Consider the following 115,343-nt stretch of genomic DNA (forward strand, 5'->3'; position numbering starts at 1 on the left):
GGCGCCGGGGCACGCACCTCGCCGCGTTGTCGTCGGTCGCCAATGCTCCGCAGTGGCTCCCTCCTCCGCCTTGCGATGCACGCACCCCAACGCCGCCCCGCCCGCCCTCCGGGCGGACGACGGGAGTTTGAAGACAGGCCCCGGGGCCGCCTCGCCTGCGGCCCCAGTATCGGCACTGGCGGGGATCGGCGCCTCCCGGGGCCGGGGGACGCCGGGTGTCCGGAGGCTCGGCGGATCGGCGCCTGCTCGCCGGGGCGCGGAACCCGGGGGCCGGGGCCGACGCGGTGCGCTCGGACGCGCGGACGCGCAGAATCGGTGGTGTCACCTGCCCGCGCCGCCCGGCAGCGGCGCGGCCCGTGCGGCGGGCCCGGAGATTGAGTCGAACGGCCCAAGCGCCGCGCCGGCCCCCGGAGGCACGGTGGAGGCTGACCGGCAGCCCGGCTGACCCCAGGAGGTGGCCATGTCCACCCGCGCCCTCGACGCCGCCACCGTGGAGGAACTCGTCTCCGCGGCGGCGGCCGCGCCCTCGATCCACAACAGCCAGCCCTGGCGCTTCCGGCTCCGGCCGGACACCTCGACCCTGGAGGTCCGGGCGGACCGCAGCCGCTCCGTCCCGGCGGCCGACCCGCAGGGCCGGGCGCTGCACCTCTCCGTCGGCGCGGCCGTCCTCAACCTGCGCGTCGCCGCCCGCCACCTCGGCCGGGCGCCCGAGGTGCGGCTGCTGCCCGACCCGGCTGAACCGGACCTCCTCGCCGCCGTCGGGCTGGCCGCCCCGGCGGCCGCGCCCGCCCCCGGCACCGAGCGGCTGTACGAGGCGATCCCGCGCCGCCACTCCAGCCGCGCCCCGTTCACCGGGGAGCCCGTCCCGCCGGCGGTCCTCGACGAGCTGGTCGAGGCCGCCCGGGCCGAGGACGCCACGCTCCGCCTGCCCGACCACGAGGAGACCGCCCGGCTGCTGGAACTGACCGCGGAGGCCGAGCGCCGCAACGTCACCGACGACGCCCAGCGCGGCGAGAGCCGCAGCTGGATCCACACGGGCGAGACGCCGCCGTTCGGCATTCCGGTCGACGCGCTCGGCCCGCAGGACCAGGCCGGGCGCCTGCCGATGCGCGACTTCTCCGCCATCCACGCCGCCGAGCACCGGGCCCCCGCCCCCTTCGAGGCGGAGCCGCGCCTCGCCGTCCTCACCACCGAGCACGACACCCCCGCGGACTGGCTGCGCGCCGGTCTCGCCCTGGAGCACGTCCTGCTCGCCGCCACCGTCCACGGCGTCCGGGCCTCCCTGCTGCACCAGGCCATGGAGTGGCCCTACCTGCGCTGGGAGGCCCGCGACCCGCACCAGGGCCCCGGCTACGTGCAGATCCTGATCCGCCTCGGCTACGGCCCGGAGGGCGCCGCCACCCCGCGCCTGCCGGTGGGCGAGGTGCTGGACCCCTCCTGAACGCCGGGGACCCGGGCCGCGAGCTGATCACGGCAATCCGGGAGATGCGGTGCGCGGTACGGGATCACCACCATGAGGGGGCGGCCCAATTCCCGCGCTCTCATGTCCCGAGGAGGCCAGGGTGACCACCGTCGAAGCGCCGACCGGCGCAGAACTCGTCGACCGTGCCACGAAGTTGATTCCCCTTCTGCAGAAACACGCACTGTGGTCGGACCAGAACCGCCGGCTGCACGACGAGGTCGTCGAGGCGCTGGCCGATGCCGGCTTCTACCGGATGCGCACGCCCGCGCGGTACGGCGGCTTCGAGTCCGACGCGCGGACGATGGTCGACGTGAGCGCCGAACTGGCGCGTGGCGACGGCGCGGTGGGGTGGACCACGCAGGTCTCGTGGATCCCCACCTGGATGGCGGGCATGTTCCCGGACGAGGTCCAGGACGAGGTGTTCTCCACGCCCGACGTGCGGCTCTGCGGCACGCTGAGCCCCACCGGCATGGCGACGCCGGTCGACGGCGGCTACACGGTCAACGGCCAGTGGGGCTTCATCAGCGGCGCCCTGCACAGCCACTGGCAGGAGATCATCGTCATGTCGCCGACCCCGGACGGCGGCATGCAGCCGCTGATGGGGCTGGTGCCGATGTCGGACCTGGCCATCGTCGACGACTGGCACGCCGCGGGCCTGCGCGGATCCGGCAGCGTCAGCACCGCCGCCCAGGACCTGTTCGTGCCGGAGGCGCGGATGATCCCGCTCGGCGCGATCCTCCAGGGGCAGTCCGCCTCGGTCGCCAACGCCGACTCGCCGATGTACCGGTCGCCGCTGCTCGGGGTCGCCACGGCCTCCTCCGTCGGCACGCCGCTCGGCCTCGCGCGGGCGGCCCGGGACGAGTTCATGCTGCGGCTGCCGAACCGGAAGATCACGTACACCGCGTACGAGGCCCAGCGGGAGGCGCCGATCACCCACCTCCAGGTGGCGGAGGCCGCGCTGAAGACCGACGCGGCGGAGTTCCACGGGCGCCGCACCGCGGACCTGCTGGACGCCAAGGGCGTCAGCGGCGAGAGCTGGACGCTTGAGGAGAGGGTCCGGGCCCGGGCCGACGTGGGCGCGGTCTGCCAGCTGGCCAAGGAGGCGGTGGACCTCCTCGCCGGCGCCAGCGGCGGCTCCTCGATCTACGAGACGGCGCCGATCCAGCGCGTCGCGCGCAACATCCAGGCGATCAACCTGCACGCGCTGATGTACCCCCAGACCGCGTACGAGCTGTACGGGCGGGTGCTCAGCGGCCTGGAGCCCAACTCCTTCTACATCTGACGGGTTCCGCCGCAGGTACCGACCCTGGAGATGATCACGTGAAGATCCTGAAGAAGTGGCTGCCGGCCATCGCCTCGGGGGTGCGCCGCCCCTGGGTGCTCCCGGCGATGGTCGTGGCCGATTCCTTCATCGCGTACTTCGTCCCGCCCTACCTGACGGGCGACCCGAAGAAGGCGCGGCTGCCCAACCTCCGCACGGACCTCAAGTGGCACTACCCGATGCTGGTCGCGCACGTCGCGACCGGCACGATCGCGATGGCCACCGTGCCCTTCCAGCTGTGGCCGGCGCTGCGCGAGAACTACCCGGGGCTGCACCGGTTCCTGGGCCGCGCCTACGTGTTCGGCGGCGTCATCCCGTCCGGCATCACCGCGCTGGTGATCACCCCGCTCGCCTCGGGGCCGGTCGGCAACGGGCTCGGCTCGGTGCTGTGGATGGGCAGCACCGTCGCGGGCTACCGCGCGGCGCGGCAGCACCGGTACGACGACCACCGGCGCTGGATGGTGTACAGCTTCGCGCTGTGCATGCAGATCATCGAGGGCCGGGTGATGCTGCTGACCCTGCCGCACCTGCCCAACTTCAAGCCCTCCTGGTTCCCGAAGATCCTGGAGACCGCCAGCTGGATCGGCATCCTGCTGAACCTGCTCGGCGCCCAGTGGTGGCTGGACCGGACGAAGCCGTCCGCGGCGGACCTCGCCAAGCTCGCCGAACTCGCGAACGTCACCGAGCTCGTGGAGATCGAGGACCTCGCCGAGCTGGCGAAGCTGGTCAGGAGCGTGGCGGCGGCGGCGCCCGACGCACTCGCGCTCCCGGAGTCGTGACGGCCATGCGGGCGACGGTGGTCCCGGGCGTCGGTGCCGCCTGGGCGACCAAGGAGATCCCCCGGCCCCACCCGGGGCCGGGGGAGGTCCTGATCCGGGTCCGGGCCTGCGGGATCTGCGTCAACGACGTCCTGGCGTCCAGGGGCGTGCTGCCGTTCCCGACGACCGACCCGGCCGTGCCCGGGCACGAGCCGGTCGGCGAGGTCGTCGAGGTCGGCGCCGGGGTCACCGCCCGCCGGGAGGGCGACCGGGTGGGCGTCACCTGGGTGCAGGCCGGCTGCGGTCGCTGCGCCTACTGCCGCCGCGGCCTGCCGCCCACCGGGCAGACCGCGCTCAACTGCGAGGCGCCGGTGACCACCGGGTTCACCGCCCAGGGCGGGCTCGCCGAGTACCTGGTCGCCCCGGCGGCCGCCACCGTCCTGCTCCCCGACGGACTGTCGTACGAGCAGGCGGCGCCGATGATGTGCGCCGGCTACACCGCCTGGAGCGCGCTGAGCGCCGCCGACGCCCGCCCGCACGAGCGCGTCGCCGTGCTCGGCATCGGCGCGGTCGGCCACCTCGCGCTGCAACTCGCCAAGGCCTGCGGGCTGGAGGCCGTCGCCATCACCCACTCGCCCGACAAGCACGACGTGGCAAGGGAGTTGGGGGCGGACCTGGTGGTCGCGGACGGCGCCGGGCTGCGCGCGGCGGGCGGCGCCGACGTCGTCCTGGCCACCGGCAGCTCCTACCGGGCCGCCTCGGACAGCCTGCGCGGCCTGCGGACCGACGGCCGGCTGGTGCTCAGCGGGCTCGACGCGGGCGGCGGCTTCGACCTGTCGCCCGCACGGCCGTTCTTCGCCCAGCGGCACCGGATCATCGGCTCCACGCACAACGGCCCCGCCCGGCTGGCCGAACTGCTCGAACTGGCCGCGGCCGGCCGCTGCGTCGCGATGACCGAGGTCTTCGAGGCCGACCGGGCCGCCGAGGCCGCCGAACGGGTCGCGGCCGGGCAGGTGCGGTTCCGCGCGGTGGTCGGCTACTGAAGGCCGCCCGCAGGGTGTCAACTACAGATTGGGGTAACGACCATGCGCGTCATACTGGCCTGTTGGCCGGCCACCGCCCACCTGCATCCCATGGTCACGCTCGCGTGGGCGCTCAAGAGCGCGGGCCACGAGGTCCGCGTCGTCTCGACGCCCGCGCTCAGCGGGGAGATCACCGCGACCGGCCTGTCCGCGGTCGCGCTCGGCGACCCGGACCGGATGCCGGTCCCGATGGGGCCGGGCAACCCGGACCTGCGCCGCCCGGCCGAGGCCATGGCGGACCTCGTCGACGCGCTGGCGGGCGACGATCCGACCGACCGGTTCACCTGGGAGTTCTTCCGGCAGTTCCTGCTGCCCTGCGTGTGGAACTTCCACCCCGCCGACGCGGCCACCGCCGTCGAGGTCTCCGCGGTCGACGACCTGGTCGCCTTCGCCAGGAGCTGGCAGCCGGACCTCGTGCTGTGGGAGCCGTGCTGGCCGTCCGCCGCGGTGGCCGCGCGGGTCGTCGGCGCGGCCCAGGCCCGGGTGCTGTGGGGCCAGGACCCGTTCGCCTGGGCCAGCGACCGGTGGGCGGAGCGGAAGGCCCTGCCGGGCTCGGAGCTCGGCGAGGACCCGATCGCCGCGTACGTGCGGCCGGTCGCCGAGCACTGCGGCGTCGAGGTCGACGACGAGCTGCTCTTCGGGCAGTGGACCATCGACCCGACCCCCACGACGATGCGGCTGCCCTCGTCGCGGTCGCGGATCTCGATGCGCTGGGTGCCGTTCAACGGCGCCGCGCCCGTTCCGGACTGGCTGCTCGAACCCCCGGCGCGGCCGCGGGTGGCGCTGTGCCTGGGCGCGTCCATGCGGCAGTTCGGCAAGGGCGAGGACGACCTCTCGATCGGGATCGGCCGGCTCATCTCGGACGTCTTCGAGGCCGTCGCGGACGCGGACGTGGAACTGGTCGCCACGCTCAACGCCGACCAGCTGTCCCGGCAGAGCAACATCCCGGACAACGTCCGCACCGTCGACTACGTCCCGCTCGACCTGCTCCTGCCGACCTGCTCGGCGCTGATCCACCACGGCGGCCTCGGCACCTGGGTGTCCGCGGTGCCCTACGCCGTCCCGCAGTTCGTCCCGGTCGAGCGGTGGGGCATCGCCTCGCCGATCTCCGGGGCGTACCTGACCGCGACCGGCTCCGGCATCGCCATGGAGCGCGCCGGCACCTCGGTGGCGGACCTGCGCAAGCAGCTGCTCCAGGTCGTCGAGGACCCGGCCTACCGGGCGGGCGCCGAGCGGGTGCAGCAGGACTGGCTGTCGGCGCCGAGCCCGCAGCAGCTGGTGCCGATGCTGGAGGCGCTCACCGAACGGAACAGGACCCGGCGTTAGGGTCGGACGACCAGAACGGCGCCGGACCGGTGGGCTTCCACCGGTCCGGCGCCGCTCTCATGCCGTCAGTCCAGCTCCGGGCCGTGGAAGCCGATCGTGTCCACGGTGAAGAGGCCGGAGCGCGGGGAGCGGAACACCAGGTACAGCGGCTCCGTCCCGCCCGGGTCGGTGACGGGCGCGACCGGCAGCTCGACGTAGCGGTCCAGGCCTCCCGTGTCGGGCACCTCGACCGACACCACGACCGGGCCCCCGGTCACGTGCGACTGCACCTCGATCACGCCGCCCGCGCCGGTGGAGGACACCCGGAGGCCGATCCCGGTGACGCCCGCGAGGTTGACCGGGTCGAACTTGATCCAGTCCCAGCCCCCGATGCCGCCCAGCCGGGAGCCGCCGTCCGCGTCGGCGTACGGCAGCGCCCGCACGCCGAACGACTCGTCGAAGGAGACCGCCGACCGCAGCGCGGGCTGCAGGACGCGGTGCGCCGCACCGGTCAGCGGCGGCACCGCGCCGGAGCCCGGGCGGGTGACCCGGGCGGTGAGGATCCCGATCCGGCCGGTGTCCGCGGCCCCCGCCGGGACGGTCAGCTCGCCCGAGGCGCCGGTGGCGGTGGCCAGCACCGGGCCGTCGACCACGGGCACGCCGTCCACCATGCGGCCGAGCGCGAACTCCACCACGACCGTCGACGGGTCGACCGGCGCCGGGGCGCCGTCGGCGTCGGGTACCGCGACCGCGTACGGGACGGTGCCGCCGAAGCGGAACAGCCGCCCCTCGACGGGCTCGGTGAAGACCGGCTCGGGCCTGGTCGCGCCCGCCGTGACGGTGACGTTCGCGGTCGCCGTGCGGCCGACCGGGTCGACGACCGTCAGCACCGCGGTGTGCACGCCCGGCTTCGTGTACCGGAACCGCACCGGCTCCGGACCGCTGGAGCCGGCCGCGCCGCCGCCCAGGCCCGGATCCCAGAAGTAGCTCAGCTCCCCGCCGCCGGGGCCGTGGCTGCCGGCGGGGGAGAACTCCACCTCCAGCGGCACCGGACCGCTGGTGGCGCTCGCGGTCACCACCGCCGTCGGCGCGTGGGTGCCGCCGGTGTGGTCGATCCGGTACAGCGCCGGTGCGCCGGTGCGGCCGCCCGCGTCCAGGACGTACAGCGCGCCGTCCGGGCCGAAGTCGACGTCCACCGGTTCGGCCGGCGCCAGCGAGCCGAGGAACGGACGGATCTCTCCGGGGCGGCCGTCCGCCTCGACGGCGATCTCCTTGATCCACCCGCGCTCGCGCTCGTAGCCGAAGAACCGGCCGTCGTACTCCGCCGGGAACCGGGCGTCGGACGACAGGTCCGCGTCGAAGCGGTAGACGGGGCCGCCCATCGGCGAGGCTCCCCCCTTGCGGGCCTCGAACGCGCCCTCGGCGTCGGAGTCGTAGCCGATCCAGTCCGGGGCGAGCGGCGGCAGCTGCGCCAGCCCGGTGTTGCGCGGGCTGTCGTTCACCGTCGCGGCGTACGGCCAGCCGTAGTTGCCCGGCCCGGTGATCAGCAGGAACCGGGCCCGCCCGCCGGGGCCGCGCTCCGGCTGCCCGGCGCCGGTGTCCGGGCCGTGGTCGCCGAGGAGGATCCGGCCGGTCGCGGTGTCCACCGAGAAGCGGGCGGGGTTGCGCAGGCCCATGGCGTAGATCTCCGGGCGGGTCGACGCCGTGCCGGGGGCGAACAGGTTCCCGGCCGGGATCCGGTAGCCGCCGTCGGGCTGCACGGCGATGCGCAGCAGCTTCCCGCGCAGGTCGTCGGTGTTGGCCGAGGTGCGCCGGGCGTCGAAGACCGGGGCGCGCCCGGGGCGTCCGTCGGCGGGGGAGAAGCCGTCGAAGGTGAACGGGGAGCTGTTGTCGCCGGTCGAGAGCAGCAGGTTCCCGTCGGCGTCGAAGCCGATGCGGCCGCCCAGGTTGGTCACCGCGCCCCGGTCGGCCGGGACGGTCAGGATCCGCTGCTCCCGGGTGAGGTCCAGGGTGCCGATGGTGGTCAGCGGCACCCGGGAGAGCTGGTGGTGGCCGACGAACGGCCGGAAGTCCGCCTCGGAGCCCTCCTCGGGGGCGGCGCCGGGCGGGGTGTCCAGCGTCGGCGCGTAGTACAGGTAGACCCAGTCGTTGGCGGTGAAGTGGGGGTCGACGGCGACGGCGAGGAGGCCGTCCCCGCCGTGGGTGTACACGGGCAGCCGGGCGGCCGTCGTGGTGACGCCGTCCGGAGACGTCAGCCGGACCACGCCGTCGCGCGCCGCGTGCAGCACCCGGCGGTCCGGCAGGACGGCCATGGCGGTCGGCTCGCCCAGGTCGTCCGGGCCCTCGGCGAGCGGCACCCGCTCGAAGTCGCCGTCCGGCTCGGTGGCCGGCCCCGTCCAGCCGCCGGTGTCCCGGCCCATCGCGAACAGGATTCCGCCGCAGAGGTGTTGACGGAACGCGGGATCGGCATAACTCTCGATGCTGTGGCCGAGGTTCGTGTACCAGGCACGCCCCGCGCCGACCCGGTGGCACCAGGCGATCGGATGGTCGTCGCCCATCGGCCCGAAACCGGGGTTGTAGCTGGCCTCGTCCAGGGTCGCGAGGACGTGCACGCGCTGGCGCGGTGACTCGTAGAAGTTCCACCACTCCTCGGCGAACTTCCATTCCCCCGGCAGGTGTTCGGTCGAGACGTGCCGGTCGTCCACGACCCGGACGATCGCCTCCTGGGTTTCCGGAAAACCCGGTCCGCGCGGCAGCGACCTGATGTAGGTGCCGACCAACTCGTCGTAGTACCAAGGCCAGTTGTTCTCCTGCCCGGCCGGGCCGTGCACCCCCACCCAGCCGCCGCCACCGGTGACATAGCGGCGGAACGCGGCCCGCTGCCGTTCGTCGAATACGACGCCGATGGTGTTCAGCCAGACCACCGCGTCGAACCGCACCAGGTTCGCGTCGGTGAACGCGGCCGAATCCTGGGTCTGTTCCACGGTGAATCCGTGTTCGGCGCCCAATTCCTCGATGGCCGCGATGCCGTACTCGATCGAGGCGTGTCGCAGATTGGGTGCGGTCTGATGAAAGATCAGGATCCTGTTGGTCGCCGGCACTCCGGTCCTCCTCGCGCGTCGGTGGTTCCTGCACCCGGTTCTAGCCGGTCCGGGCACGCTCACGCACCTTCGAGCGTGCGCGGTTCCCCCCCGAGGTTCGCATTCAGGGAGAAGCACCCGCGGATACGTCTCGGGCACATTGATGGCATCGGATACGAAGTCGCTGTTTCCAATGGAGGCAGATCCATGGCTCATCAGACTCTGCTGTCCGTGCGCGAGGACACCGCGCTACCGGGGCGATTCTCCCGGTCCGCAGCCATGAGGGATGCCGGTGCGGGTATGTCCACGGCGGAGTTCTCCGGATGGTTCGCCGGGCGCAGGTCGGCCAACCGGTTCCGGGTCGACCGGATTCCGTTCAACGCGTTGGAGGGCTGGTCCTTCGAAGAGGGGACCGGGAATATCGCCCACCGCAGTGGAAGATTCTTCACCGTCGAGGGACTTCACATCGTGGTCGGCAACGGCCCGTTCCCGGAATGGCAGCAACCCATCATCGTCCAGCCCGAGGTCGGCATCCTCGGCATCCTGGCGAAGGAATTCGACGGGGTCCTGCACTTCCTGATGCAGGCGAAGATGGAACCGGGCAATCCCAACCTGTTGCAGCTGTCGCCGACCGTCCAGGCCACCCGCAGCAACTACACCAAGGTGCACCGGGGCGCCGACGTCAAGTACCTCGACTACTTCACCGACCGCAACCGCAGCCGGGTGCTGGTCGACGTGCTCCAGTCCGAACACGGCGCGTGGTTCTTCCTGAAGTCCAACCGCAACATGATCGTCGAAGTGGACGAGGACGTGCCGGTCGGCGAGGACTTCTGCTGGCTGACGCTCGGTCAGATCGGCGAACTGCTGCGCCGCGACAACGTCGTGAACATGGACGCGCGCACCGTGCTCGCCTGCGCCCCGACCGCGCACGCGGAGGCCGGCGTGATGCACTCCGACATCGACCTGCTGTCCTGGTTCACCTTCGAGCGCTCCCGGCACGACGTCCGGGTCCAGCGGATCCCGCTGTCCCCGTTGCAGGGCTGGGAGCGCGGCGAGAGCTCCATCGACCACGAACTCAGCCGGTACTTCCGGGTGATGGCCGTGTCGGTGGAGGCGGGCAACCGGGAGGTGACCGGCTGGACCCAGCCGCTGTTCGAGCCCCGGGCGCGCGGCATCGTCGCCTTCGTGGTCCGGCGCTTCCAGGGCGTCCCCCACGTGCTGGTCCACTCCCGGGTGGAGGCCGGCTTCCGGGACACCGTCGAACTCGGGCCGACCGTCCAGTTCACCCCGGAGCACTACGCGCACCTGCCGGCGATGAGCCGCCCCCGCTTCCAGGAGCTGGTGATGGACATCGAGCCCGGCCGGATCCGCTACGACGCCCTGCACTCGGAGGAGGGCGGCCGGTTCTTCAACGCGGTCAGCCGCTACCTCATCATCGAGGCCGACGAGGAGCAGGCGCCGGCCCAGCCGCCGGCGGGCTACCTCTGGGTCACCCCGGGGCAGCTGAACTCGCTGGTCCGGCACGGGCGTTACGTCAACGTCCAGGGCCGGACCCTGCTGTCGGTCATCAACTCCGGAGCGGTCGAGCTGTGAGCGGGAACCAGCCGCGGGCCCTGAAGGCCCTCGTGCTCTCCGGCGGGGCCGGCACCCGGCTGCGCCCCTTCACCCACACCTCCGCCAAGCAGCTGGTGCCGGTGGCCAACAAGCCGGTGCTCTTCTACGGCCTGGAGGCGATCGCCGAGGCGGGCATCACCGAGGTCGGCATCATCGTCGGGGACACCGCCGAGGAGATCAGGGAGGCGGTCGGCGACGGCTCCACCTTCGGCCTGAAGGTGACGTACATCCCGCAGACCGCGCCGCTGGGCCTGGCCCACGCCGTGCTGATCGCCCGGGAGTACCTCGGCGACGACGACTTCCTGATGTACCTCGGCGACAACTTCATCGGCGGCGGCATGACCGGCCTCGTCGACGAGTTCCGGGCGCGGCGGCCGGACGCGCAGGTCGCGGTCACCAGGGTCGCCGACCCGCGGGCCTTCGGCGTGGCCGAACTCGGGCCCGACGGACGGGTGGTGGCCCTGGAGGAGAAACCCGCCGAACCCAGGAGCGACCTGGCCCTGGTCGGTGTCTACCTGTTCACTGCCGCCGTGCACGAGGCCGTACGGGCCATCGAGCCCTCGGCACGCGGCGAACTGGAGATCACCCACGCCTTGCAGTGGCTGATCGACCAGCGGCACGACGTCCGGGCCGGCCTGCTCTCCGGCTACTGGAAGGACACCGGGAGCGTCGCCGACATGCTGGAGGTCAACCGGGCCGTCCTGGAGCAGACCGAGGCGCGGGTCGACGGAGAGGTCGACGCGGAGAGCGAGCTGGTCGGACGGGTGCGGATCGAGCGCGGGGCCCGGGTCACCGGCTCGCGCATCGTCGGCCCCGCCGTGATCGGACCGGACACCGTGGTCTCCGGCTCCTACGTCGGCCCGTTCACCTCGATCTCCCGCGACTGCCGGATCACCGACAGCGAGATCGAGTTCTCGATCGTCCTGGACGGCTCCTCGGTGCGCGGCGCCCGCCGGGTGCACGCCTCGATCATCGGACGCAACGTCGAGGTGACACCCGCCCCGCGGGTGGCCGCCGCGCACCGGCTGGTCCTCGGAGACCACAGCAAGGTTCAGCTCCCCTGAGCGAACCGCGAGAAGACAGGCCCTGTTGATCCCCACAGAAGGGTGGAATTTGGTGGCGTACCGTGAGCGATTCCGCAGACTGATACCTGGCCTGGTGGTGATTTTGGTGGCCGCCTCGCTCTTCTTCGCCGCACGTGCCTCGGTCGCGGCGCCGGGGGGTGACGAGGTGGCGAAGCAGTACGGCTTCAAGGAGATGCCCATCGCCATGCCGCCCGGCTACGAGCAGAAGCCGATGAACACCGTCCGGGTGGTCAACCCGGCGTACCAGAAGATCCGTTCGTGGATCTCCTCGGTCGGGGCCAGCATCGCGATCAACGATGTCACCGGCCACGGCGTGGCCGACGGCATGTGCATCGTGGACACCCGCACCAACAGCGTGGTGGTGACCTACACACCGACCGCCCGGCCGGCCGACAGGTTCACGCCCTTCGTGCTCGACGGCGCGCCGCTGCCGATGGACGACGCCATGGCGCCCACCGGCTGCACCCCCGGGGACTTCAACGGGGACGGCCGGACGGACTTCCTGGTGACGTACTGGGGCCGCACGCCGATCCTGTTCATGGCGAAGTCGGACGCCACCACGCCCTCGGCGAGCGCCTACGTGCCGAGGGAGCTGCTGCCCTCGCAGTCCATCGACGGCAAGTACCACGGCCCGCGCTGGAACACCGACGCCGCCTACGTGGGCGACCTCGACGGCACCGGCCACCCCTCGATCGTCATCGGCAACTACTTCCCCGACTCGGACGTGCTCGACCCGAACGGCCTGAAGAACGTGGTGATGAACGACTCGCTGTCCAGCGCCAAGAACGCGGGCGGCGACCACGTCCTGCGCTGGTACGGCGGGACGGCGGGCACGGAGCCGACGGCCTCGTACATCGAGGAGAAGGACGCCATCCCGTACGACGCGTCGACGGGCTGGACGCTGGCCATCTCGGGTGCGGACCTGACCGGCGAGGGCCTGCCCGACCTGTACATCGCCAACGACTTCGGCCACGCGCACCTGCTGTACAACCGGTCGACGCCCGGGAAGATCCGCTTCACCGAGGCCAAGGGCGAACGCACCCCGACCACGCCCAAGTCCTTCATCCTGGGCAACGGTTCGTTCAAGGGCATGGGCGTCGACTTCGGCGACCTCCGCCGCACCGGCAAGTACGACATGATGGTCAGCAACATCACCGTCGCCTGGGGCCTGGAGGAGAGCAACTTCCTCTGGATCAACCAGGCGAAGGACGAGGACGAGATGCGGCGCAAGCTCGACGCGGGCGTCGCGCCGTTCACCCAGCAGGCCCAGGAGCACGGCGTGGCCTGGACCGGCTGGGGCTGGGACACCAAGATGGGCGACTTCCTCAACAACGGGGACCTCTCCATCCTCCAGTCCGACGGGTTCGTCAAGGGCAACATCGACCGCTGGCCGTGGCTGCAGGAGATGGCCATGACCAACGACGACCTGCTCTCCAACCCGGCGATGTGGCCCAACGTCCAGCCGGGCGACGACATCGCCGGTGACGAGGCGATCGCCTTCTACGCGAAGAGCCCCAGCGGCAAGTTCGTCAACATCAGCGAGGACCTGGGCATCGCGGTGAAGACCCCGACCCGGGCCATCGCCACCGGCGACACCACCGGCACCGGCGCGCTGGACTTCGCCGTGGCCCGCCAGTGGGGGCCGCCCGCCTTCTACTGCAACACCTCGCCGAACCGGGGCAACTACCTGAACCTGAACCTGTTCCGGCCGCTCGCGGACGGCGCCGGCGCGGGCCAGGGCCTGGTGAACACCGGCGTGCCCGCGTACGGCACCACGGTGAAGGTCACCACCCCGGACGGCACCCAGATCTCCCAGCTCGACGGTGGCGGCGGCCACAGCGGCTTCCGCAGCTTCGACGTGCGCTTCGGGCTCGGCTCCTACCAGGGGCCGGTCACCGTCAACCTGAGGTGGCGGGACGCGAGCGGCGCGCAGCACGAGAAGACGCAGCAGCTCACCGCCGGCCGCCACTCCCTCATGCTGAGCAGCGACGTCCAGGAGGTTTCGAGCCGATGACAGCCACCAAGGCGAAGGACCCCAGGTACCTCGCCCTGCGCAACTTCGCGATCTCGATCAGCGTGTTCAACGCCTTCGGCTACACCCTGCTGGGCTTCGAGCAGCCGTGGCTGTGGCCGTTCATCGCGGTGGCCACCGCCTACACCTGTGAGATCTGCTTCGAGCTGGTCAGCGCCTGGGCCCAGCGGCGCGCCCCCCGCTTCCGGGGGAACGGCTTCCGCGGGCTGTACGAGTTCCTGCTGCCGGCGCACATCACGGCCCTGGCCGTCAACATGTTGACCTACGGCAACAACCAGCTGCTGCCGCTGTTCTTCGGCGTGGTCATCGGCGTCGGCGGGAAGCACGCGTTGCAGGCCCCGATCGCGGGCCGGATGCGGCACTTCATGAACCCGTCGAACTTCGGCATCACGATGTCGCTGGTGTGCTTCGGCTCCTGGTTCAGCATCGCGCCGCCGTACGAGTTCACGGAGAACGCGAACACCTTCTTCCGGGTGATGATCCCGCTGATCATCGCCACGGCCGGAACGGTGATCAACGCCCTGCTCACCAAGCGGACCCCGCTGATCGTGGGCTGGCTCGGCGCCTTCGCCATCCAGGCCTTCATCCGGCACTGGATCTGGGACGTCGCGCTGTTCTCCGCGCTCGGTGCGATGACCGGTGTCGCCTTCGTGCTGTTCACCAACTACATGATCTCCGACCCGGGGACGACGCCGATGAAGGGCCGGGCGCAGTTCATGTTCGGCTCCTCGGTCGCCTTCGTGTACGCGATCCTCATGCAGTTCAACGTCGTCTACACGCTGTTCTTCGCGACCACGATCGTCTGTGGGCTGCGCGGGCTCGGCTGGTGGGTGGCGCACCTGATCAACCGGTCCCGGCAGGCGCGCGTCGTCGGCGCGGCGGCCGCCGACGAGGCGGCCGCCAGGCTGCCGAAGGCGGAGGCCGGGGCGGTCGCGGCCTGATCCGTCGAAGGGGCTTGTGGCGCCGACCGCGCGGTCGGCGCCACAAGCCCCTTTCCGCGTTCGCCGGCTACTGCCCGGCTGCCGAGGCCTCCGAAGCCTCCGAGGCCTCCGCCGGCGGGTCGAACGGCCCCCAGGTGAACGCGGGCAGCCATGGCCCGGGATCGGTGCTCCAGTCGAGGTCGGAGATCTGCCGGTGCGTCCGCCGCCCGGTGAGCGAGCGCAGCAGGTCGTGGCGGTGCCCGTGGACGGTGGCGCCCGGCTCGCCGTCACCGGCCTGCCACTGGCCGCCGGGCGTCTCGATCCGCAGCGCGGGCAGCCCGTGCTCGCGCACGGAGTTGGCGAGGCCGCGGACGACGAGGTCCAGCGAGGACGGGTAGGAGGGGTGGTCGTGGGGGACGGGCGCGCCCAGGGCCCGCCGGATGTCGAGCTCGTGGGTGAGGGCGTCCATCATCATCATGGTGTGGCGCAGCTGCGGGGTGGTGGTGACCACCTTGGCCATCGGGGCGTCCAACGCGGCCCACTCGGTGAGGAGTTCGTCCAGGGAGGCGTCGAAGCCCGCGTGCGGGACCTCCCACAGGTTGCCGGGGGCGTCGGCGGCGACGGCGCGGCCGATCGCCACCAGGTGGCCCACGGCGTCCAGGACGGTCCAGCCCGGACACGCGGGGACGGGGAGGCTCGCGGCCTCGGGCCGGCCGCCGGTCAACTCCGTGATGTTCTCCCGGGAGTTGCGGTAGGCGAGATGGTCGGGCCAGCGCTCCCACCGGTTGGCGGCGGGCGCCGTGGCGTCGTGGCGACGATCCGTGCTCATACGGGTTCTCCTCGGTCGGGGGTGTTCGTTGCCGGGCGTCGTGCGAAGCCATTGCATTCTGTCCGACGCGCTTTCGGCGTTGGGCGGCCGGTCCGCCGAGACAGCACTTCCGGAGATGCCCGAGCGCGGTCCGAGGCGGATTCTGACAGTGAAGTACTGCCTGACAGACGGGAGTTGTCGGAAATGACAGCGATAGCCAACCTGGACGCCTACTACGGCGAGTTCACCAGCGAGCAGGAGAAGGACGTCCTGAGCGTTCCGCTGCGACTGGTCGCCGCGTGGGCGCGCAACGACGCCGAGGGCGTTGCGGACTCCTTCACCGAGGACGGGATCCTGATCCTCCCGGGCGACGTGCTCAAGCGTGGCCGCGAGGAGATCCGGGTGTTCATGGCGGCCGCGTACGCCGGCCCCTTCAAGGGCACCGGCGTGACCGGCGCGCCGGTCGACGTCCGGTTCGCCAGCGACGACGTGGCGCTGATCCGCACCCACGGCGGCATCCTGGCGCCCGGCGAGACCGAGATCGCCGAGGAGCTCGCGGTCCGCTCCACCTGGGTGGTGGTCCGCACCGACGGCGAGTGGCGGCTCGCGGCGTACCAGAACAGCCCCCGCGGCGCCGGCGCGACCCTGCGCTGGTAGTCCGGACCGGTCCCGAATTCCACACCCCTGAACAGGAGATGAGAGGATGACGGAGAAGGCGGCGTCGCTGGTGACGCAGGCCAAGCAGTGGGCCTCGCGCTACGGCGAGTTCTCGAACGGAACCGAGGGCGCGGTGCTCACGGTGCCGCTGCGGGTGGGTGCGGCCTGGGCTTCGCATGACGCGGACACCCTCGCCGAGCTGTACACCGAGGACGGCAGCGAGCTGATCGGCGACATCCAGCTCCGGGGCCGCGAGGAGATCCGGGCCTACCTGGCCGAGGCCTTCGCGGGTTCGTACCGGGGCTCCCGGCTGGTCGACGAGCCCGTCGACATCAAGCTGCTCACCGCCGACGTGGCGGTGGCGGTCACCGAGGGCGGAATCGTTCGCGCCGGGGAGGAGGCGCCGGCCCCCGAGAACAGCTTCCGGGCGACCTGGGTGGTCGTCAGGAGGGACGGCGACTGGCGGCTGTTCAGCCACCAGACCAGCCCGCTGAAGGGCTGATCCGCGCACGCGCCGACCGCCCCGGATTCTCCTTGGTGTCCGGGGCGGTCGCGTCTCTCGACGCGGAGACGCGGAGGCGCACAGGCGCACAGGCGCGGGGGCGCGGAACGCAACCGTGGAGATGCCCGCCGGGAAACCGCGCCGGGAGCATGGAGAGGCCGGATTTCCGGTCCCGAACCGGGAGGGATCATGCCGACGACCTGGGGTTCGCTGCGCAGGCTGCTGCTGACGCCGCAACTGGCCGAGGTGACCTTCGCCCGCCGGGGGTTCCCGGTGACGCGCTCGCCGTCCACCGAACGGCTGGAGGCGGTGCCGCAGGCGGTGGTCTGCGGCTTCGAGTGGGGCATCGACGCCCGCTCCCAGTGGGAGCTGGAGCGCCGGTTGAGCCTCGTCGATCCGGAACAACGAGGGTTCGCCTACGAGGGCGCCACGATGGCCTTCACCATCCTGGACGCGACCGGCCGGGGCCGGCGGACCCGTGACCTGCTGACCGGCCCCGGCCAGCCGCACATCTTCCTGGCCTACATCGGCATCGGCTTCGCCATGGCGCGGCTGCCGCGGCCCCTGTGGAAGAAGGTGCTGCCCGACCTGGGCGGCATTCCGTACCACCCGACGATGAGCTGGCTCGCGGTCGACGGCTACGGCTTCGACCTCGCCTACTTCCACACCCGGCGCTGGGTGGACGAGCAGCGGGTGCCGGAGCCGTACCCCTGGCTGGGGGACTCCGGGTACTTCCCGCGGGCGGTGGACCAGGGGATCGGCCGGGCGCTGTGGTTCATCCACGGCGGGCAGCCGGTCCAGGTCGCCGCCGCCGTCCGGAAGTTCGCCGACCACCGGCACGCCGACCTGTGGAGCGGTGTCGGCCTGGCGGCGACCTTCGCCGGGGGCTGCCCGGCCGAGGGCCTGGTCGAGCTGCGCGGCGAGGCCGGCCCGCACCGGGCGCAGCTGGCCCAGGGCTCGGTGTTCGCGTCCAAGGCGCGGATCCACGCGGGCTTCGTCCCGGAGCACGGCGACCCCGCCTCGGTGGCGCTGACCGGTCTGTCGGCGGCCGAGGCCGCGGCACTGGCCGACGACTCGGCCGCCCACGAGGCCGGCCCGGACGGCGAGCCGGCCTACGAGGTGTGGCGGGCCAATGTCCGGGCCAGTTTCGGAGCCCTGGATTCCGCTCGCTGACCCGGACCGATCGCGGGGGTGAATTCGTCGCTTTCCGCAACACCCACATCAGGATGAACGAGGGGAGAACAACGTGCCCAGCGCATGGCGGAACCTCCGCCGTCGTGTCCTCACGCCGAGCGTTTCCGAGACACTACTCGACAAGCGCGGCTTCCATAAGAAGTCGCCGGCCGCCCAGGAGGTGCTGGAGACGGTCGGCCGGACATTCCTCGAAGGTTATTCGTACGCCATGGAGGCGCGGATCCCGGCCGAGGCGGAGGAACGCCTGGAGGGAATCCCGACCCGCTTCCGCGGATTCGCGTACGAGGGCGCCGGCATGGGTTTCGCCATGCTCGACGGTTTGCCTGTTGCCGGCCGCGGCGCGGTGTCCGGTTTCCTTTCCGGAAAAGGCGCGGACCACATCTACATGGTGTATGTCGGAATCGGCTGGGCCATGGCGCGCCTGCCGCGGTCCTGCTGGCCCGACATCGACCGGCTGGACCCGCTGCTGCGCTGGCTGGTGCTCGACGGCTACGGCTTCCACCAGGCGTACTTCCGGACCGCGGACTACGTCCACAAGCAGTACCGGGAGGACGTGTTCCCCTGGCCGGCCCACGACTCGCCCTCGTACGCCGGCCGGGCGATCGACCAGGGCATCGGCCGGGCCCTGTGGTTCGTCGGCGGCACCGACGCGGACCTGGTGGCCACGATGATCGAGAAGTTCCCCGAGTCCCGGCGGTCCGACCTCTTCAGCGGCGCCGGACTGGCCGCCACCTACGCCGGCGGCGCCGAGGAGGAGGAGCTGCGGGCCTTCCGGGACCGTGCGGGGGAGCACCGCGACATGGTCGCGCAGGGCAGCGCGTTCGCGGCCGAGGCCCGTATCAAGGCCGGGCTGCTCACGCCGCACACCGAGCTCGCGACGCGGATCTTCTGCGGCACCGGGCCGGTCGAGGCGGCGAAGGTCACCCAGGACCGGCTGCCGGCCGGCGGGGCGAGCGGCGGGCTGCCCGCCTACCAACTGTGGCGCGAGGCCATCGCGAGCGCCTTCGCCGAGCACGGAAGGGGGTAGCCGTGACCACGGCACACCGGGTGCCGCCCGGCCCGCCGCGCAGCGCCACCCCGGCCCTGCTGAGGAACCTGGCGGGGGACCGGCTCGCGCTGATGCGCTCGGCCGCCGCCGAGTACGGCGACGCGGTGCGGATGTCGATCGGCCCCAAGACGCTCTACTTCTTCAACCACCCCGACCACGCCAAGCACGTGCTGGCGGACAACGCCGCCAACTACCACAAGGGCATCGGGCTCATCCAGGCCCGCCGGGCCCTCGGCAACGGCCTGCTGACCAGCGAGGGCGAGCTCTGGAAGAAGCAGCGCAAGCTGATCCAGCCGGCCTTCCAGCACAAGCGGATCTCCCAGCAGGCCGACGTGGTCGCGGAGGAGGCGGCCAAGCTGGTCGGCCGGCTCCGCGCCCACGAGGGCGGCGGGCCCGTCGACGTCGTGCACGAGATGACGGGGCTCACCCTCGGAGTGCTGGGCCGCACCCTGCTCGACGTCGACCTCGGCGCCTTCGAGGGGGTCGGGCAGGACTTCGAGGCGGTCCAGGACCAGGCCATGTTCGACATGGTCACCATGGGCATGGTGCCGGGCTGGGTGCCGCTGGCCAAGCAGCGCCGGTTCCAGCAGGCCCGGCGGGACCTTCAGCAGGTGGTCGACCGGCTGGTGGCGGACCGGCGCTCGCGCGACGGCGCCGGGACGGAGGCGGACGACGTGCTCTCCCGGCTGATCGTCTCCACCCGGGCGGAGCCCGACCCGGACGTCGGCCGGCAGCGCATGCGGGACGAGCTGGTCACCCTGCTGCTGGCCGGCCACGAGACCACGGCGAGCACCCTCGGCTGGACCTTCTACCTGGCCGACCGCCACCCCGAGGTGATGGAGCGGCTGCGCGCCGAGGCCGTCGAGGTGCTCGGGGACCGGCTGCCGCGCTTCGAGGACCTGCACAACCTGCGCTACACGGCGCGGGTGGTGGAGGAGGTCATGCGGCTCTACCCGCCGGTGTGGATCCTGCCCCGGCAGGCGCAGGGCGAGGACGAGGTGGGCGGGTACCGGGTGCCGGCCGGAGCCGACGTCCTGATCTGCCCGTACACGCTGCACCGCCACCCGGGGTTCTGGGACGCCCCGGACCAGTTCGATCCGGACCGCTTCCACCCGGACCGGGTGTCGGACCGGCCGAGGTACGCCTACATCCCGTTCGGGGCCGGTCCGCGCTTCTGCGTCGGCAACCACCTCGGGCTGATGGAGGCGACGTTCACGATCGCCCTGGTCGCCCGCGAGCTGCGGCTGGCCAAGGTGCCCGGCTACCGGGTGGTGGCCGAGCCGATGCTGTCCCTGCGGGTGCGCGGCGGCCTGCCGATGACGGTGCACTCCGTCGCCTAGCCGACCTTGCGCGAGCCGGTGCGCGCAGCCTCCTGTGGACGACCTCCCAGGGGGCTGCGCGCCGGGGACCACGGGCTCGTCGGAGTCGGCGCGGGGGCGCGGGGACGGTGGCTCAGCCGGCGATCGACGCCGCGGTGAAGGCCTCGGCCCGGACGTCCAGCAGGGCCATCAGGACCGGCGGGTCGAGGGCCCGGATCGGCCGCAGCCGCAGTTCGACGGGCAGCAGCGGTATGTCGGGACGGGCCTCGATCGGCCCGACGGAACCCACGGAGAGCTCCTGATCGCCGGTCAGCACCTCGCCCATGGAGGCCGGGACGGAATGTGCCAGCAGATACCAGGTGCCGGCCGGTGCCTGCTCCAGGCAGAAGCTCCCGGGGCGGGGCAGGACGGTACAGGCGGCTGGTCTCCCCTCCGGGATCCGGGTGGGGAACAGGCCGACGAACACACAGCCGAGGTCGCCGGCGACCGAGGCCCGGATCTCGCCCCGCACGGTCGCGAGGTCGGGGTTGGCGCCGCCGCAGGGGGCGATCTGGATCCGGGTGGTGAAGCCCTTGAGCTGACGGAACATCGAGGGCGAAACACCCACACTGCTCGCGAACCGCGAGCTGAACGTGCCGACGCTGTTGTACCCGACGCGGTGACTGATCTCGGTCACCGTGAGCGCGGTCGCCATGAGGAGTCGTTTGGCCTCTTCGATCCGAAGGGCCGAGAGGAAGCGGCCCGGCGAAACCCCGGTCACCCGCTGGAATTCCCTGGAGAAATGGAACTTGCTGTACATGGCTGCCTGTGCCATATCATCTATGGTCAGCAGCTCCCCTATATTCTCGTGCATGGTTTCGATGGCCCGGGTCACGGCTTGCTCGATAGCTGGTTTCATCCCGACTCCAAGTTCGCTGACACGTGTGCAGGGCGACCTAGCTAAAAACGGGTTAAGGAAAAACCTCCCTCTTGAAAATATCGCAGACGATAATATCGCTGCGATAACGACTGTCGACCGTAGCAGCTGGCCATGACAAGTGCAATGGTCACGGCATGCACCGATGGCATAGGCCAAGTCCGGAGATACCAGTCGGTAATTTTTCGGACCGGTCTCAGCAATGCAGGAGATGCCAGCGGGGCAGTTGTGCGCGGACGATGCTGGGGTCACCTAGGTGAAAACTTCTGAGGAGGCGCAGGTGCGCTCAGAATCCCGAGATGAACGGGAAGAACGGACGATGACGCTGGAGGCGTTCGCGGACACGATCGTCCCGGGCGAGAAGCGGTCACCCGACGACCGGGCCGTCGCGGGCGCGTCGCCCGGCGGCGGCGCGGTGGCGGCCGGCGCCATCGAACTGCTGGAGACGCCGGCGACGGGGGTGTCGACGGTCCTGGATGACTATGCCCGGATGTTGAACGAACATGCGCGGACCCACGCGACCGAGCACGGCCTCGGGCTCGACGAGACGGTGCCGCCCTTCGTCGCGCTCCCGTTCGAGGACCGGACCGCCGTCGTCCGGAAGCTGACCGGGCAGGACCAGGAGGACCGCGAACTCTGGGTCCTGCTCGCCCTGTTCAGCAACATGGCGTTCGACACCGCCGCCCACATGCACACCGCCGACGCGATGGCGGCCGGCCACCCGGGCCTGGTCACGATGGGCTTCATGAAGGCGGACGACGACGGCCTGTGGCGGTTCCCCGACTTCTCGTACGGCCGCCGCCTCGCCGACCCGCACCCGGACACCACGCCCACAGGGAGCCCCGCATGAGCAGCACCGAGAGCACCGACGTCCTGATCGTGGGGAGCGGCTTCGGCGGCGCGATCGCGGCCTACCACCTGGCCGCCGGCGGCGCGAAGGTCACCGTGCTCGAACGCGGCCCGTGGCTGGAGGCCGACGACTTCGACCACGACTTCCTGCTCGGCTCCTCGTACACCCGCATCTTCGACTTCGTGGTCGGCGACGGCATGAGCCTGCTCGGCGGCAACTGCGTCGGCGGCGGCAGCGTGGTGTACTTCGCCGCGATGCCGCGGGCGCCGCGCTTCGCCTTCGAGCGCAAGGGCAGCATCGGCCGCCGGATGTGGCCCTCGGCCATCACCCGCGACTCCCTCGACCCGTGGTACGACCGGGTGGTCGAGGCGCTGCCGATCACCCAGCAGGACTGGAACGACGTCACGTACTCCGGCGGCCTGTTCGCGGCCGCCTGCGACCACGCCGGGCGGACGGCCAACCCCGTCCCGGCCGCGATCGACCGGGCGAAGTGCACCAACTGCAACTGGATGATGGCCGGTTGCCGCTTCGACGCGAAGCGCTCCCTGCTGCTGAACTACCTGCCGGCGGCCCTCGCCCACGGCGCGGAGATCCGGCCGCTGCACGAGGTGCAGCACCTGTCCCGGACGGACGACGGCGGCTACCGGGTGCACTACAACGTCATCGACGACACCGACTACCGGGTGCACGTCGGCAACGGGACGATCGACGCGAAGATCGTCATCCTCGCGGCCGGCGCCGGTGCCACCCCGGTGATCCTCCAGCGCTCCGAGGCCACCCTCGGCGCCATGCCGCACGCCGTGGGCCGCTACTTCTCCGGCAACGGCGAGCGGCTCAACACCGCCGTCGTCAACGAGGACCGGGCGCGCGAGCTGCTCGGGCTCAAGCGCGGCGACGGCCAGGCCTTCCGGGCCAACCAGATCGGCAAGGGCCCGGTCGTGGCCAGCTGGGACAACCTCGACGGGGACCTGCCGGAGCACTCCCGCTTCTCCCTGGAGCAGCTGTACTTCCCGCCGGGCTTCGGCACCATCCTGGCGCAGGTGCCGGACGCGACGGGCCCCAGCTGGTTCGGCGTCGAGAAGAAGGAGCTGGTCCGCCAGTGGCAGTCCTGGCTGACCGTCTTCACCATGGTCGAGGACGACAACGAGGGCGTCTTCGGCCCGCCGCCGGCCACCGGCAACGCCGCCCGGATCTCGCAGCAGATGCTCGGCCGCGGCACGATCCGGTACCGGCCGAGCGCCAACACCCTGCGCGGCTGGGCCGAGTCGGACGCCGTGGTGAAGGACATCCTGGAGCGTGACGGCCTCGCCAGGGTCATGCCGTGGACCAACGACGTGGTCGGCGCGTACACCGTCCACCCCCTGGCCTCCTGCCGGATCGGCGACGACCCGCAGACCTCGGCCCTGGACGACCGGCAGGAACTCCGCAACCACCCGGGCATCTTCGTCACCGACGGCTCCGCGGTGCCGGCGGCGCTCACCGTCAACCCGGCGCTGACCATCTCCGCGCTCGCGGAGCGGGCCATCCCCGGCATCGTGAAGACCCTCCAGGAGCGCGGGGTGAAGGTCACCTACGGCGCGCCGTCGCCGGACGGGTCGACCAGCGGCCGGCGAGGGGTGCGGTCGCAGCTGCGCGACCTGGTCCGCGAGTAGCGCACCGGGCCGGACGAACCCAGGAACCCACGAGGAGGCAGCCATGGTGACACCGTTCCTGCGGCCGGTGCTGCGGGGGGCGCTGGCGCAGATCCGCCACGTCGCCCCGGTCCGGCCGGGCGGCGCGCGGAGCGAGGTGGCGGGCGTCTACGCGGAGGTGGAGCGGGAGTTCGGCATGCTCGCGCCGCCGGTCGCCCTGCACGCGGCCTCGCCCCCGGTCCTCGCGGCCTCCTGGGTGATGCTGCGGGAGACGCTGGTCGCGGCCGGGCGGGTCGACCGCGCGACCAAGGAGGAGCTGGCCGCCGCGGTGTCGGCGGCCAACTCCTGCCCGTACTGCGCGGCCGTGCACGGTGCCACCTGGGCTGCGCTGATCGGTGGCGGGGAGCCCCGCCACCCGGCCGGCGGCCTCAGGGGGCACGGCGGGTGGCGTCCGGCCGCGGACGCCGCCGCGCCGTTCCCCGCGGAGCAGGCGCCGGAGCTGGTGGGGGTGGCCGTCACCTTCCACTACCTGAACCGGATGGTCAGCGTGTTCCTCCAGGAGGACCTCGTCCCCGCCGGAGCCCCGGCGGTCGTACGGCGGGCGGTCACCGCCGTCCTCGGCCGGCAACTGCGGCGGTACGCCCGCAGTGCCCCGGAGGCGGGCGGGTCGCTGGACCTGCTGCCGTCCGCCGCCCTGCCCGAGGACCTCGCGTGGGCGGCCGGCACGCCGAGCATCGCGGGCGCCTTCGCGCGGGCGGCCGCGGTGATCGACGCGGCCGGGGCGCGGTCGGTGCCGGAGCCCGTACGGGGCCTGGTGCGGGCCGAACTGGCGCGGTGGGACGGCGGAGCGCCCGGGCTCGGCCGCGGCTGGCTGGAGGAGGCGGTGGGCGGCCTGCCGCAGGAGCAGCGTGCGGCCGGGCGGCTCGCGCTGCTGACGGCGAAGGCCGCGTACCGGGTGGACGAGGGCGTGGTGGAGGAGTACCGGCTCGGTCAACCCGGTGATGCCGGGCTGGTCGAGCTCACCGCGTGGGCGGCCCTGACGGCGGCGAGGGAGGTGGGGAGCCGGCTCGGCGGTGCGCGTGCGCCCAGCGGTGTGAGCTGACGCGACACCAGGCGGGAAACGAAGCTCCGGTCGACGACCGGAGCTTCGTCGCATTCCCAGGAAAAATTACAGTGTTATTTATGACAGTGTTATGGAATTTGGAAAGCAAACTCGGAGAAGACAACGGCCGGGGGGCGGGGCATCCTTGAATTGCCTTTCTGTCAATTCGTCTCCGTGGGTGGTGAGTGCATGAGTAATGAGCGGATAGCCATCATCGGAATAGGCCTCCGCTATCCGGATGCCAATTCGGCGGACGAGCTCTGGGAGAACGTGCTGAGCGGCCGTCGGGCGTTCCGGAAGCTTCCGGACGAGCGCATGAACAGTGCGGACTACTGGTCGGCGGACCGGAGCGCACCGGACCGGTTCTACGCGACCAAGGCCGCCGTGCTGCGGGACTTCGAGTTCGACCGGGTCAAGTACAGCGTCGCCGGGAGCACCTACCGCTCGACCGACCTGACGCACTGGCTCGCCCTGGACGTGGCCGCCGAGGCACTGGCGGACGCCGGATTCCCGGACGGTTCCGGACTGCCGAAGCAGGCCACCGGCGTGGTGGTCGGAAACAGCCTCACCGGAGAATTCTCGCGCGCCAACATCATGCGGCTGCGGTGGCCCTACGTGCGCCGCACCGTCGCCGCGGCGCTGGCCGACCAGGGCTGGGCCGACGAGGACACCGCGGCGTTCCTCACGTCGCTGGAGGGCCGCTACAAGGCCCCGTTCCCGGCCATCGGCGAGGACACGCTGGCCGGCGGCCTCTCCAACACGATCGCCGGCCGGATCTGCAACCACTTCGACCTGCGCGGCGGCGGCTACACCGTCGACGGCGCCTGCTCCTCCTCCCTGCTGTCCGTCGTCACCGCCGCCAGGGCGCTCGCCGACGGCGACCTGGACGTGGCCGTCGCCGGCGGCGTCGACCTCTCCATCGACCCGTTCGAGGTCATCGGCTTCGCCAAGACCGGCGCCCTCGCCACCGGCGAGATGAAGGTCTACGACCGGGACTCCAACGGCTTCTGGCCGGGCGAGGGCTCCGGCATGATCGTCCTGATGCGCGAGCGGGACGCGCTGGAGCAGGGCCGCCGGATCTACGCGACCATCGCCGGCTGGGGCGTCTCCTCGGACGGCAAGGGCGGCATCACCCGCCCGGAGGCCGGCGGCCACCGACTGGCCCTCAGCCGCGCCTACCAGCGGGCCGGCTACGGCGTCGAGACGGTGTCCTACTTCGAGGGCCACGGCACCGGCACGGCGCTCGGCGACGCCACCGAGATCGAGGCGCTGTCCTCCGCCCGCCGCGACGCGGACCCGACCGCCCGCCCGGCCGCGCTCGGCACGATCAAGGGCAACTTCGGGCACACCAAGGCCGCCGCCGGGGTCGCCGGACTGATCAAGGCCACCCTCGCCGTGCACCACCAGGTGATCCCGCCGGGCACCGGCCACTACGACCCCCACCCGGGCCTGATCGGCGACACGGCGACCATGTACGTGCCGCGCGAGGCCGAGACCTGGCCCGCCGACCAGCCCGTGCGCGCGGGCGTGTCCGCCATGGGCTTCGGCGGCATCAACACCCACATCACGGTCAGCCAGGCCGCCGGGGCGGCGCGCAGGGCCGCCGTCGACGAGCGCGCCGTCCGCCTGGTCGCCGGCCGGCAGGACGCCGAACTGCTGCTGCTCGCCGGGCAGGGACCGGCCGAGCTGCGGGAGGAGGTGGAGCGGCTGCTCGACCTCACGCCCAAGCTCGCCCAGGCCGAACTGGCCGACCTGGCCGGCACCCTGGCCGACCGGCTCACCGACGGCCCGATCCGCGCCGCCGTCGTGGCCACCTCCCCGGACGAGGCCACCCGGGCCCTCGGCCGGCTGCGCGAACTCCTCGACACCGGCGTGCAGGAGGCCTTCTCGGCCGGCGAGGGGATCTTCCTCGCCCGGGCCAGGACCGCCCCCCGGATCGCCTACCTCTTCCCCGGGCAGGGCTCGGGCCGCGGCGCGGTCGGCGCGATCCGCCGCCGCTTCGCCGCCGCCGAGGAGGTCTTCCAGGACGCCGGTCTGACGGCCGGCGGCGACCAGGTCGCCACCCAGGTGGCCCAGCCGCGCATCGTCGCCGGCTCGCTGGCCGCCCTGCGGGTCCTGGACGGGCTCGGCATCCAGGCCGACACCGCCGTCGGCCACAGCCTCGGCGAGCTGACGGCGCTGCACTGGGCCGGGACGATGAGCGAGGAGCAGGTCCTCCGGCTGGCCGGCATCCGCGGCCAGGTGATGGCCAGGGCCAGCCGCGGCGGCGGCGCCATGGCGGGCCTCGCCGCGACCGTGGACGAGACGGCCCGGCTCTCCGCCGGGCAGGACGTGGTCGTCGCGGGCCACAACGGGCCGCGCCAGACGGTGATCTCGGGCCCGGCCGAGGCGGTCGACGCGGTCTGCCGCAAGGCGGCGGCCGAAGGCGTCACGGCGACCCGGCTGAACGTCTCGCACGCCTTCCACTCACCGCTGGTCGAACCCGCCGCCGTCGCGCTGTCGGAGCGGCTCGCGGAGCTCGACTTCCGGACGCCCGTCCGGCAGATCGCCTCCACCGTCAGCGGTGGGCCGCTGGACCCGGCCGCCGACCTGCGCGAGCTGCTGCGCGACCAGGTGCTGCTGCCCGTCCGCTTCCACGAGGCGGCCGCCTCGGCGGTGGCCGACGCCGACCTGGTCGTCGAGGTCGGCCCGGGCCGGGTGCTGTCCGGCCTGCTCGCCGAGATCGCGCCCGACCGCACCGTCCTGGCGGTCGACACCGACAGCCCCTCGCTCGGCACCCTGCTCCGCGTCGTCGGCGCTGCCTTCGTGCTCGGCGCGCCGGTGCGCACCGGGGAGCTGTTCGCCGACCGGCTGATCCGGCCGCTGCCGGCGGACGGCGAGATGACCTTCCTGGCCAGCCCGTGCGAGGCCGCCCCGGCCATCGCCCCCGAGCTGGTCGACGTCGCCGTCGCCGGGACGGACCCGGCCGCGCGGCCGGCGGCCGAGAGCGCCGACGGGGCCTCCACCCTGGAGCTGCTGTGCCGGCTCGCCGCCGAACGCGTCGAGCTCCCGCAGGACTCCGTCACCGCGCGCACCCACCCGATGGACGACCTGCACCTGAGCTCCATCACCGTCGGCCAGATCGTCAACGACGTCACCCGCGCCCTCGGACGGCCCGTGCTGTCCGCGACGACCAACTTCGCCACCGTGAGCCTCGGCGAACTGGCCGAGCTGATCGACCAGTTGTCGGAGACCGAGCAGGACGGCGGCACGACCGGCGCCGAGGTGCCCGGGGTCGGCCCCTGGGTGCGGCCGTTCGCGGTCGAGCACGTGGAGGCCGCCGCCGTACCGAAGCCCGCGGCCGCCCCGCAGCCGCCCGCCGGCGAGTGGCCGCTCTTCACCACCCCCGGCCACCCGCTGGCCGAGCCGCTGCGCGCGGCGCTCACCCGGGCCGGGATCGGCGGCGGCGTGCTGCTCTGCCTGCCCGACGAGTGCGGGGGGCCCGAGACCGGGCTGTTCCTGGACGCCGGACACGCGGTCCTCGCGGCTCCGGCCGGCACCCGGCTGGTCGTGGTCCAGCACCGCCACGGCGCCTCCGGGTTCGCCAAGACCCTCCACCTGGAGCACCCGGGCGTCCCGGTGACGATCGTCGAGCTGGACCGCCCCGCCCTCACCGGAGCGGACCTCGACGAGTCGGTGCGGCGGGTGGTCGCCGAGGCCGCCGCCACCACCGGCTTCGCGGAGGTCCGCTACCAGGGCGACGGCCGCCGCACCGTCCCGCTGCTCCGCCCGCTGCCGCCGGCCCCGGACGCCGCCGGAGCCTCCCCGCTGGACCCGCGCGACGTGCTGCTGGTCACCGGCGGCGGCAAGGGCATCACCGCCGAGTGCGCCCTGGCCATCGCCGGGGACTCCGGCGCGAGCCTGGCCCTGATCGGCCGGGCCGACCCCGCCGCCGACGAGGAGCTCGCCGCCAACCTCGCCCGGATGGAGGCCGCCGGCCTGCGCTACCGCTACGAGCGGGCCGACGTGACCGAGGGCGAGCAGGTCGCCGCCGCCGTCGACCGGCTGGAGGGCGCGCTCGGCCCCGTCACCGCCGTGCTGCACGGCGCCGGCCGCAACGAGCCGGCCGCCCTCGGCGCGCTGACCGCCGAGGACTTCCGCCGCACCCTGGCGCCCAAGATCGACGGGCTGGAGGCCGTCCTGGCCGCCGTCGAACCGGACCGCCTCAAGCTGCTGATCACCTTCGGCTCCATCATCGGGCGCGCCGGCCTGCGCGGCGAGGCCCACTACGCGACAGCCAACGACTGGATGACCGAACGGACCCTGCGGTTCCAGCAGGAGCACCCGCAGGCCCGGGCGCTCGCCCTGGAGTGGTCCGTCTGGTCGGGCGCCGGCATGGGCGAGCGGCTCGGCGTCGTCGAGGCGCTGATCCGCGAGGGCATCACGCCGATCTCCACCGAGCACGGCATCCAGGTGCTTCGCGAGGTGCTCGCGGACCCGGCGGCCGGCCCGGTCCTGGTCGTCAGCGGACGGGCCGGCGGCCTGCCCACCCTCACCACCGTCCAGCGTGAGCTGCCGCTGACCCGCTTCGTGGAACGGGTGGTCGCGCACTACCCGGACATCGAGCTGGTCACCGAGGCCGATCTGACCGAGGGCAGCGACCCCTACCTGACCGACCACCAGCTCGCGGAGGGGCTGCTCTTCCCCGCCGTCCTGGGCATGGAGGCGATGGCCCAGGTCGCCACGGCGGTGAGCGGCCACCGGGGCTCCCCGCGGCTGGAGGACGTCGAGTTCAAGCGGCCCGTGGTGGTCCGCCCGGGCGGCTCGACCACCATCCGGATCGCGGCGCTGGTCCGCGGCCCCGGGCTGGTCGACGTGGTGCTGCGCACCGAGGACACCGGGTTCGCGGCCGACCACTTCCGCGCCACGCTGCGCTACCCGAAGCCCGAGGTGCCGGACAGCGGGGCGCCGATCGACCTCGGCCTGCCGGCCGTACCGGTGGACCCGATGGCCGAGCTGTACGGGAGCATGCTGTTCCAGGGCAAGCGCTTCCAGCGCCTGCTCCAGTACCGGCGGGCGAGCGCCCGGCACGCGCTGGCGGACATCTCCACCACCTCCCCGGCGCCCTGGTTCGCGGCCTTCCTGCCGCAGGACCAGCTGCTGGCCGACCCGGGCACCCGGGACGCGATGATGCACGCCATCCAGTGCTGCGTCCCGGACGCCACCCTGCTGCCGCAGGGCGTCGAGCGGCTCTGGCTGGCCGACCGGGCCGACCAGGACTCCGAGTACGTCGTCCTCGACGCCCGCGAGCGCTCGCAGGACGGCAACACCTACGTCTACGACCTGGACGTGCGCACGCCCTCCGGCACGGTCGTCGAGCGCTGGGAGGGGCTGACCCTGGTCGCCGTCCAGCGGCGCGACGGCGCCGGCCCGTGGGCGCCCGCCATGCTCGGCTCGTACCTGGAGCGCAGCCTGGAACGGGTCCTCGGCGGCAGCCGCGCGGTGGTCGTCGAACCCGAGACGGACGACGCGCCGGACCGGGAGCGCCGGTCCTCCACCCGGACCGCCGTCGGCCGGGCCCTCGGCCGGGCCGTCACCCTGCTCCACCGCCCCGACGGCAAGCCCGAGCTGGCGCCGGAGCCGGGCCTCGACGGGCAGAGCGTCTCGGCCTCGCACGGCGCCGGGATGACCCTGGCGACCGTCGGCCGCGGGCGGCTCGCCTGCGACGTCGAGTCCGTCCGGGAGCGGACCGCCGAGGACTGGGACGACCTGCTCGGCTCCGCCCAGCTCGCCGTCCGGGACCTGCTGGTCGCCGAGAGCGGCGAGGACCCGGCGCTCGCGGGCACCAGGGTGTGGAGCGCGCTGGAGTGCCTGCGCAAGGCGGGCGCCACCTCCCAGGCACTGACCGTCGACCGCGTCCACCCGGACGGCTGGACCGTCCTGTCCGCGGGCGACGCGCTCATCGCGACCTGGGTGACCACCGTCAACGACCGCACCGAGCCGGTCGTCTTCGCCGTACTCGCGGGCAGGGAGGGCTGATGTCGGACTACTACGAGATTCGCCACACGGTCGGTTTCGAGGAGACCAACCTCGTCGGCAACGTCTACTACGTGAACTACCTCCGCTGGCAGGGGCGCTGCCGGGAGATGTTCCTCAAGGAGAAGGCCCCGGCCGTGCTCGCCGAGCTGCAGGACGACCTGAAGCTCTTCACCCTCAAGGTCGAGTGCGAGTTCTTCGCCGAGATCACCGCCTTCGACGAGCTGTCCATCCGGATGCGGCTGGAGGAACTGACCCAGACCCAGGTCAAGTTCGGCTTCGAGTACCTGAAGCTCGACGGCGGGCAGGAGCGGCTGGTCGCCCGCGGCAGCCAGCGGATCGCCTGCATGCGCGGGCCCAACACGGCCACCGTGCCGGCGAGGGTCCCCGAGGCGCTGCGCGCCGCCCTGGCGCCCTACAGCGAGGCCTCGGTGGCCGCGCGCGGCCCGGCCGTGCTGCGGCCGGTCGGGGCGGGGAGGGCGTCGTGAGCAACCACCTCGGCGTCGCGAGGGACACCGAGCGGGGCTCCCTGCGGGAGACCATGGCACGGTTCGCGACCGGGATCACGGTGCTCACCACGGGCGGCGAGCGCGTCCACGGGATGACCGCCAACGCGTTCAGCTCGGTGTCGCTGGAGCCCCCGCTGGTCCTGTGCTGTGTCGCCCGCAGCGCCGTCATGCACGACGCGATCGCCACCACCCGGTCCTTCGCGGTGTCCGTGCTCGGCGGCGAACAGGAGCACCTGGCACGGTACTTCGCCGACCGGAGCAGGCCGCACGGCGCAGCCCAGTTCGCCGGGGTCGACTGGCGGCCCGGCCCGTTCACCGGGGCCCCGCTGCTGTCGGACTCGCTGGCCTGGCTGGAGTGCAAGCTCACCGAGCAGTACGACGGTGGCGACCACTCCATCTTCCTCGGCGAGGTGCTCGCCACCGGCCGGGCCGGTGGCCGGCAGGCGCTGCTGTTCTACGACGGCCGCTACCACCGGGTCGCACACCAGGGCACCGAAGAGACCGGCTGAGCGAGGAGGCGGACTGATGTTGGTCAGCGTGACGGGCGGAACCGGGTTCGTCGGCATCCACTCGGTGGCGGCGATGGTGCGGCAGGGGCATGCCGTCCGGATGCTGGTCCGGGACCCGGCCGCCGCCGAACGGGCCCTCGGGCTGCTGGCGGTGGGCCCGGGAGCCGTCGACCTGGCGGTCGGGGACGTCACCGACGAGGCCTCCGTGGCCCGCGCGGTCCGCGGCGCCGACGCCGTCCTGCACGCGGCCTCGGTGTACTCCTTCGACAGCCGTCGGCACGCCGCCATGCGCCGGACCAACGCGCGGGGGACCGCGGTGGTCCTCGGTGCCGCCCGGAAGGCCGGCGCCGAGCGGATCATCCACGTCTCCAGCATCGTCGCGCTGCTCCCGTCGGACGGCCGGCCGCTCCGGGAGGACTCCCCGGTCGGCCGTCCCCGGGAGACGTACATGGCGACCAAGGCCGCCGCCGAGCGGATCGCCCGGCGCCACCAGCGGGAGGGCGCGCCGGTGGTCATCACCTACCCGCCCGCCCTGCTGGGCCCGTTGGACCCGAGGCTGGGCGACCAGAACGCGCGGCTGCGCAACACGCTGCGCGGGCTGATGCCCATCTGGCCCCTCGGGGGTTTCCCGGTCGGCGACGTCCGGGACACCGCGGAACTGCACGCCCGGCTGCTGACCGCGCCGAGGTCCGCCCCGGACCGGCACTTCGCGCCCGGTCGGCAGCTCACCACCCGGCAGTACGTCAGGACCCTGCGGGAGGCCACCGGCCGGCGGCTGCCGGCGGTGTTCCTGCCGGCCCGCGCCATGCTGCCGGTCGGCGCGCTGGCCGGGCTGGTGCAGCGGGTCTGGCCCCGGCACATCCCGGCGGAGTACGGGGCCGTGTACACCTGCGCCTGCGCGGTTCCGGTCGACCCGGACGCGAGCACGTGCGGGCTGGCACCGAGGCCGGTCGCCGAGACCATGGCCGACACGGCGCGCTGGCTCCACGACCAGGGGAAGTTGACCGAGCGTCAGATAGGCCTGCTGGCCGGGGGGAACCGCGACTGAGCGGTCCCCCCCCGCCCCTACCCGCCGATCCGGCGGGCCGGTCAGTCCGGCTCGCCGGATCGGCACTCCTCCTCCGCGATCTCCGCTTCCGCGATCTCCTCCCGGAGTCGCCGCCCCGAGGCCGCCACCGATCTGGTGGCGGCCTCCAGCGTGTCTCCGACACCGACCATCAGGCCGATCAGCTGCGCCTCCAGACAGCGCTCGGCGTCGAAGGGCTCGATCAGGTAGCCGCCGAGCTCCAGCACGACCAGTCCGTGCACCGCCGACCACATCTGATGGGACACCAGATCGGCGTCCGCCGAGCGGAACCGGCCCGACTCGATGCAGCGGGTGGCGCACTTCACCACACCGACCAGCGTGTAGCGGCCGTGCTGGCGGTCGTCCTCGCCGAGCGAGAAGCCGGCCAGGGAGGAGGAGCCGAACATCACCGCGTACAGATGGGGGTTGGCGAGGGCGTTGTACCGGTAGGCGCGGCCGAACAGGCACAGGTCGGCGACCGGGTCGTCGCTGCGGCGGACCCTCGCGAAGTGCCCCTCCAGCCGGGCGAAGCCCTCGTGGACCATGGCGCGGGCCAGGCCGCGCATCCCGTTGAAGTGGGTGTAGAGGGCCATCGTCGATGTGCCGCCCTCGGAGGCGATGCGCCGCGCCGAGAGCGCCTGCGGGCCCTCCTCGGCGAGTAGTCGGGCGGCGATGTCCACCAGTAGAGTCTGGCGGGTCTTGGGGTCCGAACGGCGGCGACTCATGTCATCAGTTTCCCAAAAGCGCGTGCCCCCAAGGCCGTTCGAGGCCGAAAGCTCCCTGGTCAGCACGATGCGAGAAGCAACCGTTCCGGCACGCCCCGTAGCTTGGCGTGCCACGGAGAGCGACCCCGAAACGTCAAACCCTCCGGCGGAGTCGGGGCCGCGGCCCGGTCCGCCGCCTCGAAGGAAAGGTCCCGCCTTGCAATCGAGAGCACCCCACCGCACCGCCGGCGCTTCGCTGCTGATGGCCGCCGGAACCGTCGTCACGCTGGTCTCGGCCGCCGTGGCCTTCCGGCACTCGTTCGTCATGGATCCGTCGATGCCGATGGACCACATGCCGGCCAAACCGTCCACCGCCAGCCACCCGTTGCAGGGCATGGAACTGTCCGAGATGCCGGAGATGTTCGTCGCGCTCGGCGGCCTGCTCCTGGTGCTGCTCGGCGCGGCGCTGCGCGGGCGCCCCGAAGCGGCCCCCGTCGCCGCCCCCTCCCGGGCCGGCCGGGGCGGCCGGGTGCTGATCGCGGTGATCGGCACGGCCGCGCTGACCATCGACATCAGCAAGACCTCCACCCTGGGCTTCGTCCTCCCGGGCATGCGGGCCGAGTACGGTCTGACGCCCAGCACGGCCTCGCTGCTGGCGGTCTGCGGGCTGACCGGGACAGCACTCGGTGCGATGCTGTTCGGGGTGCTCACCGACCGGATCGGCCGGCGGGGCTCCTACCTGATCGCCACGCTCGGCTTCACCGCCACCAGCATGTGCGGCTCGATGCCGACCTTCCACGGCAACCTGGTGATGTGCGGCCTGATGGGCCTGGCGGTCGGCGGCCTCGCCCCGCTGCTGATCACCCTGCTGATCGAGACGGTCGGCGGACGCACCCGAGGCTCGGTGGTGACGGCGCTCTCGGTGGCGGCGACCGCGATCGGCTACCTGGTCGCGGCGGGCTCGGCGCTCTGGCTGGAACCGCGGTACGGCTGGCGGGTGCTCTGGCTGATCGGCGCCCCGACCGGGGCCGTGCTGGCCCTGCTCGCGCCGTTCGTCCCGCACTTCACCGCCCCGGCGGCCCCCGCCGCGGCGCGGTCCGACGCGGCGGAGGCGATACGGAACCGGGTGCCCGTGCGGGGGTTCACCAGCGGCCTCCAGTACGTCTTCGCCACCCTGATCGGCCTGCTCACCTTCGGCCTCACCACCTGGGTGCCGAGCCTCGCCCGGCTCGGCGGGGTTTCGGTCCACACCGCCAACCTGATGCTCACCGTGGCGGCGGTGGTGATGGTGCCGTGCGCGCTGCTGCTGATGCTGGGCTACCGCAGATTCGGGCCGACCGTCGTGGCGGCGGGCATGGCCACCCTCACCGCGGTGCTGCTGCTGGCGCTCACCGTCACCGGCGCGGTGGCCGCGGTGGCCTGGATCTGCGCGGGGGCGCTGGTGGCGGCGCTGTTCTCGGTGAACTCGATGGCGGCGATCTTCCTGCCGATCGCGGCCGACCTGGCGGACCCCTCCCGGCGCGGGCGGACCACCGGGACGGTGTCGTTCTTCAACCGGCTGGGCGGGCTGTGCGGGCCGCTGCTGCTGGCGGGCCTGGTGTCCTCGGCCTCCGACGTGCTGACCGCCGTGGCCGTTCTGGCGCTGCTCTGCGCGGGCGCCGCCTGGTTCATCGGCCGGCGGCACCGGCTGACCAGAACGGCCGTCCAGGCCGCCGCGGAGTGAGGGTCTCGCCCTGGCCCCGCGCGCAGCACGCGCGGAGAAGAATGCCGATCTCCTTGCGCCGATACTGAATTGGCTCCACTTTCGCCTTCCGACGGAAAGGAAAGAGGCATGGCCGACGCACAGGACGTGATGTCCGCTCTGGTGGCCGACGGCGAGGCCGTCGACGCTCTGGTGGCGGATCTGTCGGACGAGGACTGGGCGCGCCCCACCCCGGCCCCGGGCTGGACCGTGGCCCACCAGATCGCCCACCTGTCGAGCATCTTCCGGATGGCCGGGATGTCGGCGGGCGACCCCGACGCCTTCCGGGCCCTCGCGGCGGGCATCGGGCAGGACTTCAACGGCGCCGTCCAGGAGGCGCTCAAGCCCTACCTGGCGAACCCGCCCAAGGTGCTGCTGGACCGCTGGCGGGCGGAGCGCGCCACGGCCGAGCGGGCGCTCGCGGCCGTTCCGGCCGGACAGCCGGTGCCGTGGCTGGTGCGCCCGCTGCCGGCGCCCGTGCTGGCCGCCGCCGGGATGATGGAGCTGTTCGGCCACGGCCAGGACATCGCCGACGCCCTCGGGGTGCGCCGCGAGGCCACCGACCGCCTTCGTCACCTGGTGCAGTTCGCCGTCATCACCTGGGACTTCGGCTACCAGGCGCGCCAACTGACGCCGCCCGACACCGAGTTCCGTTTCGAGATCACCGGCCCGTCCGGTGCGGTCTGGGAGTTCGGCCCGGCCGACGCCGAGCAGCGGATCAGCGGCCCGGCCCTGGACTTCTGTCTGCTGGTGACCAGGCGCCGGCACCGCGACGACCTGGCGCTGGTGGCCATCGGCGCGGACGCGGACGCCTGGCTGGACCTCGCGCAGGCCTACCGCGGCCCGGCCGGCCCGGGCCGTACGCCCGGCCAGTTCGCCGCCCCGCGGCCGTAGTCCTCGCCGCAACGCCGCGTCCCCCCTGCTCCTCGGGCAGGGGGGACGCGGCGTTCGTACGGTGGTCAGCCCTTGATCGGGCTGCTCTGGTGGGACAGCAGCTTCAGCTCGCCGCCCCGCCTGACGATCACCCAGGTGATGCGGACCTGGCGCTCGGGCGCGGTCGTGCTCTCGCCCTCCAGCTGGATGCCGCCCTGGCTGACGACCAGCGCCGTGTCGTCGTCCAGGAACTTGACGGCCAGCGGGAACCCGCGCACCCGCGCCCCGCGGAAGGCGCCCTCGAAGCCAGCCGCCATGAACGAACGGATCGCCTCCCGGCTGGTCATCTGGTTGTCCTGCATCAGCAGGCTGCCGTTCTCGGTGAACAGCGAGGCGAAGCGGTCGGCGTCGTTGTGCTCCCACGCGTCCTGGATGCGCATCGGGACGGTGAGGACGGCCTTCTGCTCCTCGGTGGTGAACTCACGGTAGTAGGTCTGGTCCTCCTCGATGCCCGCGGCGGCGAGGATCTTCGAGGCGTCGCCCCACGGCGAGGTCGTCGTCGGCATTTCTCCACTCCTGTCGTCAGGTTCGTGCGGGTTCGTACGGGTGGTCGTGCGCCGGGGCGTCCTGTGCGCCCCGGCGCGGCGGGTCCGACCGGGCCGGCGGCCGGCGGTCAGCGGGGGACGTCCGCGACGGTGCCGAGGCGCACCGGCAGGGTGTCCAGCCCGCGCATGATGTTCGGGCCGCCGATCCGCCAGCGCAGTTCCTCGGGCTTGCAGGCGAGTTCGAGCCCGGGGAACCGGTCCAGCAGGCTGCGGAAGGCGATCCGGCTCTCCAGCCGGGCCAGCGGCGCCCCGACGCAGTAGTGGATCCCGTGGCCGAAGGCGATGTGCTGGTTGTCCTTGCGCTCGATGTCCAGGGCGTCGGGGTCGGCGAAGCGCCGCTCGTCCCGGTCGGCCGAGCCCAGCACGATGTTGACGGCGCTGCCCTTGGGGATGACGGTGCCCGCGATCTCGACGTCCTCGGTGGTGAAGCGCATCGGGACGCGCTCGATCGGCCCGTCGTAGCGCAGCATCTCCTCGACCGCGGCGGGCAGCAGCTCCGGGCGGCTGCGCAGCAGCGCGAGCTGCTCGGGGTGGCGCAGCAGGGCGAGCACCCCGTTGCCGATGTGGTTGACGGTGGTCTCGTGGCCGGCGACGAGCAACAGCTTGACCATGCCCAGGAGTTCGCGGCCGTCCAGCTGGTCCTCGCGGCCCGGCGCGATCAGCGCGCTGAGCAGGTCGGGCTGGCTGTCCGGGTCGCGGTCCGGGTCGACCCCGGGCCGCATCCGCTCGATCAGGTCGACGAGGTAGCGGCTCATCTCCTCGTTGCCCTGCCGCCGGCTGAGGATGCCCTCCTCGGTGGCCGGGGAGGCGAGCAGCATCCGGGTCCAGACCGCGAAGTCGCGCCGGTCGGCGAGCGGGATGCCGAGGAGTTCGCAGATCACGGTGATGGGCAGCGGGTGGGCGAGGGCGGCCATGAGGTCGGTCTCGGGCTCGCCCGCCACGGCGTCCAGCAGGTCGTCGGTGATCCGCTGGATCCGGGGGGCCAGCGCCTCGACCCGGCGGGGGGTGAACGCCTTGTTCACCAGCCGCCGTTGGCGGGTGTGGTCGGGCGGGTCGCTGTTCAGCATGTTGCGGCCCATCGGGCCCTCGTCGTCCCCGACGCCCGCCATGACCTTGGCCCACTCCGGGGCGGCCTTGGGCTCCTTGGAGAACCGCGGGTCGGCGAGGGCGTCCCGGGCGTCCTGGTAGCGGGTGATGAGGAAGACCTCGGACCCCATGGGCCCGGTGAGCCGGTGCACGGGGGAGTCCAGGCGCAGGGCCGCGTAGGCCGGGTAAGGATGGGCCTTGAAGGCCTCGCTCGACAGATCGACGCTCAGGTCCACGGCGTGCACACTCCTAGGCCTGGTGGTGGGAGGCGGAGCCGGCCGCCGCCGTCGAGGGCGCCGCGACGCCGCGGATGAGGTCGGCCGCCTTCTCGGCGATGGCGATCACCGCCGCGTTGGGGTTGCCCCGGACGAGCGTCGGCATCACCGAGGCGTCGGCGACGCGGAGCGATTCCACGCCGAGCACGCGCAGTTCCGCGTCCACGACGGAGCCCATGGCGCAGGTGCCCGCGGCGTGGAAGATCGAGTGGGCGTAGTGGCGGATGAAGTCGCGCAGGTCCGCGTCGGATTCGGAGGCGGGCTGCTGGTGCTGCCCGTCGGTGTAGGGCTTCAGCGCCGCCTGGCGGGCGATCCGCATTCCGGCCCGGGTGGCCTCGACGGCGTCGTCGAGATCCGATTCGTCGGCGAAGTAGTTGTGCATGATCTTCGGTTTGGCGGTCGGGTCGTCGAGGGCCAGCATCACGCTTCCCCGGCTGCGCGGGGCGAGCATGGAGGGGCCGTAGGAGATCGCGTGGTCCGTCGGCGTTCCGAGGCCGCTGTCGGCGAACATCACCGGTGCGGCGAGGAATTCGGCGTCGGGTGCGGGAATTCCGTCCCGGGTGCGGATGAATCCGCCGGACTGGGGGCCGTTCGCGGTGAGCGGTCCACGTCCTTCGTTCAGGAACTGTTCGACGTCCTCCGGTCCGCCCGCGCTGATCATGCTGATCGGCTGCGAGTGCTTGTAGACCAGCGGGATGAGGGCGTGGTCCTGGAGGTTCTGGCCGACCATCGGCTGGTCGAGGACGACCGGGACGCCGAGGGCGGTCAGCAGCTGGGCGGGCCCGATGCCGGACAGCTGGAGCAGCTGCGGCGAGTTGTAGGCGCCCGCGCTGAGGATGACCTCCCGGGCGGCCCGGATGGTGACCGTCTCGTCGAGTCGGCTGCCGGTGACGCCGACCGCCCGGCCGTTCTCCACCAGCACCCGGTGGACCTGGAGGTTCGTCTCGACGACGAGGTTCCCGCGTTCGAGCGCGGGAGCCAGGAACGCCGTGGCCGTGCTGCACCGCCGGCCGTCGCGCTGGGTGAGCTGGAAGAATCCGAAGCCGTCCTGCTCGGCTCCGTTGAAGTCCTCGTTCCGGCGGTAGCCGGCCTGGACCGCGGCCTCGACGAACGCCTCCGCCATCGGATTGTTCGCCCGGCCCTCGGAGACGGCGAGCGGTCCGCCCACCGCGTGGTACTCGGACGCGCCGCGCTCGTTGTCCTCCGAGCGGAGGAAGTACGGCATCAGCTCGCCGTAGCTCCAGCCCGGTTGGCCCCACTCGTCGAAGTCGATGCGGTTGCCGCGGACGTAGACCATCGTGTTGGTGGAACTGGTTCCACCGAGCACTCGACCGCGGGGGAGATAGATGCGCCGCCGCCCGAGGAAGGGTTCCTCATGGGTGTCGTAATCCCAGTCGTACCGCGTGCGGAAGAGTTTTCCGAACGCGGCGGGGACGTGAATGTTCTCGGCGGCGTCAGCCGGGCCTGCCTCGATCAGACAGACCGTGACGTCAGGGTCCTCGGAGAGTCGGGCGGCGATCACGCTGCCCGCTGATCCGGCGCCGACGATGACGTAGTCGTACACGGCTTCGACCTACCTTCTCTCGACGTTCCACCTGCTCATTCGTGGGCACCATCGTCGGGTCTCAGAGGCCCCACCGACATCTCCTCAAATGCGCACTCCGAGAAGCGAACAGCCCTCGTAGTCCGTAGACTTGACCCACGGTGCAGTGAGAATTCAACGGTGAGGGGCGCTGTTCAATGGCTACGTACGTCTTGATCCACGCGGCGGCGGTGGACGCGTGGTACTGGGGGCCGCTGGCGGCCGAGTTGCGCGAGCGCGGCCACGAGGTGGTCGCACCGGACCTTCCGTGCGACGACGAGTCGGCCGGGCTCGCGGAGTACACGGACACGGTGGTGAAGGCGATCGGTGACCGCACCGATCTCGTCGTCGTCGCCCACTCGTTGGGCGGCTTCACCGGCCCGCTGGTCTGTGACCGGCTGCCGGTCGACCTGCTGGTGATGCTCCAGGCGCAGGTGCCGGCGCCGGGCGAGTCGCCGGGGGAGTGGTGGGGCAACACCGGTTACGGGCAGGCCCGGGAGGAGGCCGACCGCCGCCGGGGAGTGCCGGACGGCACGGAGGAGGAGCCGCTGTCCCTGGTGCTGTACGACACTCCGGCCGATCTGGCCGCCGAGTTCCTGGCGAAGCACCAGCGGGCCCAGACGGCGACGCCGTTCATCAAGCCGTGGCCGCTGGAGGCCTGGCCGTCGGTGCCGACCAGGTTCCTGATGGCCTCCGGGGACCGGTTCTTCCCGCCGGAGTTCATGCGCGCGATGGTCGCCGACCGGCTGGGCTTCCAGCCCGACGAGATGCCGGGCGACCACTGCCCGATGCTCGGCCACCCGGCGGAGCTGGCCGACCGGCTGGAGGCGTACCGCGCGGCGCTGTGATCGGAGCCGACGGCCGACGCGCCGGTCGGACCGCCCCCGGGGGCGGTCCGACCGGCGCGTTCGGTTGTGGCCGGTGCGGCGGTCAGTCGGTGTAGCGGTCGTGCAGCCGCCACCACTGCTGCGGGTAGTCCAGCCCCTCCTCCTGCCGGCCGAGCGGCGTGAGGTCGAGGTAGTTGTAGGTGTTGATGAGGATGTCGCCGCCCCGCGACGAGGACGAGTAGGTGTGGAAGACCTCGTCCCCGTCACGCAGGAAGACGCTCAGGCCGGAGGACTCGCCACCGGCCGCGTTGGTCACGTGGAAGTCCTGGTTGAAGTCGCTGTCGAAGGACGAGAACCACGGCACGGTCCAGTCCATCCGCTTCCTGAACGCCTCCAGCTTCGCCAGCGGCGCGCGCGAGACCAGGACGAGCGTGGTGTCCCGGGCGTTGAGGTGGTTGGGGTGGCCGAGGTTGTCGACCTGGAGCGAGCAGCCGACGCAGCCCTCGTCCCAGTTCGGGTGGAACATGTAGTGCCGGACGATGAGTTGACGGCGCCCGGCGAACAGGTCGAGCAGGGTGGCGGGGCCGTCGGACCCTTCAAAGGTGTACTGCTTGTCCAGCTTCACCATCGGCAGCTGCCGGCGCTGCGCGCTCACCGCGTCACGCATCCGGGTGAGCGCCTTCTCCTGGCGCAGCAGCTCTTCGCGGGCGGTCAGCCACTCGTCGCGAGTGACGACGGGCGGAACGGACATCGTTCTCTCTCCTGGAATCGTCGGGAATCGTCTGGGAGTGCTCTGGACGGGGGTTCCGGACGGGGGCGCCGGAACCGCCGGGACGGCTCAGCCGGCCGGCTGGACCGAGGGCTCGCCGGCGTCGGAGGCCTCGGCCTCGGCCGGCGCGTTGCTGGTGACCCCGACGTGCCGCAGCATGATCGCGGCGATCGCGGCGAGCCCGAGCAGCACCACGGTGCTGATCACGCAGACCGCGGTGAGGCTGCTGGTGAAGGCGTCGTGCGCGGTGCGGAGCAGGGCGTTGGCGGAGTCCGACGGCAGGTCCTTCGCGGCCGTCAGGGCGCCGATGACGCTCTCGTGCGCGCTCTGCGGGGTGCCGGCCGGCAGCGGGTCGGCGAGGTTGGCACCGTAGACGGCGGTGGCGATGGCACCCATCACACCGGCGCCCAGCGCGATGCCGAGCTGGCCGCAGGTCTCGGAGAGCGAGGCGGCGGCGCCGGAGCGCTCCTGCGGGGACGCGGCGAGGATCAGGTTGGTGGTCAGCGCCGCCTGCGGGCCGGAGCCCGCGCTGGTGATGGTGACGCCGGTGATGACCAGGGCCAGGCCGCCGTCGCTGCCGACCTGGGTGAGGACGAGGTAGCCGATCGCCGCGACGGTGAGGCCGGCGGCGATGACGTAGGCGGGCCGGATCTTGCGGGCGATGGCGGGGGCCGACATCGCGGTGATGACCATGGCGGCGCCGGACGGCATCATGAGCAGACCGGCCTTCAGCGGGGAGAGCCCCTCGACGGCCTGGAGCCAGACGTTCACCACGAAGATGGTGCCGCCGCCGACGACCGCGCCGAAGATGTTGATCACGAGCGCGGCGCTGACCTGGCGGTGGCCGAACAGGCGCAGGTCCATCAGCGGGTCCTCCAGCGTGCGCTGGCGGACGACGAACACGGCGCCCAGGACGACGCCGATGACGATGGCGAGGGCCGGGACGAGGCTCCAGCCGTTCTGCGCCAGCTCCTTGATGCCGTAGATGATCGGCATCAGACCGGCCAGGGACAGCAGGACACTGAGCGGGTCGAGGCGCTTGGCCTCGGGGTTGCTGAACTCGGGCAGCAGCAGCGGACCGGCGATCAGCAGGACCACCATGATCGGGACCGAGAGCAGGAAGACCGAGCCCCACCAGAAGAACTGGAGCATCACGCCGCCGACGACCGGGCCGAGCGCGAGCCCGCCCATGAAGGCGCTCACCCAGACGCCGATGGCGGCGCCCATCTGCTTGGGGTTGCGGTAGAACATGTTGACGATCAGCGCGAGCGTCGAGGGGGCGAGGGTCGCCCCCGCCACACCCATCAGCACGCGGGCCGTGATCAGCATCGGGGTGCTGGTGGAGAACGCCGCCACCGTCGAGGCGATGCCGAAGGCCGCCGCGCCGATCAGCAGGACCTTCCGCCGGCCGATCCGGTCACCGAGCGTGCCCATGGTGATCAGGAAGGCGGCCACCACGAAGCCGTAGGAGTCGATGATCCACAGCTGCTCGACGCTGTTGGCGTGGAGGTCTTCACTCAGATGGGGGAGAGCCAGGTTGAGCACGCTGAGGTCCATGGACACCAGCAGAGTGGGCAACGCCAGCACGGCGAGGGCGATCCACTCCTTCCTCCCGGCTTGGGGCATGTCAACAGTGGTCACGTCAAAGTCCTCTCGTCCGTCCGTGCCGCCGGTGACGGCGGCTCCTTCATTGAGACGGTCGGACGCGGAAAAACTCATCGGTGCCCCCGCCGGATCCTGCCGGGAACGGCCCGAGGGCCGCCGGCGAGGGGCTCAGCCGCAGGTCAGGGCGTGTCCTGGAGGGTGGCCGGCAGACCGAAGGACGGGAAGACGTCCGCGATGAACGCGGTGATCTCCACGATCTCCGGGCCCTCGATCCGCAGCACGTGCAGTCCGACCGGCAGGTACGCCGAGGCCTCCGGGTGGCGGACGTACGTCGCCACGGCCGGTCGGCGGTTGGCGGCGGTGACCAGGTGCCGCACGTCGGTGAAGGCGTTCGGGCCGACCAGCGCCGGCAGCCAGCCGGCGATGACCGCGTCCCGCCCGAGGTAGCTGGTGAGCGTCGGCGGCATGGTGAACCGGGCGTCCTCGCGCAGCAGTTCGGCCAGCGCGGTGAGGTCGCCCCGCTTGGTGGCCGCCATGTAGCGGTGCAGTACGGCCCGCTCCTCCTGGCTCGGGTCCCCGGCGGGCCCCCAGTCCAGCCGGCGGTCGGGCAGGTGCTGCTTGAGCGTGGCCCGGGCGCGCTGGAGGGCGCTGTTCACCGACGCCGAGGTGCTCTCCAGCAGGGCCGCCGTCTCGTTGGCCGTCCAGCCGAGCACGTCGCGCAGGATGAGGACGGCGCGCTGCCGGGGCGGCAGGTGCTGGATGGCCGCGAGGTAGGCCAGCTCGATCGTCTCGGTGGCGACGGCCGCGGCGTCCGGCTCGGTGTCGCTCGGGGCGATCGGCTCCAGCAGGTGGTCCGGGTACGGCTGCAGCCACGGGACCTCGGTCAGCTGGGCGGTCGCGCCCGCCGCTGCCCCCCAGGCCGCGGGCAGGGCGACCGGCGTGCGCGGGTGGCGGTCCAGGTGGTCCAGACAGGCGTTGGTGGCGATCCGGTACAGCCAGGCGCGGAACGTGGAGTGCCCCTGGAACGTCTCCCGCTTGCGCCAGGCCCGCAGGAAGGTCTCCTGCACCAGGTCCTCGGCGTCGTCGAAGGAGCCGAGCATCCGGTAGCAGTGCACCTGGAGCTCGCGCCGGTACCGCTCGGTGAAGTCCGTGAAGGCCGGTTCGTCGCCGTTGCGCACCGCCGTGCTCACCGCGATGCGCTCCTCGGCCCGACGCGTGCTGGCCCCGCTTGTACCCACCGATGCCCTCCCGACCACCTGTGGTGACTGTCGATCATCGGTGGCCAACCCTACGTCACGGACCGGAGGGTGAGCAATCACGGAGGTGCGCCGGGTGTTCGCCAGCGATCACGCTGAGGGCACACGACGGGAGGGAAGATCCGCATGCGCGTCCTGTTCCTCACCTGCCTCAACAAATCCCATCTCTACGCCATGACGCCGCTCGCCTGGGCCCTGCAGATCGCCGGCCACTCCGTGCGGGTCGCCAGCCAGCCGGACCTGGCGGAGGACGTCATGCGGACCGGGTTCACCGCGGTGCCGGTCGGGGACCCGCTGAACCTGGAGAGCAAGCTGGGCCCCGCACAGCCGGCCGCGCCGCGGCCCGGGCCGGGGCCAGTCGTCAAACCGGTCCAGTCGACGTTCCCGGAGGAGCCGCACGCGCACCTGTCGACCATCACCGACGGCTTCTTCCCGATGATCTGCCCGGACCGGATGTTCGACGACCTGGTGGACTACGCGGTGGGCTGGAAGCCCGATCTGGTCGTCTGGAACACGCTCGCCTTCGCCGGGCCGGTGGCCGCGCTGGCCAGCGGGGCCGCGCACGCCCGGCTGCTCTTCGGCGCCGACGGCCTGGCGCAGATCCGCGCCGCCTTCCACCGGGAGCGGGCCGGGCACACCGGCGCCGCGCTGAACGATCCGCTGGAGGACTGGCTCGGGCCCAAACTCGAACGGATCGGCCACCGGTTCACCGAGGAGGTCGTGCTCGGCCAGTGGACCATGGACCCGATGCCCTCGTGGGTGCCGCACCCCCCGGGCGACGTCCACTACGTGCCGATGCGCCACGTCCCGTACAACGGGCCCAGCGTGACACCCGAGTGGCTGTCCAAGCCGCCGGCCAGGAGGCGGGTCTGCGTCACCCTCGGCACCTCGCACCGCGAGTCGCACGGCATCGAGGTCTCCGTCCCGGACCTGCTCGAAGGCGTGGCCGACCTGGACGTCGAGGTGGTCGCCACCCTCAACCGGCGGCAGCTCGACCAGGTGGACAGCGTGCCGGACAACGTCCGGATCGCGGACTTCGTGCCGCTGAACGTCCTGCTGCCCACCTGCTCGGCGATCGTCCACCACGGCGGCACCGCGACCTTCGCGGCCGCCCTGGAACACGGCGTGCCGCAGCTGATCGCGCCCAGCACCTACTGGACGGAACGCTGGTGGGGGCCGGTCGCGGAGGCGAACGGGCTGGAGGCGCGCGGCGCGGGCCTCTACGTCGGCGACTCGGACACGCTCACCGCCGAGGCGCTGCGCGACGGCCTCGTGCGGGTGCTCGACGACCCCGCCTTCGCCGCCCGGGCGGCCGCGGTGCGGACCGAGCGGCTCGCCACGCCGACCCCCAACGACCTGGTGCACACCCTGGAGAGGCTGACCGCGCAACGGCGTGGCACCTGCTGACCACCGGCACCGACCCGACCTCCCCCGACCGCAGAACGCAGGAGAAGCCATGACCGCGAGAACCCGCCCGGCGGCGGTCCGATGACCGCCGCCGCGGTGGGCGAGGCCCCGACCGGCGCGTCGACCCGCCCGCCCAAACTGCCGTCGCTGACCGGCCTGAGATTCTTCGCCGCCCTGTTCGTCTTCCTCTACCACTTCGCCCAGCTGCTCGGCCCCTATCCGCCGCACGGGCCGGTCACGCCGTTCGCCGACCCCTCGGCGACCAGCGACTTCGCGGCGGTGGTGGCCAACGGGGGCTTCGTCGGCGTCTCGTTCTTCTTCGTGCTCAGCGGTTTCGTGCTCACCTGGTCGGCGGTGCCCGGCGAGCGGGGCACCGCGTTCGTGCGCCGCCGGCTGCTGAAGATCTACCCCACGCACCTGGCGACCTTCGCGATCGCCATGCTGCTCTTCGCGGCCGCGTACACCCCCGCCACCGTGTGGCTGAAGAACGTGCTGCTGCTGCACTCGTTCTCCTCCGACCCGTCGACCTTCATGAGCGTCAACGCCCCCAGCTGGTCGCTCTGTTGCGAGCTGCTGTTCTACCTGCTCTTCCCGTTCGTGATCGGACCGGTCCGGCGGATCGCCGACAACCGGCTGTGGGCGTGGGCCGGGGCGATGGTGGCCGGCACGGTCGGCGTCGCCCTCGTCACCCAGTACCTGGTGACGAGCACGCCGAGGACGCCGTTCATCCCGGACCTGTCGATGACCCAGTTCTGGTCCGCCTACTACTTCCCGCCGGCCCGCCTCTTCGAGTTCGCGCTCGGCATGGTGCTGGCCAGGATCGTGCGGGCCGGCCGCTGGCCGAGGATCCCGATGACGGCCGCCGTCGCGCTGATGGCCGCCGGCTACGTGCTCTCGCTGCACGTGCCGTTCTTCTACCGCTTCGAGGTCGCCATGGTGATCCCGATCTCCGTGGTGATCTGCTCCTTCGCCGCGGCCGACGCGCGCGGCGGCCGCACGCCCGTGAGCGGGCGGGCGATGCAGTGGCTGGGCGAGCGGTCCTTCGGCTTCTACATGGCCCAGGGCATCGTGCTGCTCTACGGCCGTACCCTGATCGGCCACAACGCGCGCTACGACACCCCGACGGCCATCGCCGTGCTGATCGGCTTCATCCTCGCCAACCTCGTCGCGGGCACCCTGCTGCACGTCTGCGTCGAACGGCCGGTGATGCGCAGGTGGGCCCGGGGGCCGCAGCGCGCGAGGACACCATCCGTGGACGTACGACCGAGTGAGAGGGAGGTCATCCGGTGACGACCGAACCCGAGGAACTGCTGCGCGCCATGGTGCGCATCCGCGCCGTGGAGGAAGGACTCGCGGACGTCTACCGCGAGGAGCAGGAGATGCGCACCCCGGTGCACTTCTCGATCGGGCAGGAGGCGACGGCGGTCGGCGTCTGCGCCGCGATGCGCCGGTCCGACCTGGTGTACAGCGGACACCGCTGCCACGCCCAGTACCTGGCGAAGGGCGGCGACCTGACCGCCATGGTCGCCGAGCTGTACGGCCGCGAGACCGGCTGCTCCGGCGGCCGCGGCGGATCCGTCCACCTGGTGGACCTGGAGGCCGGCTTCGGCGCCTCCTCGGCCATCCTCGGCGAGATGATCTCGGTGGGCACCGGCGCGGCCTGGGCGTCCGCCGTGGCGGGCCGGGACGACGTCGCGGCGACCTTCTTCGGGGACGGCGCCGCCGAGGAGGGCGTCTTCCACGAGTCGCTGAACTTCGCGGCGCTGCGCCGCGTCCCGGTGGTCTTCGTCTGCGAGAACAACGGCTACTCGCTCTCCTCGCCGCTCTCCTCCCGGCAGCCGGCCGGGAACAGCATCACCCGGTGGGCCGACCGCTACGGCATGCCCGGCGTGCGGGTCGACGGCAACGACGTGTTCGGCGTGTACGCCGCCGCGACGGAGGCGGTGCGGTGGTGCCGCGAGGGCAGGGGGCCGTACTTCCTGGAGCTGACGACCTACCGCTGGCGCGAGCACGTCGGCCCGAACTGGGACTACGACCGCGACCACCGCTCCAAGGCGGAGGTCGACTCCTGGATCGCCCGCTGCCCCATCACGCGCGCCACCGAGGAGCTGCGGGAGCGGGTGCCCGGCATCGACCGGGCCCGCGCCCAGTGGGAGACGGAGAGCCGCGAGGAGCTGGCCAAGGCGATCGCCGTGGCGAAGGCCAGCCCGTTCCCCGCCGTCGAAACCCTGCTGTCCGGGGCCTACGAGGACTGAGAGGAGTCCGACCGATGCGGATGTTGAAGTACAGCGAGGCGATCGGCGAGGCCACCGTGCAGTGCATGGAGGCGGACCCGACCATCCTCGTCGCCGGCCAGAGCGTCGACGACCACAAGGGGATCTACGGCACCACCACCGCCGCCATGCGGCGGTTCGGGGCGAGCCGGGTGCTGGACATCCCCAACTGCGAGAACGCCTTCGCGGGCATCGCGGTCGGCGCGGCCTCGCAGGGCCTGCGGCCGCTGGTCGTCCACACCCGCGACGACTTCATGTTCCTGGCGATGGACGGGATCCTCAACGTCGCCGCCAAGTGGCGCTACATGTACGGCAACAAGGGCGGCGTGCCGGTGGTGATGCGCGGCGTCGTGGGGCACGGCTGGGGGCAGGGCGCCACCCACTCGCAGAGCCTGCACTCCGTCTTCGGCCACTTCCCGGGCCTGCACGTCGTCACCCCGGCCTCCCCGGCCGACGCCAAGGGCCTGCTGGTCACGGCCCTGCAGGGGGACACCCCCGTGGTGATCATCGAGAACCGGGGCCTGTACGAGGTCGAGGGCGAGGTGCCCGAGGGCCCGGTGGGCGTGCCGATCGGCCGCGGCCGGATCGTGCGCGAGGGCACCGACGTCACCATCGTGGCCGCCTCGCTGATGGTCCGCGAGGCCGAGCGGGCCGCCTCGGCACTGGCCGCCCTGCAAGGCGTGAGCGCCGAGGTGGTGGACGTGCGCAGCATCCGCCCGTTGGACGAGGACCTCATCTGCGCATCCGTCGCGAAGACCGGGCACCTCGTCGTCGCGGACACCAGCTGGGCGCGCTACGGGCTGAGCGCCGAGGTCGCGGCGGTGGTGGCGGAGCGCGCCTTCGACTCCCTGCGCGCGCCCGTACGCCGGGTCACCCCGCCGGACAGCCCCGCACCGGTGTCCTGGCCGCTGGAGGAGGCGTTCAACCCGAACGCCGACGCGGTGGCCCGGGCGGCGCTCGAAGTCCTCGGGCTCCGTGGGCGCGTGGCGGTCGGGGAGGACGAGCTGGCCCGCGGATTCGTCGGCCCCTACTGATCGGTGGTCCCGTGAAGATTCGTGAGCTCGCCGTCCCCGGTGCCCTGGAGTTCACCCCGGACGAGTACCCCGACGACCGGGGCGCGCTCCTCGAACTGCTCCGCCGCGAGTGGTGGACCGAGGCGACCGGGCGGCGGCTGGAGGTCGCCCAGGTGAACTGCACCGTCAACCGGCGCAACGTGGTGCGGGGCGTGCACTTCACCCTGCCGCCCGGGCAGGCCAAGTTCGTCTGCTGCCTGAACGGCGCCATGGTCGACGTCATCGCGGACCTGCGGCTCGGCTCACCGGCCTTCGGCACCTACGACACGGTGCCGCTGGACAACGAGCAGTTCCGCATCGTCTTCCTCCCCGAGGGCGTCGGGCACGGCATGGTCTCCCTCACCGAGGGCGCCACCGCCTTCTACCTCTGCTCGGCGCCCTACGACCCCGCCAACGAGTTCGGCGTCCACCCGCTCGACCCGGACCTCGGCGTCGACTGGCGGGGGATGCTCGGCGGCGCCGAACCGATCCTCTCGGAACGGGACAACGGCGCCCCGTCGTTGGCGTGGCTCGTGAAGCACGGCGAACTGCCGCGCTACGAGGACTGCCTGGCGCACTACCGCGCCACCGCCCGGTGAGCGGGGGAGGAGTCGTGACGGCGCCCGCGACGGGGGAGCGGCGGCTGCGGGTCGGCATCATCGGCACCGGCGTCGGCGTGCGCACCCACCTGCCCGGCTTCGCCTCGACGGGGCGGGCCGACGTGGTGGCGATCGCCGGCAGCAGCCCCGCGCGGGCGCGCGAGGTCGCGGCCGAGGTCGGCGTGCCGACCGCGTACGAGGACTACCGCGCGCTCTGCGAGGACCGCACGCTGGACGTCATCTGCGTCGCCTCCCCGAACGAGCACCACTACGACCACTTCGCGGCGGCCGCGGCCTCGGGGCGGCACATCATCGTCGAGAAGCCGGTCGGGGGCGACGCCGAGGCGCTGCGGCGGCTGATGGGGATCCCGCTGGCCGACGGGCAGTTGGTCCTCGTCGACCACCAACTGCGGTTCAACCCCTACCTGTCCGCTCTGCGCGAGAGCCTGGCGGCCGGCGAACTCGGCCGCCCCTATCTCGTCCGGATCCACCAGCAGGGCGTCGGTCAGCTGTCCCAGGACGTCCTGCACGCCTGGCAGTTCGACGCCGGGCGCGGCGGCGGCGTGCGGCTGGCCATGGGCAGCCACCTGGTGGACCTGGTGGACTTCCTGCTCGGCCGCAGGCCGTGGGAGGCGGTGGCGGGCTCCGTCGACCCCGTCGTCCCGTTCCGCCGCGACCGCGAGGGCGCACTCCGGCCGGTGACCGCGGACTCGGCGTTCTCGGCGCTGCTGCGGGCGGCCGACACCACCGCGCTGGTCTCCGCCAGCGCCGCGGCGGCGGCCACCACCCTGCTGGACGTCGACGTCCTCGGCACGGCGGGCGAGGCGCACTTCAGCCTGACCGGGAAGCTGCGGATCTCCACGACGAGCGGCACCCGGACGGTCCTGCACCCGCCCGGTGTGGACCAGGTCGAGGTCGACAACCGGATCTCGGTCTTCAAGAGCTCCTTCAACCACCTGGCCCGGGCGCTGACTTCGGCGGTCCTCGACGGCGACCTCGGCGCCGTCGCCCACGCCGGCACCCTGGCCGACCAGCTGTCCGTCCTCGGCACGCTCGACGCGATCCTGCGCTCGGCCGCCGCCAACCCCTCCCCGCACAAGGAGAGTTCATGTTGAGCGCAGCCCGTGTGGACCTGTTCGACGAGACCATCCGCCTCCGCGACGAGGCCTTCCACGCCCGCGACCTGGAAGCGACCATGGGCTTCTACCGGGAGGACGCCCTCGAAATCGACCCCAGCGGCGCCTTCCACCGGGACAAGGCCGCGATCAGCGCCCAGATCGGGATGGTGTTCGGCCTCGGCCTGACGGCGCGCTTCGTCGAACTGGCGAGGACCGTCGACCTCGACCACGGCACCGCGGTGCTGGTGCTGGACTCGACCTTCGAGTCCTCCCCGCCCGGCTTCCGCCAGCACTTCCTGACCGCCCAGACCTTCACCTTCGACGACGGCGAGTGGCGCCTGCTGCTCGCCGCCAACACCATGCTGGCGGACTGACCCCGGACGCGTGAGGGGCGACCGGCCGCGGCCGGTCGCCCTCACGTCGTGACGATCCGTCAGTTCGCCACGGCCTCGACCACCGACAGGACCGTCGGGGTCGGGAGGACCCGGGACAGGCGCAGTCCGGCCCGGGCGAACAGCTCCGCGAAGTCCGCCTCGGTGCGTTCCCGGCCGGTGAGGGAGCCCATCATCATCAGGTCCAGGGCCTTGGACTGGTGGGGGTCGTTGCCCCGGGGCACCACCGCGTCGAGGACCAGGACCCGGCCGCCGGGGTTCAGGGCGCGGCGGCAGTGCTCCAGCAGCGTCACGCAGCGGTCGTCGTCCCAGTCGTGGGTGATCCGCTTGAGCAGGTGGACGTCGCCGGGCGGCACGGCGGTGAAGAAGTCGCCCTCCGCCAGCGTCCAGCGGTCGGCGATCTCCTTGTCCGAGCCCAGGCGGTGGCCGGCCAGCACGTGCGCCTGGTCGTAGAGGACGCCCTCCAGGTCGGGGTTGAGGCGCAGCACCTCCAGCAGCAGGCCGCCGTGGCCGCCTCCGACGTCCACCACCGTGCCGGTGCGCGGGAGGTCGCAGGCGGCCGCGATGAGCGCGTTCTCCGGGTCGGACATCGCCGCCATGCCCACGTGGAACACGGCGGCGGTCCGTTCGTCCTGGGCGAAGTGGTCGAAGAACGGCATGCCGAAGATGCCCTCGAAGGCTGTGGTGCCCTCGGTGAGGCAGTGCGTCAGCTCGCCCGCCGGGCGCCACATGGTCCGGTCGGTGAGCATCAGCACGGCCGCGCGCGCCGAGTACGGCGCGTCGGAGCGCAGGGCCTGGCCGGCGTCGGTCAGCGCGAAGCGGCCCTGCTCGTCCTCCGCCACCACACCCCGGGTGGCGAGCAGGCGCAGCACCCGGTGGAGGCCGCGGGCGTCCGTGCCGGTGGCGGCGGCGAGCTCGGCGGGGGTGCGGGGGCCGCCCACCAGGTGGTCGGCCACCCCCACGTCGGCGGCGGCGCGCAGTGCGGCGGGGAAGAGGAAGCCGAGGGCCTCGTCGATGAGGAAGGCGGCGGAGCGGCGGAGCCCGTCGTCCCGGCCGGTGCCGGCGTCACCGCCGGCCCCGCCGCCCGTCCGGTCGTCGATGGTCCTGTCCTCGTCCTCGCGCATGCCGACCTCCGTCGCCTCTGCCGTCTCCGTCCGAACTTCCGCCCGGAGACTGCCCGGAGCCGGACCGGTCGAAGCGCCGCCTCACCCGGTCGTGTCGGACAGCTCCTTGTCGATGGCGGTCTCGATGCCGCGGCGCCGGGCGGCGCCGTGGGCGAAGTCGGGTACGGCCGAGGTGCCTTCGCGCAGGTCGTCGAGGAACTGCCGGTAGGCGTGGGCGAGCGCGTAGGCGTTGGAATCGACCGCCGGGTCCAGGCCCGGGACGCGGACGTACGACTCGGGCACCGGCAGGGGAGCGACCCCGGTGGCCTGGCCGCGGCCGCCTTGGAGGGTGAGCGGGCTGAGCTGGAGGTGGCCGACCGGGGCGGTGACGACGAGGTCGCCTTCGGTGCCGTTGATCTCCCAGCGGAAGCCGGTGCCCCGGGAGGTCCCGCCGCGGTAGTGGAAGGCGGCCACCGCGCCGCCCGGCAGCCGTCCGGAGGCCACCACCTGGTCGGCGACGGTCACGGGGACGGGCAGGCCGCTCTCGGTGTCCACCGCGAACCTGCGCCGGGACGCCAGCCGGATCCGCAGCTCCTCGGGCTCGCCCAGGACGGAGGCGAAGCCGTCGAGGGTGTGGCCGAAGGGGATGGTCAGCAGGGACACGCCGTTGGCCGCGTCCAGCACGTACCGGCTGCGGGGGTCGACGGTGGCGCCCCAGTGGCCGCCGGAGCCGACGACCGTGCTGGACAGCACCTCCCCGACGTAGCCGTCGGCCACGAGGTCCCGCACGTAGGCGACGGTCGGGTGCGAGCGGGCCTGGAGGCCGACGACGGTCGGCACGGCGGCGGCGCGGGCCAGCTGCGCCAGCTCCTCGGACTCCGCGGGTCCGGTGCCCAGCGGCCATTCGCACAGCACGGCCTTGCCGGCGTCCAGTGCCGCCCGTACCAGCTCCCGGTGGCGGGGCGCCTTCACCGTCACGACCACCAGGTCCACCTCGTCGGAGGCGGCCAGTTCGGCCGCCGTCGCGAAGGTGCGGGGCACTCCGTGCGTGCGCCCGGCGAGCTCCGCCGACTCCTTGGAGCTCGCGCTCAGGGCCCTCAACTCGTAGCCGGGGAGGGCGCGCAGGGCCGGCAGGTGGGCGCGTTCGGCCCAACTCCCCGGGGAGGCCCCGAGTCCGACGATGCCGACGCCGATCGGCTTGCCGGAGCGGGCCGATGCGGCGAGCGGTGACGGGGAGGTGTTCATGATGCGCAGCCTGCTCTCTGTCGGATGAGAAGGGTGGGCACAGCGGCCGACAGGGGCTGGGGGAGGACACAGCCGTCTGTTAGCGTTGACATCTCAACACTAGAAAGAGGTGCGTTGATATGTCAACGCCGAGCGAGGGTGTCGCGGACGCCGCCACGCCGGAGCCCGTCGACCTCTGGTGCGCCTTCAAGCGCGCCCACGAGCTGGTCCGGGCCCGCGTGGTCGCCGACACCGCCGAGGCGGTCGGCCTCTCCGAGCCCGACCTGACGATCCTCACCAACCTCAACCGGGCGGGCGGCGCGCTGCGCCAGAGCGAACTCGCCGCGGAACTCGGCTGGGACCGCACCCGCATCTCCCACCAGCTCACCCGCATGGGCAACCGCGGACTCGTCGCCCGCGAACGCGCCGTCGGCGTCACCGTCACCCTCACCGACGCCGGCCGCGAGGCCATCACCGCCGTACGGCCCGTCCTCGACGCCGCCGTGCGCCGCCACCTCACCGAGGGGCTCTCCGCGCAGGAGTTCGAGACACTGCGCTCCGTCTTCGACCGGCTGTAGCCGCCGCGACACGGCAGTGGCCCAGGGCCTGCGCCCCGGGCTGCCGGTGCCTCGTCAAGGGGCTCTGCCACGGTGACGGCTCCCTTCGAGAGCACTGTTGTGGAACATCGGGGTCGCGACCACGAGGTCGCCCACATCGTGTGCACCGCCTCCGTGCCGGACGGGGGCGGGCAGCCGGATGATCGCCACCGTTCCCGTCGACGTGGCGTCACTCGCCGTTCGACCAGGCGTCGGTGGCGCTTCACGGCGACCCGTCGGGCCTGTCGGGCCCGTCGGCTTTAGGTCGGCTTTGGGCGGACCTAGGCAGCGGCTTTAGCTCCGGCCGTAAGCCTGTCCTCGTCCGCGGATCGCGGACGAGCGACAGGCAGAGCGCACCTCGCCGACGAAGGAGGTCCGGTGGTACGTCCGTTGACCCGGAGTGAGCGCGAGCGGGCCGACCAGCCGTCGGCGCGCAGCAGGTGGCTGGCCGAGGACGGAGCGGAGCTCGCGGATCCGGAGCTGGTGGGCCACAAGTTCGCCCGGCAGGCCATGATGGCGGAGACGGGGTTCCCGGTGCCGCCGCTGGTCTGCGTGCCGGCGCCGGTGTTCGACCAGGTCGTCGGCGATGCGGACGCCCGGCCGGAGGGCCCCGGGGGCGCGGAGGCCTGGTCCCCGGCGGAGCTGACCCGGCGGGCCGAGGAGCTCCGACGGCAGGTCCAGGGCATCGGGCTGCCGGAGCCGCTGCGCCAGGCGCTGGCCGACCGCTTCGACGAACTCGCCGGCCCCGACGGGCTGGTGGCGGTCAGGGCCTGTGTGGTGCCGCAGCCCGGCGAGCAGGGCGGCGAGGACTCGGCCCAGGACCCGTTCGCCGGGCTGAGCAGCAGCTTCCTGTACGTGCGGCGGGCCGAGCTCGCCGACCGGGTGGTGGACTGCTGGGCCTCGGCGTTCAACACCGAGGCGGTCCTGTACCGGGCGCGGCGGGGCCTGGCCCCGTTCGCGGCGCGGGTGGCCGTCGGCGTCCAGCGGATGGCCATGGGCACCCGCTCGTTCGTCGCCTTCACCCAGGACCCCCGCGACGGTTCGGCCCGCTGCGTGATCGCGGCCGCCCACGGCATCGGCGAGGGCGTGGTCCAGGAGAAGGCCGATGTGGACCACTTCTTCGTCGAGCCCCGGTCCCGGAGCATCGAGGCGCAGGTGGTGGCCAAGTCCCGGGCGGTCGGCTGGGATCCGGAGCGGCCCGACGAGGGCCCCGTCCCGCTGACCCTCGACGAACGGCAGGCCGGCCTGCCGGTGCTCACCGACGACGAGGTGCACCGGATCACCGCCATGGCGCTGGACGTCCAGGAGTACTTCGGCGTGCCGCAGGACATCGAGGGGACCATCACCGCGGACGGCGGGATCCACCTCGTCCAGGCCCGGCCGATCGCGGCCCCGCCCCGGCCGGCCGCGCCGGAGGGCGGACCGGTCCAGGCGATCGTGTGGGACAACAACAACGTCACCGAGAGCTTCCCCCACGTCAGTTGCGCGCTCACCTACTCGGTGGCCCGCGAGCTGTACGAGGTCGGCTTCACCGACCTGTACCGGCGGATGGGCGTGTCCGCGCGCACGCTGCGCGGCAACCGGTCGCGGCTGCGCCGGATGGTCGGCCACCTGGACGGCCGGGTCTACTACCGGCTCGACTCCTGGTACCGGCTGCACGGCCAGATCCGCTGCTTCCGGCCGCTGTGGTCCACCTGGGAGCAGTCCCTGGGGCTGGCCCCCGACGGCGGTGACCGGCCCGCCGCGAAGCCCGGCGGGCGGTGGCGCACCCGACTGGCCAACACCGTCCACCTCACGGAGATCGCCGGCCGGTTCGCGGCCCATCCGCTGCGGGTCCGGGGCTTCGTGCGCTGGTGGGACGAGTACCACGAGCGGCTCGCCGACGCGTCGGAGCTGCCCCCGCACGAGGCGCTGGAGGCCTATCAGGAGCTGTGGACGGAGGTGGGCCGCCGCTGGGGGGTCACCCTGGTCAACGGCGTCTTCCTGTTCACCGCGTCCTGGGCGACCAACAGCCTGCTGCGCCGCTGGCTGCCGGGCTCGGACCGCAACCTGCTCAACGGGATGCTGGTCGGCGGCCCGGACAACCGGTCCGCGGCGGCCCTCAACTCGGCGATCGCGCTGGCCGAGACCGTCGCCGCCACCCCCGGCCTGCGCGACGCCGTGATGGCGGAGCGCGAGCCGCAGACGCAGTGGGAGGAGCTGACCGAGGGCCGCCACGGCGCCGAGTTCGGGGAGGCCCTGCGCGAGCACGTCCACCGCTACGGGGACCGCGGCATGCACGACCTCAAGCTGGAGGCCGTCACCCCGCGGGAGGAACCGTGGACGGTCCTGAACACCGTCCGCGCCTTCGTCCGGCAGAACCTGACCGTCGAGGCGAACCGCGCCACCGGGCGGGACATCCGCCGGCGGGCGGAGGAGGAACTGCGGGAGCGCTGCCGCAACCCGCTCAAGCGGACGGTGCTGAAGGGGCTCTTCGGCGCGATGCGCTCGCTGATGCGCATTCGCGAGGACACCCGCTTCTGCCGCAGCCAACTCTTCGGCGACACCAGGACGTTGCTGATGAACCTCGGTACCGGCCTGGCCGAGACGGGGCGCCTGGACAAGCCGACGGACATCCACGACCTCACGGTCGACGAGGTCCTGGGCGCCTTCGACGGCACCCTGCCCGGAGCCGACCTGCGCGGTCTGGCGGCCGTGCGCGCGGCCGAGCGGGCCCGCTGGAGCACGGAGGAGAACCGGCTGCCGGTCCGGCTGGAGACCGATCCCCGCCTGCCGCTGGCCCTCGCCCTCGCCTCCGTGCGCGGTGCGGCGGGCGGTACGGAGGCGACGGCGACGCCCGGGGCCGCCGCGGCCCCGGGAATGCTGACCGGACTGGCGTCCAGCTCCGGCACGGTGCGCGGCCGGGCCAAGGTCGTCCTCGACCCGTCGACGACCGCCGAGGAGTGCGAGGGCCGCATCCTCGTCGCCCGCGAGACGGACCCGGGCTGGCTGTTCCTGATGATGTCCGCGAAGGCCCTGGTGGTGGAGCGGGGCACCCTGCTGTCGCACACCGCCATCACCGGGCGGTTGCTGGGCATCCCCACGGTGGTGGCGGTGCCCGGGGCCACCAGCCTGATCGAGGACGGCAGCCTCGTCGAGGTCGACGGCGCCGCCGGCACCGTACGGATCCTGGACGGCGCGTCGTGATCGGACGACTGGGCCGCTACGTCAGGGCGGCCTACCCGCCGGCGGTCCAACTGCCGCTGATGGTCTCGTGGACCCTGGGCCTGACCGCCCTGTTCGCCTGCGTCGCCGGGGCGTCCGAGCGGTGGCGACCGGACGGGGCGCTGGCGGTCACGACCGTCACCATGGTCGTCGACATGCTGCTCCTGCGGGCCCTCGACGACCTCCGGGACCACGACTACGACGCCCGGTACAACCCCGGCCGGCCCCTGCCCAGCGGGCTCGTCCGGGAACGCGACCTGGTGGTGCTGGTCGTCGTGGGCATCGCCGCCCTGCTGCTGCTCAACGCGGGGCGTGGAGTGGTCCTCCTCGCCCTGGCCGGGCAGCTCGGCTACACGGTGGTGGTGATGACCGTGGACCGGCTGTGGGGCTGGCCCTCCGGGGACCGGCTGCTGCTGCACCTCGCCGTGAACCTGCCGATCCAGCCGCTGCTGAGCCTGTACGTGTACGCGGGCTTCCTGCGCTCGGAGCACCTGCGGCCCGGCCTCTCCGGCCTGACCGCGGTGGTGGCGGCCACCCTCGGCGGGCTCTGCCTGGAGCTCGGCCGCAAGGCCACCCGCCGCCCAGGAGCGGGCGAGCGGACCTACGCCACCGTGCTGGGCCCGGCCGGCACGTCCGGCACGGCGGTCGCCGCCGCGCTGTTGTCCACCGCCGTGGTGCTGGTGGCCCTCCGGCCGTGGGATCCGGGCAGCGCCGCGTACGGCTGGGGCTGGCTGGTGGCGGCCCCGGCCGGCCTCCCGGCGGTCGCGGCCGTGCGGTTCGCCCGCGGCTCCGCGCGCTGGCCGAGGCCTCTCGCGATCGCGTACCTGCCGGCGATGTACACGAGTTTCCTGGCCGTTGGTTGGCTGACCAGAGGAGGAGCAGGGTGACCAGTCATGCGCTGCCCGAAGGCGACCTGTTCGGGACGAACGGGTTCTGGACCCTGCTCGGACCGGACTTCGCCGGCAAGTCCACCGTGCTGGACCGCCTGCACGACGACCACGGCTGGCGGGTGGTGTCCTACGACGACCGCTACCTCGACCGGTACCCGCTGATCCGCGGACTGCGGCGCAGCTGGGTGGACGAGGCGTTCGCCCGGGCCGGGGAGCGGTACTCCGACGAGCTCGTGCTCTCCGTCCTGCACCCGATCGTGCTGCACCTGCGGGACGAGCTGGCCCGCTCGGCCGGCCCGGAGCCGCTCATCGTCGACTCGTACTACTACAAGCTGATCGCGAAGTGCCGTCTGCTCGGCGTGGAGCACCAGCCGATCTTCGACCAGTGGCGTTCCTTCCCGCGGCCGAGGGGCGTGCTCTACCTGGACGTGCCCCCCGAGGACGCCTGGGCGCGCAGCGGCGAAGGGCTGCGGATCAACGCCTTCGAGCATTACGGCACCACGGCCAGCGAGGCGAACTTCATCGGGTTGCAGTCCGAGTTGCGCACGGCGGTGCTCGCGGAGGTCGCCGACCTCCCGCTCACGGTCATCGACGGGACCGAACCACCCGAGTCCGTCATGGCGGCCGTCCTCGCCGGACTCCAGGCGACGGCGGCGCTGTGAACCCCACGGACCACCGGAGACAGGAACGGCTCGCCGAGCTGTTCGCGGAACGCTCGGCCTGGGTCGGACGGCAGCCGCCGTCCACGCCGGCCGAGGAGACGGCGGAGACCACCGTGCTGGTGGTGCTGCGCGACCTGGACCTGCCCGGACTCGTCGACGGGGCACGGGAGTTCGCGGCCCGGCTGGCCGAGGACGAGGCCGAGGCGTGGCGGCGCTCCTGGACCAGGGCCCGCTTCCTCTTCGGCAATCCGGCCAACCTGGCCGGGCGGAGCCCGGCGCGGCTGGTGGCCGGGAGGGGCGGCACGGCCTGGCTCGGGCCGTTCCCGTCCGGGCGGCTGCCCGGCCCGACCCGGCTGCTCAAGCCGGTGAGCGGCGAACTGCCGCCGCTGCCCGAGGTCGTGGAGTTCCCGCACGGCGAGGACGGCACCACCCCGTACCGCGAACTCCACGTCGGCATCCGGGACCTCACCCTCGCCGAGTACCTCGTGCACCTCCACCACACCCTGGCCGAATCGGTCCTGCGGGGCAGGCTGGGGGCCGGTGAGCCGCTGCGCCTGATCCACCGTCCGGACCTCGACGCCGACGCCGCCCGCACCGGGCCCGCCTACGCGCGGGTGCACTACGCCCCCGGCGGCGCCCCGGGACTGCGCCTCTACACCTGGCTGTCCCCCGAGACCCACCCGTAACGATCGCCCCACCGACCCTCGAAGGAGAGGACACATGGACGCCCCTGAGTTCGCCGAGGCCGACGTCGCCCGTGTCGCGCTGTCCGAGCAGTTGCAGCGGCTCTCGGAGCTCCTGCGGCTCACCGTCGCCGCCGAGGACATCGGCGCCGCCCCCGCCGAGAAGGAGGGCCTGGCGGCCCACCTGTGGTCCCTGCTGGAGACCGAGGTGCCGCTGGTCCAGGAGGCGGTCGCGGGCTACGTCCGGACCCGCGGCGGCTCGTGGCAGGACCTCGCCGAGCTCAGCGGCCTGACCGAGGACGAGGCGCGCGAGCGCTGGGCCGCCCTCCCGGTGCGCGGCCCGGCCGACCCGGCCGCGGCGGCCGCGGCCCTCGACGCCTGGTACGTCCGGCACGCGCAGGTGGAACCGCTCGCCCGGGTCCGGTACCCGTTCAGCCGCCTGCTGAACGGGCGCTCCCCGGACGGGCAGCACCAGTGCCTCATCTGCGGGAAGTACGAGGGCAACACCGTGCCGGCCTGGGCCGGGTTCCCGGTGCCGCCCGGCGGCCACCTCGTCGACGACGGCACCTGGCGGGTCGGGCACGGGCCCACGCCGTACTGGCCGGCCGGCACCCTGCTGATCGAGTCCCGGCGGCACTTCCTGGACTACGCCGACTTCGACCACGTCGAGGCCGCGACGCTCGGGCCCCTGGTCCGGCGGCTCACGGCTCCGCTCAAGGAGGCGACCGGAGCGTCCCGGATCCACATCTTCTCCTGCATGGAGGGCACCGAGCACTTCCACCTGTGGATGGTGCCCCGGGTCGAGGGCCAGACCCCCGGGCGGACCTTCATGGCGGACCCCGGCCACTGCACCCACGACGAGGCCGAGGAGGTCATCGGACGCGTCAGGCAGGCCATGGAGCGGACGGAGGCCCGACGGTGACCCCCCCGACCCTGGCCCCGACCCCGTCCGGGCCCCCGGCCGCGGAGGGGCGCGCGGGCGGCCGCCGGATCCTGCTGGCGCCGGTGACGGTCAGCCCGACCAAGCCGCTGACCCCGACCCACCTGAAGTACCTGCTCTCCCTGGACCTGCTCCACCGGGCCACCGCCACCTTCTCCGAGGTCACCTTCCTCTACCGGCACGCCACGTACGCGGGCAGCCGGCAGGTGGCCGGCTTCTGGGACCACCTGGACCGGCACCACCCCGACCTGGCGTACGAGGCGCTCGGCGAGGAGGACATCGGCGAGCTGTACTCCGCCTACCACCGGGCCGAACGGCTCCCGTACGCCGCGATCGAACCGATGGTGCGACGCGCCGAGGACGGCTGGACCCACCCGGTCAGCGCGCGGCTGCTCGACCTCTGGGAGGGCCACTACCGGCTGCTGGGGCTCTTCGACCCCGAGCTCGGCCGCACCGGCCCCGAGCCGGCGCCGGAGGCCGAGGTCCTGGACCTCCTGGTCCGCCGCGACCTGTGCGTCAGGCCCGCCGTCCCCGGCGCGCCGGTCTTCCTGGACGCGACCGCCGCGGGGCTGCCGCTGCGCGTCGTCGTCGGCGCGGACGGCCAGGCGAACTACCTGCTCTACCTGCTCCGCGAACTGGTCCCGCTGCTGGACGGCCACGACCTGGTGGTGCTCGCCCACGACACCGAACTGCGCACCGACTACCAGACCGTGGCGCACGTGCTCCGCGCGCTGGGCGTCGAGGTCAGGCTCTTCGAGGTGCCCCGGGTGGCCGTCAACGGGGTCGTCCAGTCCACCCGGGCGGGCGGCTGGCGGGACCACACCATGGGTGCGCTCGCCGGGCCGCTCATCGAGGAGTTCGGCCCCGACGCGTTCCGGCTCGGGCTCCGGCTCTACCTGGTGGCCGGTCTGGGCCGCACGGCCCGCGAGTCCTTCTCGCTGCGCCACCTCCGGCGCTGGGCCCGCCGCGCGAGCGCGCTGCTGGCGGCCCACGGCGACGGTGGCCAGGGCCGCATGACGGCCGCGGAGGTCGACGCCGTCGGACGCCACCTGGCCCCGCTCGCGGGGCGGCGCGGCTACGCGGACCCCTACCAGGTCGCCACCGAACTGATGAGCCGTGATCCCGAGGTGCCGGTGGCCGAGCTGCTGGGCGTCGTGACGGGCCGCACCGAGGCCCCCCGAGCCCTCCGCGAGCGTGTGGGATGACCGGCGTGCCGACGGCCGAAGCCGTCCCCGGCCTCCTGACAGCCGCGGCCCGGCTGAGCGTCGAGCGCACCGTCGACCGGACGACCGTCCACCGCCACAACCCCTCGGAGGTGTTCCTCACCGACGCCCGCCCCGTCGGGCCGGAGAACTTCGTCGCGGCGGCGCTCCTGCCAGGGACGCATCCGCACTACACCGGACGCACCGGGCCCGCGGGCCGCTGCCCGGATCCGATGCTGCTGCTGGAGTGCTGCCGGCAGGCCGAGACCTACGCCGCGCACGCCTTCTTCGGCGTGGACGCCGCGTCGAGCTTCATCCTGCGGAGCTGCTCCGTCGACCTGTCCGCCGAGGCGGCCCGGGCCGCCGCTGCCGCCCCCTCCGGCCCGTCCGAGCTGCGGATGGCCGTCGTCACCGGGAACCCCCGGCGGATCGGGGGACGGCTCCACAGCCTGGACTACGACTTCGAGCTGCGCGTCGCGGGCACCGCGATCGGCGCGGTCCGGATGGAGGTCGGCTACCTCGCGCCCGACGCCTACGCGAAGGTCCGGTCGCGCGGGCGCCCGACCCCGCCGCCGAGGTCCGACGGACGGCTTCCGGTGACCGCCGGGCAGCCGGTCGCACCCGCCCGGGTCGGCCGTACGAGGAGCACCGACACCCTGCTGCTCGACGCCGTCGCCGACGGGGGCGGCGTGCGGGCGGCCCTGCGCGTGCCGGTCGAGAACCCGAGCCTCTTCGACCACGCGCAGGACCACGTCCCGGGGATGGTGCTGATGGAGGCGGCGCGTCAGCTCGCCGCGCTGGCGGTCGACGCCCGGGGCGAGGGCACGCCGGACCGGACGGTACTGGTCGGCCTGTCGGCCTCCTTCGCCGCCTTCGCGGAGCTGGACGCGCCGGTCACCATGACGGCGGTCCGCACCGGGGGAGGCGGATCGCCGGAGGGGCCGTCACCGGTCGAGATGACGTTCCACCAGGGCGGCGCGGACATCGCCCGGATGACGGCGGTGCTGGCCCCCGTCCCCGGCCTGCCGTCCGCGACCGGCGAGCGGGAGGGGTGATCCAATGAGCGAGGCGGCAGGAGCGGCGGTGGTGGCCGGGCTGGGAGGCCGGGTGCCCCCGACCGTGCTGACCAACCGGGACCTCGTGGCCTCCCTCGACATCGACGAGGAGTGGATCCACAGCCGTACCGGCATCAGACAGCGGCACGTGATCGCCCCGGGCGGGTCCACCGGCGACCTCGCGGTCGAGGCGGGACGGCGGGCACTGGCGTCGGCGGGGGCGGAGCGCGTCGACGCGCTGGTCCTCGCGACCAGCACACCGGACCGGCTGTGCCCGGCGACCGCTCCCGAGGTGGCCGACCGGCTCGGCCTGGGCGCCATTCCGGCGTTCGACGTGGCCGCCGTCTGCACCGGCTTCATCTACGCTCTGGCGACCGCCGGAGGCCTGATCGCCGCCGGCACGGCCGGCACCGTCCTGGTGATCGGCGCGGACACGTTCTCGACCATCCTGGACCCGGCCGACCACCGGATGCGGGCCGTCTTCGGCGACGGCGCCGGAGCGGTCGTCCTGCGCCCGGGGCGGGCCGGGGAGCAGGGCGCCCTGCTGGGGATCGGCCTGGGCAGTGACGGCTCCCGCAGCGACCTGCTCGGCATCCCGGGCGGCGGCTCCCGTCAGCGGTCCGCCGGTCTGCCGACCAGGGCGGAGGACGTCTACTTCACCATGCAGGGACGCGCGGTCTTCCACGAGGCCGTGCTCCGGATGGCGGCCTCGATCCGGGAGACCGCCGAGCGGGCCGGCTGGCCGCTGGAGGACGTCGACCGGTTCGTCCTGCACCAGGCCAACGCCCGCATCCTGGCGGCCGTCGCCACGAGGCTGGGCGTGCCCGTCGAACGGTTCGTCCGCCACATCGACCGGGTCGGCAACACGGCGGCCGCCTCCGTCCCGCTGGCCCTGGCCGACGGCGTCGCCGGGGGCCGGATCCGGCCCGGTCACCGCGTCGTGCTGGCCAGCTTCGGCGGCGGCCTCACCTGGGGGTCCGTCGCACTCGTCTGGCCCCGGCTCGACGCCTCGGCCCCGGACGGCCCAGCAGAGCATTCCCACCTGTGAGGAGAACGAGATGAATGCGATCGAAGAGCGGATCGCCGAGGTCCTGTCCGCCCAGTTCAAGGTCGAGCGCGCCGCGATCGAGCCGGACGTCACGTTCGCCGCGCTCCGCTTCGACTCCCTCGTCCTGATCGAGCTCGGCCTCATCCTGGACACCGAGTTCGGCGTCGAGATCGACGACGGCGAGCTGACCAACGAGATGACCATCAGCGACGCCGCCGAACTGGTCGCCGCCAAGGGGGCGTCGCTCTGATGGTGGGCCGGGCGGAGGCGTTCGGAGTCGCGGTCACCGGGCTCGGACTGGTGACCCCCGCCGGGATCGGCGTCAAGGAGAACTGGGACGGCCTCACCTCCGGAGTCTCCCGCGCGGCTCCGGACGAGGCGCTCCGGGGCTGGCCGGTCGACTTCACCTGCCGGGTGCCCGGCTTCGACCCCGAGGAACTGCTGGGCGGCTTCTCGGCCTGGCAGCTGGAACGGTTCGTCCAGCTCGCGATCGTCGCGTCCCGGCAGGCCCTCGACGACGCGGGCTGGGACCCGGCGACCTGGGACGGCGCCCGCGTGGGCGTGGTCCTGGGCAACTCGCTCGGCGGCGTCCAGACCGTCGAACGCCAGCACCGGGCCCTGCTCGACGGCGGGCCCCGCAGGGTCTCGCCGCTGCTGATCCCGATGTCGATGGTGAACATGGTCGCCGGCCAGGTGGCGATCGACATCGGGGCCAGGGGGCCGAGCCAGGTCGTGGCGACCGCCTGCGCCTCCGGCACGACGGCCGTCGGCACCGCGCGGGAGCTGCTGCGCTCCGGGGCCTGCGACGTGGTCCTGGCGGGCGGATCCGAGTCCGCGCTGACACCGCTGGCCATGGCGGGGCTCAGCAGGATGGGCGCGCTGTCCCGGCGGACCGACGACCCGGCGACGGCCTCGCGCCCCTTCGACGCGGACCGCGACGGCTTCGTCGCCGCCGAGGGCGCGGGCGTGCTGGTGCTGGAGCGGATCGCGGACGCCCGTGCCCGGGGCGCCGTGCCCCGGGCGGTGGTGCGCGGCTACGGCGCCGCCACCGACGCCCACCACCCCACGGCCCCCGACCCGGACGGCCGCGGGATCGAGCAGGCGCTGCGCGCGGCACTGGCGGACGCCGGGCTCGGGCCCTCCGACGTCGACCACGTCAACGCCCACGGGACGTCGACCCCGCTCAACGACGTCACCGAGGGCCGGATGCTCCACCGCGTCCTGGGCGACGGCCCGCTGGTGACCTCCACCAAGGGTGTCACCGGGCACGCGCTGGCGGCGGCCGGCGCGATCGAGGCCGGGTTCACGGCGCTCGCCATCCAGCACCGGAGCGTTCCGCCCACCGCCAACCTCGCCCGGCTCGACCCCGAGCTGGAGATCGACGTGGTGTACGGCGCGCCGCGCAGCGCCGTGATCGAGGTCGCCGTGAGCACCTCGCTGGGCTTCGGCGGCCACAACGCCGCCCTCGTCCTGACCGCCGACTGACCGAATACCTGACCAACCATCCGACTGACCATGTGACCGACCACCGGGAGTGGACATGAGCAAGCTGCAGAAGATCCGACTGATCGCACTGGACAGCGACGGGGTGCTCCTCAACGACACCTACAGCCCCGTCATCGAGCGCTTCGTCACCAAGCACGGCGGCCGCTACACCGCCGAGGTCGAGCGCGGCGTGTGGGGCTCGCCGCAGCTGGCCGCGGGCCAGAACATGGCGCTCGCGTGCAAGCTGCCCTGGTCGGCGCGGGAGACGATCGCGGCGTTCTTCGAGGAGCGGGAGGCCTACCTGCGCAAGAACCCGGTCCAGGTGACGGAGGGCGCCGAGGAACTCCTCGCCACGCTGCGGGAGACGGGAGCCCGGGTGGTCTGCTACGGCGGCCGCACCCGCGAGTACACCTTCGACAAGTACCTGGGCCACCTGGCCGAGTACTTCGACGCGGAGATCCCGTACGTGGACGTCAACGACTTCCGGCCGGGCACCAAGGAGATCGTCCGGGACATCTTCCGCTACGAGTTCGACGAGGTCCTCTTCGTCGACGACATCAACCGGGTGGCCGAGGTCACCAAGGCCCTCGGGGCGGGCTTCGTCGGTGTCCCCGCCTCCCTGCCGCACAACTTCCAGCGGGCCGAGATGGAGGCGACCGGCGTGCGGTACTCGGTGGACGACATCCGGGGGATCGACCTCGAACTGCTCGAAGCGGTCGACGAGGAGCTCGCCGCAGGCACCCTCTGGTCGGACCGGGCCTGATGACCGGGCCAGGGATGCTGCCGAGCACCCGGCTGGGCCGGGTCGGGCCGCAGGTGGGGGTGCAGGGCCTCGGCTGCATGGGGATGAGCGAGTTCTACGGCCCGAGCGACCTCGACGCGTCCGTGCGGACCCTCCACCGGGCGCTGGAGCTCGGCGTCACGCTCTTCGACACCGCGGACAGCTACGGCACCGGCCACAACGAGGAGCTGCTCGGCCCGTTCGTGCGGGCGAACCGCGACCGGGTCGTGATCGCCACCAAGTTCGGCCTGGTCCGCAGCGCGACCGACCCGCACTACCGGGGGATGGACACCTCGCCGGCGTACATCCGCAAGGCGGTCGAGGCCAGCCTTCGTCGGCTGGGCGTCGACACCATCGACCTCTACTATGCCCACCGGATCGACCCCCGCACGCCCGTCGCGGAGACGGTCGGCGCGATGGCCGAGCTGGTGGAGCGGGGGAGCGTCCGGTACCTGGGGCTGTCCGAGGTCAGCGGGGCGCAGCTGCGGGAGGCGCTGGAGGTCCACCCGATCGCGGCCGTGCAGTCCGAGTGGTCGCTGTTCTCCCGTGACGTGGAGGAGGACGTCGTCCCCGTCGCGGCGGAGGCGGGTGTGGCCATGGTGCCGTACTCGCCGCTGGGGAGGGGCCTGTTGACCGGTTCGTTCACCACGGTCGACGGGCTCTCCGAGGGCGACTTCCGCCGGTCGATGCCGCGCTTCGCCGGGGAGAACGGCCGGCACAACCTCGGGCTGCTCGCCCCGTTGCACCGGATCGCGGAGGCCCGGGGCGTCACCGCGGCACAGATCGCGCTCGCCTGGGTCCACCACCGGGCCGCCGTGCACGGCGTCGCGGTCGTCCCGATCCCGGGAACGCGGGCCCTCCACCGGCTGGAGGAGAACGTCGGCGCCGCCACCCTGCGCCTCACCGAGGAGGAGCTGGCCGAGCTGCTACCGCTCGGCGGGCTGGTCGCCGGGCCCCGCCACGCAGGGCTGACCTTCGCCTCTCTACGCGCGTCGGGCGGCGAAACCGCAGGTCAACGAACTTAAGGGAGGCTTTAGTTGGGACAGGGAGCCTTGGTTCTGCCGTAATTTGGTCACGGCATGACCGAAAGTGAGAATTTCTTGAACGATGTGACGCCCGGGAGTGCGCTCCCTCAGTTCCCGATCGTCCGAACCCGCCTCCTGGCACCGCCTGTGGAGGACTCCGGCCCGCGCGCGGGGAGCCCGATCACCCGGGCCCCCCGCGCAGGCCGCTTCCCCGGCCTGCGCACCAACCTCCGCGAGCTGTTCACCGATTCCTGACACCCGGGTTCCGCGCCGACCGGTTCGCGCGGCCCCACCGGGTGGGCGGGCGCTGCCCGCTTGTCCGGAACCCAACAGGAACGCCAGTCAGCAGCTATTCTCGCAACACGTGCGCAAGAGGCGGGGGAGTAAGCACATGTACAACGACTTGCAGCTTATGGATTCAAGCGCCGGAAGCGACGTCCTCGTTCCGGACTTTCCGCCGGCGGCCGTCGTGGCGCAGAGAACCCGTCCAGTGACCTTCGAACTCCTGGGCCCCGTCTGCGTGAACTGCGGTGATCAGCGGCGATCGGTCAGTGCCCGGAAGGTCAAAATCCTCTTCGCGACACTGCTCTCGCGAGCCGGACGGACCGTGGGAATCGATGAACTCATCACCGAACTCTGGGGCGAGCACCCGCCGCTGCGGGCCACCGCGGCCTTGTACGTCTACGTATCCCAGCTCAGAAAATTCCTGGTCGACGCCGGTTGTACGGGCAGCAGGATAGAGACCCGCCACCCCGGATACGGGTTGGACCTGGGCCCGCACGAACGGGATGTCGACGTGTTCCAGCGGCGGGTGAGGAAAGCCCGCAATCACGTCTCGCACGGAGAGCACGAGCGGGCCGTCGTGGAATTCAAAAGGGCACTCAGCCTGTGGCGCGGACCAGCACTCGGGAGTCTGAGGGACGGACCAATCGTCAGCGGTTTCGCCACCTGGTGTCAAGAGTTCCGACTGGAATGCATCGAGATCATGCTGGAGTCCAATCTCGCACTCGGCAGGCACCGCGAGATCGTGGGGCCGCTCTTCTCGCTGACGACGGATCACCCGTTCCGGGAATCCTTCTACCGGCAGCTGATGCTCGCGCTCTACCGGTCCGAACGGCGGGCGGACGCGCTGCGCGTCTACCAGGTGGCCAGGGACACCCTCCGCCGTGACCTCGGGCTCGATCCCGGGGTCGCCCTGCGCGCCGTCCACCAGGCCGTCCTCACCGCGGACGACCGGCTGGAGGACCTCCAGGGGTCCGTCCGACCGTTCATGTGACCGCCGCCCGCTGCTCCTGATCGTCACGCCGGGGCAGCGGGCGGGCCGTACACGGTTGCGCCCAGGCCGTGCGCGTCGGTGGCGGAGCCCGCAGAAAGGGCGGTGGCCCGGGAAGGAGTTCCTCCCGGGCCACCGCCCTCGGCCCGTCAGGGCCGGTCCGGCCGGATCAGATCCACTGGCTCACCCCGGGCGGCGCGGCCAGGAGGGGCAGCAGCGGACCGAGGCCGGTCAGCGCCGGACCGAGGGTGATGTAGGGCAGGACCGACGGGACGGCTGCCGGCAGCGCCCCGAAGTCGAGTCCGGCCAGCGGGTCGCCGCCGGTTCCGATGATGTCGTCGTACAGCCACGGGTCATGGCCGGGCTTGTGACCGTGGTCGTGGCACTTCTCCTTCTCGCACGGCGGCAGGCACCGGGCGAGCGCGGAGGACGGCGGCGTGGTCACCGGCTGGGTCCCCGGCGGGGAGTTCGGCGGCACGTAGGAGGCGGTGACGGTGTTGACGGTGTCCTCGCTGATCAGGCTGGAGCAGAAGAACGTCGTCGTCTGCCCCGCCGCCAGGTCGAACGTCCCGGCCGCCACCACGCAGGACGGCTCCTGGGCGTCGTTCAGCGTGATGCCGGTCAAATCCACGGTGCCGTTGTTGGTGACCGTGATCCGCCAGAACACCTGGCACTTGTCCGGGGCGCACAGCTCCTCGGGCGCGTTCCCCTTGCGCAGGGTCACCTCCTTGCCCCACGGTCCGGCCCCGCCCGGGCCGCAGTCGGCGGCCTTGCCGGACTGGCAGACCTCCTTGTTGACCTCCAGCGACGGGACGCCGCCACCGCTCACGGTGACGGTGGCTTCGGAGGGGGGCGTGGTGATGGGGGTGCCGCCGGGTCCGGGGAAGGTGGCGGTGACGGTGTTGGTGGTGGTCTGGGTGACGTTGGTGAGATCGCAGAACACCTGCTGAGAGGCGCCGACCGCCAGGTCGAACGTTCCGGCGGCGGTCACACAGGACGGTGACACGCTGTCCGTCAGGGTGATGTCGGTGACGGGGACCGTGCCGGTGTTGGTCACGGTGATGCGCCAGTACGCCGTGGTGCCGGTGGTGATTGTGGTGTTCTTCGCCCAGGGGCCGGGGCCGCCGTCAGTGCAGTCGTTGGCGTTGGTGGAGGTGCAGACCTCTTTGTTGATGCTGAGTGATGGTACGACCGGTGGGGTGACGTCGACCGTGGCTTCGGAGGGGGGCGTGGTGATGGGGGTGCCGCCGGGTCCGGGGAAGGTGGCCGTCACCGTGTTCACGGTGTGTTGGGTGACGTTCGGGAGGTTGCAGAACACCTGCTGTGAGGCGCCGACCGCCAGGTCGAACGTTCCGGCGGCGGTGGCGCAGGACGGTGACACGCTGTCCGTCAGGGTGATGTCGGTGACGGGGACCGTGCCGGTGTTGGTCACGGTGATGCGCCAGTACGCCGTGGTGCCGGTGGTGATTGTGGTGTTCTTCGCCCAGGGGCCGGGGCCGCCGTCAGTGCAGTCGTTGGCGTTGGTGGAGGTGCAGACCTCTTTGTTGATGCTGAGTGATGGTACGACCGGTGGGGTGACGTCGACCGTGGCTTCGGAGGGGGGCGTGGTGATGGGGGTGCCGCCGGGTCCGGGGAAGGTGGCCGTCACCGTGTTCACGGTGTGTTGGGTGACGTTCGCGAGGTCGCAGAACACCTGGTGCGACCCGCCAGCCGCGAGGTCGAACGTCCCGGCGGCGGTCACGCAGGACGGTGACACGCTGTCCGCCAGGGTGATGCCGGTGACCGGGACGGTGCCGGTGTTGGTCACGGTGATCCGCCAGTACGCCGTGTTCCCGGACGGAATCGTCGTACTGCCGGCCCACGGCCCGTTACCGCCCTCCCCACAGTCGGCGGCGTTCGTGGAAGTGCAGACCTCCTTCAGGATCGTCAACGACGGCACGTCCACCGTGGCCTCCGAGGGAGGCGTGGTGATCGGTGTGCCGCCCGGTCCGGGGAAGGTGGCCGTCACCGTGTTCACCGTGGGCTGCGTGACGTTCGCCAGGTCGCAGAACACCTGGTGCGAGGCGCCGACCGCGAGGTCGAACGTTCCGGCGGCGGTCACGCACGACGGTGACACGCTGTCCGTCAGCGTGATGCCGGTGACCGGAACCGCGCCCGTGTTGGTCACCGTGATCCGCCAGTACGCCGTGGCACCGGGTGCGAGCGTCGCGTTCTTCGCCCAGGGCCCGATGCCGCCGTCCACACAGTCGGACGCCGTCGCGGAGGTGCAGACCTCCTTGTTGATCGTCAGGCTCGGCGTGCACTGGGCGCCCGGGGTCACCTGGAGGGTGACGGTGTTGGAGGTGACGGGCGCCTGGCCGTTGGTGACGGCGGAGGCCTGGTTGGAGACGGAGGTGACGGAGCAGTCGGTCGACACCGTGGTCTCGAAGCAGATCTGCGGTGCGTCGCCGACGAAGGTCACCTGCATCTGCGGGTGGTTGCCGGGGGTGAAGGACGCCCCGCTGATCAGGGTGAGGTTGGCGACCACCTGGATCGGCGAGTCGCTGGTCGGGACGGACGAGATGTCCGCGGTCTCCGTGGCGGGGTTGAACGGGAAGGTGCCGATGACGGTCCCGCCGGCCGTCAGCACGGTCACCGAGGACTGGGTGAAGTCGACGGTCGTCGGGTCGATGCCGAGGAGACTGACCGTCCCGTAGGACCTCACGTGTCCGGTGGCTCCGTCGCAGTAGTACGCGGAGGGGTTGATGGTGCCCTGGGCCTTGGTCTTCAGGCAGGGCGAGGCTCCGGTGACCGGGTCGATCGAGAACAGGTAGCCGGTGTCGCCGAGGCTGAACTTGCACTGGCCGTTGTAGGCGTAACCGTACGGTCTGGTGTCGCCGCCGTTGACGTTGGGCGGGCCGTTGAGGACGCCGTTGGTGCCGTACTGGGTGCAGGGGGCCTGGGTGTTCCAGTCGTAGCAGAACGAGGAGCTGGCGGAGGTCGGGGAGATGCTGAGGTAGATCCAGAACGGGAACTCGGTCTCCAGGTGCCCGTTGGCGGCGGTGATGGTCAGCGGCACCTGGAAGTTGGCCTCACCGGGGCCGACGTTGGTGCTGACCAGGGTCTGGAGGCCGGGGGGCGCGGCGATGGAGTTGCCGGTGAAGTCGAAGCAGGCGACGGTGCCGACCGGAGGGGTGACCGCCCCCTCGACACCGCCGACCACCGAGCAGACGCCGGTGACGGTGCCGGAGGTGTTGTACATCTCGAAGATGTTGTCGCCTCGGGCGGCCTCGGTACCGGTCGGGGTGACGATGACCTTGGGGGTGGCCCAGCCGGTGCACGCGGCGTTCGTCGACGGGTCGAAGCAGGACATCACCGTGGGCAGCGGGGCCAGCTGGTTGTCGGTGACGTAGACCTTGCCGTTGACGACCCTCATGATGCCGGCGTAGTCGCCGCTGAAGGCCTCCTGTCCCTCGTTGGGCGGCAGGCCGATGGTGAAGGTGCCGCAGGAGGCGTTGGTGGCGGGGTCGTAGCAGAGGATCTCGCCGGTGCTGGAGACCGCGTAGATGAGGTTGTTCGGCGCCTCGACCACGCCGCCGATGGCCAGGCCGGTGCCGGTCTGGAGGGCGGTGAAGCCGCAGCTGGCCTGGGCCTGGAGGTCGATGCAGCCGACGCCGATCAGGGCCTGGGTGGTCCGGCTGATCGCGGCGTAGTACAGCTTGGAGCCGATCTGCACGTAGGTCGGTGTGCGGGTGCTGCCGAGGTCGCCGGTGGTCTCTCCGGCCACCGAGGAGTTCAGCGCCTGGGGCCAGGTGGCGGGGGCTCCTTCCGGGGTCGGGCAGGGCCCGTTGGTGAGCTGGTCGGTGCAGACCACACTGGCCGTGTTGGAGAACCCGTGGTGGTAGATGTTCCAGATCTCGGGTGTGGAGACGCCGTTGATCGTGGCGGTGTAGAGGATGGGGGTGAAGCCGTCGCCGCCGGTGGCCGTGTTGATCGGTGTGAACGGCGGCGGGATCTGGACCACCTGGCCGGTCGCCGGCGACGAGAGGTTCGGGTTGGTCGCCTGGACGACGTTGGTGGCCTCGCCCTGGTCGGTGCCGGAGAAGGTCGCTCCGCCGTTGGTGGACCACTCCCTGGTGAAGCCGGGGGGCACCTGGAGGGACTCGGGCACGTAGGTCTGCGTCTGGGGAGTGCTGCCCGGTCCGCCCTGGATCGCGTCGGTGATCGTGGTGCTGACCGGAGTGCCGTCCGGGTTGGTCGCGGAGACCACCCAGCGGACGGTGCCGCCCTGGCTGGTCCGGGTCGTGCTGCCGGTGGCGAGGTCGGTGCCGGTCTTCTCCAGGGTCACGGGCTGCTGGCGGCCGTTGTGACGGCCGTTGCCGCTGTCGGCCGCGGGGCGGTGGGCGGCGGGCGTGCGCGCGGCACCGTCCGCGGCGTGCGCCACCGCGGGCACTGCGAAGGACCCGGTCGCCGAGGCGAACGCGAGGAGGAGGGGGAGCGCCGCCCGGGTGACGCGGTCGCGGATCGCGGCCGGTCCACGGTGTCTTCGCTCGCGTCCCCTGGTGGGTGGACAGCGCCTCATGACGATTCCCTTCGATCAGACGGTCCGGCATCACGCGGTGTGCTGGACGGTGGTGATGGTGTGTGCGGGAACCGCGGGTCGGACGCACGCGGTAGATGAACCGCTACCCACAGTGACCGTACGGGTGTAGTATGTCTTCTGAAAATCCGACAAATGGCGTTCAGTGCGTCCGAACGGGGCGGCATTCACCCTGATGAGCGCAGAAGGCCCCGGTGTGCGACGTGTCGCACACCGGGGCCTTCCGTGTGGTTCCTCCCGGGTCCGTCAGACCTCGGGGCCGTGGGTCACGGTGACGGGCTCGTGGTCGGTCGCCGCTTCGCGAACGCGGCGATCGCGGGCTTCATGAAGCGGTTGACGGGTGTCTCGAAGAAGCGGTAGGAGGCCATGGAGACGGCGACGCACAGCGCGTAGAAGGCGAGGACGAACAGCACGCCCCCGGCGACGGAGTTGTCCCAGGGGTGCACGTACCGCTGGCAGACCAGGATGAAGGCCCACTGGTACATGTAGATGCCGAAGGTGTACTTGCCGTAGGTCGAGACGCGTGTGACGGCGCGGTTCTCCGCGGCGTCCGGGGCCCGCCAGCGGGCGATCTCCCTGGCCGCGAGGGCGCCGATGAGCAGGACGATCGGGACGATCGTCAGCGCCGTCAGGTCGAACAGGATCGGCGCCCACAGCTCCTCGACCACCACCGCGAGCAGGAGCAGCGCGGTGGGCGCCCAGACGTTCCGGATCCACCTGCCGCGCAGCACCAGCAGGCAGATCAGCATTCCGCACAGCGCCTCCAGGAGGCGGGTGAGCGGGAAGACGTAGACGAGCCAGTACTTCCACTCGGAGACGCGGACGAGGTGGCCCCGCTCGGTGAAGGCCGCGTTCGCGAAGGTCGTGCTGTCCGGCAGGAGTTGCAGGACGACGGGCAGCAGCACCACGACCGCGACCAGGCCGGCCAGCAGGCCGAACAGGAACCGGTCGCCGCGGCGGAGCAGGAACCTGTACACGGCCGGGAACACCGCGTACAGGACGAGTTCGGTCGACAGGGTCCACGCCGGGGCGTTCGCCGCCCAGTAGACGTCGTGGTTCGGGAACCAGCCCTGCAGGAGGGTGAGCGTGGTGAACAGGCCGGGGGCGGCGAAGGTGGCGGCGAAGGCGCACACGATCACGGCCCAGGTCAGGAAGTGCACGGGCAGGATGCGCAGCAGGCGGCGGGCCTGGAAGCCGCGGTCCGGCGGGCGCTCTGCGGAGATCCAGGTCAGGATGAAGCCGCTGAGGACGATGAAGAACGACACCGCGTTGAAGCCCGCCGGATTGAAGACGCGGTAGTACGCCTCCTGCACCGCACTGTTCTTGAAGACCTGTTCGAAGGACAGGTGCGACGCGAGGATGCAGAAGGACGGCAGCAGGCGGGTGGCGCCGATGAAGGTGAGTTGTCTCGCTGTGGGGCGGGTCGGTGCCGTCTCCGTACGGCCGGACGTGCCGGTAGGGGCTGATGTCAACTCATGTGTAGCCACTCTTGTACCCTCACACCCTCACATTGATGTGAGGGGCAAGCGGATCATCCGTGAGAACCGTCACTTTCCGCTCCACCCCCCTTGCGAAGCGTGCTCCGGCGTCCGCGCATGGGCGAACGCCGGAGCCTCCTGCTGCCTGCCGTGCTCACGGGCGGTCCGTGGCGCCCGCCCGGCTACGGCGGCCTACGATGCCTCGGGCATCTCGAACCTCTCCCGCGCCTCGGGGGAGCACCCCTCGCCGTACCCCATCCGGTAGCCGACGCCGCGCACCGTGGTGATCCACCGGCCGGAGCCGAGCTTCGCCCGCAGGCTGCTGACGTGCGTGTCGATGGTGCGGCTGGTGCAGGCCCAGTTGCTGTCCCACACCGTCGCCATCAACTCCCTGCGCGACACGACCGTTTCGGGATTGACGGCCAGCGCGTAGAGCAGCTCGAACTCCTTCGACGTGACGGGGACCAGCCGGCCGTGCAGCCGTACCTCCCGCCTGCCGGGATCGATGTGCAGCGGGCGCAGGGAGATGGTCTTCGCCGCGGACGTCCCGCGACGGGAGCGGCGCAGCACGGCGTCGATCCGCGCGCCGATCTCCCGGAAGCCCCAGTTCCTCACCACGCAGTCGTCCGCCCCGGCGCGCAGCGCGAGGACCCGGCCCAGCTCGTCGTCCAGGTCGGCCACGGCGATCAGCGGGGTGTTCGCGTCGCTGCGCACCGACCGGCACACGTCCAGTCCGTCGATGTCCCCGAGCTCCAGCGAGAGCAGCACCAGGTCCGCGTCGCGGTACGCGCGCAGCGCTCCCGCCCCGGTGTGCACGCTCCGCGTGGTGTAGCCCTGTCTGCGCAGGCCGTGCTCCATGGCCTCGGCCTCGGAGACGTCCCGCTCCACCACGAGAACGTTCGTCATTCCAGCTGTCCCCCTTCTTCCTCGGTTTCCTCGGCCGCCGTCAGCTCGCGGCCCTGCTCAGCTCGGCCCGGACGCCCTCCGACGTGTCGCCGAGGTACTGGTGGGCGTACGCGGCCGAGGCCATCGTCATGTGGTGGTGCCAGCCGGGGAAGGAACGGCCCTCGAAGTCCAGGACGCCGAAGCGTTCCTTCAGAACGGAGATGCCGGACTGGGTGGCCGTCCGGGCGCGCACCAGGGAGAGGACCTGCTCCACCGGCCGGTCGGTGAGGTTGGTGATCCAGTACCGGGCGGGCAGGTGGCCGTCCGGGGCGGGCCGTTCCAGGATCCGGTACGTGCGCACGGCGCCGTCGGTGCCCGCCAGCTGCGGCAGCCGCACCGTGCCGACGTAGGCGTGGATCGGCACGACCTTGGGGCGGCCCTCCGGGGTCTGCTGCACCATCACGTGCGGCTGCCTGGCGTGCCGCATCCTCATCAGCTCACCCACCGGCCTGACGGCCGGCGTGTGCTGTCCGGCGAGCACGACCTGTCCGGGGTCGACCTCGCACACCATGTCCAGCCGCTCCCGGGCCAGCCCCGCGAGCACGCCGGCCGCGTCGTCGCACCTGGTCAGGTCGAGGACCCAGGGCAGCCCGGCGGCGTGCGGCAGCATCACCGCCTCCGCGGCGTAGTCGAGGACGTAGGCGCCGACGGGCCGCTCCTTCTCCTCGTCGGGTATCCGGGCGCGCCGCCTGAGCTGCTGGTCCCAGTCCCAGGGGCCGGAGAGCACCAGGCTCCAGTCGACCGGGAAGGAGTGGCCGTTGCAGGCCAGGAAGAGGCCCACCGCGCGCTGGCCGTTGACGGGCTGCCCGGTCGGAGCGTCCACCCGGTGCACGCCCACCGAGTGCTCGCCGTTCTTCGGAATGGTGAGGTCGGCGACCGTCCACGCGTAGGGCGCCGCCTCCGCGGCGACCCGCTGGGCGAGCCTGTGACGCACCGGCTGCCAGTCCCAGGGGCTGGCGTTGATGAACTGGTGCAGCCCGTGCGCGGCCGCCGAGGGTAAGGAGTCCGCGCGCGCCATGCGCCGCGGCGTCTTCTTGCCGGATCCATGACTCAGGGCCCACAAGTACGCCCGGGCCCAACGGCGTTGTTCCACTCTGTGGAGTGACCGGAAGACGTCCTCCACGAATCGCTGCATGTGCGCGCCATCGGTCGTTGCCGTGCGCGCCCCCGTCGACGACATAAAACGCTACGCCCCCTTGTGTCCCGTAACGCTCGCACCGAGGTCGGTGCATCGTGCAACCTGTGCACGTCAACAACGTACCTTCGGAGCGCCGAACCCGTCTGTCGCGCGCCCGTACTTCGCGATTTCGCCCACTGAGCTGGAAGAACGCGGCGTGCGGCACGGGGGGAGGGCGCGAACCGGAAGGCGGAAACCCGCGCTCGGCGTGTTGTTGACGCGCCACCGCGGGTCCGGTCGACGAGGTGTCAAGGATTCATGAAGAAAGCGAAAGCGTGGGGCGGCCGGAACGCCGGTGGCCGCCGAAGGCCGGGGGTAGCCTTCGGCGGCCGGTCCGTGGGGCCGCTGCGCGGAACCGGTCAGCGGCGCTGTGCCGCCAGGGTGTCGAGCCAGTTGCCCAACAGGCCGTGCACGGCGTCCGGCCGGTCGAGGTGGGCGTTGTGGCCGGCGCCGTCGACGGCGGCGTAGGTCGCGCGCGGGTAGTGCTTCAGGAGCTCCAACTGGTCCTGCCAGCCCACCATGTGGTCCTGGCGGCCCGTCACCACGAGGTGCGCGGCCTCGTTGGTGCCGAAGCGGGACTCCGGGGCCTGCTTGAGCACGTACGCCTTGAGGAGCGCGGCGGCGTCCTCGCGGTGGTGGGCGTGGAAGCCGGGCAGCACGTGCTCGTGGAAGGCGCTCCAGCCGGCGTCGTCCTGGTGCAGGGCGAAGGCCTCGAACGGCTTGCGGTCGGCCGCGTCGAGCGAGTCCAGCAGCGCCTCGTCCCGGCCGAGCACCCGCCGCTCGGGCAGCACGCGCTCACCGGACGGCTTGACCAGCGGCGAGATCAGTGCCGTACCCAGGACCTGCGGGCCCCGCTCGGCGATCAGGTGCCGGGCGAGCATGCCGCCGTAGGAGATGCCCACGGCCGCGAACGGCTCGTCGCCGATGACCTTGTCGACGAAGTGGAGCACCGCCTCGGCCATGGCCTCGGCCGTGACCGGCCCGGTCAGCCGCGGCGAGCGGCCGTGGCCGGGCAGGTCGACGTAGAGCCGCCGCCAGCCGCCGCGGGCGGCGAACACGGGCTCCAGGGGCAGCAGGAGCCGGTGGTCGATGGTGTAGCCGTGCATCAGCACCACGGGCGTTCCGGAGCCGAACTCGACGTGGTGGAGCAGTTGGTGTGCCTGGTTCGGCGTTGCGGTGGTCTGGATCGATCCAGTCTCTTCGGTCATGGCTCCACAGTCCGATGCTGACATTAGTGTGATGGTCAAATTCCCCAGAGGGGTGGCTGGTTGGCAGGCGCGGCCCGGTCAGGCGGCATGGGCGTCGCGCACCGTGGCGAGGTACGCGGCGACGGCGTCACGGTTGCGGACCAGGGACCGGATGCGCTCGGTCATCCGGTCCCGTTCCCGTTCCAGCGCCGAGATGATCTCCGGCGAGGCGTCGGAGACGTGGATCGCCCCCGGCTCGTCCAGACAGGGCAGGATCTGCCGGATGACGCGGGTCGGCAGGCCGGCGTCGAGCAGGCCGCGGATCTGGTGGACCCGGTCCACGTTGCGCTCGTCGTAGGAGCGCCAGCCGTTGAAGTTGCGCCCGGAGGCGATCAGCCCCCGCTCCTCGTAGTAGCGCAGCAGTCTTCGCGAGGTCTGGGTACGCTCCGCCAGCTCTCCGATCCGCATGCGAACTCCTCCTCGCCCTTCGTCGCCGTACTCGACGCCGTCCGATCGCCTACTGCGCCGCCCTCTTGGCCGGGAAGCCGTGGCTGCGGGCGATCACGACGACGGCGATCACCGGCACCATGAGCAGCAGCACGCTCCACGGCAGGGACCCGGCGCCGCTCACGTCGAGCAGCACACCGCCGATCACGCCGCCGCCCGCCATCGCGACGTTCCAGAGCGTGACCAGCATGGCCTGGGCCGCGTCGGCCGACTCGCCGCCCGCCTCACCGGCCGCGGTCTGCAGCAGGGTCGGCACCCCGCCCCAGCCCAGGCCCCACAGCACGGCGGCGACGTAGACGAGCGCGGTGTTGTCGGCGAGCACGGCCAGCACCGCGGCGGCCACCGCGACCAGCACCGAGCAGGCGACGGTCAGCGCCCGCAGCCGGTGGTGGATCTGCGCGCCGACGATCCAGATGCTCGCCAGCGAGGCCGCGCCGAACACGAGCAGCACGAGGTCGGTGTTCCCGCCCATGCCGAGGTCGTCGAGGAAGGAGGCGATGTACGCGTAGATGATGGTGTGCGCCAGGACGAAGACCAGCGTGACGAACAGGACCGGGACCACGCCCGGGACACGAAGGGCGTGCAGCATCTTCGGCCGCTCGCCGCGCTCCTGGCCGGGGAAGTCCGGTACGGCCGCGGCGATCCACGCCAACAGCAGGACGGTCAGCACCGTCATCGCGAGGAAGGCCACCCGCCAGCCGGACAGCTTGCCGAGGAAGGTGCCGGCGGGCACGCCGAGCGACAGCGCGACCGGGATGCCCGCCATTGCGACGGCGATCGCCCGGCCCTGGAGGTGGGCCGGGGCCAGCCGGCGTGCGTACCCGGCGAGCAGGGCCCAGGCCACGCCCGCCGCGACGCCCGCGACGAAGCGCGCCACCATGGTCAGGCCGTAGACGGAGGACACCGCGGTGACGGTGTTGGCGACGGCGAAGCCGACCATGGAGGTCAGCAGCAGCCGCTTGCGGTGCCAGCCGGCGGTCATCGCGGTCAGCGGGATCGCGGTGAGCGCGGTGCCGAGCGCGTAGATCGTGACCGTCTGCCCGGTCGCGGACTCGCTCACGTGCAGGTCGCGGCTCATCGCCGGGAGCAGACCGGCGGGCAGGGTCTCGGTGAGACTCGTGATGAAGACGGCGGTCGCGAGGGCCAGCAGGGCGAACATCGGCAGCTTCTGCGACTGTTCGTCGACGCCCTGCCGACGCCCTGTGGCGTCGGTCTGCGCGGCCGAACCGGCCGCGGTGTCGGGTGCGGTGCTCATGGAAGTGCTCCGGGGTTGTCGTGGACGGGGTTGTCGTGGACGGGGTGGGCGGACGCCCGGGCCCGGGTCGGTGAGGAGCCCGGATCGGTGCGGGGGAGCGGTCGGCCGCTTCCGGCCGGTGCGGCGTCAGGGCTCACTGAGGCCGCCGTCGACCGGGAGGCGGACGCCGGTGGTGAACGTGGCCTCGGTGGCCAGGAAGAGCGCGGCCCGTGCCACCTCCTCGGCGGCGCCGAGGCGGCCCAGCGGCGGCAGGGGCGCACCGCCGCCGCCCGGCTTCTCGATGCAGCCCGGCGCAACGGCGTTGACGCGGACGCTGCGGGAGACGAGCTCGGCCGCGAGCGCCTGCACGGCCGTGGACGGCGGGCCGGGCGTGGTGAGCACGACCGCGCCGCCGTCCCTGAGGCGCGGCAGCAGCGGCCGGGCGGTGGCGACGGTGTCGGCGAACAGCAGGTCGACATCGGTGCCGGGGCCGAGGCAGTCGCCCAGGCCGGACGGTGCGACGACCCGGGCGCTGGAGCCCAGCTCGGCACGGAGGCCGCGGCGCTCCTCGGCGGTACCGGCGGTCAGCACGACCTGGGCACCGCCCTCCACCAGGCGCTTGGCGATGGCCAGCCCGATCGTGGTGGCCTCTCCGAGCACGACGGCCTTCCGGCCCGCGTACCTGGTCATGCGTGCGCTCCCTCCCCACGGCGGCCTCCAGGGCCACGTCGTGCGGCCCGGCAGTCACGACTGTGCGCCGGGCCGCTTCGGGAAACCTTCGGAACGGCTGATGGCCGGCTTGCGGTCGGCGGCAAGATCGGCCGGACAGGGCCTGGGGGGAAGGATCCGTGACGTACAGTGACGCACATGCGGTTTGGGGTGCTCGGTCCACTGGCAGTGCGGGACGACAACGGGGTGGACGTCAGGGTTCCCGAGGCGAAGGTGCGGGCGCTGCTCGCCGATCTGCTGGCGCACGACGGCGGACCGGTCTCCGCGGACCGCCTCATCCACGACCTGTGGGGCGACCGGCCACCGGGCCGGCCCGCGGGTGCGCTGCAGGCCAAGGTCTCGCAGCTGCGCAGGGTTCTGGGCCGGGACCGTGTGGTGCACCAGCCCTCCGGCTACCGGCTGCGGCTCGACGGCGACGCCGACGAGGTGGACGCCGTCCGGTTCCGCGACCTGGTCGACCGGACCCGCGACGGCGCGGACCCGGCCACCCGGGCCGCGCTGCTCACCGAGGCGCTCGAACTGTGGCGCGGGCCCGCCTACGCCGACTTCGCCGACCAGGAGTTCGCCCGCGGAGCCGCGCAGCGTCTCACCGAGCAGCGGTTGTCCGCACTGGAGGAACAGGCCGAGGCCCGTCTCGCGCTCGGGGACCAGGTGCTCCTCGCCGGGGAGCTCGCCGACCTGGTGGTCCGGCACCCCCTGCGGGAACGGTTCCACGCGCTGCGGATGCGGGCGTTGTACGCGGCGGGCCGGCAGAGCGAGGCGCTCGCGGCGTACGAGGAACTGCGCGCGCGCCTCGTCGCGGACCTGGGCGTCGATCCGAGCCCCGAACTCGCCGCACTGCACCAGGCGGTGCTCCGCCAGGACCCGGAGCTGACGGCGGCGCCGCGCAGTGCCACCCGCCCCCGTCCCCGTACGGACACGGACACGGATACGGCCGCGGACACGGAGGCCACCGCGGGCGCCGCACCCGCCTCCTCCCACCTGCCCGCCTTCCTGACCCCTCTCATCGGCCGCGACGAGGCCCTCGTCCGCCTCTCCGAACTCCTGCACACCGCACGCCTGGTGACCCTCAGCGGCCCGGGCGGGGTGGGCAAGACCCGGCTGGCCGTGGCGGCGGCCGACGCGATCCACGGCGGGAGGGCCTCCGAGGATCTGCCCGACGGCACCTGGTTCGTGGAGTTCTCCGGCGTCCGCCACGGGAGTGCCGCCGAACTCGCCCAGGTCGTCGCCGCGGCCCTCGGCATCAGCGACCACGCGCCCTCCGCGGTGCCGGTCTCCGGCACCGGCACCCGGTCGCCCGCCCACCACCTCGCCGCCGTGCTGCGCGACCGCCGTACGCTGCTCATCCTGGACAACTGCGAGCACGTCGTCGACGCCGCCGCCGAACTGGTCTCCCTGCTGCTGCGCACCGCGCCCGGCCTGCGGGTGCTGGCCACCAGTCAGGAGCCGCTCGGAGTACCGGGGGAGGAGGTGTTCCTGGTGGAGCCGCTGCCCACCGACGACGCGGTACGGCTGTTCACCCAGCGCGCCGCCGCGGCCCCCGGCTTCTCCCTGGCCGCGGACACCTGCGACGGTGCCGACCACGCCGCCGTCACGGAGATCTGCCGCCGTCTGGACGGCATCCCGCTCGCCCTGGAACTGGCCGCGACCCGCGTGCGGGCCCTGGGCGTGCACGAACTGGCGGCCCGGCTCGGCGACCGGTTCCAGCTCCTGACCTCGGGGCGGCGCGGTGCGCCGGAGCGCCAGCAGACCCTGCGCGCGGTGATCGACTGGAGCTGGGAGCTGCTCAGCGCGCCCGAGCGCATCGTGCTGCGCCGCCTGGCCGCGTTCAGCGACGGCTGCGACCTCCAGGCGGCCGAGGCGGTGTGCGCGGGCGACGGCGTCACCGGCCCCGAGGTGCCCGACCTGGTGATCCGGCTCGTCGACCGGTCCCTGGTGGACGTGGTGGCCGGACCGGCCGGCCCGCGCTACCGGCTGCTGGAATCCGTCGCCGCGTACGCGACCGAGCGGCTGCACGAGATGGAGGACCTCGCCGCGGTGAGCGATCGGCACCTGCGCCACTACCTGGCGCTCGCCGAACGCGCCGAGCCGGAGTTGCGCCGCGCCGGACAGCGCACCTGGCTCGCCCGGCTCGACGCCGAGTCCGGCAACCTGCGGGCGGCCCTCGACGAGGCGGTGCGCCGGGCCGCCGCCGGGGCCCCCGTCCAGGCGGCGCGCCTGGCCACCGCGCTGTCCTGGTGGTGGCTGGTGCGCGGCCGCCTCGCCCAGGCCCGCCGCAGCCTGCGGGCGGTCCTGGACGCCACGACGACCGCGAACACGGGCTCCGAGGACGCCGAACTCGCCCTGCTGCACGCCGCGTTCGCACTGCTCACCGGCGACCACGACACGGCCGCCGCCCTTGCGGACGGTGCCGCCGTCCCCGACCCGGTGCGCAGGGCACGATCGCTGTGGCTGTGCGCGTACGGCCTGTTCAGCGCGGGAGCGGTGGCCGACAGCGGCGAACTGAACGACCGGGCGCTGACCCTGTTCACCTCGGCGGGCGACCAGTGGGGCACCGCGGCCGCGCTCGGGCTGCGGGCCGCGCTCGCGCTGGTCCGCGGCGATCTCGCCGGGCTGGGGCGCGACGGGTGGCGCAGCGCGGCGCTCTTCCGCGAGGTGGGCGACCGCTGGGGCGAGTTGCAGACGGTGTCGCCGCTCGCGGCGCTCGCCGAGATCAGGGGCGAGTACGAGGAGGCCGCGCACCGCCAGTACGAAGGGCTGCGGATGGCGCGCGAACTGGGCCTGGCGGCCGAGGAGTCGGCCCGGATGTCCGGGCTGGGCCGCCTGGCGCTCCTGGCCGGCGACTGGGACCGGGCCCGGGACCTGCACGAACAGGCGCGTGCCGGCGCCGCCGAACAGGGCTACAAGTACGGCGAGATCCACGCGGAGATGGGCCTCGCACTCGGCGCGCGCCGCTCCGGCGACCTCGACGCCGCCGAGGCGCACCTGGAGCACCTGCGCGACGGCTACGCGGACGTGTCCTCGCTGGCCGGCGACCACCTGGTGCTGGCCGAACTCGGGTTCGTCGCCGAGCTGCGGGGCGACGCCCACCGGGCCGCGGCCCACCACCTGCGCGGCCTGGAGGTGGCCCGCACGCTCGGCGAACCGCGCGGCCTCGCGCTGTCCCTGGAGGGGCTGGCCGGCGCGGCGGCCCTGCACGGCACCCCGTCCGCCGCGGGGCACGCGGCCCTGCTGCTCGGCGCGGCCGAGGCGGCCCGCCGCAGCGTGGGCGCGCCGCTGCCCCCGGCCGAACGCACCGACGTCGACCGCATCACCCGCGCGGCGCGCACCGCCCTGGGCGACGCGGCCTTCACCGGGGCCTTCGAGCGCGGCACCCGCCTGACCCCCGAGGAGGCGCTCCGCCAGGCCGCCCCGGTCCTGGGCCGGTGACCAGGGTCCGTCCCCGGGCCCCGTGCCGGGGCCGCGCCCCGGCCTGCGAGCATGGGTCCGTCGGCACATCGAGCAGGGGGATCGCATGGAGCTACGGCAGCTGCGCTGCTTCGTCGCCGTCGCCGAGGAACTGCACTTCGGCCGGGCCGCCGAGAAGCTGATGCTCGGTCAGCCCGCCGTGAGCCAGCAGGTCCGGCGACTGGAACGGGAGTTGAAGGTCGAGCTGTTCGACCGGTCGCCCCGGTACGTCCGACTGACGTCGGCCGGTGAGCGCTTCCTGCCCGCCGCCAGGAACGTCCTGGCCGCCGAGGACGCCGCCCGCGCCCTGGCCGCCGACCTGGCCGTACCCGCCGTGCTCCGGCTCGGCACCGTCACCGCGCTCGGCGAGCGGCTCGACCTGATCCTGGACACCTACCGGCGACGGGCCCCGGGCGTGCGCGTCGAACTCCAGTCCGCCCCGGTGCGGGAGCGGCTCGCCCGGCTGACGGACGGCCGCCTCGACGCCGCCTTCGTGCGCGGTGCCATCGCCGGGAGCAGCGCCGAGCTGCGCTTCCTGCCCGTCTGGCAGGACGAGTTGGTGATCGCGCTGCCCGCCCGGCACGCCCTCGCCGAGCAGCCGGAGATCGACCTCGCGGATCTCGCCGCCCTGCCGCTGCGGCTGACCGAACGCGGCAACCACCCGGCGCTGGTGGACCTGGTGATGGACGCCTGCGCGCGGGCCGGCGTCCAGCCCGTCCTCGCCCCGGCCCACAGCAGCCTGCAGGACACCCTGGCCTCGATCGGCAGCGGAACCCCGATGTGGACGGTGGTGTACGCCGCCAACGCCCGGATGGTGAACGCCCACCGGATCGCCTTCCGCCCCTGCCGCACCCCGCTGGCCCTGCCGACCTCGATCGCCGTACGGCGCTCCGCCCCGCTCCCCGGGCTGCTCCTGGAAGCCTGCCGTCAGACGGCCCCCACCTGGAACGATCAGGGTTCGTGATCGCTGCCAGAGCGATTCGGGTCTGGGTGCGGGCGGCCGGATCGGGTGGACTGGTCTCAGCCGGAAAACCCGGCAGGAAAGCCCACCAGGACCACCCGGTCAGGAGCCGAAGATGCCGATCGTCACCATTCAGCAGGGCCCGCGCGAGGTCGAGCAGAAGCGCGAGCTGGTCAAGAGGATCACCGAGGCCTTCGTGGAGACGCTGGAGGTCCCCGCCGAGAGCGTGTTCGTGTTCGTCCAGGAGTACCAGGCGGAGAACTGGGGTGCGGCCGGCAAGCTCATCGCGGACCGGTAGCCGGCCGACCTGTCGAGATGCCCACCCGGCGGCGCGGAAATACGCTGAAAAAAGAGCCCTGCGTAAAGCCGACAGACGTTGGGTGGGCATCATGACCGAGACATCACGCAGGAACACCAAGAGCAACGACAGCACGCGCCGTCGGATCGCGAGACCCCTGGCGGCTGCCGCGATCGCCGTGGGACTGGGCGCGGTCGGCGTCTGTCCGGCGGTCGCGCAACCGCAGGGGGTCGCCGCGTCGGCGGTGTCGCAGACCGTCCTGACGGCCGTGCCCAAGGCCCCGGCCGCAGCGCAGCAGGTCGCCATCAAGAACTTCGCGTTCTCTCCCGGCACCATCACGGTCAGCAAGGGCACCACCGTCACCTGGACCAACAACGACACCGACGCGCACACGGTGACCAGCAGCGGTTCCAGCCCGCTCAACTCCGGGACGCTGGCCAAAGGCGCCTCGTACAGCTACACCTTCAACACGCCCGGAACATTCGCGTACATCTGCTCGATCCACCCCTTCATGCACGGCACGGTCGTGGTGCAGTAGACCGTGACGGGGGAGGCCCGCCGGCCGGCGCACGGCCGCGGTCCGGCGGTCGGCCGACGTTCGCCCCGCTGCCGCTGAGGAGTGGCCCGGGTGATCGAAGTTGTCTGGTCAAGTTCGACCGGCGTTCGTCCGGGCGGTCTTCCACCGGACAGCATCAACCGGATACCTATGTCCCGCTCGTGGCGTATGCCATGGCACCCACCCTCACCAACGGGACGAGGTACCCCCATGCGACTGCGGTGGAGCCCCCTCAGCGGGCTGCTCGCCTCCCTTCCGCTCATCGGCGCGCTGGTCGTCGCCGCCCCCGCCCCCGCCCAGGCGGCGGGGAGCAGCGGCAACCTGATCGTCAACGGAGACGCGGAGGCCGGCGGCTTCTGCACCGGCGACTGGAGCGCAGCCACCACCGTCCCCGGCTGGACGACGCAGGCCGGCGGCATCAACGTCATGTGCCACTCGGCGGGCTCCTTCGGCCTGCCGAGCGACGGGCGGACCCCCGGCAAGGCCTTCTTCGGGCCGGGGAACTTCGGTGACGGCGCGATGTCGCAGAACGTCGACGTCTCCTCGGCGGCCACGGCGATCGACGGCGGCGCGGTGCACTACAACCTCGCCGGCTGGCTGGGGGGTTGGACCACCTACGGCGGCTACGTCGCCGTCAGCCTGCACTTCCAGGACGCGAACGGGCGCCCGGTCGGGGGGACGGCCAAGCTGCCGACCGTCTCCGCGACCGACCGGGGCCTGAGCACCGGGTTCCTCTCCCGCAGCACCACCGGAACCGTCCCGGCCGGGACGCGGTCGATCCAGGTCGAGGTGCAGTTCCTGTCCACCTCGCACGAGACCGGCTACCTCGACAACCTCTCGCTCACGCTCGACACCCCGGTCGCCGCACCCGCGCCGCCGACCCCGCCCGCCTCGCAAGTGCCGGGCTACGACCACGTGTTCATGGTCATGATGGAGAACACCGACTACTCCCAGATCATGAACGACCCGGCGGACACGCCGTACATCCACGGCCTGATGTCCCAGGGCGCCACCCTCACCGACGCCCGGGCCGTCTACCACCCCAGCGACGAGAACTACCTCGCCATCGCCGGCGGCGACACCTACACCAAGGGCGCGACCTACTGGCCCGACATCAACTCCCCCCAGCGCAACCTGGGTGACACGATCGAGGAGGCCGGCAAGACCTGGAAGGCCTACGAGCAGGGTATGGGCACCCCCTGCAACACCACGAAGACGTACGACGGCTACTACATGCCCGACGACGCGCCGTTCATCAACTACACCGACATCAGCGGCAATCCGGCCCGCTGCGCGGCGCACCTGTTCGACACCTCGCAGCTGACCACCGACCTGCGGTCGGCGGCCACCACGCCGAACTTCTCCTGGATCGCCGCCGACGACTACTACGACGGCGAGGCCTCCGGCAACGGCAGCGCCGCCAGCCTGAAGGTGCAGGACGGCTGGCTGAAGCAGACCCTGGCCCCGGTGCTGTCCTCCCCGGCGTGGACCCAGGAGCGCTCGCTGCTGATCCTGACCTGGGACGAGAGCCAGAACGAGGGCTACAACCATGTCGCCAGTGTCGTCGTCGGCTCGCAGGGCACCGTCCCGGCCGGGACCAGCAGCCCGCTGCACTACGACCACTACGGGATCGGCCGCACCATCGAATCGGCGCTCGGCCTGCCGGGGCTGACCGCCAACGACACCTACGCCACCCCGCTGAACGCCGCCTTCGCACCGTCCACGGCGACCGGGCCGACGCTGACCGGTGACCTGAACGCGGTCGCGAACGGCGGCAACGTCACTCTCCGCTACTCCGTGCCGAACGCCTTCCAGGCCGGGGCGAAGAACTGGGTCGGCATCTACCCGGCGGGCGTCACCCCGGGTTCCCAGTCCTCGTCGGCCTGGGCCTACACGCCGAACCAGAGCGGCGCGGTGACCTTCTCCACCGGCAAGTTGAACGGTGCGGGCCGGTACGACGCGTACTACCTCGCCAACGACGGCTACACGGTGCTCTCCGGGCCGTTCCCGCTGACCGTCGGCTGACGCCTCCTTGTCGACGCCCGAACCCGGCGAGCGGCCGGTGACGAGCCGCTCGCCGGGTGCGGCGCGCCCCCCCTGGGTTTTCCCGCTTCCCCGGGATCTCCCGGCCCCTGGCGGGAGTCCGTTTCCGGAGCTCGCGCGGTGGCCGGATGATGTTCGGGGTTTTGACATTCCACTTAAAGTCATACAGTCTTCTCGGCATGTCTGACCGTCACCCGATCGAGTGCGCCGCCATTGAGCTGGCGCTGATCGGCGTGGCCGCGCACTGCGTTTCCGACAATCTCTGTCGCTGAATCCGCCTGTCCCGAAGCGTTGCGGTGATCGCCGCCTCGGGGCGCCGCCCCTTCCTGCGGGCGCAGTGCCGCTCACCCATCCCCAGGCCTCACTGTCGCCCGCCTTCCTCCGCACACCATCGGTAGCGAAAGGCCCTCTTTCCGATGTCTCGAAGCACCTTCACCCCCCGCCGCCTCGCCGCGGCGACCGTCACCGTCGCGCTGGTCGTCGGAGTGGCGGCGTGCGGACCGAAGGCCGACGGCGGTGGAAGCGGCAGCAAGGACGCCGCGCCGCAGCAGGGCGGCACCCTCACCGTCCTCAACCAGAACCCGCAGGACCAGTTCGACCCCGCACGGCTCTACACCTCCGGCGGCGGCAACGTGCCCTCCCTGGTCTTCCGCACCCTCACCACCCGCAACCGGGTCGACGGCGCGGCCGGCACCAAGGTCGTCCCGGACCTCGCCACCGACACCGGCACCCCGTCGGAGGGCGCGACGGTGTGGACGTACCACCTCAAGGACGGCCTCAAGTACGAGGACGGCTCGCCGATCACCACCGCCGACGTCAAGTACGGCATCGAGAGGTCATTCGCCCCCGAACTCTCCGGTGGCGCACCGTTCCTGAGGGACTGGCTGGTCGGGGCCGCGGACTACCAGGGTCCGTACAAGGACGACCGCGGCCTGGCCGCCATCGAGACCCCGGACGAGAAGACCATCGTCTTCCACCTCAACAAGCCCGAGGGCGACTTCCCGTACCTGGCCACGCAGACGCAGTTCGCACCCGTCCCGAAGGCCAAGGACACCGGCACGAAGTACCAGGACCACCCCGTCTCCTCCGGCCCCTACCAGGTCGTCAAGAACGAGAACGACGGCGCGCACCTCGTCCTCAAGCGCAACCCCAACTGGTCCTCGGCGACGGACGACCAGCGCAAGGCGTACCCGGACACCATCGACGTGCAGTCCGGGCTCGACCCGGCGGTGATCAACCAGCGGCTCTCCGCCAGCACCGGCCCCGACGCGGCCGCCGTCACCACCGACACCAACCTCGGCCCCTCCGAACTCGCCCAGGTGAAGGACGACAAGGCCCTCGCCTCCCGCGTCGGCACCGGCCACTTCGGCTACGTCAACTACCTGGCGTTCAACACCAAGGTCAAGCCCTTCGACGACCCCAAGGTCCGGCAGGCCATCGCCTACGCGATCAACCGCACCTCGGTCGTCAACGCGGCCGGCGGCTCCTCGCTCGCCGAGGCCGCCACCACCTACCTGCCCAACCAGGAGGCCTTCGGCTACACGCCGTACGACCCGTTCCCGGCCGGCGCCACCGGCAACCCGGAGAAGGCCAAGGAGCTGCTGAAGGAGGCCGGTTACCCGGACGGCCTGACCATCACGCTCACCCACTCCTCCGAAACGGGCAAGGGCTACGGCCCGAACCTGGCCACCGCCGTCCAGGACGGCCTGAAGGCGGCCGGGATCACCGTCCAGCTCGACGTCCTGGACGGCACCAAGTACTCCAAGACGATCCACACCGTCGGCACCGAGCCCGGCCTCTTCCTCGCCGGCTGGGGCGCCGACTGGCCGTCCGGCGGCCCGTTCCTCGCGCCGATCTTCGACGGCCGGCAGATCGTCACCGACGGCTACAACTTCAACTCCGCCCAGCTGAACGACCCGTCGGTGAACGACGAGATCGACCAGATCAACAAGATCACCGACCACGCCGAGGCCGCCAAGCGCTGGGGCGCCCTGGACAAGCGGATCGGCGAGCAGGCCCTCACCATCCCGCTCTTCCACCCCGTCTACAAGCGGCTGTCCGGCAAGGACGTCCGCAACATCGTCATCAGCGACTGGACCGGCGTGCTCGACATCTCCCAGGTCGCGGTCAAGTAGCGGACGGGATCGGACGGATCGGTCAGACAACCATGGCTCCACAGGAACCCAGAGCCGGGGAGGCCCCCGCGGCCTCCCCGGCCGCCGGGGGACGGCAGGTGTGGCGGCGGCTGCTCGCGCGGCGCACCGTCCTCGCCGCCGGACTCGTCATCGTCCTGCTCGCCCTGATCGCGGCGGCGGCACCGCTGCTGAGCGCGATCGAAGGCCAGGACCCCACCAGTTTCCACAACGACCTGCTCGACTCGGCGGCCGGCGGGGTGCCCACCGGCTCCTTCGGCGGCGTCAGCGCCGAGCACTGGCTCGGCGTCGAACCGGGCACCGGGCGCGACGTGTTCGCCCGGCTCGTCCACGGCGCCCGGATCTCGCTGCTCGTCGCCGTCGGCGCCACCCTCGTGCAGGTCACGATCGGCGTCCTGCTCGGCCTCGCCGCGGGCCTCGGCAGCCGGCTGCTCGACCAGCTGATCGGCAACACCACCGAGGTGATGCTCGCGCTGCCCTCGCTGGTCTTCGCCATCTCGCTGATGGCCATCGTGCCCTCCGACTTCCCCCGCCCGCTCCTGCTGACCCTGGTCATCGGGCTGCTGGGCTGGGGCGGCACCTCACGGCTGGTCCGGGCCCAGACGCTCAGCCTCAAGCAGCTCGACTACGTGGCCGCGGCCCGGCTCGCCGGCGCCGGCCGCTGGCGGATCGCCCGCCGGGAACTGCTGCCGTCCCTGGCCGCGCCGGTCATCACCTACGCGGCGGTGCTGCTGCCGTCCAACGTGATCGGCGAGGCCGGGCTGTCCTTCCTCGGCGTGGGCGTCAAGCCGCCGACCTCGTCGTGGGGCCAGATGCTCTCCGGCGCGACCACGTGGTTCCGCGCGGACCCGATGTACGTGCTGCTCCCGTCCGCGCTGCTGTTCGCCACCGTGCTCGCCTTCACCGTGCTCGGCGACGCCGTCCGCACCGAGCTCGACCCCCGCGCGGCCTCCCGGCTGCGGGTCGGGACGGCGCGCGGCGCCGACGGTCCGACGGCGGACGGCTCCGGCGGCCCGACGCCGACCGGGCCCGGCCCGTCGAACGCCGCCGAGGAGGCCACCGCATGACCCGCTTCCTGCTCCGCAAGGCCGTCGGCATGCTCGGCGTCCTGCTCGTCCTCTCCCTGGTCGTCTACGCGGTCTTCTACATCGCCCCCGGCGACCCCGCCCAGCTGGCCTGCGGCGAGAAGTGCAGCCCCGCCCAGGTCGCCCAGGTGCGCGAACGGCTGGGCCTCGACGCGCCGGTCTACCTGCAGTACGCCCACTTCCTCCAGGGTCTCGTCGCCGGCCGCGACTTCAGCGCCGGGACGGGCCTGCTGCACTGCCAGGCCCCCTGCCTGGGCATCTCCTACCGCAGCGGCGAGCAGGTCACCGACATGATCGCCGCCCGCCTCCCGGTGACGGCCTCGCTGGCGCTCGGCGCCATGGTGGTCTGGCTGATCCTCGGGGTCGGCACCGGGCTGCTCTCCGCGCTGCGCCGGGGTCGGCTCAGCGAGCGCCTGCTGACCGCACTGACGCTGGCCGGCAACTCCGTCCCGGTGTTCGTCATCGGCCTGGTGCTGCTCATCGTCTTCTGCGCCCAGCTCCAGTGGCTGCCCTTCCCGACCTACGTGCCGCTCACCGAGGACCCGCAGCAGTGGTTCTGGGGCCTGCTGCTGCCCTGGATCTCGCTCGCGCTCATCGAGTCCGCCAAGTACGCCCGGCTGACCCGCTCGTCCATGCTGGAGACCCTCGCCGACGACCACATCCGGACCTTCCGGGCGTACGGCGTCAGCGAACGGCACCTGGTGACCAGGCACGCGCTGCGCGGCGCGCTCACCCCGGTGATCGCGCTCACCGCCATGGACCTCGGGGCGTTGTTCGGGTCCGCCGTGCTGACCGAGTCGCTCTTCGGCCTCCCGGGGCTCGGCAAGCTGCTGGTCAGCTCGGTCAGCCTGATCGACCTGCCGACCGTCGTGGGCCTCACCCTCGTCACCGGGTTCTTCGTGGTCCTCGCCAACGTCATCGCGGACGTGCTCTACGCGGTGTCCGACCGAAGGGTGGTCCTGACGTGAGCGCCGAACCCCTGAACGCCGGACCTCTCGTCGAGGTCCGGGACCTGGTCGTCGACTTCCCGGTCGGCGACGGCCACGTACGCGCCGTCGACGGGGTGGGCTTCACCCTGGAGGCCGGGCAGGCGCTCGGCATCGTCGGCGAGTCCGGCTCCGGCAAGAGCACCGTCGCCTACGGACTGCTCGGCCTGCACCGCGGGACCGGCGCCCGCATCGGCGGCTCGGTCCGGGTCGCCGGCGTCGACGCCGTCACCGCCGAGGGTGACGAACTCCGGCGCCTGCGTGGCGGGTTGGCCGCCATGGTGTTCCAGGACCCGCTCTCCGCCCTCGACCCGTACTACGCGGTGGGGGACCAGATCGCCGAGGTCGTGCGGGTCCACCGCGACGTCTCCCGGAAGGAGGCCAGGGCCCGGGCCGTCGAGGTGCTCGACCGCGTCGGCATCGCCGACGCGGCGCGGCGCTCGCGGTCGCGTCCGCACGAGTTCAGCGGCGGCATGCGCCAGCGGGTGCTGATCGCGATGGCCCTGGCCTGCGAGCCGCGGCTGCTGGTCGCCGACGAGCCGACGACCGCGCTGGACGTCACCGTCCAGGCCCAGATCCTCGACCTGCTGCACGAGCTGCGCGCCGAGACCGGGGCCGGGCTGGTCCTGGTCACCCACGACCTGGGCGTGGTCGCCGGGAGCGTCGACCGGGTGCTGGTGATGAAGGACGGCCGGGCGGTGGAACACGGCCCGGTCACCGAGGTGCTGGGCACCCCGCGCGAGCCGTACACCCGCGCGCTGCTGTCGGCGGTGCCCCGGGTCGACGCCCCGGAGGCTCCGGGCGCCACCGCCGTGTCCGCCGGGGGCGACGTCCTGCTCGAAGCCACCGACCTGCGCCGGGAGTTCGCCACCCGCGGCCTCGCCCGGCGCACCGCCCCCGTGACCGCCGTGGACGGCGTCTCGCTCACCGTGCGGGCCGGCGAGACGCTGGGCATCGTCGGCGAGTCCGGCTCCGGAAAGACCACGCTCGGGCGGATGCTCGTCCGGCTGCTGGAGCCGACCGGTGGCCGGCTCCACTACCGCGGCCGGGACATCGGCGCGCTGGGGGAGAAGGAACTGCGCCCGCTCCGCCGGGAGTTGCAGATGGTCTTCCAGGACCCGGTGTCCTCGCTCAACCCGCGCCGCACCATCGGGGAGTCCGTCGCCGACCCGCTGCGCATCGCCGGTGAGACCGACGAGCGCCGCATCCGCACCCGGGTCGGCGACCTCCTCGAACGCGTGGGCCTCGACGCCGACTGGTACCACCGCTACCCGCACGAGTTCTCCGGCGGGCAGCGGCAGCGGGTCGGCATCGCCCGGGCGCTCGCACCCGAGCCGCGGCTGATCGTCTGCGACGAGCCGGTCTCCGCGCTGGACGTCACCACGCAGGCCCAGGTGGTCGAGCTGCTGGGCGAGTTGCAGCGCGACCTCGGTCTCGCGCTGGTCTTCATCGCCCACGACCTCGCCGTGGTCCGCCAGGTGAGCGACCGGGTCGCGGTGATGCGCGCCGGGCGGATCGTGGAGCAGGGCGACGCCGACACGGTCTACGACTCCCCCCAGCACGCCTACACCAAGGGCCTGCTGGCCGCCGTACCGGTGCTGGACCCGGCCGAGGCGACCGCCCGGCGCCACGCCAGGCTGGCCTCCGCCACGGCCTGACCGCCCCCCGGCTCCCGGATCGGCCCGCACCCGGCGGAGTGCGGGCCGGCCCGGGCTCGATCCGGGCGGCCGACGTACGCCGGAGCCGCTCCTCGTCACGAGCCCGGCGTCACAGGTCACTGCACCTGGGTCTCCGACCCGGTCGGTGCCGGCTCCCCGGCCCGCTGCCGTCGCCTCCGCTGTGCGGCGTGGACGATGTCCGTTCCCATGTGCTCCAGGAAGACCGAGGCCTCGGCCATCCTCGCTCCGGCCGGTGTGGCCGTGCCGAGCAGGTCCGCGCCGCTGCGCGCGAACTCGGCCAGCAGCGTGTTGCGTTGGGCACCCGCGAGCAGCGCCCGGTACCAGATGTCGTCGTCGACGACGTACCGCTCGCGGTGAGCGCTGTCGTCCCGTTCGCGCCGCACCAGCTCCTGGCCTTCGAGGTAGCCGATCGCCTTCGAGACCGACGCCGGACTCACCCCGAGCCGCTGCACCAACTCGGCGGCGGTCAGGCTGCCGCAGTCGGTGACGTAGAGACAGGCGAGGACCCGGCCCACCATGCGCGGCATGCCGAGGCGCGCCAGCAGCTCGGCGAGCTGCGTCGCGTACTCCTCCACGGCGGCCGGATCGCGTCCGTCGCCCGTGGTCGCGCTGCCCTCCGGGACCCGGGGCTGCGCGGTCCTGCTCCGTCGGGAGCGCCGTACGGTGGCGCGTTGCGCGTTGTCCGCCCGGTAGCCGGACGGTCCGCCGTTGCGGGCGATCTCGCGGGTGACCGTGGAGGCGGGGCGCGCGAGCCGCCGGGCGATCTCCCCGTAGCCCAACCCCGCGGTGAGCCCGGCGGCGATCAGGCGGCGCTCTTCCTGGGTCAGCCTGGCGCCTGGCACGGGCGCTCCTCTCGTCGCTGCCGAGTATGCGCCTGCCCCTGATCCCATTGCAACAGTCGAGCGCCAGGTTCATTGCATTAGTCGGCAGAGCCATTGCAAGGATTCATCGGCTTCTACCTGGTCGTATAACTCCCCTTGGCGGGCAGGGCATTGATGGATCGGCGAACGCGGGCCTAGCCTTTTCCTCGAAAGCGAAACCAGCCGCGATCAGGGGGAGACCATCATGAAGACCACCGTCCGCACCACGCTCACCGCCGCGCTTGTCGGCACCCTGCTGGCGGCTGCTCCGGTAGCCTCCGCCGACGGGGGCCCGCGGGAGGGCGTCCAGTCCGTGCTCGACCGCGCGGTGTCCGAGGCCGGTCTGCCGGGGGCGCGGGCCGAGGTGCGCAACGGCGATTCGACCTGGTTCGGGACGGCCGGCACCGCCGACGTGAACACCGGCCGCGCGATCGCGCCGAAGGACCGGTTCCGGATCGGCAGCACCACCAAGACCTTCGTCGCCACCGTCGTCCTCCAGCTGGCGGCCGAGCAGCGGCTGAGCCTGGACGACAGCGTCGAGCACTGGCTCCCCGGCCTGGTCGACGGCTACGGCTACGACGGCTCCCGGATCACCGTCCGCCAGCTGCTGAACCACACCAGCGGCGTGTTCAACTACGCCGAAGCCCCGCAGCTGGCGGACGAGTTCGTCGGCCCGCCGTTCCTGCGGCACCGGTTCGACGACCTCACGCCGCGCCAGCTCGTCGAGGCCGCCGTCGTCAACGGGCCGAAGTTCGCCCCGGGGACCGGCTGGGCCTACTCCGACACCAACTACGCGCTCGCCGGGATGATCGTGGAGAAGGCCGCCGGCCGCAGCCTGGCACAGGAGATCGCCGAACGGATCACCAGGCCGCTCCACCTCAAGAGCACCTACGAGCCGACCGCCGGCGACATGCGCATCCACGGCCCGCACGGCCGCCACTACTCCAAGCTGATGGTGCCGGGCGACGACGCCCCCGTCTACGACGTGACCGACCTCAACCCCTCCTGGGGGTACGCCTCCGGCGACATGATCTCCACCACCGGCGACCTCAACACCTTCTTCCGCGCGCTGCTCGAAGGGCGGATGCTGCCGCCCGCCCAGCAGCGCGAGATGTTCACCGTGCTGGACCCGCAGGGCCACTGGATCCCGGACACCCGGTACGGCCTGGGCGTCGCCTCGCTGAAGCTGTCCTGCGGCACGGTGTGGGGCATGGGCGGCGCGATCAACGGATCCTGGTCCTACACCTTCGGGACGCGCGACGGCCGCCACCTGCTCTCCACCGAGGTGAACGGCGACTGGGCCAAGGGTGGTTGGGGTTCGCCGATCGGGATCTTCACCGCCGAACTGGAGGCGGAGTTCTGCCCGGCCGCCCCGGCCGCCACCTCCTGAGAGGGCTGCGGACCAGGGCGCCCGTGGCCGAGGCGGTGGCCGCCCGGAGGACTGTGCCGACAAGAGGAAGCCCCGGTGTGCGGAACGTCGCACGCCGGGGCCGCCTCCTGGTTCCGGGGCTACGTGCACTTCTCGTCGATCTTGTACTGGAGCGCCCTCGGGTAGTCGTGCCGGCTGAGCCGGACGCGGGCCAGGATCGGCGCGTGGTTGACGTCGTTGCCGGGGTCGGCGATGTCCAGCAGGAGTGAGTCGAGCTCGGCGTGGGTGGTGAGCTCGTACCCGTGCATCCGGTCCTTGTCCGTGCCGAACACCTCGGCCAGCTTCTCGTACCGCCACGGGTGCAGCACGTTGTAGAAGTCGGCCCCGTCGGACGGCTTCTCCTTGTAGTAGCAGGGGCTGACCAGCATCTGCTCGATGCCGTAGAAGCCCTCGTTGTCCAGGACGAAGACCACCGGCCGCAGGTGGTGGCGCACCTGGGTGGACAGTTCCTGGCAGATCTCCTGGAACGAGCCGTCCCCGACGAACACCAGCGGCCGCTTCATCGGCTGCTGCCGGCCCAGCGCCACGCCGGTGGCCGCGCCGACCGAGTAGCCGATGGACAGCCAGCTGTTCTGCGCCAGGAAGCCGGCCCGCTCGGTGATCCGCAGGTTCATCGAGCCGAGCAGCGCGAACGCGGCGTCCGAGACCACCGTGAACGGCGAGGGGGCCTCCGGGTCCCCGCCGGTGGCCTGGTGCTCCAGGAAGAAGTTGACGTGCTCGAAGAAGCTGTCGTAGGTCAGCTCCTCCGGGTACCGGTCGGTGCTCAGTGAGTCCAGGAAGTCGGCCGTGCTGGCCGGGACGTCCAGGCCCGCCGCGTGCGCCAGCGCGAAGTGGTCGGCCGGGAAGGTCCGTCCCGCCAGGGCGTCGCGCAACGCCGGGACGAACCGGCCGAGTCGGATCTCGGGGAAGTACCTGGCGCCGACGCTGACGCCGTCGCGGGCGGCCACGATCCAGTCGTCGCCGATGGACTGCTCGCCGCCGAGGTTCTTGGAGGTGGACCAGGTGCCCAGGCCGATCCGGCACCCGGCGTTCTTGAAGGTCTTCCGGATCTCCGGCAGGCTCGCCTTGCCGTTGTAGACGCCGGCGAACAGCGGGTGCCGTTCGGAGACCACGGACTTCGCGCCGACCGTGGTGCAGAACTGCATCCTGGTGGTCTGCACGAACTCCAGCAGCTCGTCCTCCAGCCGCTGGCGGACGAGTTCCTCGCCGGCCCAGACGATCGGTGTCCCGAAGGTGTCGATCAGCTCCACCGCCGCCTCGACCGCCTTGGCCAGCATCTCCTCGTTGCGCTTGGTGAACGGCCGTTCGTGGGCGCGGAGTTCGCCCTGCGGGGGCTCGCACGGCGCGTGCCAGAGGTCCTCCATCACCTCCAGGTAGACGGGCTTGCGCTCGGTCAGGCACGCGGTGATCGCGCTGTCGATCTGGGAGGGCGCGAGCCCCGGGTTGGAGAGCACCTGCGCGTCCACCGTGACCTGCCGGTAGACGGCGAGGTTGCTCTCCCGGCGCGGGCTCATGTGCGAGGTGAGCAGGCCGACCGCCTGCTGGTTGAGCCACTGCTCGTACGAGGGCGCCGCGTTGATCGCGATCAGCGGCACGTCCTCGACGTACGCGCCGCCGACCGTGTTGAGCAGGCTGAACGCTCCCACCCCGTAGGTCACCGCGACGGCGCCGACGCCCTGTTCGGGCTTGTCCGGGTCGGCGTCGGCGGCCCGCACCCGGGCGTAGGCGTCCGCGGCGTAGCCGCCGCCCATCTCGGTCGGGGTGCCGATCCAGCGCACCCTGGTGGTGGCCTGCATGATCGTCAGGAACGGGCCGAGGAAGTCGCCCGGCACCCCGAACAGGTACCGGATGCCCAGCTGTTCCAGCCTGGTGGCCAGGTAGCGGGCCACCGTCCACTCGTCGTCGCGGCTCATCGGCTCAGCGCCTCCTGTCGGCTCTCCCGGCGCTCCCGCACCTCGGGCCGGATCTCCGGCTGCGCCCGGGGCGGCGGCGGTGGCGCCTCGTGGACGGCGATGGCCGCCCGGACGGCGGTCTCCACCGCGCCCTCGATCCAGGCGTGCTTGAGCGAGACGTGCTCGCCGGCGAAGTGCACCGGGCCCTCCGGCTTGACCACGTCGAGGTGGAAGCTGGTCATCTGGTGCGGGGTGTACACCGCCGCCTCGCCGAAGGCGTACGGGTCGCGCAGCCAGCTCTGGGTCTGTCCGTAGCCGGTGTAGAACACCTCGATCCGGCGGCCGTGCACCGACTGGAGGTTGCGCAGCGCGTAGACGTAGCGCTCGTCGTCCTCCATGGAGTCCCAGCGCACCGCGTCGTCCGACCAGCTGTAGCTGGCCAGCACCACGCCGCCGCCGTCGCTGTCCGGCACCGGGTGCGAGGGGTAGTACATGAAGCGGTTCGGGTTGTCGGTGGTCGAACCGCCGCCGAAGCAGTTGGTGGCGGGGCGTACGCTCGCCCGCAGCAGCGCGGTGTGCTGGTAGACGTCCCGCTGGGCCTGGCTGATCCGTCGCTCGTCCACGCTCCCGTGCGCGCCGAGCAGGACCTCCGGCAGGTTGCGCGGCGGCCGGTGGCCGTTGTGGGCGGCGGCCACGGCCGCCTCGGCGTCCTCCTCGCCGGCCCGCTGGTAGTAGTCGTACAGGTCGGGTGAGATGGAGTCGAGTTCGGCCTTCCAGTCCGCCTCGGTGAACTCCCACCAGCGGCGGGAGAACTCCAGCAGCACCTTGGTGGCCTGGTCGTAGTGGGTCTCGATGATCGCCCGGCGCTTCTTGTACGAGAACGGGGGCGTCACCTGGACGAACCGCAGGGCGGAGAAGGGGACGGTGACGATCGCGAAGTCGCCCTTCCAGACTTCGGGTTCGGCCTCGGGGTCCTCCTCGGGAACGGTGAGGACGGCGACCTGCGCCCCGTTCGGGCCGACGTTGAGGCCGCCCCCGCCGTCCCGGCGCGGGTCCCAGTACTCCATCCGGATCATCCGCTCGCCCATCCGCAGCTCATCCCGGAGCTCCTCGGCGAGCACGTGGGGCAGCTTCCAGCTGCCGCCCGCGATCTCCCAGTAGGTGGCGTTCGGGTTGATGTCGCTGCGGCCCAGGAAGGTGTGGAAGAAGGCCAGGTGCAGCCGGGAGGTCATGTTCTCGATCGTGCCGATCGCCTCGATGGCCTCGTCGCTGAAGCCCGCGTACTCGCGCAGGAAGCGGCCCATCGAGTAGCCGTCGAAGTCGCGGATCACCCGGGCCCAGCCGTCCAGCCACTCGGCGAACGGCTTGTTCTCCCGCTTGCCGTCCTTGATCACCGAGTAGTAGTCGCGGACCGGCTCCAGTGCCTGGTTGACCATGTCGGCGGCGGTGATCCGCGCCTCGTCGCCGGTGAGGTGGAAGCCCTCGTTGATGCAGCTCGGGTCGGCGGCGTACTCGCCGCGGCGGGCCTGGATCCGGTTCGCGCGGATCCAGGAGTTGAAGCGCTTGGCCGGTTCGCGGAAGTCCGGGCTGTCCGTGCCGTACTTCCAGACCTTGCCGGGTTCGAAGGACTCGTAGACCACCGGGGGGACGGGTGCGTCGGGGTTGCCGGTGTCCGGGTCGATGTCGACGTTGAAGAACAGCTGCCGGTTCAGGCCGAGGCTGTCGACCAGGGCCAGGGTGAGCGGGTGGAAGCTGGGCAGTCGCATCGCCCCGGCCTCGGCGTACTGCTCCGGGTCGTAGAACGGCCCGTCCTCCTCGTCGCCGGTGGTGCGGAAGGTCTTGATGCGCCCGCCCACCCGGCTGGCGTTGGCCTCCAGGATGGTGACGTTGTGTCCGGCGTCCTTGAGCAGCTTTCCGGCGACCAGGCCGGCGATGCCCGCGCCGACGATCAGCACGTCCTTGGGGTCGTCCGTCTCCGGGATGCCGTCCTTGATCAGGACGTCGAGGTAGCGCAGTTTCAGGTCCTTGTCGTCAGGGCCGACCAGTAGCAGTTCGCGCGCCAGCTGCCGGCAGGTCTGCCAGCGGGCGCGACCCGTGGCCGTGCCCTCGATGACGGGGTTCTCCATGGGTGTTTCCTCAGGGGCGCTCGGTGGTCACTCGGTGGTCGCTCGGTGGCCAGGAGCCGACCGGCTTGTCGGGGACCTCGATGCACGGCACGAAGGCGGGACGGGCGGGGGTTGTGGTCACGCTCGGGCCTCCTCGCGGTGGGCGGGCGACAGGCATGGCGATCACGAGATGTGAGAGATCTACTACTCAGCGTAGCTTTGCTGTCGAGAGCCTTGTCAACCGGAGGCCGGCCTCCGGTTGACGCCTCGGCCCGTGGCTGACCGAGCGGCGTTGCTCAGGGGCGGCCGGCGGTCTCCCGGTGCGCCTCGATGGTGACGGCGACTCGGATGGCCGAGTCCGACCACGTACGGGCGGCGGCGTCCGGGTCGCCCGCACGGATGGCGTCGGCGAGGGCGCGCAGGAGCTCGGCGGTGGTGGCCAGGCCGCACCGGTTCAGCCGGGCGGCGGTGCCGTCCAGGCGGGAGAGGACGGGGCCGTCCGCGTGGCGCAGGCCCCGGTGGGCGGTGTCGGCGAGGGCGGCGAGCGCCTCGGCGAGGCCGGCGGTGACAGGGTCGGCCGACGGCGGCGCGGCGGGGCCGAGGGCGGCGGAGCCGGCGCCGGGGGCGAGGTCGGGGACCACGACGGTGCCGCCCGCGAGGAGCGCGACGGGCTCCAGGACGGTGCGGCCGGCGGCGCGCCGGACGGTGGCGCTGACGTGGGTGACGGTGCCCGTGCCGAGCGCCGCGGCGACCGCGTCGAGGGCGCCGGGGCAGGCCGGGTCGTACGTGGCGGCGAGGGTGGCGGGGTTGCCGGCGGCGTCGCGGACCGCGGCCTCCAGACGCTGCTCGGCCGCGTCGTACCGGACCTCCTCGACGGCGGAGAGCCGCACCACGTGCAGCGACTCGGCGGCGATCCGGGGCCGGATCAGCCGCGGCGGCCGGCCTTCGAGGGTGCGCAGGTGGGCGTCGAGGTCGGTGAGCAGCAGCGGGGCGGGCAGGTCGGTCCAGGCGCCGCCGACCGGGGTGACGGTGGTGCCGGCGATCCGGCCCCGACCGAGGCCGAGTTCGCGGGCGGCGCTGCGGACGGCGCTCTCGCTGACCACGTTGCCGGTGGCGAGGGCGTCGAGGCGGTGGCCGGCGACGCGGCGGGCGGCCAGCTGGTGGCCGGTGGGCGGGCGGCCGTCGGCGGGGACGTCCCAGCTGCGGCGCAGCACCAGGACGGTGCCCGCGGCGGGGTGGGCGAGGAGGAGCTCGGCGGACCTGGTCGTCGCGGTGCCGCGTATCCGGCAGCCCAGCGCGGTGAGGCGGACCCGGCGCAGCGGGGTCTCGGCGGCCTCGCGGACACCGAGCACCTCCGGCCGTGACGTGCCCGGGTGGGCGGCGGCGCGGTGACGGGCGTGCAGTTCGGCCAGGAGCAGGGCCAGCTCCTCGGGCCGGTGGTCGGCGGACCGGGCGGCGTACGCGTCGAGCTGGCCGACCAGCTCGGCGACCACGCCGGCCGGCCAGTGCAGGGAACGGTCGGCGAGCTCGCCGCGCACCCGGTGGAGGTCGGCGGTGAGGACCGGCCCGGCGTGCACGGAACCGTCGAGCAGCAGCTCGCGGGCGAGATCGAGGGCGGCGTCCAGGACCGGCGGGATGCCGGGATCGGGCGCGGAACGGCCGCCGAGCGTGACGGTCGGGCGGCCGTCGGCGGCCCGGAAGGCCCAGACCGCGAGGGCGATCATCTCGCCCCGGCGGTCCTGCGCGGCGTCGGTGACCGCGAAGCCCAGCTCGCCGGGGACGGGGAACCGGACCGTGCAGGCGGCGAGTTCGGCGACCGGCTGCGGATCGTCCGGGCGCGCGTGGTGCAGCCGCGCGGTGTAGCCGCGCTCCAGCGTCCGGCGGGCGGCGGCCACGGCGCGGGCGCCGACGGCGGCGGTCAGCGCCTCGTCGTCCAGCGCGCCGGGGGACCAGCCGGGAGCGGGCGCGGGGGTGTCCGGAGCGGCGGGGCCGGGGCCGGGATCCGGTGGGGCGGGGGTGTCGTCGGCGGCGGCGCGCTGGTGGGCGAGGACCAGCGCGATCCGGTGGCGGCACACGCCCGGGGCGGCGCAGGTGCAGCTGCCGCCGTCCAGCCCGGTGCCGGGCGGCAGCGCGACGACGCTGCCGTCGGGGCAGGTGCCGCGCAGCGTGCCGTCCGGATCGAGCGAGGGCACCGGTCCGTCCCCGGCGGCGACCTCCCGGGCGGCGCGCTTGACCAGGCCGCGGTTGGCCAGCGCGGCCAGCGTGTCCGCGTCCAGGGCCAGCAGGTCGACGCGGACGGCGGCGGTCACCGGCCGAGCCTCTCGGCGACGAACTCGGCCAGCATCCCCGGCGTCATGGCCCCCACCTGCGCGCCGACGTCGGCGAGCTGCCCGGCGAGCTCCCGGTCGTACGCGGGGGCGGCCTCCTCGTCGAGCGCGGCGAGGCCGAGCACGGTGGCGCCCTGCCCGGTCAGCGAGCGGACGGTGCGCAGCAGCCGGTACCGGTCGCCGCCCTCGTAGAAGTCGCTGATCACCGCGAGGACCGTGCGTCGCGGGTTCTCCACCAGCCCGGCCGCGTAGTCGACCGCGCGGGCGATGTCGGTGCCGCCGCCGAGCTGGACCCGCATCAGCAGCTCCACCGGGTCGGTGACCTCGGAGGTGAGGTCCACCACCTGGGTGTCGAAGGCGACCAGATGGGTCTTCAGCCCGGGCAGGTTCCACAGGCAGGCCGCGGTCACCGCGGAGTGGATCACCGACCCCACCATCGACCCGGACTGGTCGACGAGCAGGATCAGCTGCCACTGCTCCAGGTGCCGGCGGGTGCGGGAGTGGAAGTGCGGGCGCTCGATCAGGATCCGCCGCTCGGAGGGGCGGTAGCGGCCGAGATTGGCCCGGACGGTGCGGCGGAAGTCGAAGTCGCGGGCCAGCGGGCGCCGGCTGGGGCGGGCCGACCGGGCACCCGTGAACGCCTGGCGCAGCTCCGGGGTGAGGCGTTCCATCAGCTGCCGCACCACCGCGGCCACGATCCGGCGGGCCTGGCCGAGCAGCTGCCCGTTCATCAGGTGCTTGGTGCGGAGCACCGCGCGCAGCAGGGCGGCGCTCGGCTCGACCCGCTCCAGCACGGTCGGATCGGTGACGATCTCGTCGATCCCGTAGTGCTCGACGGCGTCGCGCTCCAGGCGCTCGATCGTCTCGCGGGGGAAGAGACGGTGGACGTCGTCCAGCCAGTCGACGGCGGTGACCCGCGACGGCCCCAGGCCGGCGCTGCGGACGCCACGGCGGTCGAGGTCCTCGTCGCGGCCGTACAGCCACTCCAGGGCGGCGTCGCGGGCGGCGCCGTCGGTACCCGGGCGGCCGGTCCACGGCTCGGCGGGGGAGCCGAGGACCAGGCGCCAGCGCTCCAGGGCGGGATCGGGCGCGGTCGCGGGGGCCGGCTCGGGGGAGGTCACCGGGTGCTCCGCAGGCCGTGGCGGTCGAGCAGGGCGGTCACGTTCTCCTCCAGGGCGCGGGCGGCGGCCAGGTGCAGGGGGTCGGCGGTGGTGCGGAGCAGGGCGCGGGCGGAGCCGCGCAGGCCGCGGCGCTCGATCAGACGGCGCGCGATCCGCTCGCGTTCGCGCGGCGGGAACCAGGCGAACGCCTGGCGCAGGGCGGGGAGGGCGGTGAGGAACTCGGCGTCGGTGAGGTCGGCGAGGACGGAGTCCACGGCGGCCAGCAGGGAGCCGTCGCCCGCGTCGGCGGAGACCTCCTCCCGGGCGAGTGCGAACAGGCCGGCCAGCCAGTCGCCGAGCGTGCCGGGGTCTCCCGCGGCGTGCAGGGCGGCGGAGGCGAGGCCGGGGTCGGCGGTGGGGGTGAGGCCGGGATCGGCGGTGGGGGCGAGGGTGAGGTGGAGGCCGCGGGCGGCGCCGCGGAGGTCGGCCGGGGTGTGGGGGTCGCGGGCGATGCGGAGGGCGAGGGCGGTGGTGTCCTCGGCGGTGACGGTGAGCAGGCCGGGGGCGTGGCGGAGGGCGTCGCGGACGGCGACGAGGGCCGCGAGGCGGGCGGGGTCGGTGCCGGAGCGGCCGTGTGCGCCCTCGACCAGCCACAGGATGCGGCCGACCGCGCCGTCGATGACGGAGGCCAGCAGGGGGCTGCGGGCGGTGCCGTACACGCGGTCGTGCCGCCAGAGGCCGAGAGCGGTGGAGAGGACGCCGCCGAGGGCGCCGGGGTCGGGGTGGCGGGCGAGGGTGGCGGTGAGCGTGGTGAGGAGGCGGTCGGTGAGGGTGGTGGCGCCGCACAGCACGGTGTCGAAGAGCAGCGCGGCGAGTCCGGTGTCCGTCGGCTCGGTGGTGCGGGCGCGCTCGGCGAGGACGGTGGCGGCGGCCTCGTCGAGGGTCGCGCCGTACGCCCCGGCCTCGATCAGGGCGGCGTCGCGGCCGCTGTCCGGTCCGGCCTCCCAGCGTTCGGAGGTGACCGGGTCGCCGCCGTGGGCGGGGCCGGCGGTGCGGTGGCGGCCCGGCACGCCGAGGACGCGCAGCCGGTGCAGGGTGCGGCTGGCGGCCAGACCCTCCTCGGTGGTGAGCTCGCAGGTCAGCGGGCGGGTGCCGGTGGCGCCGATGGCGGCGAGCCGGGCGGCGGCGTCGTGGACCAGCGGCGGGGCGGGGGTGTCGGGGTGCAGCCGCCCGGTGCGGGAGCCGCTGCATGCGGCGACCATCTCGACCACCACCGGATGGCTGCCCGGCGCCAGCGGGGCGCGCTCCGACCAGGGCAGCGGCTGGGGCAGGTCGTCCTTGACCAACGCGCCGGCCAGGCCGTCGAGCACGTCGGTGCGGGCCGGCACCGGGTGGCCGCGCAGCGCGGCGAGGCCGCCGGTGAGCGCGGCGGCGGCGACCAGGTCGGCGGTGGAGACGGGGTGGTGGCGCCCGCGCAGGCGTGCGACCACGGACTGCCGCAGGTGGTCGGCGGCGACCTCGGGGCCGTCCTCCCACAGCTGCTGGTAGTAGGCGGGCGAGGGCATGCCGGACTGGTAGCCCGCGAAGGCGTCGAGCTGCCGGAACGAGTACGGCACCAGGTAGCTGCCGGAGACGGCGCCGGGCGGCGGCGCGGGCAGCGCGGGCCGCCCGGGGGCCTCCGCGGGGCGGGCGGCGAGGGCGCGCAGGGCGGGCGTGTGGAAGCCGCCGGTGACCACCAGCACGGTCGCGGCCCCCGCCTCGGCGACGACGGCGCGCACCCAGTCCGCCATGTACGCCTCGCGGGCCCGGTCGCCCTCGTCCGCGTCGGCGTCGCCGCGGACCAGGTCGAAGTAGGCGTCCAGGCGCTCGGCGAGCCCGTCCGCCGGCGCCACCTCGAACAGGCCGTCCCACAGGGCGTCCACCGAGCCGGTGCCGAAGCGTTCGCACAGCCGGGCGGTGGCCTCGGCGTACCGGGCCTCCGCGTCGGCGTACCGGTTGGCGCGCAGCTCGAACGCCGGGTGCCAGGACGGCAGGTCGACGAAGAGCACCTCCGCGCCGACCGCCCGCCCCTCCCGCAGCGCCACCCACTCGGGCGAGTAGTCGCACAGCGGTGCCCAGGTGGTCGCGGTGCGATCGGCGTCGCGGTAGTGGCTGAACACGGCGATCGGCAGACGGTGGCCGAGGGTCAGCTCGTCCAGCCGGCCGTTGAGGTCGGCCGGGCCCTCGACGAGCACGTACGCGGGCCGCAGCCGCCGGACGGTGTCCGCCACCAGACGGGCGCAGGCGGGGGAGTGGTGGCGGATTCCGAGGAAGACCGCGGGCATCAGCCGGCCAGCAGGTGGCGGGCGTCGTGCACGGCCTGCCAGTGCGGGCCGCGCCGCCGCGGGACCCGCTGCTCCAGGTAGCGGCGCAGCCGGGCCAGGTCCTCCGGGCTGTCCTTGGCGGCGGTGCCGGCCAGGCTGGCGACCAGGTCGGCCGCGTTGCCGGCCTCGCCGCGCAGGTACCAGCCGCGCAGCCCGACCGCGTGGGCGACCGAGACTGCTTCGGCGGTGCTCATCACCGTGGACGGGCGGTCGCCGCCCTCGCCGGCCCGCAGCTCGCGGAAGGCGGTGACCAGCACCTCCAGCAGGTCCCGGTCGGGCGCCGCCGTCACCCCCGAGCGGCGCAGCAGGTGCCCGGACTCGGCCTCGACCAGGGCGAGTTCGGTGTCCAGGTCGGGGATGGGGAAGACCGTCTCGAAGTTGAACCGGCGCTTGAGCGCCGCGCTCATCTCGTTCACCCCCCGGTCGCGGGTGTTGGCGGTGGCGATCACGTTGAAGCCCTGCCTGGCGAAGACCATGCCCTCCGGCCCGTCCAGTTCGGGGATCGCCACCACCCGCTCGGAGAGCAGGGACAGCAGCGAGTCCTGCACCTCCAGCGGGCAGCGGGTGATCTCCTCGAACCGGACCAGCCGCCCCTCGGCCATGCCGCGCAGCATCGGCGCGGGCACCAGCGAGCGGGTGGAGGGGCCCTCGGAGACCAGCAGGGCGTAGTTCCACGAGTACTTGATCTGGTCCTCGGTGGTCGCCGCGCCGCCCTGCACGGTCAGCCGGGAGGTGCCGCTGACCGCCGCCGCGATCAGCTCCGACAGCAGCGACTTGGCGGTGCCCGGCTCGCCGACCAGCAGCAGGCCGCGGTTGGTGGCCAGGGTCACGAGGGCGCGCTCGACCAGCGCCGGGTGGCCGACGAACTTGCGGGCGATGCCGGCCGCCTCGTCGCCGACGATGAACCGGCGGGCCGCGCGCAGGCTCAGCTCCCAGCCCGGCGGGCGCGGGTCGCGGTCCTCGGCGCGCAGCGCCGCCAGCTCCCCGGCGTACCGGACCTCGGCGGGCGGCCGCTGGAGCTGCTCCTCGGCGGTGGTGGTCATGGCGGACTTCCCGGTGTGGTTCGCGTGGCTGTCGGTGGGGTGGCTGTCGGTGGGGTGGTGCGCCGTCACGGCGTGGTCAGCTCGGTCAGGTCGGCGATCACCTCGGAGGCGGTCACCGGGTCGAGCTCGGCGAAGGTCGGGAAGGTCCGGTTGTGAGTCCAGTAGTCGTTCGGGCGGACGTCGATCCACACCGTCTCCACCCGCTGCTCGGGATACACGTCGTGCATGCCGACCGCGATGCCGTGCTCCGGGGCGAGCACCACGTAGCGGTTGGGCCCGACCCGGCGCGACAGCCAGCGCTCCACACCGTTGTCCTGGGGCTCGCCGCGCTGCCAGCCGCGCCGCTCCATGCCGACCAGTCGGGCGGTGGGCAGCACCGGACCGTTCTCGAAGCGGGTCAGGCGGTGGCCCGCCCGCTCCTCGTCGCTCAGCGCGTACACCGGGCGGCCGAGCTGACGGAACGGCTGCAGGATCTCGTAGTCGGCGAACAGCTCCGACCAGGCGGCCAGGTCGTCGCCGAGCAGCAGCGGGTGGGCCAGTTTGACGGTGGCCCCGGCGGGCAGGGCGAACACCTCGTCCTGGACGTCCGCCAGGGTGCGGTCCTCGGCGACCCGGAACGCCGTGGTGGCGCCGTCCGCCTCGGCCAGCCACACCAGCCGGCGCACCAGGTGCCACAGCAGCGGGTGCCCGACGAAGAGCTGCTGGAACTCCTCCGCCGTCCACGACCGCTGGGTGACCATCGCGTCCTCCAGGCGGCGGATCTGGTCTCCCGCCACCGTGCGGACGTCCTTTTTCAACGCGGCGAAGCGCTTGCGCTCGGCCGGGGCCAGCTCGGCGTCGTCGCGCGCCCCCGGGGTCGGCAGGTCCTTGCGGCGGGTGCCGTCCGCGTCCAGCACGTACGGCTTGAGCTGCTCGTCGAAGCCCACCGTGAAGGTCCGGGTGCCGTAGTCGACGACGGTGGTCCCGTCGGCATCCAGCCCGAAGTCGGGCACCAGACGGTCGGACAGCTGCTCCCCGGACAGGCCGAGCCCGGCCGCCACCTCGGCGATCTTCTCCTGCGCCCGCGCCTTGAGCGCCTTGAACCTCACCCGCTGCGCGATGCCGTGCAGGTGCAGCAGGGCGACGTCGCTGCCGATCGCGGCCAGTACCTCCAGGCCGTCCACCGCGCGGTGGTGCGCCCCCTCGCCCGGCCACGCCCGGAGGAGCGGCGTCAGCCGGCGGACCGTCTCGTCGTCACCCAGCCGGCCGAGCACGTGCAGCGCCCACCCGTCCTGGGACGGCATGCCCGCCAGCCGCCACTGCTCGAACACCGCCCAGCCGAAGTCCGTCAACGACCGGGGCTCGCACACCTGCGCCACCTGGTCGAGGCCCGGGTAGACCGCCCCCGGCTTGGACAGCGCGAGCATGGTGAGCACGTGCCGCACCGCCTCCGCGGGCAGCGCGCCGCCACCGCCGCGCACCAGCAGCTGGGGCAGCATCATCGGCTCCGCCCAGTCACCGGGCTGAGGCACCTTCGCGGGCAGCACGTTCACCAGCGGGTCGGCCGACAGCAGCGCACCGACCACCTCCTCCGCCTCCGGCCCGTACTCGCCGGCCACGGCGCGCACCGCCGGTGCGCCGTGCGCGGCACCGATCAGCCGCAGGGCCTGTTCGGCGCCGCGCCGGGCCGTACCGGCCTTCCCGGTGGCGGCGGGCACCAACAGACGGGCCGCGTCCAGTCCGTGCCGGGCGAACCAGGAACGGGCGGCGTCGCCCGCCGACTTGAGGCGCACCAGCCAGTCCGCCATCGTCACGGCCACCCGGACGTCCAGGTACGGCAGCAGCAGCGACGCGTGCGTGGCCGGGTGCTGCAGCGCGGAGGCCAGGACCGGGTCGAGCGCGTCCCGCTCGAAGCGCGCGGCGACCCGGCGCAGCGCGCCCACGGCGTCCCAGACGTACTCCTCGCCGCGCCACTGCGAGATCAGCGGCCGGCCCAGCTCCTCGTCGCCGTACGCGAACAGCGCCAGTTCCTCGTGCCGGTTGGACCGGGACCGGGCGCCGCCGGACGTCCCGCTCGCGGCCCGGATCGTGCCGGCGATCCGCTGCCAGTCGCCGTCCGACCAGCGCGCGTACCACGACTCGGAGGCCGCCCACGTCTCCCGCTCACCCGGCAGCCAACGCAGCTGCGGCTCCTCCGGCGCGGTGAGGCCGGTCAGCACGCGGGGCCTGGCGGTGGAGCGCGGACGGGTCCACGGCGGGCTGGTGAACAGCTCCGGCAGCGAGTCGGGGCGGACGTCCGCCACCCGGCCGCCCAGGTCGGTGAGCGGCTCGACCAGGGCCGCCTGCTCCGGCGGCAGCTGCGGCAGCAGTTCGAGCGCGGTCGCGCGGTGGGCGGCGACGTGGGCGGTGAGGAGCTGGCGGGCGAGCCGCTGCACGGCCGGCTCGGCGGCCTCCGCGGCGGCCTCCGCGAGGAGGCGCAGAGCACGTCGGGGGAAGCGGCGCATGGCCGCCACCAGGGCTCCGCGGGCCGCCTTGTCGTTCTCCTGGTGGGTCAGCAGCCCCCGGAAGCCCTCGTCGGAGGGAAGCTCGGCGATCGCGTTCAGCAGCTGCTTCTGCTTGTCGCTGTAGAGGTAGTCGCTGGCCAGGGCGTGCAGTAGCAGCGGTGCGGCGCCGCCCCCGAGACCCTCCGCCACGGTCGCGATGATCTCGGCGGACCAGCCGTCCCAGCCCAGGCTCGGCAGCTGGGGCAGCTTCTTCAGTGGCTCGGCGGAGGACAGCGAGCACAGCAGCATCGACCGCTCGGCCGTGCCCAGCCGCGCGGCCGACTCCGCGCACTCCTCGGCCCAGGCGGACTCGGACGGCACCAGGTACGCCGCCACCACCAGGCGGGACAGGTCGGCCCGGCGGTCGGACAGGGCCTCGACCGCCGCGCGGTGGGTCTTCTCGTCGCACGCCGCCAGCAGCGACCGGACGCGGTCCGCGGCGGGGCGGTACATCGCGGTCGTCCGCATGCCCGCGCGTCGGAGGCGCGGGTTGACGGCGCGGGAGTTGTGCCAGTCGGTCTCGACGGCCACCGTGAACAGCTCGACGGTGGCCCTGGCCGCGAACGGCAGGCCGAACTCCGCCACCCAGGCGTCCACGGCCGTCCGGATCCTGTTGTCGGTGGAGCTCGCGAACACCGCGGCCAGCACCGCCGCACCGACCGGGTCCCGACCGCCGGAGTGGTGGGCACGGGCGGCCTCGACGAGCTCCGCGTCACTGCGGTCCGAGGTGAGCGCCTGCTCCAGCCAGTCGTCCATCGACCTCAGCGCGGCGTGGTAGCCGTTCACCGCGTCCTTCACCAGGGCGCTCGGTGGGCGCGGGACGCCGCCCCGGCGGGGGATCACGACCCGGCGCCAGGCCTCCGGCAGGACGAAGGCGTCCTCGTCGACCGGGGCGTCCAGGGGCTCGGGGGCGGCGGCGGGCGTGGCGGGCGCGGCCGAGGCGGTCGCCACGACGGGCTGCGGGGTGGAGGCCGCGCCGACGCCGTTCTCGCGGTAGCCCTTGCGCTCCTTCTCGGCGACCGTCCTGGCGAAGTGCGCCTGCGCCGCCTCCGCGGTCGGGAACTCCTTGCTCTGCTCCCGCCCGTCGGTGCCGGTCCGGCCGTAGCGCACGGTCACCACGGCACCGTCGACCGCGGCCTCCCAGAACTTGTCCGAGCCGCCCTCGACGAACTCCCAGCGCCGCACAGCTCCGCCCCTCTCCTCGAACGGTTGATCAGGTGAGGAACAGTAGCGAAGCCCACTGACAGGTCACCCGGCGGACCGCCCGGCGGGGTCGGTCCCACCGGAGGAACCAGCTGCGCGCCGATCAGTGACTCTGCGTACTCGGCGAGGCGGCCGGCCTGTCCGTGAAGGGGGAGCGGTTCGCCGCCGCGATCGCCGTGCCGTGGCCAGGGGGCTGTCGCGAGGTGTGGGCATTCGCCGGTGGCGGGCTCAGCGGCAGCGCCGTACCCAGTAGGCGTAGGTGACGGCCAGTAGCAGCGGACCCCACAGGAGCATCAGGGCCTGGCAGCACACTCCCAGTACCCGCCACGAGTCGTTGGTGTAGTGCAGGCCGGGGATGACACCGAGGATCGCGAGCCACCACTCGACCAGTACGCCGGTCAGCACCAGCCCGCCGAGGGTCGCCGGCACGATCGCCGCGGCCGGTGCCACCCGCCGACCGCCGATCACCGGGACCCAGCCGGGCACGACCTCGCCCCACCCACGCACCAGGCCGATGGAGAGCAGGGCGAGGCACTCGGAGACCGTGCTCAGGGTGAACACGTACGGCGCGATCACCCACCAGCTGTACGTCTTCTCCTGCACCGTCCCCATGGTGAAGCCGACCGCGAACGGCAGCCGCCACAGGCACGCGGGCAGTCCCACCAGAGGGATGGCCCGCGCCATGGCGGTGGCCCAGCGCGGCACGGGTCGCTCGGTGCCGTCTGCGGGGGGAGCGGCCGAGGGCGTGGTCGTCGTCTTCATGCTCACTACCCTCGGCGTCAGCCGATTCGCCGGCGTCGTCCCGGTGAATGATGCCGGTGCCTCTGGAGGGGGAGCCGTCCGGGACTCCAGTGGTCCGGCGGGAGGAGAGTACGTCCGATGGCACGGCCGAACCGGCGCGCGGCCGTCTGGACATCGCGGTCGAGCCGAACCGCAGCCTCCCGAGCGGCGCAGGGCGGCGTCGTGTCCGGCGCGCGTCAGGCGCCCGGCGGCCGGGTGCCCGGACCGTCGGGGCCCGAGCGTTCGGCGTGCTCGGCGATGGAGCGGGTGGCGGCATCAGGCAGACCGAGGTGCTGGGCGAGCTGGTCGGGGCGATGGCCCTGGAGGGCCAGCAGGTACGCGGTGTGGACGCGTGCGTCGTAGGCGACCTCGGGGGAGGTGGTGGCGGCGAAGTCGCGGTGGCGGGCAGATGCACTTCAACACCGGATACCGCCCCGAAGCCGTCGCCCCTGGTGGAGCGCTTCGCCCGGACCTTCGCCGACCACGACGCCGTCATCACCCCCTCCGCCTCCTGCGCCGGCATGATCCGCGACAACCATCCCATCCTCGCCGAGCAGCACGGCAACCCCCGAATCCGAGCCGAGGTCGCCGAACTGGCGCCCAGGGTCCACGAGTTCACCGAGTTCCTGACCGACGTCCTCGGGGTGACGGACGTTGGCGCCCGCTTCCCGCACACGGTCGCCTACCACCCCACCTGTCACTCCCTGCGCGGCCTGCGCCTGGGTGACCGGCCGCAGCGACTGCTGCGCGCCGTCGAGGACCTCGACCTGGTCGACCTGTCGGACGCCGATTCCTGCTGCGGCTTCGGCGGCACCTTCGCCGTCAGGAACGCCGAGACCTCCGCCGCGATGCTCGCGGACAAGCTGCGAGGAGCCCTGGACAGCGGCGCCGAGGTGCTGTGCGCGGCCGACAACTCCTGCCTGCTGCACATCGGCGGCGGCCTCTCCCGCCAGGGCGGCAGCGTGCGCACCATGCACCTGGCCGAGATCCTCGCGGCCGGAGAGGGGGATCTTCGTTGAGCACGATGGACAGCCGCGGAGTGGTCTTCCTGGGCAGCCCCGCCTTTCCTGAGGCCGCCCGCACAGCTCTCGCAGACGGCCAGCTGCGCGCCAACCTGAAACGGGCCACCTCCACCATCCGGGACAAGCGCCTCGCCGTAGCCTCGGAGCTGGACGACTGGGAGGCGCTGCGCGAGTCGGCCGCCGCGATCAAGAAGCGCACCGCACGCCATCTCGACCGCTACCTGGTGCGGTTGGAGCAGTCCGTCACGGCGGCGGGCGGCACCGTCCACTGGGCATCGGACGCGGCCGAGGCGAACCGGATCGTCACCGAGCTGGTCCGGGCCACCGGGGAACGGGAGGTGGTGAAGGTCAAGTCCATGGCGACCCAGGAGATCGGCCTCAACGAGCACCTCGCCGGGGCCGGGATCACCGCCTACGAGACCGATCTCGCCGAGCTGATCGTGCAGTTGGGTGACGACCGGCCCTCTCACATCCTCGTCCCGGCGATCCACAGGAACCGCACGGAGATCCGCGAGATCTTCGCCGCCCGGATGGGGGAGTGGGGTCAGCCCGCCCCCGAAGGGCTGGGTGACGCCCCGGCCGAGCTCGCCGAGGCGGCCCGGCGCCAATTGCGGGAGAAGTTCCTCACCGCCAAGGTCGCCGCCACCGTCCTCGACTCCTCGTTCCTGCTCGCCGTCGCCCAGAAGGCGGCCGCGCTCGGCGGCCGGGCGCTCGCCCGGCGTGGCCGGATCGGACGACTGCACGGCTGGTCCGACACCCGCGACACCCCCGCGCCGCCCGCCCAGTCCTTCCGCAGCTGGTGGCGTGAGAACAAGTGTGAGAACAAGGAGGGCCAGTGATGAGCAGCCGCGAGGCCATCCTCGGCCGGATCCGCGCCGCCCTCACCGACGTCCCGGCCGGCGAGACCCCGGACGACGTCCCGGTACCCCGGGCGTACCGTCGGTCGCACCTGGAGCCCGGGCAGGACGGTCTTGAGGGTGCTGTCCTTGGCGAAGGTACCAGTGGCCACCGGGTTTCCCCAGATGACGCCGACCGGATCGCTGCCCTTCGCGGACTTCCGTGCGGACACCGACTGGTGGGGATCCGCCACCAGGCGCAGGAGGAACCCGACCCGCGCGAGCCCGAGTCGCCGCGGTCGGTGACGAGGAGATTCGGCGGGCGTTGGACCGTGTCGCGGCAGCGCCGACTCCCACCGCACCCGCACGATGGCTGAGGGTGAGTCGCCGTTCCGGCGAGGCGTCGGAGGCCCCGGCCGGCTCCACTCCGGTCGCGGCCACCGGCCACCGACCGTACGTCCACGAGGAGTTGACCATGACCGACCGCGATCCCGCCGCCTCCGCCGACCAGGCCGCACGCGAACACGGCCTCGTCGAAAGCGTCGTCGCGAGCTTCGCGAACTGTGCCGACCCGAGGCTGCGGGAGGTGATGAGCTCGCTGACCCGGCACCTGCACGCCTTCATCCGCGAGGTGCGGCTGACCGAGGAGGAGTGGCGCACCGCGATCCGGTTCCTCGCCGAGGCCGGGCGCCTCGCCGGCGACGAGCACCAGGAGCTGGTCCTGCTCTCCGACGTCCTCGGCGCGTCGATGCAGACCGTCGCCGTCAACAACGAGGCGTACGAGCATGCCACCGAGGCCACCGTCCTGGGGCCGTTCTTCGTGACGGACTCCCCGGGCATCCCGCACGGCGGTGACCTCGCGGGTGGTGCGGCGGGCACGCCGTGCTGGGTCGAGGGCACGGTGACCGACACCGACGGGAGCCCTGTCGCCGGAGCGCGCATCGAGGTGTGGGAGGCCGACGAGGACGGCCTCTACGACGTCCAGTACGCCGACGGCCGCGTCGCCGGGCGGGCCCACCTCTACTCGGGCGACGACGGCGGCTACTGCTTCTGGGGCCTCAAGCCCGGTTCGTACCCCGTCCCGCACGACGGGCCGGTCGGCCGACTGCTGGAAGCGGTCGGTCGGTCCCCACAGCGCGTCGAACACCTGCACTACATGGTGACCGCCCCCGGCTACCGCACCCTGGTGACCCAGGCCTTCGTCGAGGGCGACCCCCAACTGCGGCTCGGCGACTCCGTGTTCGGCGTGAAGGACTCGCTCGTCAAGCGGTTCGAGGATCAGCGCCCCGGCACCCCCGGGCCTGACGGCCGGGAACTCGACGGCCAGGCGTGGTCCCGGGTGCGCTTCGACGTCGTCCTCGCCCCACAGCCCTGAAGCCCCACAGCCCTGAAGCCCCACAGTGCTGAGGCCCCACAGCCCTGAAGCCCCGCAGCCCTGAGGGCGGCGTGCGAAGACCCCGGGTGCTCCACCGAGAGCCTGGAGTGGCAGCCGCGCCGGGGAGGATCGGCCCGGGGCAAGGTCATCTGGTCCGAGCAACCACTGACCGCGCCCGAGTGCCTGTTCGAGGCGCTGCCGGGCGTAATTCCGGGAGCGGCGCGGGTCAACGGGTCGCAGCGGGCCGACGAGGAAGACTACGGGAAGACCTGCCCGAGCAGCCGCTGGAAGGCCCTGCGGTCCTCGTCGTCCAGCTGCTCCAGCGCGGTGAGGTCGGTGGTCAGTCGGGCCCGGATCCGCTCGACGGTGCGCTCGCCCTCCGTGGTGAGCACCACGTTCTTGATCCGCCGGTCGGCCGGGTCGGTCTCGCGCCGGACCAGGTCGCGGGCCTGCAGCCGGTCGACGATGCCGGTGACGTTGGAGGCGTCGCAGACGAGCAGCTCGGCGAGGGTGCGCATGGGCATCGGTCGCCGGAGCAGGCCGAGCACCTTGCCCTGCATGAGGGTGAGGCCGTGCTCGCCCGAGGCCACCGCAAAGTGCCGGTAGTACGCGGCCGCGGCGCGCGCCAGCTGGTCCATCAACTGGGCGGGGGTGGGCGGCGCGCTCTCGGTCATGAACCCGAGGATAGCCAGAATGATTGACATCCTCAACCATTGAGGCCTACCGTGAAGCATATTGCTTGAAGGCATCAACCATCTATGTTCTTCACTTCCCCCCCCTTGCTGGAGCTCTGCCATGACTTCCGCCCTGTTCGTCGTCACCGGCGCCGCCCACTGGACCCTGGCCGACGGCACCAAGCACCCCACCGGCTACTGGGCCGAGGAACTCGCCGAGCCGCACCGCGTCTTCCGGGCCGCCGGGTACGAGATCACCATCGCCACGCCGGGCGGCGCCCCGGCCCCGATCGACCCGGCCAGCCTGACTCCCGAGGCCGGCGGCGACCCGCGCCACGCCGACTACCTCGACGGCATCCGGGCCGACCTGGACCACCCCGCCCGCCTGGAGGACATCGACCCGGACGCCTACGACCTGGTCTTCTACCCCGGCGGCCACGGCCCGATGGAGGACCTCGCGGTCAACGAGACCTCCGGCCGTCTGCTCACCCGCGCCCTCGACGCCGGCACGCCGCTCGGTGTGGTCTGCCACGCTCCCGCCGCACTGCTCGCCGCCCGCCGGGCGGACGGCAGCTGGCCGTTCGCCGGGTACCGGATGACGGGCTTCACCAACGCCGAGGAGCAGGCCGCCGGATTCGCCGACCGGGC

Annotated in this window: 87 protein-coding genes and 2 pseudogenes (1 of these 89 cut by a window edge); 59 read left to right on the forward strand and 30 right to left on the reverse strand. The window is 72.8% G+C overall.

What is annotated here, in order from left to right:
- Nucleotides 1–460: 460 nt before the first annotated feature.
- The 5 genes from RZ50_RS27545 to RZ50_RS27565 all read left to right on the forward strand — a co-directional run bounded on the left by RZ50_RS27545 (nucleotide 461) and on the right by RZ50_RS27565 (nucleotide 5,949).
- The gene (locus tag RZ50_RS27545) at nucleotides 461–1,441 is read left to right on the forward strand and encodes a nitroreductase family protein (protein WP_196948201.1); all 981 of its coding nucleotides are present in this window, start codon (nucleotides 461–463) and stop codon (nucleotides 1,439–1,441) included.
- Nucleotides 1,442–1,562: 121 nt separating this feature from the next.
- A complete protein-coding gene (locus RZ50_RS27550; RefSeq protein WP_196948202.1) occupies nucleotides 1,563–2,744 on the forward strand; it encodes an acyl-CoA dehydrogenase family protein in 1,182 nt (393 codons plus the stop codon).
- A 38-nt stretch (nucleotides 2,745–2,782) separates the two neighbouring features.
- Entirely contained in the window at nucleotides 2,783–3,562 is a 780-nt protein-coding gene (locus tag RZ50_RS27555; RefSeq protein ID WP_196948203.1) for a DUF2306 domain-containing protein, read from the forward strand.
- Between the two features lie 5 nt (nucleotides 3,563–3,567).
- Nucleotides 3,568–4,584: an alcohol dehydrogenase catalytic domain-containing protein gene (locus RZ50_RS27560; protein WP_196948204.1), complete on the forward strand. Its 1,017-nt coding sequence runs from the start codon at nucleotides 3,568–3,570 to the stop codon at nucleotides 4,582–4,584.
- Between the two features lie 42 nt (nucleotides 4,585–4,626).
- On the forward strand, nucleotides 4,627–5,949 hold the full coding sequence (locus tag RZ50_RS27565) for a nucleotide disphospho-sugar-binding domain-containing protein (protein WP_196948205.1): 1,323 nt from the start codon (nucleotides 4,627–4,629) through the stop codon (nucleotides 5,947–5,949).
- Between the two features lie 65 nt (nucleotides 5,950–6,014).
- Here RZ50_RS27565 and RZ50_RS27570 read toward each other — a convergent pair whose 3' ends face one another.
- Nucleotides 6,015–9,029: a ThuA domain-containing protein gene (locus tag RZ50_RS27570; protein ID WP_196948206.1), complete on the reverse strand. Its 3,015-nt coding sequence runs from the start codon at nucleotides 9,027–9,029 to the stop codon at nucleotides 6,015–6,017.
- Nucleotides 9,030–9,215: 186 nt separating this feature from the next.
- On the opposite strand from RZ50_RS27570, the gene RZ50_RS27575 reads away from it, so the two are divergent.
- From RZ50_RS27575 to RZ50_RS27590, 4 genes are all read left to right on the forward strand, one after another.
- Entirely contained in the window at nucleotides 9,216–10,601 is a 1,386-nt protein-coding gene (locus RZ50_RS27575; protein WP_196948207.1) for an NDP-hexose 2,3-dehydratase family protein, read from the forward strand.
- 20 nt (nucleotides 10,602–10,621) lie between these two features.
- Nucleotides 10,622–11,686 carry a glucose-1-phosphate thymidylyltransferase gene (locus RZ50_RS27580; protein ID WP_196948208.1) on the forward strand — a complete coding sequence of 355 codons (1,065 nt, stop codon included), beginning with the start codon at nucleotides 10,622–10,624 and terminating at the stop codon, nucleotides 11,684–11,686.
- A gap of 97 nt (nucleotides 11,687–11,783) precedes the next feature.
- On the forward strand, nucleotides 11,784–13,721 hold the full coding sequence (locus tag RZ50_RS27585) for a CRTAC1 family protein (RefSeq protein ID WP_196948209.1): 1,938 nt from the start codon (nucleotides 11,784–11,786) through the stop codon (nucleotides 13,719–13,721).
- Nucleotides 13,718–14,680, forward strand: a complete 963-nt coding sequence (locus RZ50_RS27590) for an enediyne biosynthesis protein (RefSeq protein WP_254803075.1) — start codon at nucleotides 13,718–13,720, stop codon at nucleotides 14,678–14,680. Before RZ50_RS27585 ends, RZ50_RS27590 begins: the two co-directional genes overlap by 4 nt.
- A gap of 67 nt (nucleotides 14,681–14,747) precedes the next feature.
- On the opposite strand, the gene RZ50_RS27595 is transcribed toward RZ50_RS27590, so the two are convergent.
- Complete coding sequence (locus tag RZ50_RS27595) at nucleotides 14,748–15,488, reverse strand: maleylpyruvate isomerase family mycothiol-dependent enzyme (protein WP_196950192.1); 741 nt, start codon at nucleotides 15,486–15,488, stop codon at nucleotides 14,748–14,750.
- Between the two features lie 183 nt (nucleotides 15,489–15,671).
- Between RZ50_RS27595 and RZ50_RS27600 the strand changes: the two genes are divergently transcribed.
- From RZ50_RS27600 to RZ50_RS27620, 5 genes are all read left to right on the forward strand, one after another.
- Entirely contained in the window at nucleotides 15,672–16,124 is a 453-nt protein-coding gene (locus RZ50_RS27600; protein ID WP_196950191.1) for an SgcJ/EcaC family oxidoreductase, read from the forward strand.
- 46 nt (nucleotides 16,125–16,170) lie between these two features.
- A complete protein-coding gene (locus RZ50_RS27605; RefSeq protein ID WP_196950190.1) occupies nucleotides 16,171–16,626 on the forward strand; it encodes an SgcJ/EcaC family oxidoreductase in 456 nt (151 codons plus the stop codon).
- Between the two features lie 189 nt (nucleotides 16,627–16,815).
- Nucleotides 16,816–17,799, forward strand: a complete 984-nt coding sequence (locus RZ50_RS27610) for a DUF1702 family protein (protein ID WP_196950189.1) — start codon at nucleotides 16,816–16,818, stop codon at nucleotides 17,797–17,799.
- A 73-nt stretch (nucleotides 17,800–17,872) separates the two neighbouring features.
- Nucleotides 17,873–18,847 carry a DUF1702 family protein gene (locus RZ50_RS27615; RefSeq protein ID WP_196950188.1) on the forward strand — a complete coding sequence of 325 codons (975 nt, stop codon included), beginning with the start codon at nucleotides 17,873–17,875 and terminating at the stop codon, nucleotides 18,845–18,847.
- Between the two features lie 2 nt (nucleotides 18,848–18,849).
- Nucleotides 18,850–20,208 (forward strand): cytochrome P450, encoded by a 1,359-nt coding sequence (locus tag RZ50_RS27620; RefSeq protein ID WP_308272369.1) that lies wholly within the window; start codon nucleotides 18,850–18,852, stop codon nucleotides 20,206–20,208.
- Between the two features lie 112 nt (nucleotides 20,209–20,320).
- On the opposite strand, the gene RZ50_RS27625 is transcribed toward RZ50_RS27620, so the two are convergent.
- Entirely contained in the window at nucleotides 20,321–21,040 is a 720-nt protein-coding gene (locus RZ50_RS27625) for a helix-turn-helix transcriptional regulator (RefSeq protein ID WP_196950200.1), read from the reverse strand.
- Between the two features lie 382 nt (nucleotides 21,041–21,422).
- Between RZ50_RS27625 and RZ50_RS27630 the strand changes: the two genes are divergently transcribed.
- From RZ50_RS27630 to RZ50_RS27660, 7 genes are all read left to right on the forward strand, one after another.
- Entirely contained in the window at nucleotides 21,423–21,953 is a 531-nt protein-coding gene (locus RZ50_RS27630; RefSeq protein ID WP_196950187.1) for a DUF5987 family protein, read from the forward strand.
- On the forward strand, nucleotides 21,950–23,605 hold the full coding sequence (locus RZ50_RS27635) for an FAD-dependent oxidoreductase (RefSeq protein WP_196950186.1): 1,656 nt from the start codon (nucleotides 21,950–21,952) through the stop codon (nucleotides 23,603–23,605). The genes RZ50_RS27630 and RZ50_RS27635 overlap by 4 nt, the downstream gene beginning before the upstream one ends.
- Before the next feature lie 43 nt (nucleotides 23,606–23,648).
- Nucleotides 23,649–24,686: a carboxymuconolactone decarboxylase family protein gene (locus RZ50_RS27640; protein ID WP_196950185.1), complete on the forward strand. Its 1,038-nt coding sequence runs from the start codon at nucleotides 23,649–23,651 to the stop codon at nucleotides 24,684–24,686.
- A 189-nt stretch (nucleotides 24,687–24,875) separates the two neighbouring features.
- Complete coding sequence (locus tag RZ50_RS27645) at nucleotides 24,876–30,704, forward strand: type I polyketide synthase (protein WP_196950184.1); 5,829 nt, start codon at nucleotides 24,876–24,878, stop codon at nucleotides 30,702–30,704.
- Entirely contained in the window at nucleotides 30,704–31,189 is a 486-nt protein-coding gene (locus RZ50_RS27650; RefSeq protein ID WP_196950183.1) for a thioesterase family protein, read from the forward strand. The genes RZ50_RS27645 and RZ50_RS27650 overlap by 1 nt, the downstream gene beginning before the upstream one ends.
- Entirely contained in the window at nucleotides 31,186–31,719 is a 534-nt protein-coding gene (locus tag RZ50_RS27655; RefSeq protein WP_308272371.1) for a flavin reductase family protein, read from the forward strand. The genes RZ50_RS27650 and RZ50_RS27655 overlap by 4 nt, the downstream gene beginning before the upstream one ends.
- A 16-nt stretch (nucleotides 31,720–31,735) precedes the next feature.
- Nucleotides 31,736–32,767 carry an NAD-dependent epimerase/dehydratase family protein gene (locus RZ50_RS27660; protein WP_217680948.1) on the forward strand — a complete coding sequence of 344 codons (1,032 nt, stop codon included), beginning with the start codon at nucleotides 31,736–31,738 and terminating at the stop codon, nucleotides 32,765–32,767.
- 41 nt (nucleotides 32,768–32,808) lie between these two features.
- Here RZ50_RS27660 and RZ50_RS27665 read toward each other — a convergent pair whose 3' ends face one another.
- A complete protein-coding gene (locus RZ50_RS27665) occupies nucleotides 32,809–33,510 on the reverse strand; it encodes a TetR/AcrR family transcriptional regulator (RefSeq protein ID WP_196950182.1) in 702 nt (233 codons plus the stop codon).
- A gap of 196 nt (nucleotides 33,511–33,706) precedes the next feature.
- On the opposite strand from RZ50_RS27665, the gene RZ50_RS27670 reads away from it, so the two are divergent.
- The gene (locus RZ50_RS27670; RefSeq protein WP_254803076.1) at nucleotides 33,707–35,212 is read left to right on the forward strand and encodes an MFS transporter; all 1,506 of its coding nucleotides are present in this window, start codon (nucleotides 33,707–33,709) and stop codon (nucleotides 35,210–35,212) included.
- Between the two features lie 108 nt (nucleotides 35,213–35,320).
- Nucleotides 35,321–36,124 (forward strand): TIGR03084 family metal-binding protein, encoded by an 804-nt coding sequence (locus tag RZ50_RS27675; protein ID WP_196950181.1) that lies wholly within the window; start codon nucleotides 35,321–35,323, stop codon nucleotides 36,122–36,124.
- 65 nt (nucleotides 36,125–36,189) lie between these two features.
- Here RZ50_RS27675 and RZ50_RS27680 read toward each other — a convergent pair whose 3' ends face one another.
- The 3 genes from RZ50_RS27680 to RZ50_RS30260 all read right to left on the reverse strand — a co-directional run bounded on the left by RZ50_RS27680 (nucleotide 36,190) and on the right by RZ50_RS30260 (nucleotide 39,633).
- Entirely contained in the window at nucleotides 36,190–36,669 is a 480-nt protein-coding gene (locus RZ50_RS27680; protein ID WP_196950180.1) for an SgcJ/EcaC family oxidoreductase, read from the reverse strand.
- 107 nt (nucleotides 36,670–36,776) lie between these two features.
- Complete coding sequence (locus RZ50_RS27685; protein WP_196950179.1) at nucleotides 36,777–38,030, reverse strand: cytochrome P450; 1,254 nt, start codon at nucleotides 38,028–38,030, stop codon at nucleotides 36,777–36,779.
- 13 nt (nucleotides 38,031–38,043) lie between these two features.
- On the reverse strand, nucleotides 38,044–39,633 hold the full coding sequence (locus tag RZ50_RS30260) for a GMC family oxidoreductase (protein ID WP_196950178.1): 1,590 nt from the start codon (nucleotides 39,631–39,633) through the stop codon (nucleotides 38,044–38,046).
- Between the two features lie 176 nt (nucleotides 39,634–39,809).
- Here RZ50_RS30260 and RZ50_RS27695 point away from each other — a divergent pair, with 176 nt between their 5' ends.
- On the forward strand, nucleotides 39,810–40,499 hold the full coding sequence (locus RZ50_RS27695; protein ID WP_196950177.1) for an alpha/beta fold hydrolase: 690 nt from the start codon (nucleotides 39,810–39,812) through the stop codon (nucleotides 40,497–40,499).
- 82 nt (nucleotides 40,500–40,581) lie between these two features.
- Here the strand turns inward: RZ50_RS27695 and RZ50_RS27700 are convergent, their stop codons facing one another.
- From RZ50_RS27700 to RZ50_RS27710, 3 genes are all read right to left on the reverse strand, one after another.
- Nucleotides 40,582–41,229 carry a DUF899 domain-containing protein gene (locus tag RZ50_RS27700; protein ID WP_196950176.1) on the reverse strand — a complete coding sequence of 216 codons (648 nt, stop codon included), beginning with the start codon at nucleotides 41,227–41,229 and terminating at the stop codon, nucleotides 40,582–40,584.
- 87 nt (nucleotides 41,230–41,316) lie between these two features.
- Entirely contained in the window at nucleotides 41,317–42,888 is a 1,572-nt protein-coding gene (locus tag RZ50_RS27705; RefSeq protein WP_308272374.1) for an MFS transporter, read from the reverse strand.
- A 143-nt stretch (nucleotides 42,889–43,031) separates the two neighbouring features.
- The gene (locus tag RZ50_RS27710; protein ID WP_308272376.1) at nucleotides 43,032–44,171 is read right to left on the reverse strand and encodes an RNA polymerase subunit sigma-70; all 1,140 of its coding nucleotides are present in this window, start codon (nucleotides 44,169–44,171) and stop codon (nucleotides 43,032–43,034) included.
- A 63-nt stretch (nucleotides 44,172–44,234) separates the two neighbouring features.
- Here RZ50_RS27710 and RZ50_RS27715 point away from each other — a divergent pair, with 63 nt between their 5' ends.
- From RZ50_RS27715 to RZ50_RS27745, 7 genes are all read left to right on the forward strand, one after another.
- Complete coding sequence (locus RZ50_RS27715; protein WP_196950175.1) at nucleotides 44,235–45,515, forward strand: activator-dependent family glycosyltransferase; 1,281 nt, start codon at nucleotides 44,235–44,237, stop codon at nucleotides 45,513–45,515.
- 81 nt (nucleotides 45,516–45,596) lie between these two features.
- Nucleotides 45,597–46,805 (forward strand): acyltransferase, encoded by a 1,209-nt coding sequence (locus RZ50_RS27720; protein WP_196950174.1) that lies wholly within the window; start codon nucleotides 45,597–45,599, stop codon nucleotides 46,803–46,805.
- Nucleotides 46,802–47,770, forward strand: coding sequence for a thiamine pyrophosphate-dependent dehydrogenase E1 component subunit alpha (locus tag RZ50_RS27725; protein ID WP_308272378.1), 969 nt, complete (start codon nucleotides 46,802–46,804; stop codon nucleotides 47,768–47,770). The genes RZ50_RS27720 and RZ50_RS27725 overlap by 4 nt, the downstream gene beginning before the upstream one ends.
- Nucleotides 47,771–47,784: 14 nt before the next feature.
- Nucleotides 47,785–48,822, forward strand: coding sequence for an alpha-ketoacid dehydrogenase subunit beta (locus RZ50_RS27730; RefSeq protein WP_196950173.1), 1,038 nt, complete (start codon nucleotides 47,785–47,787; stop codon nucleotides 48,820–48,822).
- A gap of 11 nt (nucleotides 48,823–48,833) precedes the next feature.
- Nucleotides 48,834–49,439 carry a dTDP-4-dehydrorhamnose 3,5-epimerase family protein gene (locus RZ50_RS27735; RefSeq protein ID WP_308272380.1) on the forward strand — a complete coding sequence of 202 codons (606 nt, stop codon included), beginning with the start codon at nucleotides 48,834–48,836 and terminating at the stop codon, nucleotides 49,437–49,439.
- Between the two features lie 14 nt (nucleotides 49,440–49,453).
- Complete coding sequence (locus RZ50_RS27740; RefSeq protein ID WP_196950172.1) at nucleotides 49,454–50,554, forward strand: Gfo/Idh/MocA family protein; 1,101 nt, start codon at nucleotides 49,454–49,456, stop codon at nucleotides 50,552–50,554.
- A complete protein-coding gene (locus tag RZ50_RS27745; RefSeq protein WP_196950171.1) occupies nucleotides 50,548–50,931 on the forward strand; it encodes a DUF4440 domain-containing protein in 384 nt (127 codons plus the stop codon). The genes RZ50_RS27740 and RZ50_RS27745 overlap by 7 nt, the downstream gene beginning before the upstream one ends.
- Before the next feature lie 59 nt (nucleotides 50,932–50,990).
- Here the strand turns inward: RZ50_RS27745 and RZ50_RS27750 are convergent, their stop codons facing one another.
- Nucleotides 50,991–52,073: a methyltransferase gene (locus tag RZ50_RS27750; RefSeq protein ID WP_196950170.1), complete on the reverse strand. Its 1,083-nt coding sequence runs from the start codon at nucleotides 52,071–52,073 to the stop codon at nucleotides 50,991–50,993.
- A gap of 81 nt (nucleotides 52,074–52,154) precedes the next feature.
- Nucleotides 52,155–53,297 carry a Gfo/Idh/MocA family protein gene (locus RZ50_RS27755; protein ID WP_196950169.1) on the reverse strand — a complete coding sequence of 381 codons (1,143 nt, stop codon included), beginning with the start codon at nucleotides 53,295–53,297 and terminating at the stop codon, nucleotides 52,155–52,157.
- 119 nt (nucleotides 53,298–53,416) lie between these two features.
- Here RZ50_RS27755 and RZ50_RS27760 point away from each other — a divergent pair, with 119 nt between their 5' ends.
- From RZ50_RS27760 to RZ50_RS27825, 14 genes are all read left to right on the forward strand, one after another.
- Nucleotides 53,417–53,854, forward strand: a complete 438-nt coding sequence (locus tag RZ50_RS27760; RefSeq protein WP_196950168.1) for a MarR family winged helix-turn-helix transcriptional regulator — start codon at nucleotides 53,417–53,419, stop codon at nucleotides 53,852–53,854.
- Between the two features lie 396 nt (nucleotides 53,855–54,250).
- Complete coding sequence (locus RZ50_RS27765) at nucleotides 54,251–57,058, forward strand: PEP/pyruvate-binding domain-containing protein (protein ID WP_196950167.1); 2,808 nt, start codon at nucleotides 54,251–54,253, stop codon at nucleotides 57,056–57,058.
- Nucleotides 57,055–57,963 carry a hypothetical protein gene (locus RZ50_RS27770; RefSeq protein ID WP_196950166.1) on the forward strand — a complete coding sequence of 303 codons (909 nt, stop codon included), beginning with the start codon at nucleotides 57,055–57,057 and terminating at the stop codon, nucleotides 57,961–57,963. The genes RZ50_RS27765 and RZ50_RS27770 overlap by 4 nt, the downstream gene beginning before the upstream one ends.
- Nucleotides 57,960–58,628 carry a hypothetical protein gene (locus RZ50_RS27775; RefSeq protein ID WP_196950165.1) on the forward strand — a complete coding sequence of 223 codons (669 nt, stop codon included), beginning with the start codon at nucleotides 57,960–57,962 and terminating at the stop codon, nucleotides 58,626–58,628. Before RZ50_RS27770 ends, RZ50_RS27775 begins: the two co-directional genes overlap by 4 nt.
- Entirely contained in the window at nucleotides 58,625–59,314 is a 690-nt protein-coding gene (locus RZ50_RS27780; protein ID WP_196950164.1) for a DUF6182 family protein, read from the forward strand. Before RZ50_RS27775 ends, RZ50_RS27780 begins: the two co-directional genes overlap by 4 nt.
- Nucleotides 59,315–59,348: 34 nt before the next feature.
- Nucleotides 59,349–60,233 carry an HIT family protein gene (locus RZ50_RS27785; RefSeq protein ID WP_196950163.1) on the forward strand — a complete coding sequence of 295 codons (885 nt, stop codon included), beginning with the start codon at nucleotides 59,349–59,351 and terminating at the stop codon, nucleotides 60,231–60,233.
- Nucleotides 60,230–61,456, forward strand: a complete 1,227-nt coding sequence (locus tag RZ50_RS27790) for a hypothetical protein (protein ID WP_196950162.1) — start codon at nucleotides 60,230–60,232, stop codon at nucleotides 61,454–61,456. The genes RZ50_RS27785 and RZ50_RS27790 overlap by 4 nt, the downstream gene beginning before the upstream one ends.
- Before the next feature lie 5 nt (nucleotides 61,457–61,461).
- Complete coding sequence (locus tag RZ50_RS27795; protein WP_196950161.1) at nucleotides 61,462–62,508, forward strand: ScbA/BarX family gamma-butyrolactone biosynthesis protein; 1,047 nt, start codon at nucleotides 61,462–61,464, stop codon at nucleotides 62,506–62,508.
- A gap of 4 nt (nucleotides 62,509–62,512) precedes the next feature.
- Nucleotides 62,513–63,556 carry a beta-ketoacyl-ACP synthase III gene (locus RZ50_RS27800; RefSeq protein WP_196950160.1) on the forward strand — a complete coding sequence of 348 codons (1,044 nt, stop codon included), beginning with the start codon at nucleotides 62,513–62,515 and terminating at the stop codon, nucleotides 63,554–63,556.
- Nucleotides 63,557–63,566: 10 nt separating this feature from the next.
- Nucleotides 63,567–63,806 (forward strand): acyl carrier protein, encoded by a 240-nt coding sequence (locus tag RZ50_RS27805; RefSeq protein ID WP_196950159.1) that lies wholly within the window; start codon nucleotides 63,567–63,569, stop codon nucleotides 63,804–63,806.
- Nucleotides 63,806–65,041, forward strand: coding sequence for a beta-ketoacyl synthase (locus RZ50_RS27810; RefSeq protein WP_196950158.1), 1,236 nt, complete (start codon nucleotides 63,806–63,808; stop codon nucleotides 65,039–65,041). The genes RZ50_RS27805 and RZ50_RS27810 overlap by 1 nt, the downstream gene beginning before the upstream one ends.
- 55 nt (nucleotides 65,042–65,096) lie before the next feature.
- The gene (locus tag RZ50_RS27815; RefSeq protein ID WP_196950157.1) at nucleotides 65,097–65,804 is read left to right on the forward strand and encodes an HAD family hydrolase; all 708 of its coding nucleotides are present in this window, start codon (nucleotides 65,097–65,099) and stop codon (nucleotides 65,802–65,804) included.
- On the forward strand, nucleotides 65,804–66,847 hold the full coding sequence (locus RZ50_RS27820; RefSeq protein ID WP_196950156.1) for an aldo/keto reductase: 1,044 nt from the start codon (nucleotides 65,804–65,806) through the stop codon (nucleotides 66,845–66,847). Before RZ50_RS27815 ends, RZ50_RS27820 begins: the two co-directional genes overlap by 1 nt.
- Before the next feature lie 391 nt (nucleotides 66,848–67,238).
- Entirely contained in the window at nucleotides 67,239–68,123 is an 885-nt protein-coding gene (locus tag RZ50_RS27825) for an AfsR/SARP family transcriptional regulator (protein WP_254803079.1), read from the forward strand.
- A 166-nt stretch (nucleotides 68,124–68,289) separates the two neighbouring features.
- Here the strand turns inward: RZ50_RS27825 and RZ50_RS29985 are convergent, their stop codons facing one another.
- The 8 genes from RZ50_RS29985 to RZ50_RS27865 form a co-directional block, all read right to left on the reverse strand.
- Nucleotides 68,290–72,543, reverse strand: coding sequence for a hypothetical protein (locus RZ50_RS29985; RefSeq protein WP_217680950.1), 4,254 nt, complete (start codon nucleotides 72,541–72,543; stop codon nucleotides 68,290–68,292).
- Nucleotides 72,544–72,965: 422 nt separating this feature from the next.
- Nucleotides 72,966–74,171, reverse strand: coding sequence for an acyltransferase (locus RZ50_RS27835; protein ID WP_196950154.1), 1,206 nt, complete (start codon nucleotides 74,169–74,171; stop codon nucleotides 72,966–72,968).
- A gap of 198 nt (nucleotides 74,172–74,369) precedes the next feature.
- Entirely contained in the window at nucleotides 74,370–75,083 is a 714-nt protein-coding gene (locus RZ50_RS27840) for a response regulator transcription factor (protein WP_196950153.1), read from the reverse strand.
- Between the two features lie 40 nt (nucleotides 75,084–75,123).
- Entirely contained in the window at nucleotides 75,124–76,302 is a 1,179-nt protein-coding gene (locus RZ50_RS27845; RefSeq protein WP_254803080.1) for a transposase, read from the reverse strand.
- 356 nt (nucleotides 76,303–76,658) lie between these two features.
- On the reverse strand, nucleotides 76,659–77,507 hold the full coding sequence (locus RZ50_RS27850; protein ID WP_196950151.1) for an alpha/beta fold hydrolase: 849 nt from the start codon (nucleotides 77,505–77,507) through the stop codon (nucleotides 76,659–76,661).
- Between the two features lie 78 nt (nucleotides 77,508–77,585).
- Nucleotides 77,586–77,954, reverse strand: a complete 369-nt coding sequence (locus RZ50_RS27855) for a MerR family transcriptional regulator (protein ID WP_196950150.1) — start codon at nucleotides 77,952–77,954, stop codon at nucleotides 77,586–77,588.
- Nucleotides 77,955–78,003: 49 nt separating this feature from the next.
- A complete protein-coding gene (locus RZ50_RS27860) occupies nucleotides 78,004–79,248 on the reverse strand; it encodes an MFS transporter (RefSeq protein ID WP_196950149.1) in 1,245 nt (414 codons plus the stop codon).
- 126 nt (nucleotides 79,249–79,374) lie between these two features.
- Nucleotides 79,375–79,917 carry an SDR family oxidoreductase gene (locus RZ50_RS27865; protein ID WP_196950148.1) on the reverse strand — a complete coding sequence of 181 codons (543 nt, stop codon included), beginning with the start codon at nucleotides 79,915–79,917 and terminating at the stop codon, nucleotides 79,375–79,377.
- A gap of 177 nt (nucleotides 79,918–80,094) precedes the next feature.
- Here RZ50_RS27865 and RZ50_RS27870 point away from each other — a divergent pair, with 177 nt between their 5' ends.
- From RZ50_RS27870 to RZ50_RS27910, 9 genes are all read left to right on the forward strand, one after another.
- A complete protein-coding gene (locus RZ50_RS27870) occupies nucleotides 80,095–83,385 on the forward strand; it encodes a BTAD domain-containing putative transcriptional regulator (RefSeq protein WP_217680952.1) in 3,291 nt (1,096 codons plus the stop codon).
- 85 nt (nucleotides 83,386–83,470) lie between these two features.
- Complete coding sequence (locus RZ50_RS27875; RefSeq protein WP_196948438.1) at nucleotides 83,471–84,367, forward strand: LysR substrate-binding domain-containing protein; 897 nt, start codon at nucleotides 83,471–83,473, stop codon at nucleotides 84,365–84,367.
- Between the two features lie 112 nt (nucleotides 84,368–84,479).
- Nucleotides 84,480–84,662 carry a 4-oxalocrotonate tautomerase DmpI gene (dmpI, locus tag RZ50_RS27880; protein ID WP_196948437.1) on the forward strand — a complete coding sequence of 61 codons (183 nt, stop codon included), beginning with the start codon at nucleotides 84,480–84,482 and terminating at the stop codon, nucleotides 84,660–84,662.
- 91 nt (nucleotides 84,663–84,753) lie between these two features.
- Nucleotides 84,754–85,200, forward strand: coding sequence for a cupredoxin family copper-binding protein (locus RZ50_RS27885; protein WP_196948436.1), 447 nt, complete (start codon nucleotides 84,754–84,756; stop codon nucleotides 85,198–85,200).
- Nucleotides 85,201–85,428: 228 nt separating this feature from the next.
- Nucleotides 85,429–87,243: an alkaline phosphatase family protein gene (locus RZ50_RS27890; RefSeq protein WP_196948435.1), complete on the forward strand. Its 1,815-nt coding sequence runs from the start codon at nucleotides 85,429–85,431 to the stop codon at nucleotides 87,241–87,243.
- A gap of 434 nt (nucleotides 87,244–87,677) precedes the next feature.
- On the forward strand, nucleotides 87,678–89,396 hold the full coding sequence (locus RZ50_RS27895) for an ABC transporter substrate-binding protein (RefSeq protein WP_196948434.1): 1,719 nt from the start codon (nucleotides 87,678–87,680) through the stop codon (nucleotides 89,394–89,396).
- 32 nt (nucleotides 89,397–89,428) lie between these two features.
- Entirely contained in the window at nucleotides 89,429–90,481 is a 1,053-nt protein-coding gene (locus tag RZ50_RS27900; protein ID WP_196948433.1) for an ABC transporter permease, read from the forward strand.
- Nucleotides 90,478–91,467 (forward strand): ABC transporter permease, encoded by a 990-nt coding sequence (locus RZ50_RS27905; protein ID WP_196948432.1) that lies wholly within the window; start codon nucleotides 90,478–90,480, stop codon nucleotides 91,465–91,467. Before RZ50_RS27900 ends, RZ50_RS27905 begins: the two co-directional genes overlap by 4 nt.
- Nucleotides 91,464–93,143, forward strand: coding sequence for an ABC transporter ATP-binding protein (locus tag RZ50_RS27910; RefSeq protein ID WP_308272385.1), 1,680 nt, complete (start codon nucleotides 91,464–91,466; stop codon nucleotides 93,141–93,143). Before RZ50_RS27905 ends, RZ50_RS27910 begins: the two co-directional genes overlap by 4 nt.
- 116 nt (nucleotides 93,144–93,259) lie before the next feature.
- On the opposite strand, the gene RZ50_RS27915 is transcribed toward RZ50_RS27910, so the two are convergent.
- Nucleotides 93,260–94,006: a GbsR/MarR family transcriptional regulator gene (locus tag RZ50_RS27915; protein ID WP_196948431.1), complete on the reverse strand. Its 747-nt coding sequence runs from the start codon at nucleotides 94,004–94,006 to the stop codon at nucleotides 93,260–93,262.
- 223 nt (nucleotides 94,007–94,229) lie between these two features.
- Between RZ50_RS27915 and RZ50_RS27920 the strand changes: the two genes are divergently transcribed.
- Complete coding sequence (locus tag RZ50_RS27920) at nucleotides 94,230–95,414, forward strand: serine hydrolase (RefSeq protein ID WP_196948430.1); 1,185 nt, start codon at nucleotides 94,230–94,232, stop codon at nucleotides 95,412–95,414.
- Nucleotides 95,415–95,533: 119 nt separating this feature from the next.
- Here the strand turns inward: RZ50_RS27920 and RZ50_RS27925 are convergent, their stop codons facing one another.
- The 8 genes from RZ50_RS27925 to RZ50_RS27960 form a co-directional block, all read right to left on the reverse strand.
- A complete protein-coding gene (locus RZ50_RS27925) occupies nucleotides 95,534–97,366 on the reverse strand; it encodes an alpha-keto acid decarboxylase family protein (protein WP_196948429.1) in 1,833 nt (610 codons plus the stop codon).
- On the reverse strand, nucleotides 97,363–99,471 hold the full coding sequence (locus tag RZ50_RS27930) for an FAD-dependent oxidoreductase (protein WP_196948428.1): 2,109 nt from the start codon (nucleotides 99,469–99,471) through the stop codon (nucleotides 97,363–97,365). Before RZ50_RS27930 ends, RZ50_RS27925 begins: the two co-directional genes overlap by 4 nt.
- Before the next feature lie 275 nt (nucleotides 99,472–99,746).
- Entirely contained in the window at nucleotides 99,747–101,759 is a 2,013-nt protein-coding gene (locus RZ50_RS27935) for a hypothetical protein (protein ID WP_196948427.1), read from the reverse strand.
- On the reverse strand, nucleotides 101,756–102,898 hold the full coding sequence (locus tag RZ50_RS27940; protein WP_196948426.1) for a VWA domain-containing protein: 1,143 nt from the start codon (nucleotides 102,896–102,898) through the stop codon (nucleotides 101,756–101,758). The genes RZ50_RS27935 and RZ50_RS27940 overlap by 4 nt, the downstream gene beginning before the upstream one ends.
- Nucleotides 102,895–105,201, reverse strand: coding sequence for a DUF5682 family protein (locus RZ50_RS27945; RefSeq protein ID WP_196948425.1), 2,307 nt, complete (start codon nucleotides 105,199–105,201; stop codon nucleotides 102,895–102,897). The genes RZ50_RS27940 and RZ50_RS27945 overlap by 4 nt, the downstream gene beginning before the upstream one ends.
- Nucleotides 105,201–106,283, reverse strand: a complete 1,083-nt coding sequence (locus tag RZ50_RS27950; RefSeq protein WP_196948444.1) for an AAA family ATPase — start codon at nucleotides 106,281–106,283, stop codon at nucleotides 105,201–105,203. Before RZ50_RS27950 ends, RZ50_RS27945 begins: the two co-directional genes overlap by 1 nt.
- A 65-nt stretch (nucleotides 106,284–106,348) precedes the next feature.
- Nucleotides 106,349–109,990, reverse strand: coding sequence for a DUF4132 domain-containing protein (locus tag RZ50_RS30265; protein ID WP_196948424.1), 3,642 nt, complete (start codon nucleotides 109,988–109,990; stop codon nucleotides 106,349–106,351).
- Nucleotides 109,991–110,236: 246 nt separating this feature from the next.
- A complete protein-coding gene (locus RZ50_RS27960; RefSeq protein WP_196948423.1) occupies nucleotides 110,237–110,770 on the reverse strand; it encodes a hypothetical protein in 534 nt (177 codons plus the stop codon).
- A 421-nt stretch (nucleotides 110,771–111,191) separates the two neighbouring features.
- Here RZ50_RS27960 and RZ50_RS27965 point away from each other — a divergent pair.
- From RZ50_RS27965 to RZ50_RS27975, 3 genes and pseudogenes are all read left to right on the forward strand, one after another.
- Nucleotides 111,192–111,807 (forward strand): annotated as a pseudogene (locus tag RZ50_RS27965) ((Fe-S)-binding protein); the annotation flags it as partial.
- Nucleotides 111,808–111,812: 5 nt separating this feature from the next.
- Nucleotides 111,813–112,484: pseudogene (locus RZ50_RS27970) on the forward strand (LUD domain-containing protein); the annotation flags it as partial.
- A 637-nt stretch (nucleotides 112,485–113,121) separates the two neighbouring features.
- Nucleotides 113,122–114,021, forward strand: a complete 900-nt coding sequence (locus tag RZ50_RS27975; RefSeq protein ID WP_196948442.1) for a dioxygenase — start codon at nucleotides 113,122–113,124, stop codon at nucleotides 114,019–114,021.
- Between the two features lie 257 nt (nucleotides 114,022–114,278).
- Here RZ50_RS27975 and RZ50_RS27980 read toward each other — a convergent pair whose 3' ends face one another.
- Entirely contained in the window at nucleotides 114,279–114,695 is a 417-nt protein-coding gene (locus RZ50_RS27980; protein ID WP_196948422.1) for a MarR family winged helix-turn-helix transcriptional regulator, read from the reverse strand.
- A 121-nt stretch (nucleotides 114,696–114,816) separates the two neighbouring features.
- Here RZ50_RS27980 and RZ50_RS27985 point away from each other — a divergent pair, with 121 nt between their 5' ends.
- Nucleotides 114,817–115,343: the 5' portion of an aldehyde dehydrogenase family protein gene (locus tag RZ50_RS27985; protein WP_196948421.1), read on the forward strand. Its footprint extends 1,459 nt past the window's final position; 527 of the gene's 1,986 nt are visible here — the first part of the coding sequence; it begins with the start codon at nucleotides 114,817–114,819; its stop codon lies beyond the right edge, outside the window.

Origin of the sequence: Kitasatospora sp. SUK 42, from assembly GCF_015776785.2 — a bacterium.
Lineage (GTDB): Bacteria > Actinomycetota > Actinomycetes > Streptomycetales > Streptomycetaceae > Kitasatospora.

What these genes read in the sequence shown, in the direction of transcription:
- RZ50_RS27545 (WP_196948201.1), top strand. Translation starts at nt 461, where the DNA reads ATGTCCACCCGCGCCCTCGACGCCGCCACCGTGGAGGAACTCGTCTCC.
- RZ50_RS27560 (WP_196948204.1), top strand. Translation starts at nt 3,568, where the DNA reads ATGCGGGCGACGGTGGTCCCGGGCGTCGGTGCCGCCTGGGCGACCAAG.
- RZ50_RS27565 (WP_196948205.1), top strand. Translation starts at nt 4,627, where the DNA reads ATGCGCGTCATACTGGCCTGTTGGCCGGCCACCGCCCACCTGCATCCC.
- RZ50_RS27575 (WP_196948207.1), top strand. Translation starts at nt 9,216, where the DNA reads ATGGCTCATCAGACTCTGCTGTCCGTGCGCGAGGACACCGCGCTACCG.
- RZ50_RS27590 (WP_254803075.1), top strand. Translation starts at nt 13,718, where the DNA reads ATGACAGCCACCAAGGCGAAGGACCCCAGGTACCTCGCCCTGCGCAAC.
- RZ50_RS27595 (WP_196950192.1), bottom strand. Translation starts at nt 15,488, where the DNA reads ATGAGCACGGATCGTCGCCACGACGCCACGGCGCCCGCCGCCAACCGG.
- RZ50_RS27600 (WP_196950191.1), top strand. Translation starts at nt 15,672, where the DNA reads ATGACAGCGATAGCCAACCTGGACGCCTACTACGGCGAGTTCACCAGC.
- RZ50_RS27605 (WP_196950190.1), top strand. Translation starts at nt 16,171, where the DNA reads ATGACGGAGAAGGCGGCGTCGCTGGTGACGCAGGCCAAGCAGTGGGCC.
- RZ50_RS27610 (WP_196950189.1), top strand. Translation starts at nt 16,816, where the DNA reads ATGCCGACGACCTGGGGTTCGCTGCGCAGGCTGCTGCTGACGCCGCAA.
- RZ50_RS27625 (WP_196950200.1), bottom strand. Translation starts at nt 21,040, where the DNA reads ATGCACGAGAATATAGGGGAGCTGCTGACCATAGATGATATGGCACAG.
- RZ50_RS27630 (WP_196950187.1), top strand. Translation starts at nt 21,423, where the DNA reads ATGACGCTGGAGGCGTTCGCGGACACGATCGTCCCGGGCGAGAAGCGG.
- RZ50_RS27635 (WP_196950186.1), top strand. Translation starts at nt 21,950, where the DNA reads ATGAGCAGCACCGAGAGCACCGACGTCCTGATCGTGGGGAGCGGCTTC.
- RZ50_RS27640 (WP_196950185.1), top strand. Translation starts at nt 23,649, where the DNA reads ATGGTGACACCGTTCCTGCGGCCGGTGCTGCGGGGGGCGCTGGCGCAG.
- RZ50_RS27645 (WP_196950184.1), top strand. Translation starts at nt 24,876, where the DNA reads ATGAGTAATGAGCGGATAGCCATCATCGGAATAGGCCTCCGCTATCCG.
- RZ50_RS27650 (WP_196950183.1), top strand. Translation starts at nt 30,704, where the DNA reads ATGTCGGACTACTACGAGATTCGCCACACGGTCGGTTTCGAGGAGACC.
- RZ50_RS27660 (WP_217680948.1), top strand. Translation starts at nt 31,736, where the DNA reads ATGTTGGTCAGCGTGACGGGCGGAACCGGGTTCGTCGGCATCCACTCG.
- RZ50_RS27665 (WP_196950182.1), bottom strand. Translation starts at nt 33,510, where the DNA reads ATGAGTCGCCGCCGTTCGGACCCCAAGACCCGCCAGACTCTACTGGTG.
- RZ50_RS27675 (WP_196950181.1), top strand. Translation starts at nt 35,321, where the DNA reads ATGGCCGACGCACAGGACGTGATGTCCGCTCTGGTGGCCGACGGCGAG.
- RZ50_RS27680 (WP_196950180.1), bottom strand. Translation starts at nt 36,669, where the DNA reads ATGCCGACGACGACCTCGCCGTGGGGCGACGCCTCGAAGATCCTCGCC.
- RZ50_RS27695 (WP_196950177.1), top strand. Translation starts at nt 39,810, where the DNA reads ATGGCTACGTACGTCTTGATCCACGCGGCGGCGGTGGACGCGTGGTAC.
- RZ50_RS27700 (WP_196950176.1), bottom strand. Translation starts at nt 41,229, where the DNA reads ATGTCCGTTCCGCCCGTCGTCACTCGCGACGAGTGGCTGACCGCCCGC.
- RZ50_RS27715 (WP_196950175.1), top strand. Translation starts at nt 44,235, where the DNA reads ATGCGCGTCCTGTTCCTCACCTGCCTCAACAAATCCCATCTCTACGCC.
- RZ50_RS27720 (WP_196950174.1), top strand. Translation starts at nt 45,597, where the DNA reads ATGACCGCCGCCGCGGTGGGCGAGGCCCCGACCGGCGCGTCGACCCGC.
- RZ50_RS27730 (WP_196950173.1), top strand. Translation starts at nt 47,785, where the DNA reads ATGCGGATGTTGAAGTACAGCGAGGCGATCGGCGAGGCCACCGTGCAG.
- RZ50_RS27745 (WP_196950171.1), top strand. Translation starts at nt 50,548, where the DNA reads ATGTTGAGCGCAGCCCGTGTGGACCTGTTCGACGAGACCATCCGCCTC.
- RZ50_RS27750 (WP_196950170.1), bottom strand. Translation starts at nt 52,073, where the DNA reads ATGCGCGAGGACGAGGACAGGACCATCGACGACCGGACGGGCGGCGGG.
- RZ50_RS27755 (WP_196950169.1), bottom strand. Translation starts at nt 53,297, where the DNA reads ATGAACACCTCCCCGTCACCGCTCGCCGCATCGGCCCGCTCCGGCAAG.
- RZ50_RS27760 (WP_196950168.1), top strand. Translation starts at nt 53,417, where the DNA reads ATGTCAACGCCGAGCGAGGGTGTCGCGGACGCCGCCACGCCGGAGCCC.
- RZ50_RS27785 (WP_196950163.1), top strand. Translation starts at nt 59,349, where the DNA reads ATGGACGCCCCTGAGTTCGCCGAGGCCGACGTCGCCCGTGTCGCGCTG.
- RZ50_RS27800 (WP_196950160.1), top strand. Translation starts at nt 62,513, where the DNA reads ATGAGCGAGGCGGCAGGAGCGGCGGTGGTGGCCGGGCTGGGAGGCCGG.
- RZ50_RS27805 (WP_196950159.1), top strand. Translation starts at nt 63,567, where the DNA reads ATGAATGCGATCGAAGAGCGGATCGCCGAGGTCCTGTCCGCCCAGTTC.
- RZ50_RS27810 (WP_196950158.1), top strand. Translation starts at nt 63,806, where the DNA reads ATGGTGGGCCGGGCGGAGGCGTTCGGAGTCGCGGTCACCGGGCTCGGA.
- RZ50_RS27815 (WP_196950157.1), top strand. Translation starts at nt 65,097, where the DNA reads ATGAGCAAGCTGCAGAAGATCCGACTGATCGCACTGGACAGCGACGGG.
- RZ50_RS27820 (WP_196950156.1), top strand. Translation starts at nt 65,804, where the DNA reads ATGACCGGGCCAGGGATGCTGCCGAGCACCCGGCTGGGCCGGGTCGGG.
- RZ50_RS27825 (WP_254803079.1), top strand. Translation starts at nt 67,239, where the DNA reads ATGTACAACGACTTGCAGCTTATGGATTCAAGCGCCGGAAGCGACGTC.
- RZ50_RS27840 (WP_196950153.1), bottom strand. Translation starts at nt 75,083, where the DNA reads ATGACGAACGTTCTCGTGGTGGAGCGGGACGTCTCCGAGGCCGAGGCC.
- RZ50_RS27845 (WP_254803080.1), bottom strand. Translation starts at nt 76,302, where the DNA reads ATGTCGTCGACGGGGGCGCGCACGGCAACGACCGATGGCGCGCACATG.
- RZ50_RS27850 (WP_196950151.1), bottom strand. Translation starts at nt 77,507, where the DNA reads ATGACCGAAGAGACTGGATCGATCCAGACCACCGCAACGCCGAACCAG.
- RZ50_RS27855 (WP_196950150.1), bottom strand. Translation starts at nt 77,954, where the DNA reads ATGCGGATCGGAGAGCTGGCGGAGCGTACCCAGACCTCGCGAAGACTG.
- RZ50_RS27860 (WP_196950149.1), bottom strand. Translation starts at nt 79,248, where the DNA reads ATGAGCACCGCACCCGACACCGCGGCCGGTTCGGCCGCGCAGACCGAC.
- RZ50_RS27865 (WP_196950148.1), bottom strand. Translation starts at nt 79,917, where the DNA reads ATGACCAGGTACGCGGGCCGGAAGGCCGTCGTGCTCGGAGAGGCCACC.
- RZ50_RS27870 (WP_217680952.1), top strand. Translation starts at nt 80,095, where the DNA reads ATGCGGTTTGGGGTGCTCGGTCCACTGGCAGTGCGGGACGACAACGGG.
- RZ50_RS27875 (WP_196948438.1), top strand. Translation starts at nt 83,471, where the DNA reads ATGGAGCTACGGCAGCTGCGCTGCTTCGTCGCCGTCGCCGAGGAACTG.
- dmpI (WP_196948437.1), top strand. Translation starts at nt 84,480, where the DNA reads ATGCCGATCGTCACCATTCAGCAGGGCCCGCGCGAGGTCGAGCAGAAG.
- RZ50_RS27885 (WP_196948436.1), top strand. Translation starts at nt 84,754, where the DNA reads ATGACCGAGACATCACGCAGGAACACCAAGAGCAACGACAGCACGCGC.
- RZ50_RS27890 (WP_196948435.1), top strand. Translation starts at nt 85,429, where the DNA reads ATGCGACTGCGGTGGAGCCCCCTCAGCGGGCTGCTCGCCTCCCTTCCG.
- RZ50_RS27895 (WP_196948434.1), top strand. Translation starts at nt 87,678, where the DNA reads ATGTCTCGAAGCACCTTCACCCCCCGCCGCCTCGCCGCGGCGACCGTC.
- RZ50_RS27900 (WP_196948433.1), top strand. Translation starts at nt 89,429, where the DNA reads ATGGCTCCACAGGAACCCAGAGCCGGGGAGGCCCCCGCGGCCTCCCCG.
- RZ50_RS27905 (WP_196948432.1), top strand. Translation starts at nt 90,478, where the DNA reads ATGACCCGCTTCCTGCTCCGCAAGGCCGTCGGCATGCTCGGCGTCCTG.
- RZ50_RS27920 (WP_196948430.1), top strand. Translation starts at nt 94,230, where the DNA reads ATGAAGACCACCGTCCGCACCACGCTCACCGCCGCGCTTGTCGGCACC.
- RZ50_RS27925 (WP_196948429.1), bottom strand. Translation starts at nt 97,366, where the DNA reads ATGAGCCGCGACGACGAGTGGACGGTGGCCCGCTACCTGGCCACCAGG.
- RZ50_RS27930 (WP_196948428.1), bottom strand. Translation starts at nt 99,471, where the DNA reads ATGGAGAACCCCGTCATCGAGGGCACGGCCACGGGTCGCGCCCGCTGG.
- RZ50_RS27945 (WP_196948425.1), bottom strand. Translation starts at nt 105,201, where the DNA reads ATGCCCGCGGTCTTCCTCGGAATCCGCCACCACTCCCCCGCCTGCGCC.
- RZ50_RS27950 (WP_196948444.1), bottom strand. Translation starts at nt 106,283, where the DNA reads ATGACCACCACCGCCGAGGAGCAGCTCCAGCGGCCGCCCGCCGAGGTC.
- RZ50_RS27960 (WP_196948423.1), bottom strand. Translation starts at nt 110,770, where the DNA reads ATGAAGACGACGACCACGCCCTCGGCCGCTCCCCCCGCAGACGGCACC.
- RZ50_RS27975 (WP_196948442.1), top strand. Translation starts at nt 113,122, where the DNA reads ATGACCGACCGCGATCCCGCCGCCTCCGCCGACCAGGCCGCACGCGAA.
- RZ50_RS27980 (WP_196948422.1), bottom strand. Translation starts at nt 114,695, where the DNA reads ATGACCGAGAGCGCGCCGCCCACCCCCGCCCAGTTGATGGACCAGCTG.